Source organism: Pseudomonas sp. R84 (genome assembly GCF_009834515.1).
Classification (GTDB): domain Bacteria; phylum Pseudomonadota; class Gammaproteobacteria; order Pseudomonadales; family Pseudomonadaceae; genus Aquipseudomonas.
The window spans coordinates 5817636-5905000 of sequence record NZ_CP019426.1 but is presented as its reverse complement, the minus strand read 5'-3'; the positions used below and the strand labels follow the sequence as shown (position 1 = coordinate 5905000).

The 87365-nt window shown below is 57.7% G+C and carries 90 protein-coding genes, 6 tRNA genes and 2 rRNA genes (1 of these 98 only partly in view); 75 read left to right on the top strand and 23 right to left on the bottom strand.

Annotated features, from left to right (window positions below; all coding sequences use genetic code 11):
• Nucleotides 1-81: 81 nt before the first annotated feature.
• The 54 genes from PspR84_RS26195 to bfr all read left to right on the top strand — a co-directional run bounded on the left by PspR84_RS26195 (nt 82) and on the right by bfr (nt 40385).
• Nucleotides 82-158 (top strand) — tRNA-Ile (locus PspR84_RS26195).
• A gap of 30 nt (nt 159-188) precedes the next feature.
• A tRNA-Ala gene (locus tag PspR84_RS26190) sits at nt 189-264 on the top strand.
• 247 nt (nt 265-511) lie between these two features.
• Nucleotides 512-3405: ribosomal RNA gene (locus PspR84_RS26185) — 23S ribosomal RNA — on the top strand.
• A 156-nt stretch (nt 3406-3561) separates the two neighbouring features.
• Nucleotides 3562-3677 (top strand): 5S ribosomal RNA (gene rrf, locus PspR84_RS26180).
• A 132-nt stretch (nt 3678-3809) separates the two neighbouring features.
• Complete coding sequence (gene birA, locus PspR84_RS26175; protein WP_160059623.1) at nt 3810-4763, top strand: bifunctional biotin--[acetyl-CoA-carboxylase] ligase/biotin operon repressor BirA; 954 nt, start codon at nt 3810-3812, stop codon at nt 4761-4763.
• Entirely contained in the window at nt 4753-5505 is a 753-nt protein-coding gene (locus tag PspR84_RS26170) for a pantothenate kinase (protein ID WP_160059622.1), read from the top strand. The genes birA and PspR84_RS26170 overlap by 11 nt, the downstream gene beginning before the upstream one ends.
• Before the next feature lie 7 nt (nt 5506-5512).
• Nucleotides 5513-5944: a hypothetical protein gene (locus PspR84_RS26165; RefSeq protein ID WP_160059621.1), complete on the top strand. Its 432-nt coding sequence runs from the start codon at nt 5513-5515 to the stop codon at nt 5942-5944.
• A gap of 143 nt (nt 5945-6087) precedes the next feature.
• Nucleotides 6088-6172: transfer RNA gene (locus tag PspR84_RS26160), tRNA-Tyr, on the top strand.
• Nucleotides 6173-6197: 25 nt separating this feature from the next.
• Nucleotides 6198-6271: transfer RNA gene (locus PspR84_RS26155), tRNA-Gly, on the top strand.
• A gap of 26 nt (nt 6272-6297) precedes the next feature.
• A tRNA-Thr gene (locus PspR84_RS26150) sits at nt 6298-6373 on the top strand.
• A gap of 85 nt (nt 6374-6458) precedes the next feature.
• On the top strand, nt 6459-7652 hold the full coding sequence (tuf, locus tag PspR84_RS26145; RefSeq protein ID WP_053124324.1) for an elongation factor Tu: 1194 nt from the start codon (nt 6459-6461) through the stop codon (nt 7650-7652).
• Between the two features lie 53 nt (nt 7653-7705).
• A tRNA-Trp gene (locus PspR84_RS26140) sits at nt 7706-7781 on the top strand.
• Between the two features lie 45 nt (nt 7782-7826).
• Nucleotides 7827-8195 (top strand): preprotein translocase subunit SecE, encoded by a 369-nt coding sequence (gene secE, locus PspR84_RS26135; RefSeq protein ID WP_007916493.1) that lies wholly within the window; start codon nt 7827-7829, stop codon nt 8193-8195.
• 9 nt (nt 8196-8204) lie between these two features.
• Nucleotides 8205-8738, top strand: coding sequence for a transcription termination/antitermination protein NusG (gene nusG, locus PspR84_RS26130; protein ID WP_007916492.1), 534 nt, complete (start codon nt 8205-8207; stop codon nt 8736-8738).
• A gap of 117 nt (nt 8739-8855) precedes the next feature.
• A complete protein-coding gene (gene rplK / locus PspR84_RS26125; protein ID WP_003228756.1) occupies nt 8856-9287 on the top strand; it encodes a 50S ribosomal protein L11 in 432 nt (143 codons plus the stop codon).
• Nucleotides 9287-9982 (top strand): 50S ribosomal protein L1, encoded by a 696-nt coding sequence (rplA, locus tag PspR84_RS26120; RefSeq protein WP_007916481.1) that lies wholly within the window; start codon nt 9287-9289, stop codon nt 9980-9982. The genes rplK and rplA overlap by 1 nt, the downstream gene beginning before the upstream one ends.
• Before the next feature lie 200 nt (nt 9983-10182).
• Nucleotides 10183-10683, top strand: a complete 501-nt coding sequence (rplJ, locus tag PspR84_RS26115) for a 50S ribosomal protein L10 (protein ID WP_007916479.1) — start codon at nt 10183-10185, stop codon at nt 10681-10683.
• 78 nt (nt 10684-10761) lie between these two features.
• Nucleotides 10762-11127: a 50S ribosomal protein L7/L12 gene (rplL, locus tag PspR84_RS26110; RefSeq protein ID WP_007916477.1), complete on the top strand. Its 366-nt coding sequence runs from the start codon at nt 10762-10764 to the stop codon at nt 11125-11127.
• Between the two features lie 221 nt (nt 11128-11348).
• Complete coding sequence (gene rpoB / locus PspR84_RS26105) at nt 11349-15422, top strand: DNA-directed RNA polymerase subunit beta (RefSeq protein ID WP_160059620.1); 4074 nt, start codon at nt 11349-11351, stop codon at nt 15420-15422.
• Nucleotides 15423-15486: 64 nt separating this feature from the next.
• On the top strand, nt 15487-19686 hold the full coding sequence (gene rpoC, locus PspR84_RS26100; RefSeq protein WP_016984189.1) for a DNA-directed RNA polymerase subunit beta': 4200 nt from the start codon (nt 15487-15489) through the stop codon (nt 19684-19686).
• A 216-nt stretch (nt 19687-19902) separates the two neighbouring features.
• Nucleotides 19903-20274: a 30S ribosomal protein S12 gene (gene rpsL, locus PspR84_RS26095; protein WP_003186084.1), complete on the top strand. Its 372-nt coding sequence runs from the start codon at nt 19903-19905 to the stop codon at nt 20272-20274.
• Between the two features lie 107 nt (nt 20275-20381).
• Complete coding sequence (rpsG, locus tag PspR84_RS26090; RefSeq protein WP_007916467.1) at nt 20382-20855, top strand: 30S ribosomal protein S7; 474 nt, start codon at nt 20382-20384, stop codon at nt 20853-20855.
• Between the two features lie 30 nt (nt 20856-20885).
• Nucleotides 20886-22991: an elongation factor G gene (gene fusA, locus PspR84_RS26085; RefSeq protein WP_007950179.1), complete on the top strand. Its 2106-nt coding sequence runs from the start codon at nt 20886-20888 to the stop codon at nt 22989-22991.
• Nucleotides 22992-23022: 31 nt separating this feature from the next.
• Complete coding sequence (gene tuf, locus PspR84_RS26080) at nt 23023-24216, top strand: elongation factor Tu (protein ID WP_007918472.1); 1194 nt, start codon at nt 23023-23025, stop codon at nt 24214-24216.
• A gap of 156 nt (nt 24217-24372) precedes the next feature.
• On the top strand, nt 24373-24684 hold the full coding sequence (gene rpsJ / locus PspR84_RS26075; RefSeq protein ID WP_003186070.1) for a 30S ribosomal protein S10: 312 nt from the start codon (nt 24373-24375) through the stop codon (nt 24682-24684).
• Between the two features lie 80 nt (nt 24685-24764).
• The gene (rplC, locus tag PspR84_RS26070; protein WP_003228738.1) at nt 24765-25400 is read left to right on the top strand and encodes a 50S ribosomal protein L3; all 636 of its coding nucleotides are present in this window, start codon (nt 24765-24767) and stop codon (nt 25398-25400) included.
• 12 nt (nt 25401-25412) lie between these two features.
• A complete protein-coding gene (rplD, locus tag PspR84_RS26065) occupies nt 25413-26015 on the top strand; it encodes a 50S ribosomal protein L4 (RefSeq protein WP_007918468.1) in 603 nt (200 codons plus the stop codon).
• Nucleotides 26012-26311, top strand: coding sequence for a 50S ribosomal protein L23 (gene rplW / locus PspR84_RS26060; RefSeq protein ID WP_002555488.1), 300 nt, complete (start codon nt 26012-26014; stop codon nt 26309-26311). Before rplD ends, rplW begins: the two co-directional genes overlap by 4 nt.
• A 14-nt stretch (nt 26312-26325) precedes the next feature.
• Nucleotides 26326-27150 carry a 50S ribosomal protein L2 gene (rplB, locus tag PspR84_RS26055; RefSeq protein ID WP_003228734.1) on the top strand — a complete coding sequence of 275 codons (825 nt, stop codon included), beginning with the start codon at nt 26326-26328 and terminating at the stop codon, nt 27148-27150.
• Between the two features lie 16 nt (nt 27151-27166).
• The gene (gene rpsS, locus PspR84_RS26050) at nt 27167-27442 is read left to right on the top strand and encodes a 30S ribosomal protein S19 (protein WP_003228731.1); all 276 of its coding nucleotides are present in this window, start codon (nt 27167-27169) and stop codon (nt 27440-27442) included.
• A gap of 11 nt (nt 27443-27453) precedes the next feature.
• Nucleotides 27454-27786, top strand: coding sequence for a 50S ribosomal protein L22 (gene rplV / locus PspR84_RS26045; RefSeq protein ID WP_003103908.1), 333 nt, complete (start codon nt 27454-27456; stop codon nt 27784-27786).
• 13 nt (nt 27787-27799) lie between these two features.
• Complete coding sequence (rpsC, locus tag PspR84_RS26040) at nt 27800-28486, top strand: 30S ribosomal protein S3 (protein WP_003176422.1); 687 nt, start codon at nt 27800-27802, stop codon at nt 28484-28486.
• 12 nt (nt 28487-28498) lie between these two features.
• Nucleotides 28499-28912 carry a 50S ribosomal protein L16 gene (rplP, locus tag PspR84_RS26035; protein ID WP_007896757.1) on the top strand — a complete coding sequence of 138 codons (414 nt, stop codon included), beginning with the start codon at nt 28499-28501 and terminating at the stop codon, nt 28910-28912.
• On the top strand, nt 28912-29103 hold the full coding sequence (rpmC, locus tag PspR84_RS26030; RefSeq protein ID WP_002555481.1) for a 50S ribosomal protein L29: 192 nt from the start codon (nt 28912-28914) through the stop codon (nt 29101-29103). Before rplP ends, rpmC begins: the two co-directional genes overlap by 1 nt.
• A 2-nt stretch (nt 29104-29105) precedes the next feature.
• Nucleotides 29106-29372 (top strand): 30S ribosomal protein S17, encoded by a 267-nt coding sequence (gene rpsQ / locus PspR84_RS26025; RefSeq protein WP_003176419.1) that lies wholly within the window; start codon nt 29106-29108, stop codon nt 29370-29372.
• Nucleotides 29373-29395: 23 nt separating this feature from the next.
• Entirely contained in the window at nt 29396-29764 is a 369-nt protein-coding gene (rplN, locus tag PspR84_RS26020; protein WP_002555479.1) for a 50S ribosomal protein L14, read from the top strand.
• A gap of 11 nt (nt 29765-29775) precedes the next feature.
• Nucleotides 29776-30090 carry a 50S ribosomal protein L24 gene (gene rplX / locus PspR84_RS26015; protein WP_003176416.1) on the top strand — a complete coding sequence of 105 codons (315 nt, stop codon included), beginning with the start codon at nt 29776-29778 and terminating at the stop codon, nt 30088-30090.
• A 20-nt stretch (nt 30091-30110) separates the two neighbouring features.
• The gene (gene rplE / locus PspR84_RS26010; protein WP_003176415.1) at nt 30111-30650 is read left to right on the top strand and encodes a 50S ribosomal protein L5; all 540 of its coding nucleotides are present in this window, start codon (nt 30111-30113) and stop codon (nt 30648-30650) included.
• Nucleotides 30651-30663: 13 nt separating this feature from the next.
• Entirely contained in the window at nt 30664-30969 is a 306-nt protein-coding gene (gene rpsN / locus PspR84_RS26005; RefSeq protein WP_007918460.1) for a 30S ribosomal protein S14, read from the top strand.
• A gap of 209 nt (nt 30970-31178) precedes the next feature.
• Entirely contained in the window at nt 31179-31571 is a 393-nt protein-coding gene (gene rpsH / locus PspR84_RS26000) for a 30S ribosomal protein S8 (RefSeq protein WP_007918458.1), read from the top strand.
• A gap of 12 nt (nt 31572-31583) precedes the next feature.
• Entirely contained in the window at nt 31584-32117 is a 534-nt protein-coding gene (gene rplF, locus PspR84_RS25995; protein WP_003176412.1) for a 50S ribosomal protein L6, read from the top strand.
• Between the two features lie 10 nt (nt 32118-32127).
• Nucleotides 32128-32478 carry a 50S ribosomal protein L18 gene (gene rplR, locus PspR84_RS25990; protein WP_003186037.1) on the top strand — a complete coding sequence of 117 codons (351 nt, stop codon included), beginning with the start codon at nt 32128-32130 and terminating at the stop codon, nt 32476-32478.
• 3 nt (nt 32479-32481) lie between these two features.
• Entirely contained in the window at nt 32482-32982 is a 501-nt protein-coding gene (rpsE, locus tag PspR84_RS25985) for a 30S ribosomal protein S5 (protein ID WP_003186035.1), read from the top strand.
• A gap of 2 nt (nt 32983-32984) precedes the next feature.
• Nucleotides 32985-33161, top strand: a complete 177-nt coding sequence (gene rpmD, locus PspR84_RS25980; RefSeq protein WP_003176408.1) for a 50S ribosomal protein L30 — start codon at nt 32985-32987, stop codon at nt 33159-33161.
• 3 nt (nt 33162-33164) lie between these two features.
• Nucleotides 33165-33602 carry a 50S ribosomal protein L15 gene (gene rplO / locus PspR84_RS25975; protein WP_003228720.1) on the top strand — a complete coding sequence of 146 codons (438 nt, stop codon included), beginning with the start codon at nt 33165-33167 and terminating at the stop codon, nt 33600-33602.
• Entirely contained in the window at nt 33603-34931 is a 1329-nt protein-coding gene (gene secY, locus PspR84_RS25970; protein ID WP_003228718.1) for a preprotein translocase subunit SecY, read from the top strand.
• Between the two features lie 27 nt (nt 34932-34958).
• Complete coding sequence (rpmJ, locus tag PspR84_RS25965) at nt 34959-35075, top strand: 50S ribosomal protein L36 (RefSeq protein WP_002555468.1); 117 nt, start codon at nt 34959-34961, stop codon at nt 35073-35075.
• A gap of 129 nt (nt 35076-35204) precedes the next feature.
• Complete coding sequence (rpsM, locus tag PspR84_RS25960) at nt 35205-35561, top strand: 30S ribosomal protein S13 (protein WP_009045849.1); 357 nt, start codon at nt 35205-35207, stop codon at nt 35559-35561.
• A gap of 30 nt (nt 35562-35591) precedes the next feature.
• A complete protein-coding gene (gene rpsK, locus PspR84_RS25955; protein WP_002555466.1) occupies nt 35592-35981 on the top strand; it encodes a 30S ribosomal protein S11 in 390 nt (129 codons plus the stop codon).
• Between the two features lie 18 nt (nt 35982-35999).
• A complete protein-coding gene (gene rpsD / locus PspR84_RS25950; RefSeq protein WP_003176404.1) occupies nt 36000-36620 on the top strand; it encodes a 30S ribosomal protein S4 in 621 nt (206 codons plus the stop codon).
• A 22-nt stretch (nt 36621-36642) separates the two neighbouring features.
• Complete coding sequence (gene rpoA / locus PspR84_RS25945) at nt 36643-37644, top strand: DNA-directed RNA polymerase subunit alpha (RefSeq protein ID WP_003186012.1); 1002 nt, start codon at nt 36643-36645, stop codon at nt 37642-37644.
• 42 nt (nt 37645-37686) lie between these two features.
• Nucleotides 37687-38073 (top strand): 50S ribosomal protein L17, encoded by a 387-nt coding sequence (gene rplQ / locus PspR84_RS25940; RefSeq protein WP_007918448.1) that lies wholly within the window; start codon nt 37687-37689, stop codon nt 38071-38073.
• Between the two features lie 240 nt (nt 38074-38313).
• Nucleotides 38314-39768, top strand: coding sequence for a catalase (locus PspR84_RS25935; protein WP_160059619.1), 1455 nt, complete (start codon nt 38314-38316; stop codon nt 39766-39768).
• A gap of 149 nt (nt 39769-39917) precedes the next feature.
• Nucleotides 39918-40385, top strand: a complete 468-nt coding sequence (gene bfr, locus PspR84_RS25930) for a bacterioferritin (RefSeq protein ID WP_007918444.1) — start codon at nt 39918-39920, stop codon at nt 40383-40385.
• 65 nt (nt 40386-40450) lie between these two features.
• Here bfr and uvrA read toward each other — a convergent pair whose 3' ends face one another.
• Nucleotides 40451-43285, bottom strand: a complete 2835-nt coding sequence (gene uvrA, locus PspR84_RS25925; protein ID WP_160059618.1) for an excinuclease ABC subunit UvrA — start codon at nt 43283-43285, stop codon at nt 40451-40453.
• Between the two features lie 191 nt (nt 43286-43476).
• On the opposite strand from uvrA, the gene PspR84_RS25920 reads away from it, so the two are divergent.
• Both PspR84_RS25920 and PspR84_RS25915 read left to right on the top strand, forming a co-directional pair.
• Complete coding sequence (locus PspR84_RS25920) at nt 43477-44874, top strand: MFS transporter (protein WP_160059617.1); 1398 nt, start codon at nt 43477-43479, stop codon at nt 44872-44874.
• Nucleotides 44875-44883: 9 nt separating this feature from the next.
• Entirely contained in the window at nt 44884-45411 is a 528-nt protein-coding gene (locus tag PspR84_RS25915) for a single-stranded DNA-binding protein (protein WP_127929967.1), read from the top strand.
• Nucleotides 45412-45529: 118 nt separating this feature from the next.
• Here PspR84_RS25915 and PspR84_RS25910 read toward each other — a convergent pair whose 3' ends face one another.
• From PspR84_RS25910 to PspR84_RS25880, 7 genes are all read right to left on the bottom strand, one after another.
• Nucleotides 45530-46687 (bottom strand): glutathionylspermidine synthase family protein, encoded by a 1158-nt coding sequence (locus PspR84_RS25910; RefSeq protein WP_160059616.1) that lies wholly within the window; start codon nt 46685-46687, stop codon nt 45530-45532.
• 2 nt (nt 46688-46689) lie between these two features.
• Nucleotides 46690-47391 (bottom strand): DUF1190 domain-containing protein, encoded by a 702-nt coding sequence (locus tag PspR84_RS25905; protein ID WP_160059615.1) that lies wholly within the window; start codon nt 47389-47391, stop codon nt 46690-46692.
• A 17-nt stretch (nt 47392-47408) separates the two neighbouring features.
• A complete protein-coding gene (locus PspR84_RS25900; protein WP_160059614.1) occupies nt 47409-47834 on the bottom strand; it encodes a DUF350 domain-containing protein in 426 nt (141 codons plus the stop codon).
• Between the two features lie 15 nt (nt 47835-47849).
• Nucleotides 47850-48500, bottom strand: a complete 651-nt coding sequence (locus PspR84_RS25895; RefSeq protein WP_160059613.1) for a DUF2491 family protein — start codon at nt 48498-48500, stop codon at nt 47850-47852.
• A 213-nt stretch (nt 48501-48713) separates the two neighbouring features.
• Nucleotides 48714-49412 (bottom strand): PspA/IM30 family protein, encoded by a 699-nt coding sequence (locus PspR84_RS25890; RefSeq protein ID WP_064118871.1) that lies wholly within the window; start codon nt 49410-49412, stop codon nt 48714-48716.
• Between the two features lie 17 nt (nt 49413-49429).
• A complete protein-coding gene (locus PspR84_RS25885; RefSeq protein WP_102901728.1) occupies nt 49430-50098 on the bottom strand; it encodes a YjfI family protein in 669 nt (222 codons plus the stop codon).
• Between the two features lie 145 nt (nt 50099-50243).
• Nucleotides 50244-50798, bottom strand: coding sequence for a cysteine hydrolase family protein (locus tag PspR84_RS25880; RefSeq protein WP_160059612.1), 555 nt, complete (start codon nt 50796-50798; stop codon nt 50244-50246).
• A gap of 101 nt (nt 50799-50899) precedes the next feature.
• Here PspR84_RS25880 and PspR84_RS25875 point away from each other — a divergent pair, with 101 nt between their 5' ends.
• From PspR84_RS25875 to PspR84_RS25865, 3 genes are all read left to right on the top strand, one after another.
• Nucleotides 50900-51901, top strand: a complete 1002-nt coding sequence (locus tag PspR84_RS25875) for a GlxA family transcriptional regulator (protein ID WP_160059611.1) — start codon at nt 50900-50902, stop codon at nt 51899-51901.
• A 282-nt stretch (nt 51902-52183) separates the two neighbouring features.
• On the top strand, nt 52184-53293 hold the full coding sequence (locus tag PspR84_RS25870; protein ID WP_160059610.1) for a DUF3182 family protein: 1110 nt from the start codon (nt 52184-52186) through the stop codon (nt 53291-53293).
• Nucleotides 53283-54041: an alpha/beta fold hydrolase gene (locus tag PspR84_RS25865; RefSeq protein ID WP_016983578.1), complete on the top strand. Its 759-nt coding sequence runs from the start codon at nt 53283-53285 to the stop codon at nt 54039-54041. The genes PspR84_RS25870 and PspR84_RS25865 overlap by 11 nt, the downstream gene beginning before the upstream one ends.
• A 114-nt stretch (nt 54042-54155) precedes the next feature.
• Here the strand turns inward: PspR84_RS25865 and PspR84_RS25860 are convergent, their stop codons facing one another.
• From PspR84_RS25860 to PspR84_RS25845, 4 genes are read right to left on the bottom strand one after another with little or no spacing between them, the layout of a single operon-like run.
• Nucleotides 54156-55142, bottom strand: a complete 987-nt coding sequence (locus PspR84_RS25860) for a lysylphosphatidylglycerol synthase domain-containing protein (RefSeq protein ID WP_160059609.1) — start codon at nt 55140-55142, stop codon at nt 54156-54158.
• Nucleotides 55139-56413, bottom strand: a complete 1275-nt coding sequence (clsB, locus tag PspR84_RS25855) for a cardiolipin synthase ClsB (RefSeq protein ID WP_160059608.1) — start codon at nt 56411-56413, stop codon at nt 55139-55141. Before clsB ends, PspR84_RS25860 begins: the two co-directional genes overlap by 4 nt.
• Nucleotides 56410-57207, bottom strand: coding sequence for an endonuclease/exonuclease/phosphatase family protein (locus PspR84_RS25850; RefSeq protein ID WP_160059607.1), 798 nt, complete (start codon nt 57205-57207; stop codon nt 56410-56412). Before PspR84_RS25850 ends, clsB begins: the two co-directional genes overlap by 4 nt.
• Complete coding sequence (locus PspR84_RS25845) at nt 57204-58130, bottom strand: DUF72 domain-containing protein (RefSeq protein WP_160059606.1); 927 nt, start codon at nt 58128-58130, stop codon at nt 57204-57206. Before PspR84_RS25845 ends, PspR84_RS25850 begins: the two co-directional genes overlap by 4 nt.
• Before the next feature lie 454 nt (nt 58131-58584).
• On the opposite strand from PspR84_RS25845, the gene PspR84_RS25840 reads away from it, so the two are divergent.
• On the top strand, nt 58585-60681 hold the full coding sequence (locus PspR84_RS25840) for a mechanosensitive ion channel family protein (protein ID WP_160059605.1): 2097 nt from the start codon (nt 58585-58587) through the stop codon (nt 60679-60681).
• Nucleotides 60682-60796: 115 nt separating this feature from the next.
• Here the strand turns inward: PspR84_RS25840 and PspR84_RS25835 are convergent, their stop codons facing one another.
• Nucleotides 60797-65083 carry a DEAD/DEAH box helicase gene (locus PspR84_RS25835; RefSeq protein ID WP_160059604.1) on the bottom strand — a complete coding sequence of 1429 codons (4287 nt, stop codon included), beginning with the start codon at nt 65081-65083 and terminating at the stop codon, nt 60797-60799.
• Between the two features lie 308 nt (nt 65084-65391).
• On the opposite strand from PspR84_RS25835, the gene PspR84_RS25830 reads away from it, so the two are divergent.
• Together PspR84_RS25830 and PspR84_RS25825 are read left to right on the top strand one after the other, a co-directional pair.
• Entirely contained in the window at nt 65392-66276 is an 885-nt protein-coding gene (locus tag PspR84_RS25830) for a sugar nucleotide-binding protein (RefSeq protein ID WP_160059603.1), read from the top strand.
• Complete coding sequence (locus tag PspR84_RS25825) at nt 66269-67201, top strand: NAD-dependent epimerase/dehydratase family protein (protein ID WP_160059602.1); 933 nt, start codon at nt 66269-66271, stop codon at nt 67199-67201. Before PspR84_RS25830 ends, PspR84_RS25825 begins: the two co-directional genes overlap by 8 nt.
• Before the next feature lie 362 nt (nt 67202-67563).
• On the opposite strand, the gene PspR84_RS25820 is transcribed toward PspR84_RS25825, so the two are convergent.
• The 5 genes from PspR84_RS25820 to PspR84_RS25800 form a co-directional block, all read right to left on the bottom strand.
• Nucleotides 67564-68262, bottom strand: a complete 699-nt coding sequence (locus PspR84_RS25820; RefSeq protein WP_077574716.1) for an OmpW family outer membrane protein — start codon at nt 68260-68262, stop codon at nt 67564-67566.
• Nucleotides 68263-68484: 222 nt separating this feature from the next.
• On the bottom strand, nt 68485-69003 hold the full coding sequence (locus PspR84_RS25815) for a DUF3299 domain-containing protein (protein ID WP_095122223.1): 519 nt from the start codon (nt 69001-69003) through the stop codon (nt 68485-68487).
• 11 nt (nt 69004-69014) lie between these two features.
• The gene (locus PspR84_RS25810) at nt 69015-70280 is read right to left on the bottom strand and encodes an ABC transporter permease (protein ID WP_160059601.1); all 1266 of its coding nucleotides are present in this window, start codon (nt 70278-70280) and stop codon (nt 69015-69017) included.
• A gap of 1 nt (nt 70281) precedes the next feature.
• On the bottom strand, nt 70282-70992 hold the full coding sequence (locus PspR84_RS25805; protein WP_160059600.1) for an ABC transporter ATP-binding protein: 711 nt from the start codon (nt 70990-70992) through the stop codon (nt 70282-70284).
• Between the two features lie 138 nt (nt 70993-71130).
• The gene (locus PspR84_RS25800) at nt 71131-71730 is read right to left on the bottom strand and encodes a DUF2796 domain-containing protein (protein ID WP_160059599.1); all 600 of its coding nucleotides are present in this window, start codon (nt 71728-71730) and stop codon (nt 71131-71133) included.
• 135 nt (nt 71731-71865) lie between these two features.
• Between PspR84_RS25800 and PspR84_RS25795 the strand changes: the two genes are divergently transcribed.
• Nucleotides 71866-72225: a hypothetical protein gene (locus PspR84_RS25795; protein WP_160059598.1), complete on the top strand. Its 360-nt coding sequence runs from the start codon at nt 71866-71868 to the stop codon at nt 72223-72225.
• Between the two features lie 84 nt (nt 72226-72309).
• Here the strand turns inward: PspR84_RS25795 and trxA are convergent, their stop codons facing one another.
• The 3 genes from trxA to PspR84_RS25780 form a co-directional block, all read right to left on the bottom strand.
• On the bottom strand, nt 72310-73182 hold the full coding sequence (gene trxA / locus PspR84_RS25790; protein WP_160059597.1) for a thioredoxin: 873 nt from the start codon (nt 73180-73182) through the stop codon (nt 72310-72312).
• A gap of 133 nt (nt 73183-73315) precedes the next feature.
• Nucleotides 73316-73972: a 50S ribosomal protein L11 methyltransferase gene (locus tag PspR84_RS25785; RefSeq protein WP_160059596.1), complete on the bottom strand. Its 657-nt coding sequence runs from the start codon at nt 73970-73972 to the stop codon at nt 73316-73318.
• On the bottom strand, nt 73969-74433 hold the full coding sequence (locus PspR84_RS25780; RefSeq protein WP_026000529.1) for a YbaY family lipoprotein: 465 nt from the start codon (nt 74431-74433) through the stop codon (nt 73969-73971). Before PspR84_RS25780 ends, PspR84_RS25785 begins: the two co-directional genes overlap by 4 nt.
• Before the next feature lie 128 nt (nt 74434-74561).
• On the opposite strand from PspR84_RS25780, the gene nrdR reads away from it, so the two are divergent.
• From nrdR to PspR84_RS25720, 12 genes are all read left to right on the top strand, one after another.
• Nucleotides 74562-75026: a transcriptional regulator NrdR gene (gene nrdR / locus PspR84_RS25775; protein ID WP_007910946.1), complete on the top strand. Its 465-nt coding sequence runs from the start codon at nt 74562-74564 to the stop codon at nt 75024-75026.
• Nucleotides 75023-76156: a bifunctional diaminohydroxyphosphoribosylaminopyrimidine deaminase/5-amino-6-(5-phosphoribosylamino)uracil reductase RibD gene (gene ribD, locus PspR84_RS25770; RefSeq protein ID WP_160059595.1), complete on the top strand. Its 1134-nt coding sequence runs from the start codon at nt 75023-75025 to the stop codon at nt 76154-76156. The genes nrdR and ribD overlap by 4 nt, the downstream gene beginning before the upstream one ends.
• Nucleotides 76157-76203: 47 nt before the next feature.
• Entirely contained in the window at nt 76204-76866 is a 663-nt protein-coding gene (locus PspR84_RS25765; protein WP_150694725.1) for a riboflavin synthase, read from the top strand.
• Between the two features lie 16 nt (nt 76867-76882).
• A complete protein-coding gene (ribBA, locus tag PspR84_RS25760) occupies nt 76883-77974 on the top strand; it encodes a bifunctional 3,4-dihydroxy-2-butanone-4-phosphate synthase/GTP cyclohydrolase II (protein WP_034153727.1) in 1092 nt (363 codons plus the stop codon).
• 91 nt (nt 77975-78065) lie between these two features.
• A complete protein-coding gene (gene ribE, locus PspR84_RS25755) occupies nt 78066-78542 on the top strand; it encodes a 6,7-dimethyl-8-ribityllumazine synthase (RefSeq protein ID WP_003228649.1) in 477 nt (158 codons plus the stop codon).
• On the top strand, nt 78539-79039 hold the full coding sequence (nusB, locus tag PspR84_RS25750) for a transcription antitermination factor NusB (protein ID WP_034153728.1): 501 nt from the start codon (nt 78539-78541) through the stop codon (nt 79037-79039). The genes ribE and nusB overlap by 4 nt, the downstream gene beginning before the upstream one ends.
• An 18-nt stretch (nt 79040-79057) precedes the next feature.
• Entirely contained in the window at nt 79058-80023 is a 966-nt protein-coding gene (gene thiL, locus PspR84_RS25745; RefSeq protein WP_160059594.1) for a thiamine-phosphate kinase, read from the top strand.
• The gene (locus tag PspR84_RS25740) at nt 80020-80523 is read left to right on the top strand and encodes a phosphatidylglycerophosphatase A (RefSeq protein WP_011336134.1); all 504 of its coding nucleotides are present in this window, start codon (nt 80020-80022) and stop codon (nt 80521-80523) included. Before thiL ends, PspR84_RS25740 begins: the two co-directional genes overlap by 4 nt.
• A gap of 37 nt (nt 80524-80560) precedes the next feature.
• Nucleotides 80561-81313, top strand: coding sequence for a transporter substrate-binding domain-containing protein (locus tag PspR84_RS25735; protein WP_160059593.1), 753 nt, complete (start codon nt 80561-80563; stop codon nt 81311-81313).
• A gap of 221 nt (nt 81314-81534) precedes the next feature.
• A complete protein-coding gene (ribA, locus tag PspR84_RS25730) occupies nt 81535-82152 on the top strand; it encodes a GTP cyclohydrolase II (protein WP_016984117.1) in 618 nt (205 codons plus the stop codon).
• Nucleotides 82149-82568 (top strand): MFS transporter, encoded by a 420-nt coding sequence (locus PspR84_RS25725; RefSeq protein ID WP_160059592.1) that lies wholly within the window; start codon nt 82149-82151, stop codon nt 82566-82568. The genes ribA and PspR84_RS25725 overlap by 4 nt, the downstream gene beginning before the upstream one ends.
• Nucleotides 82568-83368 carry a cobalamin-binding protein gene (locus PspR84_RS25720; RefSeq protein ID WP_160059591.1) on the top strand — a complete coding sequence of 267 codons (801 nt, stop codon included), beginning with the start codon at nt 82568-82570 and terminating at the stop codon, nt 83366-83368. Before PspR84_RS25725 ends, PspR84_RS25720 begins: the two co-directional genes overlap by 1 nt.
• A gap of 114 nt (nt 83369-83482) precedes the next feature.
• Here PspR84_RS25720 and PspR84_RS25715 read toward each other — a convergent pair whose 3' ends face one another.
• Together PspR84_RS25715 and dxs are read right to left on the bottom strand one after the other, a co-directional pair.
• Entirely contained in the window at nt 83483-85369 is a 1887-nt protein-coding gene (locus PspR84_RS25715) for a TonB-dependent receptor (protein WP_160059590.1), read from the bottom strand.
• Between the two features lie 139 nt (nt 85370-85508).
• On the bottom strand, nt 85509-87365 hold the 3' portion of the coding sequence (gene dxs, locus PspR84_RS25710) for a 1-deoxy-D-xylulose-5-phosphate synthase (RefSeq protein WP_160059589.1). It continues 42 nt past the right edge of the window; 1857 of the gene's 1899 nt are visible here — the last part of the coding sequence; its start codon lies beyond the right edge, outside the window — the gene reads right to left on this strand; its stop codon occupies nt 85509-85511.

The following is an 87365-nucleotide window of genomic DNA, read 5'->3' as shown; positions in this document are numbered from 1 at the left end:
ATCGACGACATCAGCTGCTCCATAAGTTCCCACACGAATTGCTTGATTCATTGAAGAAGACGAAAGAAGCAGCCCGAAATTGGGTCTGTAGCTCAGTTGGTTAGAGCGCACCCCTGATAAGGGTGAGGTCGGCAGTTCGAATCTGCCCAGACCCACCAATTTTGTGTGGGAAACGCCTGTAGAAATACGGGGCCATAGCTCAGCTGGGAGAGCGCCTGCCTTGCACGCAGGAGGTCAACGGTTCGATCCCGTTTGGCTCCACCACTACTGCTTCTAAAGTTTGAAAGCTTAGAAATGAGCATTCCATCGTTGTGATGATGAATGTTGATTTCTAGTCTTTGACTAGTTCGTTCTTTAAAAATTTGGGTATGTGATAGAAAGATAGACTGAACGTTACTTTCACTGGTAACGGATCAGGCTAAGGTAAAATTTGTGAGTTCTCTTAGTTGAGAAATTCGAATTTTCGGCGAATGTCGTCTTCACAGTATAACCAGATTGCTTGGGGTTATATGGTCAAGTGAAGAAGCGCATACGGTGGATGCCTTGGCAGTCAGAGGCGATGAAAGACGTGGTAGCCTGCGAAAAGCTTCGGGGAGTCGGCAAACAGACTTTGATCCGGAGATGTCTGAATGGGGGAACCCAGCCATCATAAGATGGTTATCTTGTACTGAATACATAGGTGCAAGAAGCGAACCAGGGGAACTGAAACATCTAAGTACCCTGAGGAAAAGAAATCAACCGAGATTCCCTTAGTAGTGGCGAGCGAACGGGGACTAGCCCTTAAGTGGCTTTGAGATTAGCGGAACGCTCTGGAAAGTGCGGCCATAGTGGGTGATAGCCCTGTACGCGAAAATCTCTTGGTCATGAAATCGAGTAGGACGGAGCACGAGAAACTTTGTCTGAATATGGGGGGACCATCCTCCAAGGCTAAATACTACTGACTGACCGATAGTGAACTAGTACCGTGAGGGAAAGGCGAAAAGAACCCCGGAGAGGGGAGTGAAATAGATCCTGAAACCGTATGCGTACAAGCAGTGGGAGCCCACTTTGTTGGGTGACTGCGTACCTTTTGTATAATGGGTCAGCGACTTATTTTCAGTGGCGAGCTTAACCGAATAGGGGAGGCGTAGCGAAAGCGAGTCTTAATAGGGCGTCTAGTCGCTGGGAATAGACCCGAAACCGGGCGATCTATCCATGGGCAGGTTGAAGGTTGGGTAACACTAACTGGAGGACCGAACCGACTACCGTTGAAAAGTTAGCGGATGACCTGTGGATCGGAGTGAAAGGCTAATCAAGCTCGGAGATAGCTGGTTCTCCTCGAAAGCTATTTAGGTAGCGCCTCATGTATCACTGTAGGGGGTAGAGCACTGTTTCGGCTAGGGGGTCATCCCGACTTACCAAACCGATGCAAACTCCGAATACCTACAAGTGCCGAGCATGGGAGACACACGGCGGGTGCTAACGTCCGTCGTGAAAAGGGAAACAACCCAGACCGTCAGCTAAGGTCCCAAAGTTATGGTTAAGTGGGAAACGATGTGGGAAGGCTTAGACAGCTAGGAGGTTGGCTTAGAAGCAGCCACCCTTTAAAGAAAGCGTAATAGCTCACTAGTCGAGTCGGCCTGCGCGGAAGATGTAACGGGGCTCAAACCATACACCGAAGCTACGGGTATCATCTTCGGATGATGCGGTAGAGGAGCGTTCTGTAAGCCTGTGAAGGTGAGTTGAGAAGCTTGCTGGAGGTATCAGAAGTGCGAATGCTGACATGAGTAACGACAATGGGTGTGAAAAACACCCACGCCGAAAGACCAAGGTTTCCTGCGCAACGTTAATCGACGCAGGGTTAGTCGGTCCCTAAGGCGAGGCTGAAAAGCGTAGTCGATGGAAAACAGGTTAATATTCCTGTACTTCTGGTTATTGCGATGGAGGGACGGAGAAGGCTAGGCCAGCTTGGCGTTGGTTGTCCAAGTTTAAGGTGGTAGGCTGAGATCTTAGGTAAATCCGGGATCTTAAGGCCGAGAGCTGATGACGAGTGTTCTTTTAGAACACGAAGTGGTTGATGCCATGCTTCCAAGAAAAGCTTCTAAGCTTCAGGTAACCAGGAACCGTACCCCAAACCGACACAGGTGGTTGGGTAGAGAATACCAAGGCGCTTGAGAGAACTCGGGTGAAGGAACTAGGCAAAATGGCACCGTAACTTCGGGAGAAGGTGCGCCGGTGAGGGTGAAGGACTTGCTCCGTAAGCTCATGCCGGTCGAAGATACCAGGCCGCTGCGACTGTTTATTAAAAACACAGCACTCTGCAAACACGAAAGTGGACGTATAGGGTGTGACGCCTGCCCGGTGCCGGAAGGTTAATTGATGGGGTTAGCTAACGCGAAGCTCTTGATCGAAGCCCCGGTAAACGGCGGCCGTAACTATAACGGTCCTAAGGTAGCGAAATTCCTTGTCGGGTAAGTTCCGACCTGCACGAATGGCGTAACGATGGCGGCGCTGTCTCCACCCGAGACTCAGTGAAATTGAAATCGCTGTGAAGATGCAGTGTATCCGCGGCTAGACGGAAAGACCCCGTGAACCTTTACTATAGCTTTGCACTGGACTTTGAATTTGCTTGTGTAGGATAGGTGGGAGGCTTTGAAGCGTGGACGCCAGTTCGCGTGGAGCCATCCTTGAAATACCACCCTGGCAACTTTGAGGTTCTAACTCAGGTCCGTTATCCGGATCGAGGACAGTGTATGGTGGGTAGTTTGACTGGGGCGGTCTCCTCCTAAAGAGTAACGGAGGAGTACGAAGGTGCGCTCAGACCGGTCGGAAATCGGTCGTAGAGTATAAAGGCAAAAGCGCGCTTGACTGCGAGACAGACACGTCGAGCAGGTACGAAAGTAGGTCTTAGTGATCCGGTGGTTCTGTATGGAAGGGCCATCGCTCAACGGATAAAAGGTACTCCGGGGATAACAGGCTGATACCGCCCAAGAGTTCATATCGACGGCGGTGTTTGGCACCTCGATGTCGGCTCATCACATCCTGGGGCTGAAGCCGGTCCCAAGGGTATGGCTGTTCGCCATTTAAAGTGGTACGCGAGCTGGGTTTAGAACGTCGTGAGACAGTTCGGTCCCTATCTGCCGTGGACGTTTGAGATTTGAGAGGGGCTGCTCCTAGTACGAGAGGACCGGAGTGGACGAACCTCTGGTGTTCCGGTTGTCACGCCAGTGGCATTGCCGGGTAGCTATGTTCGGGAAAGATAACCGCTGAAAGCATCTAAGCGGGAAACTTGCCTCAAGATGAGATCTCACTGGAACCTTGAGTTCCCTGAAGGGCCGTCGAAGACTACGACGTTGATAGGTTGGGTGTGTAAGCGCTGTGAGGCGTTGAGCTAACCAATACTAATTGCCCGTGAGGCTTGACCATATAACACCCAAGCAATTTGCGAACTCGAGAGAGACCAGATTGCGGTGTGTGAAGACGAAACGAACCGAAAGTTCGATGTTCACAAAACACCGAAAGCTGTCACATACCCAATTTGCTGAAGCGAGGCCACAAGGCCACGACTCAGTACCCGAATTTCTTGACGACCATAGAGCGTTGGAACCACCTGATCCCATCCCGAACTCAGCAGTGAAACGATGCATCGCCGATGGTAGTGTGGGGTTTCCCCATGTGAGAGTAGGTCATCGTCAAGATTAAATTCCAAAACCCCAATTGCGAAAGCAGTTGGGGTTTTGTTTTGCCCGCAGGAAATGTATCTGCTTGATTTCTATGCAACGGCCCGGGGCATGGCTATTATTCGGGCCTCATTGTGAGGCGAGACCTGCATGCTGACGTTGTTGAACCTTCTGAAGGATGGGCGTTTCCATTCTGGTCAGGATCTGGGCGAGGCCCTGGGAATAAGTCGAAGTGCAGTATGGAAGCAGCTTCAGCATCTTGAGGCTGAGCTCGGCTTGTCTATCCATAAAGTCAGGGGGAGGGGATATCAGCTGGCATCGCCATTGACGCTACTCGACTCTCTAAAGATATCGACAGTGGCACCAAATTGGCCGGTGACCGTTCTGGATTCGGTCGACTCGACTAATGCCGAAGCATTGCGCTCTATTGGCCGGGGCAATTCAGCGCCGTTTTTGGTTCTTGCTGAGCGGCAGGTTTCCGGCCGCGGCCGCAGAGGTCGTAAATGGGTCAGCCCGTTCGCTGAAAATCTGTATTACAGCCTTGTTCTTCGAATCGATGGTGGAATGCGCCAGCTCGAAGGCCTGAGCCTTGTTGTTGGTTTGGCTGTGATGCAGGCTTTGCGAAGCTTTGGCGTGGTTAATGCCGGTTTGAAGTGGCCCAATGATGTGCTGGTGAGTAACAAAAAAATCGCCGGCATACTGCTAGAGCTGATTGGCGATCCGGCGGATGTCTGTCATGTGGTGCTGGGAATTGGTATCAATGTGAATATGCAGGTTGCTGATGAAGTCGATCAGCAATGGACCTCGATTCGACTTGAATCCGGCAATAGCTGCGATCGTAATGCCTTGGTGGTTGAGCTGAGTAATCAGCTGGACGCCTACATCCAGAGTCATCAGATGGGTGGTTTTTCGGTTCTCCGGGCGGAATGGGAGGCAAATCACTTGTGGCAGGAGCGATCGGTTTCATTGATTGCAGGCTCCAACCATATAGATGGCGTGGTGCTCGGAATCGACAATCAAGGTGCTCTGCGCTTGAGGGTGAATGGCGTGGAAAAAGTATTCAGTGGTGGTGAGCTCAGCCTGAGGTTGCGTGATGATTCTTGAGCTCGACTGCGGAAACAGCTTTATAAAATGGCGCGTGCTGAATGCCACGGTCGGCGGCCTGATCTCCGAGGGGGTGGTCGACTCTGATTTGGCGCTGCTTGAGAGTTTGCGAGCGATTGATCGGCTTTCCCTGCGTAAATGCCGACTGGTCAGTGTAAGGACTGGCGAAGAAACCGGCGCGCTGATCGACATTATCGAGCGGGAGTTCGGTATTTCGGTGATGCGCGCGGAGTCTGCTCGCGAGATGTCTGGTGTTAGAAATGGTTACGTAGACTACGAGCGCCTTGGACTGGATCGATGGCTGGCGATGCTGGGCGGGTTTCACCTCGCTTCAGGAGGTGCTTGCCTGGTGCTGGATTTTGGCACAGCGGTAACCGCAGATTTTATCGCGGCTGATGGCGAGCATCTGGGCGGCTTTATTTGTCCTGGAATGCCGCTGATGCGTAACCAGTTGCGTACTCATACCCGGAAGATTCGTTATGGGGATTTGGCTGCCGAGCAGGCGCTGTCCAGTAACGCGCCGGGTCGGACTACCGTTGAGGCGGTAGAGCGTGGGTGTTCATTGATGTTGCGAGGGTTCGTATTGGCGCAGCTGGAAATGGCGCGCTCCTATTGGGGGGCTGACTTCGCTGTTTTTATAACCGGTGGTGATGCCGATTTGGTTGCAGGTGTTGCTCCCGAGGCCAGAATCGTTCCCGACCTGGTGTTTGTGGGGTTGGCTATGGCGTGTCCTTTGTCCTGAGGTTTGTATGCGTTGGTTGTTCCTCCTGCTTCTGGTTCTCAATGTTTTCTATTATGTCTGGCATCAGCAGGAGGCGCCGTTGCGGGCAAAGGACGTGACGCCTCTTAGCTTGTATCGGGGGGCGCAGCAGGATATTCGTTTGCTGAGCGAGACAACTGGTGACATTCGAGAGAAGCAAGGCATGCGGCGCCAAGAGTGTCACTTTCTGGGTGGCTTCTCTCGACAGGAGTCGATTTCAGCGCTGCAGCAGCGTTTGGCTGATATGGGCGTTAATGTGCAGCCTTCGTCGAAGGATGCTCCTGGGACTGGTTATTGGCTGTCTGTTGCGCCTGAGAGCCAGCATTTGTTGGGGGATGCGCAACTGCTGAACCTTTCCAAGGAATTCAATGAGTTAAAACATAAAATAATGCTGTGTGAGGGGGTTGCACCTGCTGAATAGTTTGCATAGAATGGCGCCCGCTCCACAGCGAAGACCCAAACAGGATTTCAATGTGAGGCGGTGTCAACGCAGCTAAGCTCAGGTTTTTAAATGAGAAAATGCTTGACAGGGGTTTGGCATAGTATAGAATGCCGGCCTGATTAGGAGGGGTTCCCGAGCGGCCAAAGGGATCAGACTGTAAATCTGACGTCTACGACTTCGAAGGTTCGAATCCTTCTCCCTCCACCAGATTTGAGCGTGAGCTGCAGGCTCCGCGGGTATAGTTTAGTGGTAGAACCTCAGCCTTCCAAGCTGATGATGCGGGTTCGATTCCCGCTACCCGCTCCAAGTTTGCAGGTTGTGCAAAGTGTTTCGCTCTTGTAGCTCAGTTGGTAGAGCACACCCTTGGTAAGGGTGAGGTCAGCGGTTCAAATCCGCTCAAGAGCTCCATATAACAAGGCAGATATGAAAATATCTGCCTTTGTTTTAATGGTTGATATTGTTTGTCTAATTTCTTCTGTTGAGGGTGATATCGATGGCTAAGGAAAAATTTGATCGTTCCCTGCCCCACGTCAACGTTGGGACCATTGGTCACGTTGACCACGGTAAAACCACTCTGACTGCTGCTCTGACTCGCGTTTGCTCCGAGGTCTTCGGTTCCGCAATCGTTGACTTCGACAAGATCGACAGCGCGCCAGAAGAAAAAGCTCGCGGTATCACCATCAACACCGCACACGTTGAGTACAACTCGAAGATCCGTCACTACGCTCACGTCGACTGCCCAGGTCACGCTGACTATGTGAAGAACATGATCACCGGTGCTGCTCAAATGGACGGCGCTATTCTGGTTTGCTCGGCCGCTGATGGTCCGATGCCGCAAACCCGTGAGCACATCCTGCTGTCCCGTCAGGTTGGCGTTCCGTATATCGTGGTTTTCCTGAACAAGGCTGATCTGGTAGACGACGCTGAGCTGCTGGAACTGGTTGAGATGGAAGTTCGCGACCTGCTGTCCACCTACGACTTCCCGGGCGATGACACTCCAATCATCATCGGTTCGGCTCGTATGGCTCTGGAAGGCAAAGACGACAACGAGATGGGCACCACTGCCGTCAAGAAGCTGGTTGAAACTCTGGACAGCTACATCCCAGAACCAGTTCGCGTGACTGACAAGCCGTTCCTGATGCCAATCGAAGACGTATTCTCGATCTCTGGTCGCGGTACTGTTGTGACTGGTCGTATCGAGCGCGGTATCGTTCGCGTTCAAGATCCGCTGGAAATCGTTGGTCTGCGTGACACCACCGTTACTACTTGCACCGGTGTTGAAATGTTCCGCAAGCTGCTCGACGAAGGTCGTGCTGGCGAGAACTGCGGCGTTCTGTTGCGTGGCACCAAGCGTGACGATGTTGAGCGTGGCCAGGTTCTGGTTAAGCCGGGTTCGGTTAAGCCGCACACCAAGTTCACTGCAGAAGTTTACGTTCTGAGCAAGGAAGAAGGCGGTCGTCACACTCCGTTCTTCAAAGGCTACCGTCCACAGTTCTACTTCCGTACTACTGACGTGACTGGTAACTGCGAGCTGCCAGAAGGCGTTGAAATGGTAATGCCAGGTGACAACATTCAGATGACTGTTACCCTGATCAAAACCATCGCAATGGAAGATGGCCTGCGTTTCGCTATCCGTGAAGGCGGTCGTACCGTCGGCGCTGGTGTCGTAGCTAAAATCATCGAGTAAGTGGTTGTAATGTATTTTTCGGGCCGGCATAATGGTCGGCCTGATTTTGTTTTAGGTCAGTAGCTCAATTGGCAGAGCGACGGTCTCCAAAACCGTAGGTTGGGGGTTCGATTCCCTCCTGACCTGCCAGATTCACTTGGTGTGTCTGGCTTTCTTTTCACAGGATCTTCATAGATGACTCCTAAAGCTGAAGCTCAAGGCTCTCGCTTCGATCTGCTCAAGTGGCTTGTAGTTGTCGCTTTGGTGGTTGTTGGCGTTGTTGGCAATCAGTATTACTCTGCTTCGCCGATCCTGTACCGTGTACTCGCTTTGCTTGTCATTGCTGCTGTAGCTGCCTTTGTAGGCCTGCAGACTGCGAAGGGCAAGTCTTTCTTTGTACTCGTTAAGGAAGCTCGCACCGAGATTCGTAAAGTCGTTTGGCCAACTCGCCAAGAAACCACGCAGACCACCCTGATTGTGGTGGCTGTTGTTCTGGTTATGGCGTTGCTGTTGTGGGGGCTTGATTCCCTGCTCGGCTGGCTTGTTTCCTTGATTGTCGGCTAAGGGTGTCCCGTGGCTAAGCGTTGGTATGTTGTGCATGCTTACTCGGGTTACGAGAAGCATGTGATGCGCTCGCTGGTCGAGCGCGTAAAGCTGGCTGGCATGGAAGATGGCTTCGGCGAGATTCTGGTTCCCACTGAAGAAGTGGTTGAAATGCGTAATGGCCAGAAACGCAAAAGCGAGCGCAAGTTCTTTCCAGGTTATGTGCTGGTTCAGATGGATATGAATGAGGGTACTTGGCACTTGGTCAAGGATACACCTCGGGTGATGGGTTTTATTGGCGGTACTGCCGATAAGCCTGCGCCGATCACCGATAAAGAGGCGGAAGCAATTCTGCGTCGTGTTGCTGATGGTAGCGACAAGCCTAAGCCGAAGACTCTCTTCGAGCCAGGTGAGACGGTGCGAGTCAATGACGGTCCATTCGCTGATTTCAATGGCGTTGTTGAAGAAGTTAATTACGAAAAGAGCCGGATCCAAGTGGCAGTGCTCATTTTCGGTCGCTCTACCCCGGTAGAGTTGGAGTTCAGTCAGGTCGAAAAGGTCTAACTGGACAAGCATCCCAACCCCGCAGCCCTAGGCTGTGGGGTTTTGTCGTCACTGGGATAAACGCGCAAGTAACCGGGGAGCCTTTCGAGGCGTTCGAACCCGTAATTGGAGTGCCTCATGGCCAAGAAAATTACCGCTTACATCAAGCTGCAAGTGAAGGCCGCTCAGGCTAACCCAAGCCCACCTGTTGGTCCTGCTTTGGGTCAGCACGGCGTGAACATCATGGAATTCTGCAAGGCCTTCAACGCCCGTACTCAGGGTCTTGAAGCAGGTCTGCCGACTCCAGTGATCATCACTGTCTACAGCGACCGTAGTTTCACTTTCGAAACCAAATCCACCCCGGCTTCGGTTCTGCTGAAGAAGGCGGCCGGTCTGACCAGCGGTTCCGCTCGTCCGAACACCGTTAAGGTTGGCACCGTTACCCGTGCTCAGCTGGAAGAAATCGCGAAAACCAAAAACGCGGATCTGACTGCAGCTGATATGGATGCAGCCGTGCGTACTATCGCCGGTTCTGCTCGTAGCATGGGCCTTAACGTGGAGGGTGTGTAATGGCTAAGCTGACCAAGCGTCAAAAGGCTATCGCCGGCAAAATCGAAGCAGGCAAGGCCTACAACATTGTAGATGCCGCTGCTCTGCTGGCTGAGCTGTCGACTGTCAAGTTCAGCGAGTCGTTCGACGTTGCTGTAAACCTGGGTGTAGACCCGCGTAAATCCGACCAGGTTGTTCGTAGCGCTACTGTGCTGCCACACGGCACTGGCAAGACTGTTCGCGTTGCTGTGTTCACTCAGGGTCCAGCTGCTGAGGCCGCTTTGGCTGCCGGCGCTGACCGTGTAGGTATGGACGACCTGGCTGCCGAAATGAAAGGCGGCGACCTGAACTATGACGTAGTGATCGCATCCCCGGATGCCATGCGCGTTGTAGGTCAACTGGGTCAGATCCTCGGCCCACGTGGTCTGATGCCTAACCCTAAGGTTGGTACCGTAACTCCAGACGTAGCTACCGCGGTTAAAAACGCTAAAGCTGGTCAGGTTCGTTATCGCACCGACAAAAACGGCATCATTCACACTTCCGTTGGCAAGATGGGCTTCGACGCCGTCAAGCTGAAGGAAAACGTTGAAGCCCTGATCGCAGATCTGAAGCGTATCAAGCCAGCTTCCTCGAAAGGTATTTACGTCAAGCGCGTTACCCTGAGCACCACTATGGGCCCAGGTCTGGTTATCGACCAGAGCTCGCTGGACGCGTAAGACAAAGGTTGGCGCGATTGTTTTCGCGCCAATTGAAAGATTGGGGTCCCTGCCTGGCGGGGGCTATCCAAGACCGTAGGCGACGCAAGTCTTAAACCATAAGCCTACGCAGATGGTGCTCCCGGTTCCTTACCGAATCAGACACCAAAACGACATTCGGTTTCGATCGAATGAAACGGTAACAAGCAGGAGTTAAACCCGTGGCAATTAATCTCGAAGACAAGAAGGCCATCGTCGCTGAAGTCAACGAGGCTGCCAAAGTCGCTCTGTCCGCTGTCGTGGTTGATGCACGTGGCGTAACAGTAGGCGCAATGACCGGACTCCGTAAAGAGGCTCGTGAAGCTGGCGTTTACGTACGTGTTGTACGTAACACCCTGCTCAAGCGCGCTGTTGCTGACACTGAATACAGTGTTCTCAACGACGTGTTCACCGGCCCGACCTTGATCGCATTCTCCAACGAACACCCGGGCGCTGCTGCTCGTCTGTTCAAAGAGTTTGCTAAAGGTCAGGACAAGTTCGAGATCAAGGCAGCTGCGTTCGAGGGCAAGTTCCTCGCAGCTAATCAGATCGACGTTCTGGCAAGCCTGCCGACCCGTGACGAAGCAATTTCCCAGCTGATGAGCGTGATTCAAGGCGCTACCAGCAAATTGGCTCGTACTCTGGCGGCACTTCGCGACCAGAAAGAAGCTGCTGCAGCCTGAGGCTGAGCGTTTCCTCTCTCGCGTATTTTTGTTTATTTCGATGGCCTCCAGGCTATCCCCCAATTCAGGAAATAAGTCATGTCTCTGACTAACGAACAAATCATCGACGCAATCGGCGAAAAATCGGTTCTGGAAATCGTTGAGCTGATCAAGGCAATGGAAGAGAAGTTCGGCGTATCCGCTGCCGCTGCTTCTGCTGGTCCAGCTGCTGCCGCCGCTGTTGTTGAAGAGCAAACCGAGTTCAACGTTGTTCTGCTGGAAGCTGGCGAGAAGAAGGTTAACGTGATCAAGGCAGTTCGTGAACTGACCGGTCTGGGCCTGAAAGAAGCCAAAGAGAAAGTAGACGGCGCTCCTCAGGTTGTAGCTGAAGGCGTTTCGAAAGAAGCGGCTGAAGACGCCAAGAAGAAGCTGGAAGAAGCAGGCGCTAAAGTCGAGCTGAAATAAGTATCGACTTTGCTCCTCCAGCCCGAGCGTCAAGCGACAGGCTGATGGCTGGTGGCTCTTGCCACCGGCCTTTTTCCGTTATTGGCAGCCGACTGGGTCGGTGCTGATAAAGGCGCTGTAACCACCCGATGCGGTGGCGCAAACCATGGGGTTTGCACGATTTTCTGGCTGCTCCCGTCGGGAGGGGCCAAACAAGCAGGTGACCAAGCTGGGGAACGCTGATGGCTTACTCATATACTGAGAAAAAACGTATCCGCAAGGACTTTAGCAAGTTGCCGGACGTCATGGATGTGCCTTACCTCCTGGCCATCCAGCTGGATTCGTATCGTGAATTCTTGCAAGCGGGAGCGACTAAAGATCAGTTCCGCGACGTGGGCCTGCATGCGGCCTTCAAATCCGTTTTCCCGATCATCAGCTACTCCGGCAATGCTGCGCTGGAGTACGTCGGTTATCGCCTGGGCGAACCGGCATTTGATGTCAAAGAATGCGTATTGCGCGGTGTAACTTTCGCCGTACCTTTGCGGGTAAAAGTGCGCCTGATCATTTTCGACAAAGAATCGTCGAACAAAGCGATCAAGGACATCAAAGAGCAAGAAGTCTACATGGGTGAAATTCCCCTGATGACTGAGAACGGTACCTTCGTAATCAACGGTACCGAGCGTGTAATCGTTTCCCAGCTGCACCGTTCCCCGGGCGTGTTCTTTGACCACGACCGCGGCAAGACGCATAGCTCCGGCAAACTGCTGTACTCCGCGCGCATCATTCCTTACCGCGGTTCGTGGCTGGACTTCGAGTTCGACCCGAAAGACTGCGTGTTCGTGCGTATCGACCGTCGTCGCAAGCTGCCGGCATCGGTACTGCTGCGCGCGCTCGGCTATACCACTGAAGAAGTGCTGGACGCTTTCTACACCACCAACGTTTTCCACCTGAGCGGCGAAACCCTCAGCCTGGAACTGATTGCTTCGCGTCTGCGTGGTGAAATTGCGGTTCTGGATATTCAGGACGAGAAGGGCAAGGTCATCGTTGAAGCGGGCCGCCGTATTACCGCGCGCCACATCAACCAGATCGAAAAAGCCGGCATCAAGACCCTGGAAGTGCCTCTGGACTACGTCCTCGGTCGCACTACCGCCAAGGTTATCGTGCACCCGGCTACCGGCGAAATCCTGGCAGAGTGCAACACCGAGCTGAACACTGAAGTCCTGGCAAAAATTGCCAAGTCCGGCGTTGTTCGCATCGAAACTCTGTACACCAACGACATCGACTGCGGTCCGTTCGTCTCCGACACGCTGAAGATCGACTCCACCAGCAACCAATTGGAAGCGCTGGTCGAAATCTATCGCATGATGCGTCCAGGCGAGCCGCCAACCAAAGACGCTGCCGAAACCCTGTTCAACAACCTGTTCTTCAGCCCTGAGCGCTATGACCTGTCTGCGGTCGGCCGGATGAAGTTCAACCGTCGTATCGGTCGTACCGAGATCGAAGGTTCGGGCGTGCTGTGCAAGGAAGACATCGTCGCGGTACTGAAGACTCTGGTCGACATCCGTAACGGTAAAGGCATCGTCGATGACATCGACCACCTGGGTAACCGTCGTGTTCGCTGCGTAGGCGAAATGGCCGAGAACCAGTTCCGCGTTGGCCTGGTACGTGTTGAGCGTGCGGTCAAAGAGCGTCTGTCGATGGCTGAAAGCGAAGGCCTGATGCCGCAAGACCTGATCAACGCCAAGCCAGTGGCTGCGGCGGTGAAAGAGTTCTTCGGTTCCAGCCAGCTCTCGCAGTTCATGGACCAGAACAACCCGCTGTCCGAGATCACCCACAAGCGTCGTGTCTCTGCACTCGGCCCTGGTGGTCTGACTCGTGAGCGCGCAGGCTTTGAAGTCCGTGACGTACACCCGACTCACTACGGTCGTGTATGCCCGATTGAAACGCCGGAAGGTCCGAACATCGGTCTGATCAACTCCTTGGCTGCTTACGCTCGCACCAACCAGTACGGCTTCTTGGAAAGCCCGTACCGCGTGGTGAAAGAGGGTGTGGTCACCGACGAGATCGTGTTCCTGTCCGCTATTGAAGAAGCTGATCACGTGATCGCGCAGGCTTCGGCGACCATGAACGACCAGAAAGTCCTGATCGACGAACTGGTAGCCGTACGTCACCTGAACGAATTCACCGTTAAGGCGCCTGAAGAAGTCACCTTGATGGACGTTTCGCCGAAGCAGGTAGTTTCGGTAGCAGCGTCGCTGATTCCGTTCCTCGAGCACGATGACGCCAACCGTGCGTTGATGGGTTCGAACATGCAGCGTCAAGCTGTACCAACCCTACGCGCTGACAAGCCGCTGGTAGGTACCGGCATGGAGCGTAACGTAGCCCGTGACTCCGGCGTTTGCGTCGTGGCTCGTCGTGGTGGCGTGATCGACTCCGTAGACGCCAGCCGTATCGTGGTTCGTGTTGCTGATGACGAAGTTGAAACCGGCGAAGCTGGTGTCGACATCTACAACCTGACCAAATACACCCGCTCGAACCAGAACACCTGCATCAACCAGCGTCCGCTGGTGAGCAAGGGTGATCGCGTTCAGCGTAGCGACATCATGGCCGACGGCCCGTCCACCGACATGGGTGAACTGGCACTGGGTCAGAACATGCGCATCGCGTTCATGGCATGGAACGGCTTCAACTTCGAAGACTCCATCTGCCTGTCCGAGCGTGTGGTTCAGGAAGACCGTTTCACCACGATCCACATCCAGGAACTGACCTGTGTGGCACGTGACACCAAGCTTGGGCCTGAGGAAATCACTGCAGACATCCCGAACGTGGGTGAAGCTGCACTGAACAAGCTGGACGAAGCCGGTATTGTTTACGTAGGTGCTGAAGTTGGCGCGGGCGACATCCTGGTCGGCAAAGTCACTCCGAAAGGCGAGACCCAGCTGACTCCGGAAGAAAAACTGCTGCGTGCAATCTTCGGTGAAAAAGCCAGCGACGTTAAAGACACCTCCCTGCGTGTACCTACCGGTACCAAAGGTACTGTCATTGACGTACAGGTCTTCACTCGTGACGGCGTTGAGCGTGATGCTCGTGCTCTGTCGATCGAGAAGTCCCAGCTGGACGAGATTCGCAAGGATCTGAACGAAGAGTTCCGTATCGTTGAAGGCGCAACTTTCGAACGTCTGCGTTCCGCTCTGGTAGGCCACAAGGCTGAAGGCGGCGCAGGTCTGAAGAAAGGTCAGGACATCACCGATGAAGTTCTCGACGGTCTTGAGCATGGTCAGTGGTTCAAACTGCGCATGGCTGAAGATGCTCTGAACGAGCAGCTCGAGAAGGCTCAGGCCTACATCGTTGATCGTCGCCGTCTGCTGGACGACAAGTTCGAAGACAAGAAGCGCAAACTGCAGCAGGGTGATGACCTGGCTCCAGGTGTGCTGAAAATCGTCAAGGTTTACCTGGCAATCCGTCGTCGCATCCAGCCGGGCGACAAGATGGCCGGTCGTCACGGTAACAAAGGTGTGGTCTCCGTGATCATGCCGGTTGAAGACATGCCGCACGATGCCAATGGCACCCCGGTCGACGTCGTCCTCAACCCACTGGGCGTACCTTCGCGTATGAACGTTGGTCAGATCCTTGAAACCCACCTCGGCCTCGCGGCCAAAGGTCTGGGCGAGAAGATCAACCGGATGATCGAAGAGCAGCGTAAAGTCGCTGAACTGCGTACTTTCTTGGACGAGATCTACAACCAGATCGGCGGTCGTAACGAAGATCTGGACAGCTTCTCCGATCAGGAAATCCTCGATCTGGCGAAGAACCTGCGTGGCGGCGTTCCAATGGCCACTCCAGTGTTCGACGGCGCCAAGGAAAGCGAAATCAAGGCCATGCTGAAACTGGCAGACCTGCCGGAAAGCGGCCAGATGCAGCTGACAGACGGCCGTACCGGCAACAAATTCGAGCGTCCAGTTACCGTTGGCTACATGTACATGCTGAAGCTGAACCACTTGGTAGACGACAAGATGCACGCTCGTTCTACCGGTTCGTACAGCCTGGTTACCCAGCAGCCGCTGGGTGGTAAGGCGCAGTTCGGTGGTCAGCGTTTCGGGGAGATGGAGGTCTGGGCACTGGAAGCATACGGTGCTGCTTACACTCTGCAAGAAATGCTCACAGTGAAGTCGGACGATGTGAACGGCCGTACCAAGATGTACAAAAACATCGTGGATGGCGATCACCGTATGGAGCCGGGCATGCCCGAGTCCTTCAACGTGTTGATCAAGGAAATTCGTTCCCTCGGCATCGATATCGATCTGGAAACCGAATAACACGTGACGCGAATCGAGAGCGGGGCAGGATTGCCCGCTCTCTGCTCCGCCAGGAGGAAAGGCCTTGAAAGACCTACTGAATTTGCTGAAAAACCAGGGTCAAGTCGAAGAGTTCGACGCCATCCGTATCGGATTGGCCTCGCCTGAGATGATCCGCTCATGGTCGTTCGGTGAAGTTAAAAAGCCGGAAACCATCAACTACCGTACGTTCAAACCTGAGCGTGACGGTCTGTTCTGCGCCAAGATCTTTGGCCCGGTAAAGGATTACGAGTGCCTGTGCGGTAAGTACAAGCGCTTGAAGCACCGTGGTGTGATCTGCGAGAAGTGCGGCGTTGAAGTTGCACTGGCCAAGGTTCGTCGTGAGCGCATGGCACACATCGAACTGGCTTCGCCGGTTGCCCACATCTGGTTCCTGAAATCGCTGCCGTCCCGTATCGGCTTGCTGATGGACATGACCCTGCGTGATATCGAACGCGTTCTCTACTTCGAGAGCTATGTCGTTATCGATCCAGGCATGACCACCCTTGAAAAAGGTCAGCTGCTGAACGACGAGCAGTACTTCGAAGCGCTGGAAGAGTTTGGTGACGACTTCGACGCCCGTATGGGTGCTGAAGCTGTCCGTGAACTGCTGCACGCTATCGACCTGGAACACGAGATTGGCCGTCTGCGTGAAGAAATTCCGCAAACCAACTCCGAAACCAAGATCAAGAAGCTGTCCAAGCGTCTGAAGTTGATGGAGGCCTTCCAGGGTTCCGGCAACCTGCCAGAGTGGATGGTGCTGACCGTTCTGCCGGTTCTGCCGCCAGATCTGCGTCCACTGGTCCCACTGGACGGCGGTCGTTTCGCGACTTCCGACCTCAACGATCTGTATCGTCGAGTGATCAACCGTAACAACCGTTTGAAGCGCCTGCTGGACCTGTCCGCTCCGGACATCATCGTGCGCAACGAAAAACGTATGTTGCAGGAAGCTGTCGATGCACTGCTCGACAACGGCCGTCGTGGCCGCGCTATCACCGGTTCGAACAAGCGTCCTCTGAAATCCCTGGCTGACATGATCAAGGGTAAGCAAGGTCGTTTCCGTCAGAACTTGCTCGGTAAGCGTGTTGACTACTCCGGTCGTTCGGTAATTACCGTAGGCCCGACTCTGCGTCTGCATCAGTGCGGTCTGCCGAAGAAGATGGCTCTCGAGCTGTTCAAACCGTTCATTTTCGGCAAGCTCGAGATGCGTGGTCTCGCGACCACCATCAAAGCGGCCAAGAAAATGGTCGAGCGCGAACTGCCAGAGGTTTGGGACGTTCTCGCTGAAGTGATTCGCGAACACCCGGTTCTCCTCAACCGTGCACCGACCCTTCACCGTCTGGGTATCCAGGCGTTTGAACCGGTACTGATCGAAGGTAAGGCTATCCAGCTGCACCCTCTGGTCTGCGCCGCGTACAACGCCGACTTCGACGGCGACCAAATGGCCGTGCACGTACCGCTGACGCTGGAAGCCCAGCTCGAAGCGCGTGCGTTGATGATGTCGACCAACAACATTCTGTCGCCAGCCAACGGTGAGCCAATCATCGTTCCGTCGCAGGACGTTGTATTGGGTCTGTACTACATGACTCGTGAAGCGATCAACGCCAAAGGCGAAGGTCGTGTGTTCGCGGATCTGCAGGAAGTTGACCGTGTGTTCCGTGCCGGCGAAGCCGCACTGCACGCCAAGGTCAAGGTTCGTATCAACGAAACCGTCAACGACCGTGACGGCAACAGCGTGAGCGGTACCCGTATCGTCGACACCACTGTCGGCCGTGCGCTGCTGTTCCAGGTTGTGCCAAAAGGTCTGTCGTACGACGTCGTCAACCTGCCGATGAAGAAAAAGGCGATCTCCAAGCTGATCAACCAGTGCTACCGCGTGGTTGGTTTGAAAGAGACCGTGATCTTCGCTGACCAGTTGATGTACACCGGTTTCGCTTACTCGACCATCTCCGGCGTTTCCATCGGTGTTAACGACTTCGTTATCCCGGATGAAAAAGCCCGCATCATCGGTGCTGCCACCGACGAAGTGAAAGAGATCGAGAGCCAGTACGCCTCCGGCCTGGTAACCCAGGGCGAGAAGTACAACAAAGTGATCGACCTTTGGTCGAAAGCGAACGACGAAGTCTCCAAGGCGATGATGGCCAATCTCTCGAAAGAGAAAGTCATCGACCGTCATGGCGTCGAAGTCGACCAAGAGTCCTTCAACTCGATGTACATGATGGCTGACTCGGGTGCGCGGGGTTCCGCAGCACAGATTCGTCAGCTGGCCGGTATGCGTGGTCTGATGGCCAAGCCAGACGGTTCCATCATTGAAACGCCGATTACTGCGAACTTCCGTGAAGGTTTGAGCGTACTTCAGTACTTCATCTCGACTCACGGTGCTCGTAAAGGTCTGGCGGATACCGCGTTGAAAACTGCGAACTCCGGTTACCTGACTCGTCGTCTGGTAGACGTTGCGCAGGATCTGGTTGTAACCGAGATCGATTGCGGCACCGAACACGGTCTGCTGATGACTCCGCACATTGAAGGCGGTGACGTTGTAGAGCCGTTGGGTGAGCGCGTATTGGGTCGTGTTATTGCCCGTGACGTATTCAAGCCAGGCACCGAGGACGTTATCGTTCCGGCCGGTACTCTGGTAGACGAGAAGTGGGTTGAATTCATCGAGCTGAACAGCATCGACGAAGTGATCGTGCGTTCGCCGATCAGCTGCGAAACCCGCTATGGCATTTGCGCCAAGTGCTACGGCCGTGATCTGGCTCGTGGTCACCAAGTGAACATCGGTGAAGCGGTCGGCGTTATCGCTGCCCAGTCCATCGGTGAGCCGGGTACTCAGCTGACGATGCGTACGTTCCACATCGGTGGTGCGGCAAGCCGTACTTCCGCTGCGGACAGCGTTCAGGTGAAGAATGGCGGTACCGTTCGTCTGCACAATTTGAAGCACGTGGAGCGAGTGGACGGTCACCTGGTTGCTGTGTCCCGTTCCGGTGAGCTGGCCATCGCTGATGACTTCGGTCGTGAGCGCGAGCGTTACAAGCTGCCGTACGGTGCTGTGATTTCGGTTAAAGAAGGTGACAAGGTCGACGCTGGCGCAATCGTGGCCAAGTGGGATCCGCACACCCACCCGATTGTTACCGAAATGAAAGGTACCGTGACCTACGTGGGCATGGAAGAAGGCATCACGATCAAGCGTCAGACTGACGAATTGACCGGTATGACCAACATTGAAGTACTTGACGCGAAAGATCGTCCAGCTGCGGGCAAAGAAATCCGTCCAGCAGTGAAGATGGTCGACGACAACGGCAAGGATCTGTTGCTGCCAGGCACTGACGTTATCGCTCAGTACTTCCTGCCAGCCAACGCCCTGGTCGGTGTAGCGGATGGTGCGAAGATCGCGATCGGTGACGTTATCGCTCGTATCCCGCAAGAAACGTCGAAGACCCGCGACATCACCGGTGGTCTGCCGCGTGTTGCCGACTTGTTCGAAGCGCGTCGTCCGAAAGAAGCGTCGATTCTGGCTGAAGTCAGCGGCACCATCGCGTTCGGTAAAGAGACCAAAGGCAAGCGCCGTCTGGTTATTACCCCGAACGACGGTAGCGATCCGTATGAAGAGCTGATTCCGAAGTGGCGTCACCTGAACGTGTTCGAAGGCGAACAGGTAAACCGCGGCGAAGTAATCTCCGACGGCCCAAGCGATCCGCACGACATCCTGCGTCTGCTGGGTGTGAGCGCGCTGGCCAAGTACATCGTCAACGAGATCCAGGACGTTTACCGTCTGCAAGGCGTGAAGATCAACGACAAGCACATCGAGACCATCCTGCGTCAGATGCTGCGTAAAGTTGAAATCGCTGAATCCGGCGATTCCAGTTTCATCAAGGGCGACCAGATGGAATTGACTCACGTACTGGTAGAGAACGAGCGTCTGGGTGGCGAAGACAAGTTCGTCTCCAAGTACACTCGCGTTCTGCTGGGTATCACCAAGGCGTCGTTGTCCACCGAATCGTTCATCTCGGCGGCTTCCTTCCAGGAAACCACCCGTGTACTGACCGAAGCGGCAGTCACCGGCAAGCGCGACTACCTGCGCGGCCTGAAAGAAAACGTTGTCGTGGGTCGTCTGATCCCGGCTGGTACCGGCCTGGCATATCACAGCGAGCGCAAGCGTCGTCGTGAAGCAGACAAGCCGTTGCGCGTAAGCGCCAGTGAAGTGGAAGCTGCACTGACCGAAGCGCTGAACTCGAGCGGTAACTGAGTTCTGCGATAAATGAGCGTAAGGCCCTGGTCGCTCCGTTCATCGAATCGAGACAATTTGTCGAGGTTCGAGGGGCGGGGAGGTCGGGGCCTTGCCTTGACTGGGGGCAAGATCCTCTTTAGACTCTTGATCCCCTAAATTTGGCGGGAATTCGTTCCTGCCATTTTGCTTTTCTTGCAAGACAATAGCGTCGCAAGACAACAGTGGAGCTAGTAGATGGCAACTATCAACCAGCTGGTACGTCAGCCGCGTAAGCGTATCGTCGAGAAATCCGACGTACCTGCGCTGCAGAACTGCCCGCAACGTCGTGGCGTGTGCACCCGTGTGTACACCACCACGCCGAAAAAACCTAACTCGGCACTGCGTAAAGTATGCCGTGTGCGCCTGACCAACGGTTTCGAGGTTTCCTCGTACATCGGTGGTGAAGGTCACAACCTGCAAGAGCACAGCGTGGTATTGATCCGCGGCGGTCGTGTAAAAGACTTGCCAGGTGTTCGTTACCACACCGTTCGCGGTTCTTTGGATACTTCCGGCGTTAAAGGTCGTAACCAGGGTCGTTCGAAGTACGGTACCAAGCGTCCGAAGTAATCGGCCGTTTTGCAGATTTTCATTTTATTGAGTCGATAAGAGTAAGGTCGGGCACGCATCCATTGGATCTGTCCCGAGCTAACCTGAAGACCGCTTGAGGGCTTATCATGCCAAGACGTCGCGTAGCAGCAAAGCGTGAGATTCTGGACGATCCGAAATACGGAAGCCAGATCCTCGCCAAATTCATGAACCACGTTATGGAAAGCGGCAAGAAAGCCGTTGCCGAGCGTATCGTTTATGGTGCCCTGGAAACCGTTGCGACCCGTAAGGCTGGCACCGATCCCCTGGAACTCTTCGAAAAAGCACTCGACGCCATCGCTCCGCTGGTCGAAGTGAAGTCGCGCCGCGTTGGTGGTGCTACTTACCAGGTTCCGGTCGAGGTTCGTCCTTCCCGTCGTAACGCTCTGGCAATGCGCTGGTTGGTAGACTTCGCCCGTAAGCGTGGCGAGAAGTCTATGGCTCTGCGTTTGGCTGGCGAACTGCTGGATGCTGCTGAAGGTAAAGGTGCTGCTGTTAAGAAGCGTGAAGACGTGCACCGTATGGCTGAAGCTAACAAAGCTTTCTCGCACTACCGCTTCTAATTTTAGCTTCACTAATTTTGCGAGGGCTTTATGGCTCGTACTACTCCGATTAGCCGCTACCGTAACATCGGTATCGTCGCTCACGTGGATGCTGGTAAAACCACCACCACCGAGCGCGTCCTTTTTTACACCGGCAAAAGTCACAAAATGGGCGAGGTGCATGACGGCGCCGCGACCACAGACTGGATGGTTCAGGAGCAGGAGCGTGGTATTACCATTACTTCTGCTGCTATTACCGCCTTCTGGAAAGGTTCCGAGAAGCAGTACAAAGACGAGCATCGCTTCAACGTAATCGATACTCCGGGCCACGTTGACTTCACTATTGAAGTTGAACGCTCCCTGCGCGTACTCGACGGCGCTGTCGTTGTATTCTGCGGTACTTCGGGTGTTGAGCCTCAGTCGGAAACCGTATGGCGTCAAGCCAACAAGTACGGCGTTCCACGTCTTGTTTACGTGAACAAGATGGACCGTGCCGGCGCCAACTTCCTGCGCGTGATCGGTCAGATCAAGCAGCGTCTGGGTCACACTCCGGTGCCAATCCAGTTGGCCATCGGTTCAGAAGACAACTTCCAGGGTCAGATCGATCTGATCAACATGCAAGCTGTCTACTGGAACGACTCTGACAAAGGTATGGTCCCTGTTCGCAAGGACATCCCTGCTGAGCTGCAAGAGCTGGCTGAAGAGTGGCGCAACAACATGGTTGAAGCTGCTGCTGAAGCCAACGAAGAGCTGATGAACAAGTACCTGGAAGGCGAAGAGCTGTCGATCGTAGAGATCAAAGCTGCTTTGCGTCAGCGTACTATCGCCGGCGAAATCGTACTGGCTGTTTGCGGTTCTTCGTTCAAGAACAAGGGTGTTCCCCTGGTTCTCGACGCCGTTATCGACTTCCTGCCTGCGCCAACCGACATTCCTGCTATCAAGGGTACTGACCCGGATAACGAGGAAATCGAGCTGGAGCGTCATGCAGACGATGCGGAGCCGTTCTCGGCTCTGGCGTTCAAGATCGCTACCGACCCATTCGTGGGTACCTTGACCTTCGTCCGCGTTTACTCGGGCGTGTTGAACTCCGGCGACGGCGTGATCAACTCGGTTAAAGGCAAAAAAGAGCGCGTGGGTCGTATGGTGCAAATGCACGCAAACGCCCGTGAAGAGATCAAGGAAGTGCGCGCTGGTGACATCGCGGCCCTGATCGGCATGAAGGACGTCACCACTGGTGAAACCCTCTGCAACGCTGACAAGCCAATCATCCTGGTTCGCATGGACTTCCCGGAGCCGGTTATTTCGGTTGCCGTAGAGCCTAAGACCAAGGATGACCAGGAAAAAATGGGTATCGCTCTGGGCAAACTTGCTCAGGAAGACCCGTCTTTCCGCGTTAAAACTGATGAAGAGACTGGTCAAACGATCATCTCCGGCATGGGCGAACTGCACCTGGACATCCTGGTTGACCGGATGCGCCGTGAGTTCAACGTCGAAGCCAACATCGGCAAGCCTCAGGTTTCCTATCGTGAGCGCATCACGAAGAACTGTGAAATCGAAGGCAAGTTCGTTCGTCAATCCGGCGGTCGTGGTCAGTTCGGTCACTGCTGGATCCGTTTTGCTCCCGCTGACGAAGGTCAGGAAGGTCTGCAATTCGTGAACGAAGTTGTAGGTGGTGTGGTTCCTAAGGAATACATCCCGGCTATCCAGAAGGGTATCGAAGAGCAGATGAAGAACGGCGTTGTTGCCGGCTATCCGCTGATCGGCCTGAAGGCTACCGTGTTCGATGGTTCTTACCACGACGTCGACTCCAACGAGATGGCGTTTAAAGTGGCTGCCTCCATGGCGACCAAGCAACTGGCCCAGAAGGGCGGTGGTGAGTTGCTTGAGCCGATCATGGCTGTAGAGGTTGTTACGCCTGAAGACTATATGGGTGATGTGATGGGCGACCTTAACCGTCGTCGCGGCATGATCCAGGGTATGGAAGACACAGTGTCCGGCAAGGTTATCCGTGCCGAGGTTCCACTGGGTGAGATGTTCGGTTATGCGACCGACGTTCGTTCCATGTCCCAGGGTCGCGCAAGCTACTCTATGGAATTCAAAAAATACGATACGGCTCCGTCGCACATCGTCGAATCCGTAACCAAAAAACAAGGCTGATTCAGCCCCTTTAGGCTAGGAGTTAATTGTCGTGGCTAAAGAAAAATTTGATCGTTCCCTACCGCACGTCAACGTTGGCACCATTGGTCACGTTGACCACGGTAAAACCACTCTGACTGCTGCTCTGACTCGCGTTTGCTCCGAAGTTTTCGGTTCCGCAATCGTTGACTTCGACAAGATCGACAGCGCACCGGAAGAGAAAGCTCGCGGTATCACCATCAACACCGCACACGTTGAGTACAACTCGAAGATCCGTCACTACGCTCACGTTGACTGCCCAGGTCACGCTGACTATGTGAAGAACATGATCACCGGTGCTGCTCAAATGGACGGCGCTATTCTGGTTTGCTCGGCCGCTGATGGTCCGATGCCACAAACCCGTGAGCACATCCTGCTGTCCCGTCAGGTTGGCGTTCCGTACATCGTGGTTTTCCTGAACAAGGCTGACCTGGTAGACGACGCTGAGCTGCTGGAACTGGTTGAGATGGAAGTTCGCGACCTGCTGTCCACCTACGACTTCCCGGGCGATGACACTCCAATCATCATCGGTTCGGCTCGTATGGCTCTGGAAGGCAAAGACGACAACGAGATGGGCACCACTGCCGTCAAGAAACTGGTTGAAACTCTGGACAGCTACATCCCAGAACCAGTTCGCGTGACTGACAAGCCGTTCCTGATGCCAATCGAAGACGTATTCTCGATCTCTGGTCGCGGTACTGTTGTGACTGGTCGTATCGAGCGCGGTATTGTTCGCGTTCAAGATCCGCTGGAAATCGTTGGTCTGCGTGACACCACCGTTACTACTTGCACCGGTGTTGAAATGTTCCGCAAGCTGCTCGACGAAGGTCGTGCTGGCGAGAACTGCGGCGTTCTGCTGCGTGGTACCAAGCGTGACGACGTTGAGCGTGGTCAGGTTCTGGTTAAGCCGGGTTCGGTTAAGCCGCACACCACTTTCACCGCAGAAGTTTATGTTCTGAGCAAGGAAGAAGGCGGTCGTCACACTCCGTTCTTCAAAGGCTACCGTCCACAGTTCTACTTCCGTACTACTGACGTGACTGGTAACTGCGAGCTGCCAGAAGGCGTTGAAATGGTAATGCCAGGTGACAACATTCAGATGACTGTTACCCTGATCAAAACCATCGCAATGGAAGATGGCCTGCGTTTCGCTATCCGTGAAGGCGGTCGTACCGTCGGCGCTGGCGTCGTAGCCAAAATCATCGCGTAATTCTCTTTTATAGAGATTGCTTGATGATGTGAAAGCCCCCGCTCAGCGGGGGCTTTTTTATTGGGTTGACACCTATCTGGGGCGTCTATAGAATTGCGCCTCCTTTTAACGGGCGTATTGCGCTCGGTGGGAATAGCAGCCGGAGTCTGAAATCCAATGCAAAATCAGCAAATCCGTATCAGGTTGAAGGCTTTTGACCATCGCCTGATCGACCAATCAACCCAGGAAATCGTGGAAACCGCGAAACGTACTGGTGCTCAAGTGCGTGGTCCAATTCCACTGCCTACCCGTAAAGAGCGGTTCACCGTTCTGGTTTCTCCGCACGTCAACAAAGACGCGCGCGACCAGTACGAAATCCGCACTCATAAGCGCGTTCTGGACATCGTCCAGCCAACGGATAAAACCGTTGATGCACTTATGAAGCTTGATCTTGCGGCCGGTGTGGAAGTGCAGATCAGCCTCGGCTAAGACTCGGTCTTAGTCGTGTAACGCTCTGAAATGGGCGGCCATAGCGGGTGAAAGCCCCGTACACTCATGAGGTTTACAACATGACTATTGGTGTAGTCGGTCGTAAATGCGGTATGACCCGTATTTTCACCGAAGAAGGTGTCTCCATTCCGGTCACGGTCATTGAGATCGAACCGAATCGCGTCACCCAGTTCAAAACTGAAGAGACCGATGGCTATCGTGCAGTGCAAGTCACTGTCGGCGAGCGTCGCGCTTCGCGTGTAACAGCAGCTCAGGCTGGCCACTTCGCCAAGGCGAACGTTGCCGCTGGTCGCACTACCATGGAATTCCGTCTTGAAGAAGGCGAGTACCAGGCTGGCGATCTGATCAACGCTGAAATCTTCGCCGCTGGTCAGCTGGTTGATGTAACCGGTCAGTCCAAGGGTAAAGGCTTCCAGGGTACGATCAAGCGTTGGAATTTCCGCGGGCAAGATAACACCCACGGTAACTCCGTATCCCACCGCGTCCCAGGCTCTATCGGCCAGTGCCAGACTCCTGGTCGTGTATTCAAGGGCAAAAAAATGTCCGGTCATATGGGCGCTGAGCGCGTGACCGTGCAGTCCCTGGAAGTAGTGCGCGTGGACGCTGAACGCAATCTGTTGTTGGTCAAGGGTGCTGTTCCTGGCGCTACTGGCGGCAACCTGGTTGTACGTCCAGCAGCCAAGGCTCGCGGTTAAGGGGAAGCTGACATGCAATTAAATGTAAATGACGCTCAAGCGATCGAAGTTTCCGAACTGACGTTTGGCGGCGAGTTCAATGAGACGCTGGTTCACCAAGCAGTCGTGGCCTACATGGCCGGCGGCCGTCAAGGTACCAAGCAGCAAAAGACCCGTTCCGACGTTCGTGGTGGCGGCAAGCGCCCATGGCGTCAGAAAGGTACTGGCCGTGCTCGTGCCGGTACTATCCGTAGCCCAATCTGGCGTGGCGGCGGTACCACTTTCGCAGCTCGTCCACAGGATCACTCCCAGAAGCTGAACAAGAAGATGTATCGCGCAGCAATGCGTTCCATCCTTGCTGAGCTGGTGCGTACTGATCGTCTGGTCGTGGTTCAGGATTTCGCTGTTGAAACGCCGAAAACCAAAGACCTGCTGGGCAAACTGAACAACATGAGCCTGACCGACGTTTTGATCGTGTCGGACGCTGTTGATCAGAACCTGTACCTGGCTGCTCGTAACCTGCCGCACGTAGATGTACGTGACGTTCAAGGTTCCGATCCAGTTAGTCTGATCGCATACGACAAGGTGTTGATCACCGTGTCGGCCGTGAAGAAATTCGAGGAGCTGCTGGGATGAACCAGGAACGCGTATTTAAAGTTCTGCTTGGCCCGCACGTTTCCGAGAAGGCTACGGTTCTGGCAGACAAGAAAGGCCAGTTCGTTTTCAAGGTTGCTACTGATGCAACCAAGCTGGAAATCAAGAAGGCCGTCGAAAGCCTGTTCAGCGTGAAAGTAGAGCGCGTCACTACCCTGAACGTTCTGGGTAAGAGCAAGCGCACTGCTCGCGGTCTGGGCAAGCGTAATGACTGGAAGAAGGCAGTTATCTCCCTTCAGCCAGGCCAAGATCTCGATTTCAGCAGCAGTGCTGAGTAAGGAAGGGGTGCATCATGGCAATCGTTAAATGCAAACCGACTTCCCCTGGCCGCCGTTTTGTGGTCAAGGTGGTCAACCAGGAGCTGCATAAAGGCGCTCCTCACGCACCGCTGCTCGAGAAAAAATCGAAGACTGGTGGTCGTAACAACAATGGCCGTATTACCACGCGTCACATCGGTGGTGGTCATAAGCAGCATTATCGTATGGTCGATTTCCGTCGCAACGACAAAGATGGCATCGTCGCCACTGTCGAGCGTATCGAATACGATCCAAACCGTACTGCTCACATCGCACTGCTCTGCTACGCAGACGGCGAGCGCCGCTACATCATCGCCCCTAAAGGCGTGAGTGCTGGTGACCAGCTGATCGCGGGCGCTCTGGCTCCAATCAAGCCAGGCAACGCTCTGCAACTGCGCAATATTCCAGTCGGTTCTACCGTACACGGCATCGAACTGAAGCCAGGTAAAGGCGCACAGATCGCTCGTTCCGCTGGTGCTTCGGCTCAGCTGATCGCTCGTGAAGGCGTGTACGTTACCCTGCGTCTGCGTTCCGGTGAAATGCGTAAAGTCCTGGCTGAATGCCGTGCGACCCTGGGCGAAGTCTCGAACTCCGAGCACAGCCTGCGTTCGCTGGGTAAAGCTGGTGCCAAACGCTGGCGTGGCGTTCGCCCAACCGTTCGTGGTGTTGCCATGAACCCGGTTGACCACCCGCATGGTGGTGGTGAAGGTCGTACCTCTGGTGGTCGTCATCCGGTATCGCCATGGGGCTTCCCGACTAAGGGCGCGAAGACTCGTGGTAATAAGCGTACCGACAAAATGATCGTCCGTCGTCGCAAGTAAATAGAGGGATACGACAGTGCCACGTTCTCTGAAAAAAGGTCCTTTTATTGATCTTCACCTACTGAAGAAGATCGAAGTGGCGGCGGAAAAGAACGATCGCAAACCAATTAAGACTTGGTCGCGTCGTTCGATGATCCTGCCACAGATGGTCGGTCTGACCATCGCCGTACATAACGGTCGTCAGCACGTCCCAGTTCTCGTGAACGAAGACATGGTCGGCCATAAACTGGGCGAGTTCGCCGGTACCCGCACATATCGTGGGCACGTGGCTGACAAGAAAGCCAAGCGTTAAGGGGTTAGGAAATGGAAGTAGCCGCTAAGTTGTCGGGCGCTCGAATCTCCGCCCAGAAAGCCCGCTTGGTCGCCGACCAGATCCGCGGGAAGAAGGTGGGCGAAGCGCTCAACTTGTTGGCTTTCAGCAGTAAGAAAGCCGCCGAGATCATGAAGAAAGTGCTGGAGTCGGCCGTAGCCAACGCCGAGCATAACGAAGGCGCAGACGTTGATGACCTTAAAGTCAGCACCGTTTTCGTCAACGAAGGGCGTTCGCTGAAGCGCATCATGCCACGTGCCAAAGGCCGTGCTGATCGCATCGTCAAGCGGTCTTGCCATATCACTGTCAAGGTTGCTGACAAGTAACGGAGTCGAAGAGATGGGTCAGAAAGTACATCCCATTGGCATTCGCCTGGGAATCGTCAAGGAGCACACCTCCGTCTGGTACGCAGACGGTCGGACTTATGCGGACTATTTGTTCGCAGATCTGAAAGTGCGTGAGTATCTCCAAGACAAACTAAAAAGCGCGTCCGTAAGCCGTATCGATATCCATCGTCCGGCCCAAACTGCACGTATCACCATCCACACCGCTCGTCCGGGCATCGTTATCGGGAAGAAAGGTGAAGATGTTGAGAAACTGCGTCAGGACCTGACCAAGCAAATGGGTGTGCCTGTGCACATCAATATCGAAGAGATCCGCAAGCCGGAGCTCGACGGTATGCTGGTTGCGCAGAGCGTAGCTCAGCAGCTGGAGCGTCGTGTAATGTTCCGTCGCGCTATGAAGCGCGCCGTTCAGAACGCCATGCGCATTGGTGCCAAAGGCATCAAAATCCAAGTGAGCGGTCGTCTCGGCGGTGCTGAAATCGCACGTACTGAATGGTATCGCGAAGGTCGTGTGCCATTGCACACCCTGCGTGCCGACATCGACTATGCCAACTACGAAGCTCACACCACTTACGGTGTGATCGGTGTAAAGGTTTGGATCTTCAAAGGCGAAGTAATTGGTGGTCGCCAAGAAGAGCTGAAACCACAAGCACCAGCGCCTCGTAAAAAAGCTGCTAAGTAAGGGGTACGCCAAATGTTGCAACCTAAGCGTACGAAGTTCCGCAAGCAGATGACAGGCCACAACCGTGGTCTGGCTCAGCGCGGTAGCAAAGTCAGCTTCGGCGAGTTCGCGCTGAAGTCTGTAGCTCGTGGTCGTCTCACCGCTCGTCAGATCGAGTCAGCGCGTCGTGCTCTGACCCGTCACGTTAAACGTGGCGGCAAGATCTGGATCCGTGTATTCCCGGACAAGCCTATTTCCAAGAAGCCACTCGAAGTTCGGATGGGTAAAGGTAAGGGTAGTGTGGAGTACTGGGTTGCCCAGATTCAGCCAGGCAAAGTCCTGTATGAAATCGAGGGTGTTTCTGAAGAGCTGGCGCGTGAGGCTTTTGCCCTGGCTGCTGCAAAGCTGCCGCTCGCCACCGCCTTTGTTAAACGGACGGTGATGTGATGAAAGCGAATGAACTTCGTGAAAAATCCGCACAGCAGCTGAACGAGCAACTGCTCGGCTTGCTGCGCGACCAGTTCAATCTGCGTATGCAGAAAGCAACTGGCCAGTTGGGGCAGTCTCATCTGCTCTCGCAAGTTAAGCGTGACATCGCTCGCGTGAAGACTGTGCTCAACCAGCAGGCAGGTAAGTAATCATGGCTGAAGCCGAAAAAACTGTCCGTACGCTGACTGGCCGTGTTGTCAGCGACAAGATGGACAAAACCATCACCGTACTGATCGAGCGTCGCGTTAAGCACCCGATCTACGGTAAATACGTTAAGCGTTCGACTAAGCTGCACGCGCACGACGAAACCAATCAGTGCCACATCGGCGACAAAGTCACTATTCGTGAAACTCGTCCTTTGGCCAAGACCAAGTCTTGGGCGCTGGTTGATGTTCTCGAACGCGCTGTGGAAGTCTAAGGACTAGGGGTCGGAGAAATTATATGATTCAGACTCAATCCATGCTCGATGTGGCCGATAACAGCGGCGCTCGCCGCGTTATGTGCATCAAGGTGCTGGGTGGCTCCCATCGTCGTTACGCTGGTATCGGTGACATCATCAAAGTTACCGTGAAGGAAGCAATTCCTCGCGGTAAAGTGAAAAAAGGCCAAGTGATGACTGCTGTTGTAGTCCGCACTCGTCACGGCGTACGTCGTGCTGATGGCTCCATTATCCGCTTTGATGGCAACGCTGCTGTTCTTCTGAACAACAAGCAAGAGCCGATCGGCACCCGTATCTTTGGGCCAGTGACCCGTGAACTTCGTACTGAGAAGTTCATGAAGATCGTCTCGCTCGCCCCAGAAGTGCTGTAAGGAGATCCGACATGCAAAAGATTCGTCGTGACGACGAGATCATCGTGATCGCCGGCAAAGACAAAGGTAAGCGCGGTAAGGTGCTTAAGGTTCTTGCTAATAACCGTCTGGTTATTGGTGGTCTGAACCTGGTCAAGCGTCATACCAAGCCTAACCCGATGTCGGGCGTACAAGGCGGTATCGTCGAAAAAGAAGCTCCACTGGACGCTTCTAACGTCGCCATTTTCAACGGCGAAACCAACAAGGCTGACCGCGTTGGTTTCAAAGTAGAAGACGGCAAGAAAATTCGTGTCTTCAAGTCGACCCAAAAAGCGGTTGATGCTTGAACACTGCTAGGTAGAAGACCATGGCACGACTAAAAGAGATTTACTGGAAGGAAATCGCACCGAAGCTTAAGGAAGAACTTAAGCTTTCGAACGTGATGGAAGTTCCACGCGTTACAAAGATCACCCTGAACATGGGTCTGGGCGAAGCTGTTGGTGACAAGAAAGTCATCGAGCATGCTGTTGCTGACCTGGAAAAGATCACCGGCCAAAAAGTCGTTGTGACCTACGCTCGTAAATCCATCGCTGGCTTTAAAGTCCGTGAAGGATGGCCGATCGGCGTCAAGGTGACTCTGCGCCGTGAGCGTATGTATGAGTTCCTGGATCGTCTGCTGTCGATCTCCCTGCCTCGGGTTCGCGACTTCCGCGGCCTGAATGCCAAGTCCTTCGATGGTCGTGGTAACTACAGCATGGGCGTGAAAGAGCAGATCATTTTCCCGGAAATCGACTACGACAAGATCGATGCTCTCCGCGGTCTGGACATTACCCTGACCACCACTGCCAAGAACGATGATGAAGGCCGCGCTCTGCTGCGTGCTTTCAAATTCCCGTTCCGCAACTGATTGGAGTAGGAAAATGGCCAAGAAGAGCATGAAAAACCGTGAGCTGAAGCGTCAGCTCACTGTTGCCAAGTACGCCACCAAGCGTGCAGCGCTGAAAGCTATCATCGTCGATCTGAACGCAAGTCCAGAAGCGCGTTGGGAAGCTACCGTAGCACTGCAGAAGCAACCACGTGACGCAAGCGCTGCGCGCATGCGTAACCGTTGCCGCCTGACTGGTCGTCCGCACGGCGTTTACCGCAAGTTCGGCCTTGGCCGTAACAAGCTGCGTGAAGCTGCAATGCGTGGTGACGTACCAGGTCTGGTTAAAGCCAGCTGGTAATTGCTGTCAAAGTCTCGATGTTCGGGTTCGCAAGAACCTGACCATCGGTGGCCTTGAATCTGAATCAAGCCCCTTTTGGGGCTTGATTCATTTCTGGGGTGTGTCTAGAATGACCGGCTCGCCTGAGCCCGTGTTTTTCATACCCGGAAGTTCTCGGCGACAAGTAGTAGCCGCAAGGCTAATTTTTCTGTATTAGGAGCGTCTAGCCCATGAGTATGCAGGACCCGTTAGCGGACATGCTAACTCGAATCCGTAATGCCCAGATGGCTGAAAAGTCTGTCGTAAGCATGCCGTCTTCCACGCTGAAGGTGGCTGTAGCAAAAGTCCTGAAGGACGAAGGTTACATCGCGGATTTTCAGATCACCACCGACGCTAAGCCGTCGTTGTCCATCGAGCTGAAGTACTTCGAAGGCCGTCCGGTTATCGAAGAAGTGAAGCGCGTTAGTCGTCCAGGCCTGCGTCAGTACAAGTCCGTTGAAGATCTGCCGAAAGTTCGTGGCGGTCTTGGCGTGTCTATCGTCTCCACCAACAAAGGTGTGATGACGGATCGTGCTGCGCGCGCTGCCGGTGTCGGCGGCGAAGTTCTTTGCACTGTGTTCTAAGGGGGGATAAGCATGTCTCGCGTCGCTAAGAACCCCGTTAAGCTGCCAGCCGGTGTCGAAGTAAAATTCGCAGGCCAACAGCTTTCGGTGAAGGGTGCCAAGGGCACTCTTGAACTGAACATCCATTCGTCCGTTGAGATCGTTGAAGAAGCTGGTGAGCTGCGTTTCGCTGCTCGCAATGGCGATCAACAAACTCGCGCAATGGCCGGTACCACGCGTGCGTTGGTAAACAACATGGTCCAAGGCGTAAGCCAAGGCTTCGAGCGCAAGCTCCAGCTGGTCGGTGTTGGTTACAAGGCGCAAGCAAAAGGCACGGTTCTGAACCTGGCCCTTGGCTTCTCGCACCCAGTGGATTACGAACTGCCGGAAGGCATCACCGCTGAGACTCCTAGCCAGACCGATATCCTGATCAAGGGCATCGATAAGCAGCTGGTAGGTCAAGTGGCCGCTGAGATCCGCGACTTCCGTCCACCAGAGCCGTACAAAGGCAAAGGTGTGCGCTACGCGGACGAAGTCGTCCGTCGTAAAGAAGCCAAGAAGAAGTAGGGCATAGCAAATGACCGACAAAAAAGTTACTCGACTGCGTCGCGCTCGCAAAGCACGCCTGAAAATGCACGAACTCGAAGTCGTGCGTCTCTGCGTGTTCCGCTCGTCGCAGCACATCTACGCCCAGGTCATCTCGGCCGACGGCAACAAAGTCCTGGCAAGCGCCTCGACTTTGGATAAAGAACTGCGTGATGGCGCCACTGGCAACATCGACGCGGCCACAAAGGTTGGCCAGCTGGTCGCTACGCGTGCTAAGGCCGCTGGCGTCTCGCAAGTGGCTTTCGACCGCTCTGGCTTCAAGTACCACGGCCGCGTTAAAGCGCTGGCTGATGCTGCTCGTGAAGCTGGGCTGGAGTTCTAAGTTATGTCAAATAACGACCAAAAGCGCGACGAAGGCTACATTGAGAAGCTGGTTCAAGTTAACCGCGTAGCCAAAACCGTTAAAGGCGGCCGTATCTTCACTTTCACTGCGTTGACCGTGGTTGGTGATGGTAAAGGGCGTGTTGGCTTCGGCCGTGGCAAGTCGCGTGAAGTGCCTGCTGCGATCCAGAAGGCAATGGAAGCTGCTCGCCGCAACATGATCCAAGTTGATCTGAACGGCACCACTCTGCAGTACGCAATGAAGTCCGCTCACGGCGCTTCGAAGGTGTACATGCAGCCTGCTTCTGAAGGTACCGGTATCATCGCTGGCGGCGCTATGCGTGCTGTCCTCGAAGTTGCTGGCGTTCAGAACGTTCTGGCCAAGTGCTACGGCTCGACTAACCCGGTAAACGTGGTTCACGCCACTTTCAAAGGTTTGAAGGCTATGCAGTCTCCTGAATCCATTGCCGCCAAGCGTGGCAAAAGCGTCAAGGAGATCTTCTGATCATGGCTACCGTAAAAGTAACGCTGATCAAAAGCATGACCGGCCGCATCCCTAACCACAAACTGTGCGTTAAGGGTCTGGGTCTGCGTCGCATCGGTCACACTGTAGAAGTCCAGGATACTCCCGAGAATCGCGGGATGATCAACAAGGCTTACTACATGCTGCGTGTCGAGGGTTAATCGATGAAACTCAATGATCTGAGTCCAGCGCCGGGTTCCCGTCGTGAAAAGCATCGTCCGGGCCGTGGTATCGGTAGCGGTTTGGGTAAGACTGGTGGCCGTGGCCACAAAGGTCAGACCTCCCGCTCCGGTGGCACCATCGCTCCAGGCTTTGAAGGCGGTCAACAGCCGCTGCATCGTCGCCTGCCGAAGTTCGGTTTCGTTTCCCTGAAAGCCATGGATCGCGCAGAAGTGCGTTTGTCCGAGCTGGCTAAAGTGGAAGGCGACATCGTCACCGTGCAGTCCCTGAAAGATGCCAACGTGATCAACGTCAACGTACAGCGTGTGAAAATCATGCTGTCCGGTGAAGTGACTCGCGCTGTCACTATCGGCAAGGGAATCGGCGCCACCAAAGGTGCGCGTGCGGCTATCGAAGCAGCTGGCGGCAAGTTCGAGGAATAAATGGCTAAGCAAGGTGCTCTCTCTGCGCTCGGCAAAGGCGGTATGTCTGAACTCTGGGCTCGTCTGCGTTTTCTGTTCCTGGCGATTATCGTCTACCGAATAGGCGCACACATCCCGGTTCCAGGTATCAACCCGGACCGACTCGCAGACCTGTTTCGACAGAATGAGGGGACCATTCTTAGCTTGTTCAACATGTTCTCCGGCGGCGCGCTGGAACGGATGAGCATCTTTGCACTGGGGATCATGCCGTACATTTCGGCTTCGATCATCATGCAACTGATGACCGCCGTCAGCCCGCAGCTGGAGCAGTTGAAGAAGGAAGGTGAAGCTGGCCGTCGCAAGATCAGCCAGTACACCCGCTACGGCACCGTCGTCCTCGCTCTTGTTCAGGCTATTGGCATGTCCATTGGTCTGGCGGGGCAGGGCGTTGCGTTCACTGGTGACTTTGGCTTCCATTTCGTCGCGGTATCCACTTTTGTGGCTGGTGCGATGTTCATGATGTGGCTAGGTGAGCAGATTACTGAGCGTGGTGTAGGTAACGGTATCTCGATGTTGATTTTTTCGGGTATCGTCGCCGGTCTTCCGAGAGCAATCGGGCAGTCTTTCGAGTCTGCGCGTCAGGGTGATATCAACATCTTCGCCCTGGTTGCCATCGGTTTGCTGGCAGTAGCGATTATCGGTTTTGTGGTGTTCATTGAGCGTGGTCAGCGTCGTATCGCTGTTCACTACGCCAAGCGTCAGCAGGGCCGCAAGGTTTTTGCTGCGCAGACAAGCCACTTGCCGCTGAAAGTGAACATGGCTGGTGTTATTCCGGCTATTTTCGCGAGCAGCATTTTGCTGTTCCCGGCTTCGCTGGGTGCCTGGTTTGGTCAGTCTGAAGGTATGGGCTGGTTGCAGGACATCTCGCAGTCGATCGCTCCTGGTCAGCCGTTGAATATTCTGCTGTTTAGTGCAGGGATTATTTTCTTCTGCTTCTTCTATACGGCGTTGATGTTCAATCCGAAAGACGTAGCGGAAAACCTGAAGAAGTCCGGTGCCTTTATTCCGGGCATCCGTCCAGGTGAGCAGTCTGCGCGCTACATTGATGGCGTTCTGACTCGCTTGACCATGTTCGGTGCTCTTTACATGACGGCCGTGTGCCTGTTGCCCCAGTTCCTGGTGGTTGCAGCAAACGTTCCGTTCTACCTTGGCGGGACCTCGTTGCTGATCGTGGTCGTGGTTGTGATGGACTTCATGTCCCAAGTACAATCGCACCTCGTTTCGCACCAGTACGAATCCCTGATGAAGAAAGCCAACCTGAAGGGTTACGGCAGCGGCATGTTGCGCTGAGTACCCATAAGGTTCGAGGAGTTGGTGATGAAAGTTCGTGCATCGGTGAAAAAGCTGTGCCGTAACTGCAAGATTATTCGCCGCGAAGGTGTTGTTCGAGTAATTTGCAGCGCGGAACCGCGTCACAAACAGCGCCAAGGCTGAGTGTGATCCGCTTGAAGCCCGGCAGCTAGTGCGCTGCCGGGTTGATTATTTGTTATTACAGCGATATTATCTCGCGCCCTATTTCTTGGCTTCCGGGGCGTAGGTAGCTGTCAATTGGAGTCCCACTGAATGGCCCGTATTGCAGGCGTTAACATTCCAGATAACAAGCACACTGTTATCTCGCTGACCTACATCTATGGTGTCGGTCGCACTACTGCGCAGAAAATTTGCGCAGAGACTGGGGTAAACCCAGCCGCAAAGATCAAAGATCTGAGCGACGAGCAGATTGAGCAATTGCGTGGCGAAGTGGCGAAGTTCACCACTGAAGGTGACCTGCGTCGCGAAATCAACATGAAAATCAAGCGTTTGATGGACCTCGGTTGCTACCGTGGTCTGCGTCATCGTCGTGGTCTTCCAGTACGCGGTCAGCGTACCAAGACTAACGCGCGTACCCGTAAAGGTCCGCGTAAGCCGATCCGCAAGTAATCGCCCACGCGAATCGACAGGAAATTAATCATGGCAAAACCTGCTGCTCGTCCTCGTAAAAAAGTTAAAAAGACAGTGGTTGATGGCATCGCCCACATCCATGCTTCTTTTAACAACACAATCGTGACCATCACCGACCGTCAAGGTAACGCGCTTTCTTGGGCTACCTCTGGTGGTTCGGGTTTCCGCGGTTCCCGCAAGTCCACCCCGTTTGCTGCTCAAGTAGCTGCTGAACGTGCTGGTCAAGCTGCGCTGGAATATGGCCTGAAAAACCTCGACGTCAACGTCAAAGGTCCAGGTCCAGGTCGTGAATCCGCAGTCCGCGCTTTGAACGGCTGTGGCTACAAGATCGCCAGCATCACCGACGTGACGCCAATCCCGCACAACGGGTGCCGTCCGCCGAAGAAGCGCCGCGTGTAATCCAGGAGATTGTAAAGAATGGCTCGTTACATTGGTCCAAAATGCAAACTCGCTCGTCGCGAAGGCACCGATCTCTTCCTGAAGAGCGGCGTGCGCGCGATCGAATCGAAGTGCAACATTGAAGCAGCACCTGGTATCCACGGCCAACGCCGCGGTCGCCAGTCCGACTACGGCACCCAACTGCGTGAAAAGCAGAAGGTCCGTCGTATCTACGGCGTTCTCGAGCGTCAGTTCAGCGGCTACTACAAAGAAGCTGCTGGCAAGAAAGGTGCAACCGGTGAAAACCTGCTGCAACTGCTCGAATGCCGTCTGGACAACGTTGTATATCGTATGGGCTTTGGTTCGACTCGTGCCGAATCCCGTCAACTGGTATCGCACAAGTCGATCAGCGTTAACGGTCAGACCGTAAACGTTCCGTCGTATCAGGTTCGTGCTGGTGACGTGGTTGCAGTTCGCGAGAAAGCAAAAAACCAACTTCGCATTGTCCAAGCTCTCGATCTGTGTGCCCAACGTGGCCGCGTAGAATGGGTAGAAGTAGACACTGAGAAGAAGTCGGGCGTTTTCAAGAACGTTCCTGCTCGCAGTGATCTGTCCGCCGACATCAACGAAAGCCTGATTGTCGAGCTCTACTCCAAGTAAGGGCTAGAAAATAGGTGCATCCATGCAGATTTCGGTAAATGAGTTCCTGACACCCCGCCATATTGATGTGCAGGTTGTCAGTCCAACCCGCGCCAAGATCACACTCGAGCCTCTCGAGCGTGGTTTTGGCCACACCCTGGGCAACGCGCTGCGACGCATCCTGTTGTCCTCAATGCCCGGCTGCGCAGTAGTCGAGGCCGAGATTGACGGTGTGCTCCACGAGTACAGCGCCATCGAAGGTGTACAGGAAGACGTAATTGAAATCCTGTTGAACCTTAAAGGTCTGGCCATCAAGCTGCACGGTCGTGACGAAGTTACGCTGACCTTGTCGAAGAAGGGTTCGGGGGTGGTTACCGCTGCCGATATTCAGCTGGATCATGATGTCGAGATCGTTAACCCCGATCACGTAATCGCTAACCTGGCGTCTAACGGCGCCCTGAACATGAAGCTCACCGTAGCTCGTGGTCGTGGTTATGAACCAGCAGACTCGCGTCAGAGCGATGAAGACGAAAGCCGCAGCATCGGTCGCTTGCAGCTTGACTCTTCGTTCAGCCCGGTTCGCCGTATCGCATACGTGGTGGAAAACGCCCGTGTCGAGCAGCGTACTAACCTGGACAAGCTGGTTATTGATCTGGAAACCAACGGTACTCTGGATCCTGAAGAGGCTATCCGCCGCGCTGCAACCATTCTGCAACAGCAGTTGGCTGCGTTCGTCGACCTCAAAGGTGACAGTGAGCCAGTGGTTGTCGAGCAGGAAGACGAGATCGATCCGATCCTGCTTCGCCCGGTTGACGATCTGGAACTGACTGTACGTTCGGCTAACTGCCTTAAGGCGGAAAACATCTACTACATCGGTGACCTGATTCAGCGCACCGAAGTGGAGCTGTTGAAGACTCCGAACCTGGGCAAGAAATCCTTGACTGAAATCAAGGACGTTCTGGCCTCCCGCGGTCTGTCCCTCGGCATGCGCCTCGACAACTGGCCGCCTGCAAGTCTTAAGAAGGACGACAAGGCGACTGCCTGATCGTCGTAATCACCGAACGTAGTGTTTGGTAAGGAATGAACCATGCGTCATCGTAAAAGTGGTCGTCACCTGAGCCGCACCAGCTCGCACCGCAAGGCCATGTTTCAAAACATGGCGGTGTCGCTGTTCGAGCACGAGCTGATCAAAACTACTCTGCCAAAAGCCAAAGAACTGCGTCGCGTTGCTGAGCCGCTGATCACTCTGGCCAAGACAGACAGCCTGGCTAACCGCCGTCTGGCTTTCGACCGTACTCGTTCGAAAGCTATCGTTGGTAAGCTCTTCAACGACCTGGGCAAGCGTTACGCTACCCGTGAGGGTGGCTACCTGCGCATCCTCAAGTGCGGTTTCCGCACTGGCGACAACGCACCTATGGCGTACGTCGAGTTGGTTGATCGTGCTACTGCTGGCGAAGCTGTATCCGCCGAGTAAGACGTCAGTCTGAAACAAAGAACCGGGCCTAGTGCCCGGTTTTTTGTGCCTGCAAGAAAATGCGCTGTTCATACAAGCTTCTGACATGTCTCTCTTGTCACTATGGGCTGGGAAACATAATTAGTAATTATCTATCGATGTCTGCAAGTTAATGAATTTGTAGCTGTCACATAGATGATCGATACTTCCCAGCAAGCCGATTAGCCGGCAGTTTCAAGACTGACAGAGGAAGAAGACCGTATGAGCCAGATCAAAACGCTTACGACCGCCAGTGGCGCACCTGTCGCTGATAACCAGAATTCTCGCTCCGCCGGCCCGCGTGGCCCACTGCTGCTCGACGATTTTCACCTGATCGAGAAGCTTGCGCACTTCAATCGTGAAAACATCCCTGAGCGTCGTGTCCACGCCAAAGGCTCGGGTGCTTACGGTACGTTTACTGTGACTCGTGACATTACCGAGTACACCAACGCCAAATTGTTTGAATCTGTTGGCAAGCAAACACCGACGTTCCTGCGCTTTTCTACAGTGGGTGGAGAACGTGGTTCGGCAGATACCGAGCGCGATCCACGCGGTTTCGCGTTGAAGTTCTACACCGAAGAAGGCAACTGGGACATTGTTGGCAACAACACGCCCGTATTCTTCATCCGTGATCCACTTAAATTTCCTGACTTCATCCACACGCAAAAACGCTTGCCGCAAAGCAACCTGAAAAGCGCGCAGATGATGTGGGACTTCTGGTCACATTCACCTGAGGCGCTGCATCAGGTCACCATCCTGTTTTCTGACCGCGGCATTCCTGACGGCTACCGTCACATGCACGGCTTCGGCAGCCACACCTACAGCCTGATCAGCGCTAAAGGTGAGCGTCACTGGGTCAAATGGCACTACAAGACCAAGCAGGGCATCAAGAATCTGGCGCCGGCCGATGCAGCTCGGTTGGCCGGCACCGATCCGGATTACGCCCAGCGAGATCTGTTCGAAGCAATCGAGCGCGGTGAGTTCCCGAAATGGCGCGTGTGCATCCAGATCATGACTGAGGCCCAGGCCGCGGCGCATTACGAGAACCCGTTCGACGTGACCAAGACCTGGTCGCAGAAGGAGTTCCCGCTGATCGAAGTCGGTGAGCTGGAGCTAAACCGCAACCCGCTGAACTACTTCGCTGAAGTCGAGCAGGCCGCGTTCGGCCCGAGCAATATGGTCCCAGGCGTTGGTCTCTCGCCAGACCGCATGCTGCAAGGTCGCGTGTTCGCCTATGCCGATGCTCACCGCTATCGCGTGGGTACCAATCACCAGCAGTTGCCAGTGAACGCGCCACGTAGCCCGGTGAACACTTACCAGCGCGACGGCTCGATGGCGTTCGGCAGCAACGGTGGTGCCGCGCCTAACTACGAACCGAACAGCTATACCGAAGCGCCGAAACAAGCTCCGCGTTACGCTGAACCTGCACTGGCCTTGAGCGGTGCTGCAGATCGCTACGATCACCGCGAGGATACCGATTACTACAGCCACGCCGGTGCGCTGTTCCGACTGATGAGCGACGAGCAGAGAGCATTGCTGGTCAGCAATATCGCTGGTGCCATGTCGGGCGTTTCCAGTGATGTGGTCGATCGTCAGCTGCAGCATTTCTACAAAGCCGACCCGGCGTATGGAGAAGCAATCGCAAAGCTGCTCAACGTACAGCTTAACGAAGTCTAAACGAGAAGCAGAACCGCCCTCATTTGGGCGGTTTTTGCGTTATTTAGGCTGCTTTTCTCAGAATATCTTCGCTTTTATTGCGCGTAACGGGTGACCTTCCAGTCAGGTTGGTTCAAACTACAGACTTTCAAGTAGGGAGATGTAGGGCGATGCAAGGCCACCCAGACGTAATCGATTACCTCAACACGTTGCTGACCGGCGAACTGGCCGCGCGTGATCAATATTTCGTTCATTCGCGGATGTATGAGGACTGGGGGTTCACCAAGCTCTACGAGCGAATCAACCACGAGATGGAAGAAGAGGCAGGTCACGCTGATGCGTTGATGCGCCGGATTCTGATGCTCGAAGGCACGCCGCGCATGCGTCCGGATGATCTGGATGTCGGCACCACTGTGCCGGAGATGCTCGAAGCCGATCTGCGCCTTGAGTACAAAGTACGCGCCGCACTGTGCAAAGGCATCGAGCTGTGCGAGCAGCACAAAGACTATGTCAGCCGCGAGATCCTGCGCGTTCAGCTCAACGATACCGAAGAAGATCACACCTACTGGCTGGAAAAGCAGTTGGGCCTGATCAAACTGATCGGTCTCGAGAACTATCTGCAATCCCACACTTCCTGATTGCAATCGATACCAAAAAGCCCCTGTCACTGATGAAGTGACAGGGGCTTTTTCATGCCCGGCGTTTAAGCCCGATCACGGATCAACAACGGCTTGAGGTAATGGCCGGTGTGAGATTGCTTCATCTCGGCCACATCTTCCGGCGTGCCGGTGGCAATGATCTGCCCACCTTTGGAGCCGCCCTCCGGCCCCAGGTCCACCAGCCAGTCGGCAGTCTTGATCACGTCGAGGTTGTGTTCGATCACCACCACGGTGTTGCCGTGGTCGCGCAGTCGATGCAACACATCGAGCAACTGCTGGATATCCGCGAAGTGCAGACCGGTGGTCGGCTCATCGAGGATGTACAGGGTCTTGCCGGTGTCACGCTTGGACAGTTCGCGAGACAGCTTGACCCGCTGCGCCTCACCGCCTGACAGCGTCGTCGCCGACTGTCCGAGCTTGATGTACGACAGACCGACATCCATCAACGTCTGCAGCTTGCGCGCCAGCGCCGGCACCGCATCGAAGAACTCCCTGGCTTCCTCGATGGTCATTTCGAGGGTTTCGTGGATGCTCTTGCCCTTGTATTTGATCTCAAGGGTTTCGCGGTTGTAGCGCTTGCTCTTGCACACGTCGCACGGCACGTAGATGTCCGGCAGGAAGTGCATCTCAACCTTGATCAGGCCATCGCCCTGACAAGCTTCGCAGCGACCGCCCTTGACGTTGAAGGAGAAACGCCCGGGGCCGTAACCACGGGAGCGTGACTCGGGCACACCGGCGAAAAGTTCACGGATCGGCGTAAACAGCCCGGTATACGTCGCTGGGTTAGAGCGCGGTGTACGGCCAATCGGGCTCTGGTCGATATCGACGACTTTGTCGAGATGCTCCAGGCCTTTGATGCTGTCGTGCGCTGCCGCTTCCAGGGTCGTCGCGCCGTTGAGCGCCGTGGCGCTGAGCGGGAAAAGCGTGTTGTTGATCAGTGTCGATTTGCCCGAACCGGACACGCCGGTGACGCACGTCAGCAGACCGATCGGGATATCCAGATCGACATTACGCAGGTTGTTACCGCGCGCCCCTTTGAGCGACAGATTTAGCTTCTTGTTGCGCGGTGTACGTTTGGCCGGCACTTCAATCTTCACCCGGCCTGAAAGGTATTTACCCGTCAGGGAGTCCGGATGCGCCATGACTTCGGCCGGCGTGCCTTCGGCAACGATCTGCCCGCCGTGCACCCCGGCGCCCGGGCCGATATCGACGACATAGTCAGCCAAGCGAATCGCATCTTCGTCGTGCTCGACCACGATTACCGTGTTACCGATGTCGCGCAGGTGCTTGAGCGTGCCGAGCAGTCGATCATTGTCACGCTGGTGCAAACCAATGGACGGTTCGTCGAGGATGTACAAAACACCCACCAGGCCAGCACCGATCTGGCTGGCCAGACGAATACGTTGTGCTTCACCACCGGAAAGGGTGTCAGCGCTGCGATCCAGCGACAGATAATCGAGACCGACGTTGACGAGGAACTGCAGACGCTCACGGATTTCCTTGAGAATCTTGTCCGCGATCTCGCCACGGCGGCCGGTCATCTTCAACTGGCCGAAGTATTCGCAAGCATCGCCGATAGGCAGATTGGTCACTGCCGGCAATGTCTTCTCGCCAACCCATACGTGCCGCGCTTCACGACGCAGGCGAGTGCCACGGCAATCCGGGCAGGACTGAGTGCTGAGGAACTTGGCCAGCTCTTCACGAACGCTCGCCGACTCGGTCTCGCGGTAGCGACGCTCAAGGTTGGGCACGATGCCTTCGAACGGGTGAGAGCGTTTGACGATATCGCCACGGTCGTTGAGGTATTTGAAGTCGACGTTTTGCGAGCCGCTGCCATGCAGGATGAATTTCTGCTGATCGGCCGGCAGTTCGTTGAACGGTACTTCGAGGCTGAAACCGTAGTGTGAGGCCAGTGAGCCGAGCATCTGGAAGTAATAGACGTTGCGCCGGTCCCAGCCGCGAATCGCACCCTCGGCCAAGGTCAGGTCGCCGTTGACCAGCCGTTTGATGTCGAAGAACTGCTTCACGCCCAGGCCATCACAGGTCGGGCAAGCGCCAGCCGGGTTGTTGAAGGAGAACAGCTTCGGCTCAAGTTCGCTGATGGCGTGGCCGCAGATCGGGCAGGCAAAGCGCGCGGAGAAGATCATCTCTTCACCCGGCTCATCGTCCATCGGCGCGACCAGTGCAATGCCGTCCGCCAGTTTCAGCGCAGTCTCGAAAGACTCGGCCAGGCGTTGCTGCAGATCGGCGCGTACCTTGAAACGGTCGACGATCACGTCAATCGAATGCTTCTTCTGTTTATCCAGTTTCGGCAGTTCGTCGAGCTCACAGATGCGGCCGTTGACCCGGGCGCGAACGAAACCTTGTGCGCGCAGCTCTTCGAAGACCGAAAGGTGTTCACCTTTACGCTCGCGGATCACCGGCGCCAGCAGCATCAGTTTGCTGCCTTCCGGTTGCGCCAGCACCAGGTCAACCATCTGACTGACCGTTTGTGCTTCCAGCGGAATGTCGTGATCCGGGCAGCGCGGCGTGCCCACGCGGGCGTAGAGCAGACGCAGGTAGTCGTAGATTTCGGTGATGGTGCCGACCGTGGAGCGCGGGTTGTGCGAGGTCGACTTCTGTTCGATGGAGATCGCCGGCGACAGGCCTTCGATGGTGTCGACGTCGGGTTTTTCCATCATCGACAGGAACTGGCGGGCGTAGGCCGACAGCGATTCGACATAGCGGCGCTGACCTTCGGCGTACAGTGTGTCGAAGGCCAGGGACGACTTGCCGGATCCGGACAGGCCGGTGATGACGATCAGCTTGTCCCGTGGCAGGGTCAGGTCGATGTTCTTCAGGTTGTGGGTACGGGCCCCACGTATCAGGATCTTGTCCAAAGTGGCCTCGCTCGGCGGGCGTCGAAAACGTAGGAGTATACGGGCAAATACTGGATGGATGCACACTATCAAACGAAGGGTTTTTTACCCTGGATGAAGAGAGTTTCATCTATACGCGTCAAAGCGTCGCGATCTACCCCGTCTTTCGATGGGACTGGTAGAATCGCCGCCGGTTCACACGAGGTTTTTCCATGCACGATCCCCACAGCGAACGCATGAGTGGCAGCGAGACCCGCGCGGCAAGCGGTCTGGCCTTGGTGTTCGCCTTCCGTATGCTGGGCATGTTCATGGTGTTGCCGGTACTGGCGACCTACGGCATGGATCTGGCTGGAGCGACCCCGGCGCTGATCGGATTGGCCATCGGCGCTTACGGCCTGACTCAGGCGATTTTCCAGATTCCGTTCGGGGTCATTTCTGACCGCATTGGTCGTCGCCCGGTGATTTATCTCGGGCTGATCGTCTTCGCGCTCGGCAGCGTGCTGGCCTCTCAGGCCGATTCGATCTGGGGCGTGATTGCCGGCCGGATCCTGCAAGGTGCCGGAGCAATCTCTGCTGCGGTCATGGCACTGCTCTCCGACCTGACTCGCGAGCAACATCGCACCAAAGCGATGGCGATGATCGGTATGACCATCGGCCTGTCGTTTGCCGTGGCCATGGTGGTCGGGCCGCTGCTGACCCGTGCTTTCGGCCTTTCCGGATTGTTCCTCGCTACAGGTGGCATGGCGCTGGTCGGGATCCTGATCATCATGTTCATGGTGCCGCGCTCCACGGGCCCGCTGCAGCATCGTGAATCCGGTGTGGCGCGTCAGGCCTTGATGCCGACGCTCAAGCATCCGGACCTGCTGCGCCTCGACCTGGGCATCTTTGTGTTACATGCCATGTTGATGTCGAGCTTCGTCGCGCTGCCACTGGCACTGGTGGAAAAAGCCGGTTTGCCCAAGGAGCAGCACTGGTGGGTCTACCTCACCGCGCTGCTGATTTCGTTCTTCGCCATGATCCCGTTCATCATCTATGGCGAGAAGAAACGCAAAATGAAACGAGTTTTGCTCGGCGCCGTCATGACGCTGATGCTGACTGAGCTATTCTTCTGGCAGTTCGGCGACAGCCTGCGGGCTCTGGTGATCGGCACGGTGGTGTTTTTCACTGCGTTCAATCTGCTGGAGGCTTCATTGCCGTCGCTGATCAGCAAGGTTTCACCGGCAGGCGGGAAGGGCACGGCCATGGGCGTGTATTCCACCAGCCAGTTCCTCGGATCGGCACTCGGCGGGATACTCGGCGGCTGGCTGTTTCAGCATGGCGGTCTGTCGGTTGTGTTCCTTGGATGTGCCGGGCTGGCTGCACTTTGGTTGGCCTTTGCTGTTACCATGCGCGAACCTCCCTACGTGACGAGCCTGCGCTTGCCGTTGTCGCCCGAGGCGATCCGCGAAGCGGGTCTGGTCGAGCGCCTCAAGGCCCTCGTAGGGGTAACCGATGCAGTGATAGTTGCTGACGAAGCGGCTGTTTACATCAAACTGGACAAAGAATTAGTGGATCGCGACACCCTCGAACGCCTGGTGAACAACCCGGCCGGGGCTGCTTGCGAAGCCTAGGAGAACGTTATGGCCCGTGGGGTTAACAAAGTCATATTGGTCGGCACTTGCGGCCAGGATCCCGAAGTTCGCTACCTGCCTAACGGTAACGCCGTGACCAACCTGAGTCTGGCCACCAGCGAACAATGGACCGACAAGCAAACCGGTCAGAAGGTCGAGAAGACCGAGTGGCACCGTGTTTCGATGTTCGGCAAGGTTGCGGAAATCGCCGGCGAATATCTGCGCAAGGGTTCGCAGGTTTACATCGAAGGCAAGCTGCAGACCCGTGAGTGGGAAAAAGACGGTATCAAGCGTTACACCACCGAAATCGTGGTCGACATGCAAGGCACCATGCAACTGCTCGGCGGCCGTCCACAACAGGGCGATCAACAAGGCGGTGGCAACAACTACCAGCAGTCGGCTCCATCTGCGCCACGTCAGCAGGCTCCCCGTCCGCAGCAGTCGGCTCCACAGCAGCGTTCGGCCCCGGCTCCACAACAGGCCGCACCGCAACCGGCTCCGGATTTCGACAGCTTTGATGACGATATTCCGTTCTGATTTGCTGTTGTAAACCGCTGCAAATAAAAAGGCCCGTCGCTTAAACGACGGGCCTTTTTGTTGGGTGAAAACTTATGGTCATCCCCGATCAACTGTAGGGGCGAGCAGGATCTGTGGTTCAGTCGAGGATCAGATGCGGCAGAAACCTGCTCGAATCTTTGGTGATCAGGCTGTTGTCTTCCCGTACACCAATCCCCGCTGCCTGATCGCCAATCACCCACGAACCGATCAGCGTGTAACTCTCACCAAACTTCGGAAGTGGCGCAAATTCTTGCAGGATAAACGGCGCATCAGTGTAGGGCCCGTCCTCTTTGACGATCAGACCATCAGCCGTTTGCAGCTCAATGTTGGCGCCTTCCCGGGAAAAGTACGGCTTGCGTACCCAGCCCTTGGGCACGATGCTGGCCGGATTCGGGTCGAGATGCGCCGCCAGCAGATTTGGATGGCCCTTGTGCATCTCCCACAGCAACGGCAGTGCCCCCTTGTTCGACAGGATCGCCTTCCACGCCGGTTCGAAAAACTGCGTATCGCACTCGGCAATCGCCGCGCCGAAGGGCTCGTGGAAGATGAATTCCCAGGCATGCAGTTTGAACAGGTGCGGAATCCAGCGATCTTCCAGGTCGACGAAACGCCCTTCAGCCGTCAAACCGATATCTTCAATATCGATGTGCCGTGATTCGATGCCGACTTTCTCGGCGATCAAGCGCAGGTAATCCGTGGTGCCCTTGTCTTCGACCGAGTCTTTCATCGAGGCAAAGTAGAACGGCCGCTTCAGCTGTAATTCGGCGAAGGCCCGATGCAACTGAGTGTCGATGCTGTTGAACTGGTCGGCATGACGCGGCAGCGTGCCGCGCTCGATGCATTGTTCCAGCCAGCCCCACTGGAACGCCGCTGCTTCATAAAGACTGGTCGGTGTGTCGTAGTTGAGCTCCAGCAGTTTTGCCGGGCCGTTGCCGCTGTAGGAAAAGTCCATGCGGCCGTACAGATGCGGATGACCTTCCAGCCAGGAGGTTCGGATCATGTCGTAGTACGGCGCCGGGATGCTCAGGCGACCCAGCAGTTCTTCGCTGTGCACCACACGGTCGACCAGGTCCATGCACATCTCGTGCAGTTCGGTGGTCGGATCCTCGAGATCGTTTTCGATTTGCGCGAGCGTGAACTGGTAGTACGCGCTTTCGTCCCAGTACGGCTCGTCGTCGATGGTGTGGAACATGAAGCCGAGGCTTTCGGCGGTCTGTTTCCAGTCGGGGCGCTCGGCGCAGAAGATCTTCTTCATCGTCAACTGCTCGAACGACCAGAACCAGAACTGCTGCCCCAGCCACCCCAACCGCTACGGGCGCTGGACTGGCTGCCGAAGCCGCCGCGTGACGTCGAAGAAGCCACGTTGACCGGTTTGCTTTTGCTGCTCTCGTAATCGGGTTGGCTGCGCGTCGTGGTTTCGGCTCTGCGGTACTGCGTCGAGGTGTTGTACGGCTGGCGCGTTTCGCGATCGCGGTAAACCGTGCGTTCGGCGTTGTTGCTCATTGCGTTGCCGATCAGCCAGCCGGTCAGCCAGCCATTTCCACCACCGCCACTGCCACTGGAAACGTGCGAAGTGCTTTGCACATGCTGCGCTGTCGCGTCACCGGCGGGCATTTGGGCATCGGCGATGGCGCCGAGGTTCTGCGCCGGCTCACCGTTCCCAGGCACTTTGAAGCCGCCGAGTTTCGGCACGAAGCGGCCGTCGGAGTTCTTCTGACACCAGTCGGCGGCGAAGTCCGCGTCGCACTTGGCCTTGTCGTCGTAAGCCGGGGCGATGCGCCGGTGTTCGGTCAGGGCGGCGACGTAGGCGTTGGAGCAGACATCGGCAGCCACTTCGGCGTCGACACACTGTTCCAGACTCTGGAAATTGCGCGGTTGATCCGCGGCTGTCACCTGGCCGGAAATGGCCATCGCCACCGAGGCCGCGAGGGACAGCTGAACGTATTTGCTGCGTTTCATCGAAGGCTTCCTGCCGATCAGTTAGACGGTGTCATGCACGCCGCGTTGAGCATGCCGACGCTGATCGCGACCGCCGCGACGTAGATGCCGGAGGCGATTTCACCGTTGGCGATACGCTGGGAGGTGCCTTTGAGCACCAGACCCGTGGCAAGAAACGCCAGCAGTTGCACGACGGCGGCAATCACCGCCCACAGTACGAAGTCGAGGACGTTGACCGAAAACGCGATCACGTTACTGGCCGGAATCGCGAAGCCGATGAGCGCGCCGGCCAGGGCGATGGCAGCGGCAACGTTGCCGGAGCGAATCAGCTCGAATTCCTTGTGCGGCGTGATGCGCGTGTAGACGAATTGAAACAGCATGAACAGCAGTACGGCGCCGATGAGGTAGACGACGAAACCGACCAGCGCGGTTTTGTTCAGGGAAACGGCCAGCACTTCCAGCATGTAAAACTTCCTTTTTTAAATGGTGCTCAGATCTGTCGTGTACAGCGAAATGCCCAGCGAGGTGCTCAGGCTGACGGTGCCTTCTTCATCTTGTTCGACGGAGAACAGCAGCAATTCGCGGCGATCGGTCAGGCCGGTCTCGCGCGCATAAAGCATGGAGTGGTGTTCGATGGTGTAGCTCTCGTCCGGATTGACCACTTGTTCGGTCATCGGCACGAGTTCTGTCTGGCCTTGTTCAGTGCCCCACTCGCGGGTGTATTCGACACCTTCGTGGGTGTAGGTCGGCAGACCGATCGAGCTGTTGGGGCCGGCCAGGCGGTGCAGTTCGGCGTCACTGTTGACCGTCACGTAACTGAGGTAGTTGAACAGGGTGACCGATTCGATCTGGTCGTCACCGGTGACGTGGATCTGCAGCCAGAAGTCCTCGTCATTCATGTAATAGCGGTGCAGTTTATTGGACTGGCCGAGGTCTACCCAGCCGTGGCTCCAGATCGCCTGATCAAAGGGCACGCGCACCGTGGTCGAACCGTCGAGCAACAGCGCCAGCGTCGTATCGAACCTGACAGCCTTGCCTTGCGCCATGCCGAGTGGGCCACTGGCAACGGTCGGTGTTGGCGCAGCGGTCTGCCAGTTGCTGGTGCCCAGCAAGTCTTTAAACCATCCCATGGGTACGTTCCTTGAAGCGGGTGGAGGTGTTCGTCGGCGAAAAAAGCGTGGCTAGTGTACCGGGCTACGCGGCGAACGAGGATAGCGATTTCCACGCCATAAACCCTGTGGGAGCGAGCTTGCTCGCGAAGAGGGCCTGTCAGCCAACATTGATGTCGACTGGTACGACGCTTTCGCGAGCAAGCTCGCTCCCACAGTTTTTTTCCGCAGTGATTACTGAGCGGACTTTTGCTTCAGGCGCTCAAGAATCGCATTGGCACTGCCTTCGTTCGGCGTGATGCCGGCGTCGCGCAGTTTCCGTTCCAGATCGTTGCCGGTCGAAGCGTCGGCCAGTTCGTCGGCAGCGCTCAGTTCAGCCGCGCGTTGCTGCTGCTTGGCTTGCAGACGGTTCAACGTACCGACGGCGGTTTCCAGTTTGCCATTGGCGCCACCGCTGGCGATGGACGCGCTGACCTGGGCTTTCTGCACGCTTTCGCGGGCCTTGGCCATGTCCACTTGCTGGCGCAGGCTCTTGATCCGCGACTCGGCCTTGCTGATGTCTTTGCGCATGTTTTCGGCGTAGGTGCCGAATTCGTCGCTCTGCTTTTTCTCAACATCCAGCTCGTTGGTCAGGGTCGAAATCGCTTCGGCCACTTCCAGCGCGAGGTCTTCACGGCCGGCATTCAGTGCCGAGACGGCCTTGGCTTCCAGATCCTTGATCTTGGCGTCGTACTCGCTCACGCGGTCGGCGGCCAGTTTGTGTTTGGCCATGATGGTGACCAGTTCGCGACGGGCGTTCGACAGGGCGGTGTCGGCGTCGCGGATTTCCTGATCGAGGATGCGCAGGGCCTGCTGGTCGGCGATCGCTTCGCCGACTTCATTGGCGCCGCCGCGCAGTGCGGTGAACAACTTGCTCCAGATGGACTGAGTCATTGGATATTCCCTGTTGATTACTTGAAGAAGTGTTCGAAGGCTTCGCTCGCGCGCTGCACGTTGTCGACCAGGGTTTTCACCTCGGTAACGACGTTGGTCAGGCTCGAGTCGGCGCTGAGGGCGCCAAACATGTTGTAAACGGTCTGCCCGTTCGGCATCGACTCGATACCGATCGACGACAGCGGGAACATTTCCCGGCTGCGCAACACGGCGTCGTTGAAGGCCGCTACGTCCGAGATCGAATCGATGTCCACCAGCACGGTGTCGACGATGATCTGCTGGCCGGCCAGGGCGATGTGAATCGGCAGACCGCCGAATTCGTTCATTTCCAGCTTGATGCTGGGTTCGGAGCTCTGGATCAGCGACAGTGTGATTTCTTGCGAAGCCACCTCGTCCAGGGCCTTGAGGGCGTTGAAGAGGCTATCGATGGTCCAGTTGTTGCCTGCGCTCATGTAATTCTCCGACATGAAAGAGCCAGCCAGAATCGGTTGGCGTAGCTGTTGCTCCATTTGCTTGAGCAAGCTTCGGTTTTCGGGAAGCACCCAAGTTTCGTGTTTCACATAACCGGCAGCGGCCAGGCCCGCGCGCATCTGCTTCATATAGAAGCTCGACGGTTTTTTCGTGGACGCTTTCGCACGCTCTCCCTTGGGGCTCTCTGATTTCGCGGTGGGGGAACGGCTTTTCATGGCAGTGGCTCGGTTATGAACATCTCACGCGTGAGCCACACTACAACCAATTCAAAGTGCCATCAATGGCTCACGCGTGAGATTTTTATGACAGACGAAAAAAGACCCGCTGCAAGGCGGGCCCGGTGTTTTTGCAGAATATTGCTTAGCGCTGGGAGGAGAGGAATTGGTCAGTGGACACCACGCTGGCGTAGGCGAAACCGAGTGCCGACATGAAAGCAGCGTGAACATGGGCGGCCGGCACCGTCAGGCCATTGAACTCCAGGTCGCGGCTGGCGCAGGCATCGTGAATCACTGTGACGGCATAACCCAGATCCGCTGCGGCACGGGTAATGCCGTCAACGCACATGTGGCTCATGCTGCCGACCACTACCAGTTCCTTGATGCCTTGTTCGTCGAGGATTGCTTGCAGTTCGGTTTCGCGGAACGAGTTGACGAAGTGTTTGAGCACCACCGGTTCATCAGCGCGATTGAGCACTTTCGGATGCAGCTTGGCGCCTTCGGAACCTGGGGTGAAAAACGGCGCGTCGGCTGAGGTGAATTCGTGGCGAATGTGTATTACAGAATCGCCGGCCTCGCGGAATGCGGCGATCAGCCGGGCGGCGTTGTCGGCGGCGGCATCAGCACCGGCCAGCGGCCACTTGCCTTGGGGGAAGTAGTCGTTCTGGATATCGACTACGATGAGCGCTTGCTTGGCCATGGGTGTGTCCTCGATGTGTTGGCTGGAAGTGGCTTTAGTATTGGCCCTGACCAGCGCTTCGAGGATTGGCCGCACCGACAATAGACAGGGGAAAACTGACAATGGGCGCAGAAAGGGCCGCCATCGCTGAATTGGGCGTGCTGATCTATCCCGGCGCGCAAATGGCGGCGGTGCATGGTCTGACGGATCTGTTTGCGGTGGCCAACCGGATTGCCGCCGAACATCAGGCCGCGCAGTTGCCTGTGCTGCGGGTCAGTCACTGGCAGGTCGAAGGTGATCAGCCGCCAACGCGGATTTACGCCAGCCATCCAGGGGACGACAGCGCTTTGCTGGCGGTGCTGATTCCGCCATCGATCGGCGGGTTCTCGGCGGCGCAAGCGCCGGCCAGCCTGATGCAATGGTTACGCGATCAACACGCCCGCGGTGCGACGCTGGGTGGGGTTTGCGTAGGCTCGCTGATGTTGGCTGAAAGCGGTCTGCTCGACGGCCGCAGCGCCACCACTCACTGGACCTCGGCCAAGACTTTCGCCGAGCGATATCCGAACATCAGGCTCAAGGCCGATACACCGATTGTCGATGACGGCGACCTGATCACCACCGCCGGACTGATGGCGTGGTCGGAGCTGGGATTACGTCTGGTCGACAGGTTGCTCGGGCCGAGCATTGCCACCGGCACCGCGCGATTTCTGGTGATAGAGCACAGTGACAGCGCCAGTGAGTGCGGCAGTAACTTTGCGCCGATTCTCGGGCATGGCGATGCGGCGATTCTCAAGGTTCAGCACTGGCTGCAAAGCACCGGCGCGACGGATGTTTCGCTGACGGCGATGGCCGAGCGGGCAGGCCTGGAGGAACGCACATTTCTGCGGCGGTTCCGCGCGGCGAGCGGGTTGAAACCGACCGAGTACTGCCAGCATCTGCGGGTGGGCAAGGCGCGCGAGATGCTTGAGTTCAGCAATGGCACGATCGATCACATTGCGTGGACGGTGGGCTATCAGGATCCGGGCGCGTTTCGCGCAATCTTCAAGAAGATTACCGGGCTGGCGCCGAGTGATTATCGGGCGCGGTTTGGTGTGACCCCAAACCCGAAAGCATCCATTACCTAATGTGGGAGCGAGCTTGCTCGCGAAAGCGGTGGAGGCTGTAAGTTTGATGTCGCCTGACTCGGCGCCTTCGCGAGCAAGCTCGCTCCCACATTGAACTGTATAGGACTATGGGATCGTGCAATTTGCCGGAGTTTTGCGCGCGGTCGTGCAGATTGAAACAGGCGTGGTGCCAGCACGTTTCTGGTAAGTTTCTGATTGGACTAGGATTTTCGTAGAGCGGCCGTTGGCCTGATCTCTGCACCTCTCACCGCTACAGTCATCGAACCGATGGAAGGGGGACGCATGACCCCGACACCCCGCAGGAAAATCGTCGTCGCTCACTCGGTGCGCCCTGATGCGCCGCAGCATGAGGTACAGACCAACAAGGCGCTGGCACGATGGCTGGCGCAGATTCTCGGATGCAAATTCGGCGGCAGTTACGATCCGGACAAACATCGCGGCCGTGATCTGTATCTGCTACCGACGCAAACCATTGTTGGCACTGCCAGTGCTCAGCAACTTGGTATCAGAGGCCCCGACGATTTGTGGGGTGGCTTTGTCGAGCACGATTTCATCTGCACCAAAGCCATCAGCCACGGTTTGCGCAGTCATCTGGCTCAGGCGCCGCAAGGCTGGTCGCCATTATTTTCCGAGCGAACGCGCAATGTGGTGCTCGACGGGCTCAGCGTGTTCTCGCTGGAGGATGCGCGGCCGGCTGCCGAGCATTTGCTGTACAACGGCCCGATTCGTTTGAAACCGGTTCACGCCTGCGCCGGTCGCGGGCAGGAAGTGATCAAAAGCCTGGATGCCTTCGACGAAATCCTTGCCCGCCCTGACATTGAAAAGCAGTTCAGCGAAGGCGTGGTGCTGGAGCAGGACCTGAGCGATGTCGTCACCCACAGCGTCGGCCAGTCATTCATCGGCGGCAGAGTGTTGAGCTACTGCGGTGATCAATACTTGACCAAGGATGCCCACGGTGAAGAGGTCTACGGCGGCTCGAATCTGCTGGTGGTGCAAGGTAATTATGACGAACTGCTGAAGCTCGACCTGCCCGACGATGTGCGTCTGGCCATTGAGCAGGCGCAGGTTTTCGACGCGGCCGCCAATCAAGCCTATCCGCGCTTCTATGCTTCGCGGCGCAACTACGATATCGCTCAGGGCCTGGACAGCAACGGCAAATCCCGCAGCGGCGTACTCGAACAATCTTGGCGCATGGGCGGTGCCAGCAGTGCTGAAGTTGCCGCGTTGCAAAGCTTCGTCAACGATCCGGGGATGCGCGCGATCCGTGTGTCTTCGGTAGAAACCTACATCGATCAGCCGTTGCCGGCGGATGCCATCGAGGTCTATCGCGGCCCGGCTGAGAACAGCGAATTTCTCCTCAAATACGTTACGGTCAAATCCTATGACGGCTAGAAGCGAAAGCATTCAAATCGACATTGATGATGAACAGATGAGCGGGACATTTCTCAGTCCCAAATCGAAAGTCCCGGGGGTGTTGTTTGTCCATGGTTGGGGCGGTAGTCAGGAGCGCGACCTTGAGCGCGCCAAAGGCATCGCCGGTCTCGGCTGTGTGTGCCTGACCTTCGACTTGCGCGGGCACACTGGCGGTACCGGAATTCCGCTGACCCGTGTCACTCGCGAAGACAATCTGCGCGATCTGCTCGCGGCGTATGACCGCTTGCTCGCGCATCCGGCGCTCGACACCTCGGCGATCGCCGTGGTCGGCACCAGTTATGGCGGTTATCTGGCTTCGATCCTGACTTCGCTGCGCCCGGTGCGCTGGCTGGCGTTGCGCGTGCCGGCACTGTATCGCGATGAGCAATGGCACACGCCCAAGCGTGAGCTGGACAAGGCTGATCTGCGTGATTATCGCAGCACGCTGGTGCGCGCGGACACTAACCGCGCGCTGCATGCGTGTTCGCAATTCACTGGTGATGTGTTGCTGGTCGAATCGGAAACCGACGATTACGTGCCCCACGCGGCAATCATGAGTTACCGCGCGGCGTGCCAGCAGACGCATTCACTGACGCACCGGATTATCGATGGCGCCGATCATGCGCTGAGCGAGCCGGTGTCGCAGCAGGCGTACACCTCGATTCTGGTGGACTGGATTACCGAGATGGTCGTGGGTGAGCGGTTGAGCATTATTCAATCAGCATGAGCTTTGTTGTTCGTTCGAACGCTATCGCGAGCAGGCTCACTCCTACATTTTGGAATGCGTTCACTTGTAGGAGTGAGCCTGCTCGCGATAGCTTTTTCAAACTCACCAACTCCCTCAGGAAGGTTTCTTCTCTATTCGCAGCGCCTTCGCCTTCGCTTCAACCACCAGATACATCACCACCGTAATCAACAGCGGCAACAGAAAATAAATCGCCCGATATGCCAGCAACCCCGCTACCAGACTGCCGCGCGAAGCCTCGTGTTGCAGCAACGCGACAAACACCGCTTCCAACACCCCAAGCCCCGCCGGAATATGTGTAATGACCCCTGCAATCGCACTGATCAACAGCACCCCCAGCACCAGCGGATAATCCAGTTTGCTCGGCAACAAGGTGAAAATCACCGCCGCCATCAGCGACCAGTTCAATGCCCCCAACAGCAGTTGCAGGACCGCCATGCGCAACGACGGCAGATTGATTTCCACCCCGCGAATCGACCACTCGCGGCGCTTGGAAAACTGGCACGCGACGAGATAGCCGGCGCTGATCAGCAGCAACAACACGCCGATGCCTTGCAGCGCACTGCTGCTGATTTTCCAGCCCGGCGGCATCGTCACCAATCCGCTGCTGAACACCACGCCGGCAATGGTCATGTAGCCGAACCAGTTGGTCGCCAGGCTCAAGCCGAGAATCTTGGCGATGTTGCTTTTGCTCACGCCAAGGCGCGAATACAGCCGATAACGCATGGCGATGCCGCCGACCCAGGCACTCAGATTGAGGTTGAACGCATAACTGATGATTCCTACCGGCAGAATCTGTTTCCAGGTCAGGTCCTGACGAATGTAGGTGCGGCCGATCAGGTCGAAACTGGCGTACACGAGAAAGCTCAGCAGGGTCAGGCCGGCGGCGATGATCAGCGTGCGCACCTTGAAGTCGGCGAGGGTTTGCAGCACTTCGGCCCATTCGATGCGCGTGGCGAACAGCGTCAGCAACACGATCAGTGCGAGGAAAAACAGCAGGGTCAACGGGCGCTTCCAGCGACTCCATTTCGAGTGAGTCGCTGTTGCCGAGTGGCCGCTCGATTGCGCTTCGGAATGGCTCATGGCGTGTTACCTCGAAATGGCTTGAGCCGGGGTTTATGCGCTGGCAACCAACCGGCCATCGCCGGGAAATGCCGCAAAAAGTGGAACACCAGAAACCCCACGGTCATGTGCCAGATGCGTCCACGCGGGGACTTGCTGGCATCCATGGCTTTGCAATGGTTTTGACTGAGGTCTTCGAGGCGCTCGAACAAGTGCTGATTAAAGGCGCGGTCGCGGATCAGCACATTGGCTTCCAGGTTCAGCGACAGGCTCAGCGGGTCGAGATTGCTCGAACCGACGGTGCTCCATTCTTCGTCGACCAGCGCCACTTTGCCGTGCAGCGGTCGCTGGCAATATTCGTGAATCTGCACCCCGGCCTTGAGCAGGTAGTCGTAGGTCATGCGTGCCGCCAGTTTGGCCACCAGCATGTCCGGTTGGCCTTGCAGAATCAGGCGTACCTCAACCCCGCGCCGCGCCGCGTTACGGATTTCCCGCAGCAAGCGATAACCGGGGAAGAAGTAGGCGTTGGCGATCACGACCCGGCGTTTGGCACGGCGAAGTACCTGCAAATACACATCTTCAATATCGGAGTGGTGCTGGTCGTTATCGCGGAATACCAGACGCACCTGGCCGTCGTGGTCTTCGAAAGCCATCTCCGCGCGGCGCTGGCGCCGACGTTGCCACCAGAAGCGTGCGCGTCCGGGACGACCACTTTGCAGCAGGGCAAAGTGGTGGATGTCAGCGACAACCGGGCCCTGAACTTCCACCGAGTAATCCTGTTTGGCTTCAGGGCCGAAATCAGCGAGGTGATCGCCAGAAAAGTTGATCCCGCCAATAAACGCGATCAGGCCGTCGACCACCACGATCTTGCGATGCAAACGGCGAAACCAATTGGTGCGGATGCCCAGGTGTTTCGGTGCCGGATCGAAGATTTGCAGATGCACACCGGCTTCACTCAGCGCGGTGAGATAAGCGGTGGTCAACTCGCCGCAACCAAAGCCGTCGAGGCTGACGGTGGTACGCACGCCTCGTCGCGCGGCGTCGATCAGAATCTCCTGCAACTCGGCGCCGACCTTGTCTTCGAAAACGATAAAGGTCTCGAGGAGGATTTCACTCTTCGCCGCGCGCATCGCCTCGAACACTCGCGGGAAATACTCCTCGCCGTTCTCCAGCAACTCAACGCGATTATTGCCCTGCCAGCTGTACTCGACATCAACCTGGCCGGGCTCGCGTATCGGCGGGTTGATGGTTACCGGTTCCACGGCGGACTTCTCCAGCGGCGCGCTGCTCATAGTTCTATCTCTACCGATAAAGGAACGTGGTCGGAAAGGTGCGACCAAGGCCGGTTCGCCAGGACTTTCGGCCGACTGGCCTTGAGGTTGCGCACGTAAATACGGTCGAGTCGCAGTGTCGGCAGGCGCGCCGGGAAACTGCGCGCCGGTTTGCCCTGATGCTCGGCAAATACTTCGCGCAGGCCACAGGGCTTGAGTTGGGCATCGGCGCGCTGGCGCCAGTCATTGAAATCACCGGCGACGATCACCGGTGTGTCGTCAGGCAGTTCCGCCAAGCGTTGCATGAGCAAGTCCAACTGGGCGTTGCGATGACTTTCACGCAGGCCCAGGTGCACGCAGATCGCATGCACCTCGGTGCCGTCACCGGGCAGACGCAGCACGCAATGCAACAGGCCACGGTTCTCGTGGCCACTGATCGACACGTCGAGATTGTCGTGACGGATGATCTGGAATTTCGACAGCAGCGCGTTGCCGTGATCGCCCTCCGGGTACACCGCGTTGCGCCCATAGGCGAATTGTGGCCAGAGGCTGTCGGCGAGGAATTCGTACTGCGGCATCGTCGGCCAATTGTTGTAGCGCTTGGGATGCTGTTCGTGGGTACCGTGGACTTCCTGCAGAAACACCACATCGGCGGCGACGCTGCGCACCGCCTCGCGCAGTTCCGGCAGGATGAAACGCCGGTTGAGCGCGGTGAAACCCTTGTGGGTATTCACCGTAAGCACGGTAAACGTGCGCACTGACGGCGCGACCACGGAGCCCTCATCGGTGAAACCGACCGGTTCTGGAATGCTCATGGCAGTACCCCTTCGGCAACAGGTTCACCGGGGGTGGTGGCGAGGTCTTTATCCAGGTCGAAACGATGTAGCAGTTCGCGCGCGTCATACGGCGCGCGGACTTTGATGTCGTTGTCGAAATAGCAGAACACCTCTCGGGATTTGCGCGCGCGCGGCTTCAGTCGGGGGGCGATCAGGTTCGCATCTTTCGGTTGCTCGCCGTGGTGCCAAGCGTCAATGCGCTCGGCCCAGCGTTTGAGTGCCGGTGCTGTGTAGCCACTGGCGTACAGCTCTTCGGCACCGTGCAGGCGCAAGTAGACAAAGTCGCTGGTGAGGTCTTCGCGGTACGGCCATTTGTCTGCGGTGTCGGCGATCACCAGCGCGGTGTTGTGGCGTTTCAACAAGCGTACGAACTCCGGATCGATGAAAGTCTCGTTGCGGATTTCCACGGCATGGCGCAGCGGCTTTTTGCGCCAGGCTTTCATGCTGGCGTGGCCGTGCAGGTGCGAATCGTGTTGATGGGCGAGGGTGGCGGCGGCTTCGGTGTCGTGGGGCAATAATGCGAGGAAGTGTTCGAAGCGCTCAGGCTCGAATTTGAAGTTCGGCGGGAACTGCCACAGGATCGGCCCGAGCTTTTCCTTGAGTTCCAGAATTCCCGAAGCGAAGAAATTCGCCAGTGGTTTTTCGATCTCGCGCAAGCGACGGATGTGGGTGATGAAGCGCGGCGCCTTGACGCTGAAGACGAAGTCATCGGGTGTTTCGGCGTACCACTGCGCGTAACGTTCGGGCCGCTGGAGGGCGTAGAACGATCCATTGATTTCGATACTGTTGACCGCTCGCGACGCGAACTGCAATTCGCGTTTCTGCGCCAGTCCCTTGGGGTAGAAGTCCCCGCGCCACGGTGCGTAGCGCCAGCCGGAAATACCGATGTGAATCGTTGCCATGCCGCCCTCCCGTCGAAAGTCCTCGTGTTGCCGGTATCTTTTGATGACTGCGGGCGGGGCGGGAAAGTTTCGACGGTATTACGGACGGTCACGTCCAAGGCGAAGATCAAAAGCGCTCCCCCTCACCCCAACCCTCTCCCCCAAAGGGGGCGAGGGGGAAGGGAGCTGATCTTCAGGGTTCTTAGGATTTGAGTTCGACTCAGGACTTGCAAGTCGGTGTACTTCTCGCAGGCAACTCGGTCAGCTCCCTCTCACGCAGGGAGAGGGCGAGGGGGAGGGGAGCTGATCTTCAGGGTTTGAGTTCGACTCCGAACTTGCAGGTCGATGTACTTTTCGAAGGCAACTCGGTCGGCTCCCTCTCCCTCTGGGAGAGGGCTGGGGTGAGGGTGCTCTTGAACTTGCTGTGCAATTACCGATCAGTTCCTTACAGGTTCAGCCAAGGGAGATCGGAGTTTTGGTCAAGTTCAGGATCGCCATTCTGCTGGGAGCACTGCTGTTTCTCGGCGCCAGTGAAATCGACGCCGCCGCGCTACCGGGCGTCCCGGCCGCCACCGAAGAAGCGGCCAAACCCGAACCGATTGTGCAGGGCGGGCTGCTCGGTGCGATCAGTTCGAGCATCGATGATGTACAAGACAAACTCGATCTCAACGAACACTTGGTCGACGCCTGGCGCCTGCGCGCCGATCGCGCCGCCGATGAAGTCGACAAACTGGTCAATCAACCGTCGAATCGCTCGGGCTGGAGCGTCGCTGGGGATTTCCTCTCTTTGTCCGGCACTTGGCTCGGCAGTTTCGCGCTGCTCACCGTGCTCGGCAGCCTGTTGACCAAACGCCTGCGCGAGGGCCGCTGGTTGCGTACCCGCCAGCGCAGTCAGGACCTGATTGGTTACTTGCTGCCGTACACCGTGCCGGCGCTGATCTGCCTACCGCTGACGTTATATGTCAGCCATTTTCTGCAAGCCTCCGTGGGACGCGCGCTGGCGCTGTGTCTGGCCTACGCCACCAGCAGCGGCATCTTTTCCACCTCGATGTTGTTGTGCGTGGTGGTGATGTTCAACGTCGGCCATAAACGTCCGGCGGCGCGGATCATCCGCAATTACTGTCCTCGACCACTGTTTCTGATCGGTTTCCTCGCCGCCCTCAGCGATGCGCTGACCAGTCCGCAGATTGCCCGGCAACTGGGCGGCAACATCACCAGCAGTATCGCGGTGTTCACCGGGCTGATCGCCTCGATCATTTTTGGTTTGCTGGTGATTCGCCTGCGTCGTCCGGTGGCGCATCTGATCCGCAATCGTTCACTGAGTCAGCGGCTGAAACAACCCTCGTTGCAGGAGTCGCTGCGGATTTTCTCGGGGCTGTGGTATTGGCCAATCGTGTTGATGGTGCTGGTCTCGGCGGTCAATCTGATCGGCATCGGCGAGGACAATCAGAAGGCCCTGCGTTGCGCGTTGTTCACCACGGTTTTGTTAATTGGCACGGTATTCCTCAGCACGATCCTGCAGCACTTGTTCAAGTCACGAAAAGCCGAAGCGATCCAGCGCAGCAGCGCCTACAAGGAACGTTTTCTCAGCCTCTTGCATGCCTTGCTGCGGATCGTCATCGCTATCGCCTTCATCGATATTCTCGGGCGGATCTGGGGCGTGTCGCTGCTCGATTTTGCCCAGAGCAGTACGGTCGGCCGGGCCATCAGCAACGCGCTGAGCAGCATCGGTCTGATCTTCCTGGTGACGTGGTTACTGTGGGTGGTACTCGACACGGCGATTCAGGAAGCACTGAAACCGCCGCTCAGCAAACGCGCGGCGCGCCAGCCGAGTACGCGGGTGAAAACCATCCTGCCGCTGCTGCGCAACGCGATCAAAATCATCCTTGTGGTGATCTGCGCAATCACCACCATGGCCAATCTGGGGATCAATGTGGCGCCGCTGCTGGCCGGTGCCGGAGTGGTCGGTCTGGCCATCGGTTTCGGATCGCAGCAACTGGTGCAGGACGTGATCACCGGGCTGTTCATCATCATTGAAGACACCCTGTCGATTGGCGATTGGGTGGTGCTCGACTCGGGCCATGCCGGCACCGTCGAAGGGCTGACCATTCGCACCCTGCGTCTGCGTGACGGCAAGGGCTTTGTGCACTCGGTGCCGTTTGGTCAGATCAAAGCAGTGACCAACCAATCGCGGCAGTTTGCCTTTGCGTTTTTCTCGGTGCAGTTCACCTACGACACGGACGTGGATAAGGCCATCGAGTTGATCCGCGAGACCGGCGATTCGATCCGCGAAGACCCGTTCCTCAAGTACAACCTGCAAGGGCCGCTGGATGTGTTTGGCGTGGACAAGATGGATTTGAATGGCGTGGTGCTGACGGCGCAATTCCGTACGGTGTCGGGCGGGCAGTATGCGGTGAGCCGGGCGTTCAACCAGCGTTTGAAGAAGCTTGTGGATAACACCGCGACCGTGCATTTCGCGCAGACTTATCCACAGCAGGTTTTGCTGCCGAAGCGGTCGCAGCAAGAGGGGGCTGTGGTGGCGAGCGAGTTGCCGCAGGAATCGCGGACTTAACTGCCGGATTGTGGCGGGAGGTCTGGCCCTTTCGCGAGCAGGCTCGCTCCCACAGGGGGAACGCGGTCAAACTGTGGGAGCGAGCCTGCTCGCGAAGACGTCAGCCCAAACACCCTCAATGCCGGATCAATTTGCCGCGCACCTGCTCCATAGCGATCGGATCCAGCTCCAGCCAGAACTGCGTCTTGCCGGCAATCTCCGCCGCCGCCGGCAAACCATCGCGATACACCAACCGATTACTCACCAACGCCGGCACTTTTACCCCCGGCAACAACGTCCCGGCCAGGTTCAGCGGATCTACCCCGCACACCGCGACCAGACTGCCGTCATGCGGTCGCCGTCGAACTTCGCGCAACAACGGAATCGCCTCGGGCAAGGCAAACTGTTCCCCCGCCAAACCACTGACAAACCGCCCGCCGCGAATCTCGCCGCGCGCTTCCAGCCGATGAAACGTGCGCAGCAACTCGCGCCAACTCGGCAACCAGTCCGCCTCACGCTCCAGCAAACGCCAGAACACCACGCCGTAACGCCGCAACAGTGTCATCGCGACATGTTCAAGGGTTTCGTTGTTATCCACAGCCGCCCCGCGCCGCAGCAAGGCCCAGCGCCCGGCATCATCCATCCCACCGATAAACGCCCCACGCCCACGCCGACTGCTGTGCTGCTGGCGCTTGCTCGCCGGGGTAATCAGCGCGCGCAGGCCGGCGAAGCTGTCAGCGTTCACCAGGCCGGCGCCGACCAGTTCCTGTAAGGCGATTTCCAGTTCGGTGCGCAGCAGGTGCGCTTCATGGATCAGCTCATCGAAAAACAACGCGCCGTGCTGGCTCAAGGCCTCAAAGACCTTATGGGTTTTCGGCGACAGTTCATTCACCGGCGTCTGTTCCGCCAGCGCACTCCATAAGCCGACCTGACTGCGCGGCAGCAATACAATCGGCGTGCTGCGCAACGCCGTGCCGCTGACTTTCTGCCGGGCACTGAGGCGCGTCCACACCAGTTTGCCGTTGCGGCACAACTCATCCAGCCAGCTCGGCGAATAGTCCTTCAAACGCGCCGGGAGAATGTCGCTGTCCCACGCCGAAGCGGCCGCTGCGTAGCCTTCGAACTGGCCGACAATTGCCGGCAACACGGCACTGCCCTGACCGCGCGTCGCGGGCGACAGATGCTGCCAGTCGAACAGGAAACGCATGAAATCCTGCAGCGCTACCGGTTCGATTTCCCGGCGCAGGCGCTTGACCGTGTAGCGATGAATACGCGCGAGCAGGTGCCGTTCGCACCATTCTTCTACCCCCAATCCGGGCGTGAACTGACCACGCAGCACGTAACCTTCGCGTTCCAGTTGAGCGAGGGCTTGAGCTACTTGAGTGGTTGGCAGCGCAAGAGGTTCGGCAATTGCGGTTATGGGTAACGGGCCGAAGGCACCGAGACGGGCGCGGAGCACTTCGATCACCGCCTCATCGAATGTCCAGGTTTCATCAAATCCCGGTAACGCCTCCAGTTCGGGTTGCAATCTAGCCTGTGGATAAAGTGCTTGCAGGCAAGTCAGGCGTTCGCGAGGCAGCCACAAGCAATGCTCGGCGTCGATCTGCAAACGGCAGGCGCGCCCGCTGCTCGCCAAGGTTTCCAGCCATGCACGCCAGCCTTCGTTCGCTTGCACTTCAGCCTCGCTGATGCACGCCAGGCTCATCAGCGCCTCATGCATTTCATCCACAGCATTCGGCGTCGGCCAGGCTTCTTCGCGCACGGCGGCAATCGCGTCGGCATCCAGTGCACCGAGATCATCGGTCGATTGCGGATCGCTCCAGCGCCGGTTGATCACCGCTTGGGTGCGACGCTCTTCCAGCGGAGCATCGTCGAGGAAGGTGTACGGCCGCGCACTGAGAATTTCTGCCGCGAGCGGTGAGGGCGCCGGTAAATCACGGCTGATCAAACGCACCTCGCCACGCTCCATTCGCCGCAGCAGATTGAGCCAGCCTTCGCTGTCCATCGCCTCATGCAGGCAATCGTCCAGTGTCTGCTCGATTAACGGGTGCTCGGGAATTTCGCGTTCACCGGCGAGGTTTTCCAGGCAGGCAATCTGATCGGGAAACACGCTGGCGATCAGGTCTTCGCTTTTCATCCGCTGCAATTGCGGCGCGACTTTGCGCCCACCGGTAAAACGCGGCAACGCCAGCGCCACCCCGGCATTCCAGCGCCAGCGCACGCCGAACAGCGGCGCATCGAGCACCGCTTGGATCAAAATGTGTTCGGCACTGTTGCTGTGCAGGTAACGCCAGATGTCATCGAGTTCAAAACTGTGGCTGGTGGACAGGGACAGCACGATGGCGTCCTCGCTGGCGGCAGCCTGCAATTCGAAGTTGAAGGTGCGGCAGAACCGCTTGCGCAAGGCCAGACCCCAGGCGCGGTTGATGCGGCTGCCGAACGGCGAATGGATGATCAATTGCGTGCCGCCGGACTCGTCGAAAAAGCGCTCCATCAGCAGCGTGTCCTGCGAGGGCAGGGCGCCGAGAGTTTGCCGGGCACGGGCGAGGTATTCGACCAGTTGTTCGGCGCTGGCGCGGTTGAGGCCGAGGGTGTCGATCAGCCAGTCGAGCGCCGGTTGCAGGTCGCCGGGGCTGGCGCCGAGCAGTTCGTCGAGCTGCGCTTGCAGACGCGCCACGGCAGCCGACAGTTCATCGCTGCGCCCCGGTGCTTCGCCGAGCCAGAATGGAATGGTCGGCGGCTGCCCGTGCGCATCCTCGACGCGCACCTTGCCGGTTTCCACGCGCAGGATGCGGTAGGAGGTATTGCCGAGCTGAAACACATCGCCGGCAATGCTTTCCACCGCGAAGTCTTCGTTGACGCTGCCGATGTTCAAGCCTTGCGGCTCAAGCATCACGCTGTAATCGGCGTTGTCGGGGATGGTGCCGCCGCTGGTCACGGCAGCGAGTTTCGCACCACGGCGGCCACGCAAGGTGCGGCTGACGGCGTCGCGGTGCAGGTAGGCGCTGCGGATGCCTTGGCGACCGTTGTAGCCTTCGGCGAGCATGCTCAGCAGCGCTTGATAGTGTTTTTCGTCGAGATCGCGGTAGGGCGAGGCTTGGCGGAACATCGCCAGCAAGGCGTCCTCCGACCATTCCTGACAGCTGACTTCGGCGATGATCTGCTGCGCCAGCACGTCCAGCGGCGCGACCGGGATGTGCAGGGTATCGAGTTCGCCGCGGCGCACGCAGTCGAGCAGGGCGGTGCATTCGATCAGGTCGTCGCGGGTGGTGGCGAACAGCCGACCTTTGGGCGTGCCGCCGACTTGGTGGCCAGAGCGACCGACCCGTTGCAGAAAACCGGCAATGGAGCGCGGTGAGGCGATCTGACAGACCAGATCGACTTCGCCGATGTCGATGCCCAATTCCAGCGAGGCGGTGGCGATCAACACCTGTAGCTCGCCGCGCTTGAGGCGTTGTTCGGCGTCGAGGCGAAACTCCTTGGCCAGACTGCCGTGGTGCGCCGCCACCGCGTGCTTGCCGAGGCGTTCGCTGAGGTGCCGGCTGAGGCGCTCGGCCAGTCGCCGGGTGTTGACGAAAATCAGCGTGGTGCGGTGCTCACGGGCCAGTTCGGCGAGGCGGTCGTAGACCAATTCCCAGACATCATTGGCCATGACGGCCGACAACGGCACGGGCGGCACTTCGATGCCAAGATCCCGTGGCCGGGCGTGGCCGATGTCGATGATTTCGCAGGGGCGATCATGGCCGACGAGGAATTGCGCTACGGCTTCAACCGGTTTCTGGGTGGCGGAGAGGCCGATGCGGGTCAGCGGTTCGGCGCACAGCGCTTGCAGGCGCTCAAGGCTCAGCGCCAGATGACTGCCGCGCTTGCCGGCGGCCATCGCGTGGATTTCATCGATGATCACCGTGCGCGTGGTGCCGAGCATTTTTCGCCCGGATTCGGATCCGAGCAGCACATAGAGTGATTCCGGCGTGGTCACCAGAATGTGCGGCGCCGACTTGCGCATGGCCGCGCGTTCTTTCTGCGGGGTGTCACCGGTGCGCACGGCGGTGGTGATTTCCAGTTCGGGCAGATTCATCTGCCGTAGTTGCCCGGTAATTCCGGCCAGCGGGTTTTGCAGGTTGATGCGGATGTCGTTGGACAGCGCCTTCAGTGGCGAGACATAGACCACCAGCGTTTCATCGGGCAGGCCGTCGGGATTTTCCAGGCCACGGTGCACGAGGTCGTCGAGCACAGCGAGAAACGCGGTGAGGGTTTTGCCCGAGCCGGTGGGGGCGGCGATCAGCGTCGAGCGGCGCTGGCGGATCAATGGCCATGCGCGGGCCTGGGCGGCGGTGACCGTCGGGAAGGTTTTGCTGAACCAGGCGCTGACGGCGGGGTGAAAGCCTGCCAGGGCCGCGTCCGTGGGGATGGGCAGATTCATGGCTTAAGTTATGCGGGCGCTGGGGAGAAGATGCAAGTACCGCTGAGATCTTCAGCGTCTGGCCGGACCTCTTCGCGAGCAGGCTCGCTCCCACAGTGGATTTTTGTGCACCGCAAAATCCCATGTGGGAGCGAGCCTGCTCGCGAAGGGGCCGGTCGGGACGACACAAATCCCGGCGATCTGCACTTTACGGATGACGGTTGCGCACTAAACCCGCAAAATGCAACGATTCCGGTAATTATCGACGACGGTTCCACGAGATCCGTCGCTAAAGCCATCGTTCCAATCAGACTGGGCCTGCTGACTCTATGCGAATGCGCCTTATGTTACTGGGCGGCGGAAATGCCCTTGGGCAGGCGCTGATTCGCCTCGGTGCGGAGGAAGACATCGGTTTCCTCGCCCCCCGCCCGCCCGAACACGGCTGGGATGCCGCGAGCCTGACGCAACTGCTCGACGACACCCGTCCCGATGCGTTGATCAACCTCGCCTACTATTTCGACTGGTTCCAGGCCGAAACCGTCAGCGAAAGCCGCATGGCCGGGCAGGAGCGGGCGATCGAGCGTCTGGCCGAACTGTGCCAGCACCACAATATCGTCCTCGTCCAGCCCTCCAGTTATCGGGTGTTCGATGGTTCGCGTGCCACGGCGTACAGCGAAAAAGACGAACCGGTGCCCCTCGGCCTGCGCGGTCAGGCGTTGTGGCGCATCGAACAAAGCGTTCGCGCCACTTGCCCGCAGCATGTCCTGCTGCGGTTCGGCTGGCTGCTCGATGACAGTCCCGATGGCACGCTCGGGCGCTTCCTCGCACGGGCCGAACAACCTGAGGAATTGCTCCTGGCCGATGACCGTCGTGGCAACCCCACGCCAGTCGATGATGCCGCGCGAGTGATCATTTCGGTACTCAAGCAACTCGATTGCGCCGCGCCGCTGTGGGGCACTTACCACTACGCCGGCCACGAAGCGACCACACCGCTGGCACTGGGCCAGGCGATTCTCACTGAAGCACGAAGCCTGCATGCGCTGGCGATCGAAGCGCCGACCGCTCAGGCTCACGCCGCGCGGCCGGACGCTGCCGAAGAGCCGCAACACGCGGTGCTGGCCTGCAAGAAAATTCTGCACACTTTCGGGATCAAGCCGCGCGCCTGGCGTGCCGCACTCCCGGGCTTACTGGATAGGTTCTACCGTCATGGCTGAAGGGACTGTTTTAATCACCGGCGGAGCCGGCTTCATTGGCTCGCACCTGACCGATGCCTTGCTCGCCAAGGGGCATTCGGTGCGCATCCTCGACGACTTGTCGACGGGTAAACGCAGCAACCTGCCGCTGGACAATCCACAGGTTGAACTGATTGTTGGTGACGTCGCTGATGCGGCGCTGGTGGCCAAGGCGATGCAAGGCTGCAGTGCGGTCGCTCACCTGGCAGCCGTGGCTTCGGTGCAGGCCTCGGTGGATGATCCGGTGAAAACTCACCAGAGCAATTTCATCGGCACGCTGAACGTCTGCGAAGCCATGCGTCTGGCCGGGGTCAAGCGTGTGGTGTATGCCTCAAGCGCAGCGGTGTACGGGAACAATGGTGAGGGCGAGTCGATAGATGAGGACACGCCCAAAGCCCCGCTGACGCCTTACGCCTCGGACAAACTGGCGGGCGAACACTATTTCGATTTCTATCGCCGCCAGCATGGCCTGGAGCCGGTGATTTTCCGCTTCTTCAACATCTTCGGCCCGCGCCAGGATCCGTCCTCGCCGTACTCCGGGGTGATCAGCATCTTCAGCGAACGCGCGCAGAAAGGTCTGCCAATTACGGTGTTCGGTGATGGTGAGCAGACGCGTGATTTCCTGTACGTCGAGGATCTGGTAGATCTGCTGGTGCAGGCGATCGAAAAGCCTGAGGTGGAAGTCGGCCCGGTGAACGTCGGCTGGAATCAGGCGATGAGCCTCAAGCAAATGCTTGAAGCATTGCAAGCGGTGGTCGGCGAACTGCCGCCCGTCAGCTACGGCCCGGCGCGCTCCGGTGACATCCGGCATTCGCGGGCGAACAACGCTCGTTTGCTGGAGCGCTTCAAGCTGCCGCAGCAGACACCGATGAGTGTGGGGTTGGCGCGGTTGTTGGGGCGCTCCTGAAAAGAGCCCCTCACCCTAGCCCTCTCCCAGAGGGAGAGGGGACTGACTGTAGCGTTTGTGAGAAATGCACCGACCTGAAATATCGAGTCGAACTCGTATTTGAAAAGCACACAAATCGGCTCCCTTTCCCCCTCTCCCTGAGGGAGAGGGCTGGGGTGAGGGGGGAGATTCCACGCCACAGGTTTCCAGCGGACATGAAAAAGGCGCCCTTTGACAGGCGCCTTTTTCACGGCCGGAATATGTCGCTACTCCTGTGGCGAGGGAATGTTATCCCCCGATCAACTGCGTACGGTCGCCGTCAGTTCTATGCCTGCTCGCCACCAAGCCTCATTCACCACCACGTGAACGTTGGATAACTCGACTTAGAACTTATAGCCCAAGCCAACCATGTAGATGAACGGATCCACATCGACGTTGACCCGTGCGCGAGTGCCTGGTGCAACGGCGTTGTTCTCGACGGTGGCGCGGGTGTCGATGTCGATGTAACGCACTTGGGCGTTGAGCATGATGTTGTCGGTCAGCATGTAGTCAGCACCGACCTGCCAAGCCAGACCCCAGGAGTTTTTCGCCTTGAAGTTGCTGAAACCGTTGGCGCTGGCTTCGCTGCCGACGTGTTCGTCATAGATCCAGGTGTAGTTGATGCCACCGCCGACGTAGGGCTGGAAGGCCGATTTCGAGTCCAGCGGGTAGTAGACAACGCTGAGGGTTGGCGGCAGGTGTTTCAGGGTGCCGAGCTTGCCATTGGCCGCTGGCAGGGCAGTGCCCTTGAGCTTGACGTCATGCTCGAACGGCGTCGCCGCAAGCAATTCGAGGCCGACGTGATCGGTGAGCATGTAGGCGAAGTTGAGACCCAGTTGGGTGTCGCTGCTCATGGTCGCCTTGCCGCCCAGATTGGTGCCGCTCAACGGACCCTGATCGACCTTGACGCTGGAGCTGTCGGCCTTCGGGTTGACGGTGATCGCACCGGCACGAATGAGGATGTCACCGGCTTCGTGGGCATGGGCGAGCGGGGCTGCGAGCGCGAGGGCAAACAGCGAAGCGCTGAGCAAGGACTTGTTCATGGGGGCTCCGAAAGGACGTTAAAAATGTTCGATGTCCTATGGTACGAAGCCAACTGATACGGTCTTTTGACTCAGCTCAATGAAACAGTGAAGGGGCAGACTTTTGCGGAACCTTTGCGGGCCCCTTCGCGAGCAAGCTCGCTCCCACCCTGGAATGTGATCACCTGTGGGAGCGAGCCTGCTCGCGAAGACGATGGATCAAGCAGCACAAAACCGCCGGATTCACTCCGGCAGCTCATACACATAAATCTTGTCGGCATCCATCTGATACCCGGCATCCGCCAGTTCGCTGCTCGACGCTTTGACCTGCAACGGCCCCTCGACCCAGTACGGCTGATACAGCTCATCAAGCTTCACGCCCAACTCGCTTTTCACATGCACGATCTGGTTCGACGGCGGAGGCGGCACATGGATGCACGCGCCGAAATACGGCACCAGCAAGAAGTCGGTGGTACGCCCCTCTTCATTGACTTCCAGCGGCACGATGTAGCCCGGCAAACGAATATTCTGACCGTCGAGTGCCTTCACCACCGGCGCATTCGGCAGGTCCTGCTTCGCCGCAGGCGCGGATTCAGCGGAGAGCGCGTCGCTCATCTTCGACATGTCATGCAGCGGGGTCATGTTCGGCACTTCCGGCGCGGCGTCCGGCGGGATCATTTCCGACCACGTCAGGTCTTTCGGCGCCGCTGCCCACACGGGCAGGGCGATCAACAACAGCAGCGCGAGTGCAGCGCGGGGCATGGTGAACATCCTCATAAACGGATCGACAGGCCATCGGCCAGGGATTGGCGATAAGCGCGCCAGGCCGGCACGCTGCCCATCAGCAGCGCGGCGGCCAGAATGCCACCGAGCAGCGTCCATTCATACTCGCTCGGCCATGCCAGCGGCAGATACAAACCGTAATTGGCCTGCACGTCACCTTGCGCTGCAGCGATGCCGATGTACAAAAGAGCTACCCCGGCAATCACCCCGGTCAGCGCCAGGGCGAACGCCTCGAGCACCAACAGGCTCGCGATATGCCACGGTCGCGCCCCGACTGAGCGCAGAATCGCCATCTCGCGGCGCCGTTCGTTGAGGCTGGTGAGAATCGCCGTGAGCATGCCGATCAACCCGGTCAGCACCACGAACAACGAGACCACGAACAGCGCTTTTTCGGCGGTGCTCATCAGACTCCACAACTCCTGCAACGCCACGCCCGGCAGAATCGCCAGCATCGGTTCGCCACGGAATTCGTTGATCTCGCGTTGCAGCGCAAAGGTGGAAATCTTGCTGTTGAGGCCGAGCATGAACGCGGTGATCGCTTGCGGCGTCAGGTCCATGTTGCGTGCCTGATCGGCGCTGATCCGGCCATTGCCGCGTGCCGGCACACCGTTGTGCCAGTCGATGTGAATTGCCTCCATACCACCGAGGCTGATGTGCAGCGTGCGATCGACCGGGGTGCCGGTGCGCTTGAGAATACCGACCACGGTGAACGGTTTGTCGTCGTGCTTGACCAGACTGATCGCCGCCACGCCGTGGGCCAGCACCAGTTGGTCGCCGAGTTTGTAATGCAGCGCATCCGCGACCTCGGCACCCAGCACCACTTCAAACGGATCGGTTGCAAACGCGCGACCATCGGCCAGTGCCAGGTGTTGCTGGCGACCGTACTGGTAATGCTCGAAATAGGCTTCAGTGGTACCCATCACCCGGTAGCCGCGATGGGAGTCGCCGAGGGACATCGGGATCGCCCACTTCACTTTCGGGTTGCTGGCGAAGTGTTCGAAGCTGTCCCAGCGAATGTTGTTGGTGGCGTTGCCGATGCGAAATACCGAGTACAACAACAGGTTCACCGAGCCGGAGCGGGCGCCGACGATCAGGTCGGTGCCGCTGATGGTGCTGGCGAAACTGGCTTTGGCTTCGGTGCGTACTCGCTCAACGGCGAGTAACAGGCATACCGAGAGGGCGATGGCAAAAGCCGTGAGCAAAGCGGTGAAGCGGCGGTTGGCCAGGCTGGCCATGGCCAGACGAAACAGATACATCTCAGACCTCGGCAGACGTGGCGGCGCGATTGAGTTCGGCCAAAGACAGGTGACGGTCGAACAGTGGCGCCAGGCTCTGGTCATGGCTGACGAACAGCAGACTCGATCCGGCCTCGCGGCATTCGGCGAACAGCAGGCGAATGAAGTTTTCCCGGGCGTCGTAATCCAGTGCCGAAGTCGGTTCGTCGGCGATCACCAGCTCGGGTTGGCCGATCAATGCGCGTGCGGCGGCAACCCGTTGCTGTTGGCCGATCGACAGTGAATCAGCACGACGACTGAGGATGCTTTCATCCTTCAGGCCCAAGTGGGAGAGGAGGGTGGCGGCGGCTTGGTCGACGCTGCCGTGACGCTGTTTCGCCCGTTGCGCGCGCAGCTTGGAAAAGTGACACGGCAGTTCAACGTTCTCGCGCACCGAGAGGAATGGCAGCAAGTTGAACTGCTGGAAAATGTAGCCAGTGTGATCGACACGGAAGGTATCGCGGGCGCCGGCGGAGAGTTCGGTCAGTTCCTGGCCGAGCAGACGAATGCTGCCGCGACCGGGCTTCTGCACGCCGCCGAGCAGACCGAGCAGGGTGGTCTTGCCGCTGCCGCTGGGGCCTTTGAGGAACAGGGTTTCGCCGGCTTCCAGACGAAACGCCGGGATGTCCAGCAACGGCGGGTGACCGGGCCAGTTGAAGCCCAGGTCGGACAGTTCGATGAGTGCTTGGGTCATGGCACCAGTTTCATGGTTGGACACTGAACCCCCTGTAGGAGCTGCCGAAGGCTGCGATCTTTTGATCTTGGTTTTTTACAATCAAAAGATCGCAGCCTCGTTTCACTCGACAGCTCCTACAGGGGATTTAGGGAGTGATCAGAATTTCAGCGCGGCAGCCTTGGCCGTCACTTCGGTGCCTTGCTGGCCGCTGGCGCTGATCAGTTGTACCTGAATTTTCTGCGTCGCCGGGAAGGTATTGAAGACGTTCGCCAGATCCAGAGTCTTCAACGCACCCGGTGTGGCGCAGTTGAACTGATAGTGCGCGTGGATTTCGCTATGGTCGTGGTGATGCTCGTGACCGTCCTTGTCCGCTTCATCGTCGTCATGGTCATCGGCATCCGGCTTGTCGCCGAACAACGGACTTTCCAGTTCCTGACTGACCATTTTGCAACCGGCAGCAGGCGGTAGGCTGAACAGGGTCAACGGTTTTTCCAGTTGCGCGCGGGCGGCAGCGACTTTGGCTTTATCGGCATCCGTGGTCGCAATGTGTTCGAAACCCACGAGGTTCATCGCCGGGCTTTCCAGCTCCAGCTCCAGGGTCTGGCCGTCGAGCGCAGCGTTCAGGCGACCCACGCCATGTTCATGCGCGCCGAGGCTGCCGTGTTCATGGTCGTGATCGTGGTCATGCTCATCAGCCGCATGGGCGATGGCCAGCGGCAACAGGGCAAACGGCAAAGCGAGCAGCAGACGACGCATGGCGGTCTCCGGGAAGTAAAGTGAAGAGTTTGTTATGTAATCTTATAACGAAAGTGCGCAGAGTTTGCCCGTGCGCTTGGCGTTGCACAAGTCCCGTGGGAGCATGCAGGTCAGAAAAGTGCGGGAGCGAACTCAATGTTGCGGATACGCGGAACCGTCGGCGACGTGCCGGTGGACTTGACGGTGGAACTGGATGAAGGCGACTGGGCGAAGCTCGGTTCGGCGCTGAATGGGCAGGCGCCGCTTGCGCAATCTGAAGCGCTCGCGTCAGCTCCGGCAGCGAAACCGCTGAATCAGGACGATGCCTTGTGGCAGTTGGCCAAGGACCTTTTGCGCAAGGCTGGGCAGCTCAGCGGTCCGGATCTGCTTGATCAACTGGAAGGGCTGACCGGCAGCGCGGTGGCAGGCAAGCGCTTGCTGGTGCGCCTGCGCCATAGTGCGGACGTGAAAGTGGTGAGCGGCGGGGATACGCCGCTCTACAGCTGGATCGAGTGAGTTGCAAAAGATCGCAGCCTGCGGCAGCTCCAAGGGGTACACGATCCCAATGTAGGAGCTGCCGCAGGCTGCGTTCTTTTGATCTTAATAAAGCGCAGCAAACATCTTGCGGCGGTACACCGTCACCAGCGGGTGATCATTGCCCAGCAGCTCGAACACCTGCAGCAAGGTTTTGTGCGGCAGGCCTTCGCTGTAGCTGCGGTTGCGGATGAACAGCTTCAGTAGTGCATCCAGCGCCGCTTCATACTGCTGGCGAGCGAGTTGCTGAATCGCCAGTTGATACACCGCCTCATCGTCTTGCGGATCTTTCGCCAGGCGTGCTTTCAGATCGGCGGCGTCCGGCAGATCACGAGCAAGTCCGAGGAACTTGATCTGTGCCTTGGCCCCGGCCAGTGCAGCCTTGTGCTCATCGCTTTTGACTGCGTCGAGCACGGTTTGCGCTTCGTCCAGTTCGCCACGTTCGGTCAGGCAACGCGCGTAGAGAATCAGCGCCTTGGCGTTAGTGTTGTCTTCAGTGAGCATCACCACCAGCGCCGCTTCGGCGTCGGCGTAACGGCCGTCATCAAACAACGCCTGAGCCTGTTCGAACGGATCGGCGGCGGCCGGTGGCGGCATCTGCACATGTGGCTCAAGCAGCGCGCGTACGGCGGATTCCGGTTGTGCACCGGCAAAGCCGTCGACCGGTTGACCGTCCTTGAACAGCACCACGGTCGGCAGGCTGCGAATACCGAAGCGGGCGACGATGTCCTGCTCGATGTCGCAGTTGACCTTGGCCAGCAGCAACTCGCCCTGATAGCTCTCGGCAATCCCTTGCAGCATCGGCATCAGCGCCTTGCACGGCGCACACCATTCGGCCCAGAAGTCCACCAGCACCGGTTTGTTGAAAGAAGCCTCGATCACCGACTGGTCGAAATCGGCCGTCGTGGCGTCGAAGATGTACGGCGTTTGCTCACTCATGGGGGATCTCGTCAATACGTTAATGAACGCACTATAAGCGGTGGCGCAAAAGATCGCAGCCTTCGGCAGCTCCTACACGCGGACACGCATTGCACCTGTAGGAGTTGCCGAAGGCTGCGATCTTTTAACGATTTCAATCACGCCGCGCATGGTAAAGGCTGACATGCCGAAACTCTTCCGGCTCAGCCAGATCCGGCAACGTCATCGCCTCAAGCATCTCGATGCGCTCATACAACGGATGGTGAAAATCCCGAACCCGCGAATCCGCCACCAGCGCCTCTCTTCCACGGCTCAAAAACGCATCGAGCAACGGCAGATTCGCCCGGTCATACAACACATCCGCCACCAGAATCAGATCAAAGCGATCCGCCTCGGCAAAGAAATCCGTCGAATAACTCATCTGCACATCATTCAGCTCGGCATTCGCCCGACACGCGGAAATCGCCAGCGGATCGAGATCGCACGCCACCACTTCCAGCGCCCCGGCCTTGACCGCCGCGATCCCGGCAATCCCGGAACCGGCGCCAAAATCCAGCACGCGTTTGCCGCGCACCCACTCGGGAAACTCCACCAGATAGCGCGCCACCGCCAGACCGCTGGCCCAGCAGAAACCCCAGTACGGTGGCTCGTGCAGAATTCGCTGAATTTCTTCCTGACTGAATTGGCGATCCATGTTGTCGCCATCGATCAGCCATAGCTGTAAATCAACGTCTGGCAACGCACAGACCTTGAGTCTGGCGTCGCCGAGCAATTCACCTAACGCCTGTTGCAGGTCGAGCGGTGCAGTCATGGTGCTTTGACAAATTGCAGCTGGCCCAGCGCCTGAGTGGTCGGCTGGGTGATGGTTTGCGACGGCAGGTGCAGGATCAACTGGCCGGACTGGCTGGCGCGGCCACGCAATTCAACCCGCGCACCGGCGGGAAATGCGTCCGGGTTGAAACGCAGGCGGAACGGCAGGATCTGGTTATTGCCGATCAGGCTGGAACTGGCGAGCAACTGTTGCGGGCGATCCTTTTCATCTATCACCAGCAGCGCCAGTTCGACTTCGGCGCCGGCAGGCACGCCTTGCAGGGTGCCGCTCAGTTCGCGTTGATAGGCCGGCAGCGGGCCAAGCTCGGCGGCTTCCTTGGCTTTTTTCTGCGCTTGCTGCGGCGCCGGGCCAGGCGTTGGCGGCTGGGGCTTGGGTGCATCGCTGCCACAGGCCACCAGCAGGCTGAAAAGACTGAGCAAAACGAGCGGACGTAACGGCATTGGATGCTCCGGCAAAATGAAATCCATGGATCAAACGATCATGCCGTTCTGTATACCGCAAAGCCTATGGCTTGTCTTGCCACCGGGATGCGCTACCATGGCCCTCCCTTTTTTTGTTGCCAGCCACCATGCACTGTCCCTTCTGCGGTGCCAACGACACCAAGGTCATCGACTCGCGTCTGGTCGCCGAGGGCGAACAGGTGCGCCGCCGGCGTGAATGCCTGGCCTGCGGCGAGCGTTTCACGACGTTCGAGACGGCCGAACTGGTGTTGCCGCGCCTGATCAAAACCGACGGCAGCCGCCAACCGTTCGACGAAGAAAAACTCCGCGCCGGCATGCAACGCGCGCTGGAGAAACGTCCGGTGAGTGTCGAGCGCCTCGAATCCTCTCTGGTTCACATCAAGCACAAGCTGCGCGCCACCGGCGAACGCGAGGTCAAATCCCTTGTGGTCGGCGAACTGGTCATGGCCGAGCTGCAAAAGCTTGATGAAGTCGCCTACATCCGTTTCGCTTCGGTATACAAGCGCTTCCAGGATCTCAACGAATTCCGCGAAGAAATCGACCGCCTCGCTCGCGAACCGGTGAAAGAATGACCACCGTCGCCGAGCAGGCCATCCTCGACGCTCACTTCATGGCGCGTGCGCTGGAACTGGCGCGCAAAGGCCACTACACCACCCACCCCAATCCACGGGTTGGCTGTGTGGTGGTACGTGACGGGCAGATTGTCGGCGAAGGCTGGCATGAACGCGCCGGCGAACCGCACGCTGAAGTCCATGCCCTGCGCGCCGCCGGTGAGCTGGCCCGTGGGGCCACCTCTTACGTGACTTTAGAACCGTGCAGCCACCACGGGCGTACGCCGCCGTGCGCCGATGCGCTGGTGAATGCCGGTGTCGCCCGAGTCGTAGCGGCGATGCGCGATCCGAATCCGCAAGTCGCCGGTCGTGGTTTGCAGCGTCTGGCCGATGCCGGTATCGCCACTGAAAGTGGTGTGCTCGAAGCTGAAGCGCGCAAGCTCAACCAAGGTTTTCTAAAACGCATGGAACACGGCTTGCCGTTCGTGCGGGTCAAATTGGCCATGAGCCTCGATGGTCGCACGGCGATGGAAAATGGCGAGAGCCAATGGATCACCGGCCCGTCCGCACGTTCGGCCGTCCAGCGTTTGCGCGCCCAGGCCGCCGTGGTCCTGACCGGCGCCGACACCGTGCTGGCCGATGGAGCGCGTTTGACTGTGCGGGCCGATGAGTTGGGTCTGGATGCCGAACAAACCGCATTGGCCATGAGCCGTCCGCCACTGCGCGTGTTGATCGACGGCCGCCTGCGGGTGCCGCTGGATGCGCCGTTCTTCAAGGCAGGCCCAGCGTTGGTGGCCACCTGCGTCGCGATCGAAGAGCAATACGCTCACGGCCCCGAGTGCCTGATCGTGCCGGGTGACGATGGTCAGGTCGATCTGCATCAATTACTCATCGAACTGGCCAACCGTGGCACCAACGAAGTGCTGGTCGAGGCCGGCCCACGCTTGGCCGGCGCCTTTGCTCAGCTCGGTCTGGTCGACGAATTCGTGATCTTCATCGCCGGCAAGTTTCTCGGTTCCACGGCGCGTCCATTGCTGGACTGGCCGCTGGCCCATATGAAGGATGCGCCGGAGCTGAAAATCACTGAAATTCGTGCGGTCGGCGATGACTGGCGAGTCACTGCCATCCCTGTCCGTTCGGCGAGCGTATAATTCCCGGCCATCGCGTTAGCGCTGGCCCAGTTCTCAAGGAGAACCCCATGTTTACCGGCATCATCGAATCCATCGGCAGTATCCGCGCATTGACCCCAAAGGGCGGTGATGTGCGGGTCCACGTCGCCACCGGCAAGCTCGACCTGAGCGACGTCAAACTCGGCGACAGCATCGCGGTCAACGGCGTCTGCCTCACCGCTGTTGAGCTGCCGGGCGACGGCTTTGCCGCCGACGTCAGCCGTGAAACCCTCGACTGCACCGCCATGAACGACCTGAAAAGCGGCAGCCCGGTCAATCTGGAAAAAGCCCTGACCCCGACCACCCGTCTCGGCGGGCACCTGGTCAGCGGCCACGTCGACGGTGTCGGCGAAATCGTCTCGCGCAGCGACAATGCCCGCGCCGTGGAATTTCGCATTCGCGCGCCGAAGGAACTGGCCAAGTACATCGCCCATAAAGGCTCGATCACCGTCGACGGCACCAGCCTGACCGTGAACGAAGTCGATGGCGCCGAATTCATGCTGACGATCATTCCGCACACCCTGAGCGAAACCATCATGGCGTCCTACAAGCCAGGTCGCCGGGTGAATCTGGAAGTCGATTTGCTGGCGCGTTATCTGGAGCGTCTCCTGCTCGGTGACAAGGCGGCAGAGCCGAGCGCTGGCGGCATTACTGAAAGCTTTCTGGCCGCCAATGGCTATCTCAAATCCTGACTGAAGGGGGTGCCTTGTGGCGCTCAATAGCATCGAAGAACTGGTTGAAGACATCCGCCAAGGCAAGATGGTCATCCTCATGGATGACGAAGACCGCGAGAACGAAGGCGACCTGATCATGGCCGCCGAATGCTGCCAGGCCGAGCACATCAACTTCATGGCCAAGCACGCCCGTGGCCTGATCTGCATGCCGATGAGCCGCGAGCGCTGCGAACTGTTGAAGCTGCCGCTGATGGCGCCGCGCAACGGTTCCGGCTTCGGCACCAAGTTCACCGTCTCGATCGAAGCGGCCGAAGGCGTAACAACCGGTATCTCCGCCGCCGACCGTGCGCGCACTGTGCAAGCGGCTGCCGCCAAAGACGCCAAGGCTGAAGACATCGTCAGCCCGGGCCACATCTTTCCGTTGATGGCTCAGGCCGGCGGCACCCTCGCTCGCGCCGGTCACACCGAAGCCGCTTGCGACCTCGCGCGCATGGCCGGTTTCGAGCCGAGCGGGGTGATCTGCGAAGTGATGAACGACGACGGCACCATGTCCCGTCGCGCTGAGCTGGAAGCGTTCGCCGCTGAGCACAACATCAAGATCGGCACCATTGCCGACCTGATTCACTACCGGATGATCCACGAACGTACCGTTCAGCGGATTGCCGAGCAGCCGCTGGACAGCGAACTGGGCCAATTCAACCTGGTGACCTATCGTGATTCCGTGGAAGGCGACGTGCACATGGCGCTGACCCTGGGCACTGTTTGCGCCGAAGAGCCAACGCTGGTTCGCGTGCACAATATGGATCCGCTGCGTGACTTGCTGATGGTCAAACAACCCGGCCGCTGGAGCCTGCGCGCCGCCATGGCGGCAGTTGCCGAGGCGGGCAGCGGTGTGGTGCTGTTGCTCGGTCACCCGCTCGATGGCGACGTGTTGCTGGCGCACATCCGTGAAACCGGTGATCAGGCCGCGCCGAAAAAACCGACGACTTACAGCATCGTCGGTGCCGGTTCGCAGATCCTGCGTGACCTCGGTGTACGCAAAATGCGCTTGATGTCTGCACCAATGAAATTTAATGCGATATCCGGTTTCGATCTGGAAGTTGTAGAATACGTGCCCTCCGAATAATGACCGGTTGTTTCCGGACCCGAATTCGCGGCAAATAAATCACAGAGGGACGCGTAGCAGACGCGTCCCGGCTCTTTAAGAGAACTGACGAATGACCCTGAAGACCATCGAAGGTACCTTCATCGCCCCTAAAGGCCGCTACGCTTTGGTAGTGGGCCGCTTCAACAGCTTCGTGGTTGAAAGCCTGGTCAGCGGTGCAGTTGATGCCCTGGTTCGCCACGGCGTGAGCGAAAGCGACATCACCATCATCCGCGCACCTGGCGCCTTCGAAATCCCGCTGGTTGCGCAGAAAGTCGCCCAGAAAGGCGAGTTCGCTGCAATCATTGCACTGGGCGCGGTCATTCGTGGCGGTACTCCGCACTTCGAATACGTGGCAGGCGAGTGCACCAAGGGCCTGGCCCAGGTCTCCATGGAGTTCGGCGTGCCGGTCGCTTTCGGCGTCCTGACCGTTGATTCCATCGAGCAAGCCATCGAACGTTCCGGCACCAAGGCCGGTAACAAAGGTGCCGAAGCTGCCCTGTCCGCACTGGAAATGGTCAGCCTGCTGGCACAGTTGGAGGCCAAGTGATTAGCGACGAAAGCGATCGTTTCAACCCGCGCGAACCGCGTCCAACTGACGCCGGCAAGCCTTCGAAAAGTGAAAAGCGCCGCGCTGCCCGTCAGTTGGCGACGCAAGCGTTGTACCAGCGCCACATGGCCAGTACTTCGCTGAACGAAATCGAAGCGCAGTTCCGCGTCGATAACGATTTCACCTTCGCCGATGCCAGCTACTTCCACGACATCCTGCACGGTGTTCCGGCCAGTCTGACCGAGATCGACACTGCGTTGGCGCCGTGCCTGGACCTGACCATCGAAGAGCTGGACCCGGTTGAACTGTGCGTACTGCGCCTGTCGACCTGGGAACTGCTCAAACGTGTCGACGTGCCGTACCGCGTTGTGATCAACGAAGGGATCGAACTGGCGAAAGTCTACGGTTCCACCGACGGTCACAAGTTCGTCAACGGCGTGCTCGACAAGCTGGCCCCGCGCCTGCGTGAAGCTGAAGTGAAGGCGTTCAAGCGCTAAATCGCGCTTGAAACCTCAATGGGCGAATTCGAGCTGATCCGCAATTTCTTCGCCGCCGCGCCCTGTGCGCAGGGCGGCGAAGGCGTTGCTCTGGGGATCGGCGACGATTGCGCCTTGCTTGCTGTTCCCCCCGGGGAACAGTTGGCGATCTCTACCGATACGCTGGTGGCCGGTGTGCATTTCGCCGACCCCTGCGATCCGTTTCTGCTCGGTCAGCGCTCGCTGGCCGTCGCGGTCAGCGATCTGGCCGCCATGGGCGCCACGCCCGTTGCCTTTACCCTTGCCCTGACTGTACCGACGGTGACTGCCGATTGGCTGCAAGCCTATGCCCACGGTTTGAACCGTATGGCGCAGAGTTGCGGCGTCGCGCTGGTCGGCGGCGATACCACGCGCGGGCCGTTGAGTTTGACGGTGACTGTGTTTGGTCGAGTGCCGGCGGGTCAGGCGCTGACCCGCAGCGGTGCGCAACCGGGCGATTTGCTCTGTGTCGGCGGTGAGCTGGGCAATGCCGCCGGCGCTCTGCCGCTGGTGTTGCGTCAGCGTGACGCCGAACCTCATATCGCCCAACCGCTGCTCGATCATTACTGGTCGCCACAACCGCAACTCGCCCTCGGCCAGGCCCTGCGTGGCAAAGCCACGTCGGCGCTGGACATCTCCGACGGCCTGCTCGCCGACTGTGGCCACATCGCACTGGCATCGAAGGTGCGACTTGAGATTGAACGCGAGCGCGTACCGCTGTCGGATGCTTTAGTGGCGTTTCTCGGTCAGCGTGGCGCCGAGCGTGCAGCGCTGAGCGGTGGCGATGATTACGTGCTGGCGTTCACCCTGCCGTCCGTCGAGTTGCCGGTGCTGCTGGCCAATGGCTGGCCGATTCACGTGATCGGTCGTGTTTCAGAAGGTCAGGGCGTGGTCCTGCTGGACCGCGAAGGGCACGACATCACCCCGCAAATCCGCGGTTATCAACATTTTCAGGAGACACCGTGACAGATCACCCGAAACAGGTTCCGGCCGAATTCGTTCCGCCGTCGGTCTGGCGCAATCCCTGGCATTTCCTCGCGTTCGGTTTTGGTTCCGGCACCCTGCCGAAAGCCCCGGGCACGTGGGGTTCGTTAGTTGCGCTACCCTTTATTCCGTTGTGGCAGATGCTGCCCGACTGGGGGTACTGGCTGATGCTCGGGATCACCATGCTGTTCGGCTTCTGGCTGTGCGGCAAGGTCGCCGACGATCTACGGGTACACGACCACGAAGGCATCGTCTGGGACGAAATGGTCGGGATGTGGATCACCCTGTGGCTGGTACCGGAAGGCTGGTACTGGTTGCTCGCGGGTTTTCTGGTGTTCCGCTTCTTCGACATTCTCAAGCCATGGCCGATTCGCTGGATCGACCGGCATGTGCATGGCGGCGTCGGGATCATGCTCGATGACGTGCTGGCCGGTGTGTTTGCCTGGCTGGCGATGCAGGGTCTGGTGTGGGTTTTCGCCTGATTCCAAGGGATATCGGGGTCAAGTGAGGGGACGAGGGATGGCTCGACGCTGGTTGGCGTTAGTGGTTTTGGCTTTGCTGAGTACCGTGGCCGGTGCGCAGGAAGTTGCGCCGACGCCGGCGGTCATCCATCTGGCCAGCGAAGACTGGGAAGACTACACCGCCGCCGATGGCCATGGCCTCGGTTGGGACGTGTTGCGCAAAGTGTTCGAACCGGCCGGGGTCAAGCTGGATATCCGCAGCGTGCCTTACACCCGTTCGGTCGGGCTGGTGCAGTTGAAGGAGGTTGACGCGCTGGTTGGCTCCTACCGCGACGAAGCCGATCAGGTGCTGTATCCGCACTGGAATTTCGATTCCGACCATATTTATGCGCTGGGTCTGGCAAGCAATCCGGTGCCGACCCTGGCGACGCTGGGCAAATATCGTCTGGCCTGGGTGCGCGGTTATCGTTACGAAAACTACCTGCCGAATATCAAGCGTTACAACCCGATCCAACGGCGTACCGGTATTTTGTCGATGCTCAAGCAGGGGCGGGCGGATTACTACATCGATGCGCTGACCGAGATTGAAGCGGTGGTGAAAACCGCAGCCGATCCAGCGCAGTATCGGCATTCACACTTGGCCGAGCTGCCGCTGTTTCTCGGCTTTGCCGACACTCCACAGGCGCGAGCGCTGATGGCGCTGTATGACCAGCGTATGGAGCAACTGATGAAGAGCGGCGAGTTGAAGCCAATCTTCGAGAAGTGGAAGCAGCCCTATCCCTTCACTACGGGCGCGACGAATCCCCTGTAGGAGCTGCGGCACGCTGCGATCTTTTGATCTTGATTCAAAAACCAGATCAAAAGATCGCAGCCTCGTTTCACTCGACAGCTCCTACAGGGATCCATGTCGACCGGGTTGTTATCAAACTTTTTGATCGTTATGCCCGATAATTCAGCCTAAGCGTGTGCAGGAACCTGCTGTTACAATGCCGGCCTGCGAATTTTCAGACTCTTTAGATCAGGAGCACACCGGTGCCTGTCGTCTTTGTCGCCGCTTCCAAGCTGCCAACACCTTTTGCGCAATTCACCATGCACGGTTTTCTCGATGAAGCCACCGGCCGCGAGCACGTCGTACTGAGCCTGGGTGAAATTGCCGACGGTGCCCCGGTACTCGGCCGGTTGCACTCCGAATGCCTGACGGGCGATGCCTTGTTCAGCCAGCGCTGCGACTGCGGTTCGCAACTGGAAGGCGCGCTTAAAGCCATCGCCCGCGAAGGCCGAGGCGTGCTGCTGTACCTGCGTCAGGAAGGTCGCGGTATTGGTCTGCTGAACAAGATCCGTGCTTACGAACTGCAGGACGGCGGCGCCGACACCGTTGAAGCCAACGAGCGTCTGGGCTTTGCTGCTGACCAGCGCGACTACGCCATGTGCCTGCCGATGCTGGAGCACCTGGGCGTGAAATCCCTGCGCCTGATGACCAACAACCCGCGCAAGGTCAAAGCCTTGACCGACATGGGCATTACCGTTGCCGAGCGCGTGCCGCTGCACACCGGCCACAACCCGCACAACAAACTCTACCTGGCAACCAAGGCCAGCAAGCTCGACCACATGATGGGCAATGAGCATCAGGGCGAGGTTGATCGCGCGTGACTCGCGGTCAGGTGCGGCGCCGATTGTCGGTCGATTGGTGGAAATATCTCGCGCTGGCGCTGGTGCCGTTGTTCGTGCTCAACGCGCTGTTTGGTCAGGGCGAAGGGATTCTGCCAGTACTGGCGATGCCGTTTTTCATTGCCGGCGTCGCGTCGATGTTTGTCAGTCTGAAGTTTTTCGGGCGCTATAAACATGCGCTGATCGCCACGCAAAAAGCCCTCGATACCCCGGATGAACCGGCCGCGTGGATTGCCCTCGCAACCCGTCGTCGTGCGGCTTTTCTCGCGGCAGCCTTGCCGGCGTGGATCGGCGCACTGGCAGTGTTCGTCGGTCTTGAAGCCGTTCCGTTGATGCTGCTGGCGTTGTCCACGGCGGTACTGTTTTATCTCTACCGTATCCCGCGTCAACTCGGCTGATGCGCCGTCTGTGGCTGGCGGTTCTGCTGCTGGCCGTCTCGACTCCGGTGCTGGCGAGCCTGCGGGTGGTCAGCCTCGCGCCGTCTCTTTCTGAAATCGTCGTTGAACTGGATTCGGCTGATCTGTTGGTCGGTGTGCTCGATGCCGGTGAGCGGCCGGCTGAAATTGCCAGCGTCCCCTCTGTCGGCCGCTATGGCCAACTCGACATGGAACAGCTACTGAGCCTCAAGCCTGATTTGTTGTTGCTGTGGCCCGGCAGCGTCGGCCCGGCGCAGCGTGATCAGTTGAAGCGTCTGGGCATCCCGACCTTCGTCGCCGAACCGCATTCCTTCGAGCAGCTCACTACCCAGATTGAAGCCATTGCTGCGCAGTTGGGACGACCTGAACGTGGGGTGAAACGGGCGGCGGCGTTGCGTAAACAACTCGCAGAACTGCGCCAGCGCTATCGCCGGGACGTGCCGTTGCGGGTGTTTTATCAGGTCTGGGACAAGCCGCTGTACACCGTCGGTGGCGGGCAAGTCATCAGCGATGCGCTGGAAGTGTGCGGGGCGCGGAATGTGTTCAGTGATCTGGCCTTACCTGCGCCACAAGTCAGCATCGAAGCGGTATTGCAGAGAGATCCGGAAGTGATTCTGACGAGTGATCAGGCGCAGTTGAATGCGTGGAAAACCTGGCCACAGGTGGCGGCGGTGAAGCGAGGTAATCTGTTGCTGATCACCGACAAAGGCCTTGAACGCCCAAGCGGCCAAATGATCAGCGCTACCGCCAAACTCTGCCAATTGATCGCGCCTGACAGGTAACCCTGTAGGAGCTGCCGAAGGCTGCGATCTTTTGATTTTGCTGTTTGACTGAGTCGGAATCGCCGAAGATCAAGATCAAAAGATCGCAGCCTTCGGCAGCTCCTACAGTGGATTTCAGTGGATTTCGGGAGTCCAGGTCACCCCAAACATCCACACCCGACCTTCCTCGCGATAACCATACTGCCTGCCGTCATAGCTGTAATTCGCCCGGCTGTAGCCCTTGTCGAAAACGTTATCGATTTTCAGATCCAGCTTGATCTCGCGGTTCAACGCCCAACTGCTGCGCAAGCCGAACAGCGCATAACCACCCAGCGCCTGCGTATTGTCCTTGTCGTCATAACTGCTGCTGACCGCCTGCCAACTGGCACCGAGGCTGACTTGATCAAACTGGCGATCCAGATCCCAACTCAACGTCCGCCGTGCGCGACGCGCCAAAGTGTGCCCGCTATCACGATCACGCGGATCGATGATCGAAACGCCGAGGTTGCTCTGCCAACCGAACAGTTCCTGCTTCAGCGCTGCTTCAAAGCCGTTGATTCGCGCCGAAGCGACGTTCTCCGGGCGTGAATTGCTGCCGAAGATGATCGCGTCTTCCAGGTCGGTACGGTAAATCGACGCTTCCAGGCGACTGCTGTCGGTCAACTGACTGCGCCATTGCAGCTCGTAGCTTTTCGAGGTTTCCGGTTTCAGATCCGGGTTGCTGAAGTCCGGGTAGTACAGGTCGTTGAAGGTCGGCGCGCGGAAACCTTCGCTGTAACTCAACAGCAAGTCGTTGTCCGGATTCAGCGGCAGAGTGAACGTGCCGCTCCAGGTGTTCTGGCTGCCGAATTGCTGGTTGTCGTCGTGGCGCAAGCCCAGTTCGGTGGAGAAGCTGTCGGCCTGATAACGGTGCTGGATGAATGCTGCGCGGTTCCAGCGGCTGTCCTCGTCAAACGCGGTGCTGCTGTTGACCCGGTCTTCGTACCAGTCGCCGCCGAGGATCAGGCTGTTGCGCGCGTCCAGTGTCAGGTCGTTCTGCCAATTCACCGAATCGCGGTACGTGTTGAACACCGTGCGTTCGTCGCTGAGCTTGTCGAGGGTCTTTTCGCGGTTTTCGGTGTGGCCGAACTCGACGCGGGTTTTCCAGATCTCGTTGACCCGCGCATCGATGTAACTGCTGACGCTGCTGACGTTGAAATCGCTGTAGGGCTGCTGCTGGTAGGACTGATCCGTCGCGAAGTCGTATCTACCGAACGGGTTGTCAAACTCGCCCTTGCCACGGTTATCCAGCAGATTGGCGCCGATTTCGATGTCATCGGTCAGCGCATGGCTGAGGCTCAGGCTGACGGATTTGTTGCGATAGGCATCGTGATCGCCATCGCTCGGGTACGACTCATGAGTACGGTCAATCCCCGCGGTTTCATCCAGACTGGCGCCGAGGTTGAAGCGGGTTTTCTCATCGCCACCGGACAAGCCGAGGCTGCGTTCCCAAGTCTGGTTGCTGCCGAAACCGACGTGCATCCGTGGCTGCAAGCCTTGCTCAGTGCCGCGTCGAGTGAAAATCTGAATCACCCCGCCAATCGCATCGCTGCCGTAAATCACCGAACGCGAACCGCGCAGCACTTCCACCCGTTCGATCTGCTCTATGTTCAGGTGCTGCAGGTTGCTGTCACCAGAGGTCGAACTGCCGATACGCTGGCCATCGACCAGCACCAGACTCTGCGCCGACTGCGTGCCGCGAATGTAGATTCCCGGCAGACTGCCGCGCCCGCCGGCCTGCGCCACTTGCACGCCCGGCACGCGACGCAGCAAGTCCGGCACGTCGCTCGGTTGCAGGCGGTCGATGTCTTCGCGGGTGAACACCGTGTTGGCGGCGCTGCTGTCGTTGCGGGCTTCGACCTGACGGTTGGCTGAGATCAGCATGTCCGGCAGTTTCAGTGCCTGGTTACGCTCGAAGCTGTCGGCGAGGGCGTTGGCGGTTGGCAGCAGAAAGAAGGGCAGGGCGAGGCGCGAGAGTTTCATGGACGTTCCACTGGTGTTTCAGGTGTACTCAAATCAAATGTGGGAGCGAGCCTGCTCGCGAATGCGGTGTATCAGTCAGCCCTGATTTGACTGACAGTCCGCATTCGCGAGCAGGCTCGCTCCCACAAGAGTATTGCGTTTACTTGTCGAGTAAGGCCAGACGCTGACGAATCGACGCTTCGATCCCGGCCTCATCCAGCCCGCACTCGGCCAGCATTTGCGCAGGCTTGGCGTGCTCAACGTAGATATCCGGCAAGCCCAGATGCAGCATCGACTTGAGAATGTTCTCGCGCGCGAGGAACTCGCTGACCGCGCCACCAGCGCCGCCCATGATCGCGTTCTCTTCGATGGTCACCAGCAATTCGTGGCTGTCGGCAGTCTCGCGCACCAGCTCTTCGTCGAGCGGTTTGACGAAACGCATGTCGACCACGGTGGCATCCAGCTTCTCGGCAACTTTCAGCGCTTCGGTTAGTTGCACACCAAATACCAGCAGGGCGACTTTGCTGCCCTGGCGACGGACGATGCCCTTGCCGATTTCGATCGGCTCGAGGTCTTTCTCAATGGTCGCATTCGGACCGCTGCCGCGCGGATAACGCACTGCCGCCGGGCCGTTGTACAGGTGGCCGGTAGTGAGCATCTTGCGCAGTTCGTTTTCATCGCTCGGGGTCATGATGACCATGCCCGGGATGCAGCGCAGGTACGACAGATCGAAGCTGCCAGCGTGGGTCGGGCCGTCTTCGCCGACTAAACCTGCACGGTCGATGGCGAACAGCACATCGAGATTTTGCACCGCCACGTCATGCACCAGTTGGTCATAACCGCGCTGCAAGAATGTCGAGTAGATCGCCACGACCGGTTTCGCGCCTTCGCAGGCCATGCCGGCCGCAAACGTCACCGCATGTTGCTCGGCAATCGCCACGTCGAAATAGCGCAGCGGGAAGCGTTCGCTGAACGCCACCAGGTCCGAGCCTTCCTTCATCGCCGGGGTAATCCCGACCAGACGTGGATCAGCCGCCGCCATGTCGCACAGCCACTCGCCGAACACCGCCGAGTATTTCGGCCCGCTGGCCTGCTTTGGCGCGGCGGCCGGAGCGTCCAGCGGTTCGAGTTTGGTGATGGCGTGGTAACCGATGGGGTCGACTTCCGCCGGGGCGAAGCCTTTGCCTTTCTTGGTGACGATGTGCAGGAACTGCGGGCCTTTCAGATCACGCATGTTACGTAGCGTGGCGATCAGCGTTGGCAAGTCGTGGCCGTCGATCGGGCCGATGTAGTTCCAGCCCAGCTCTTCGAACAGCGTGCCGGGAACCAGCATGCCTTTGGCGTATTCTTCGGTGCGACGAGCGATTTCCCAGGCGCCGGGCAGGCGCGACAGGACTTTCTTGCTGCCCTCTCGCATGCTTGCGTAGGTGCGGCTGGAAAGGATTTTCGCCAGATAATTCGACAGACCGCCGACGTTGCGCGAGATCGACATGTCGTTGTCGTTGAGGATCACCAGCATGTTGGCGTTGACTTCCGGCGCATGGTTCAGCGCCTCGAAAGCCATGCCGGCGGTCAACGCACCGTCGCCGATCACTGCGATTGCCTTGCGGTCGCTGTTCTGCAGGCGGGCGGCAATGGCCATGCCCAGCGCAGCGCTGATCGAGGTGCTGGAGTGGCCGACGCCAAAGGTGTCGTACTCGCTCTCGGCGCGACGCGGGAAGGCAGCAATGCCGTCCTTCTGGCGTAGCGATTCCATGCGCTCACGGCGACCGGTAAGGATCTTGTGCGGATACGCCTGATGACCCACGTCCCACACCAACCGGTCATCCGGCGTGTCGAAGACGTAATGCAACGCGATGGTCAGCTCGATCACGCCCAGGCCGGCACCGAAATGCCCACCGGTCTGACCGACCGTGTAGAGCAATTCCAGGCGCAACTCATCGGCCAGGGTTTCCAGCTCGGCTTCGCCTAACCGGCGCAGGCCGTCCGGCGTGTTCGCGCGGTCGAGCAGGGGCGT

What these genes read in the sequence shown, in the direction of transcription:
- birA (WP_160059623.1), top strand. Translation starts at nt 3,810, where the DNA reads ATGCTGACGTTGTTGAACCTTCTGAAGGATGGGCGTTTCCATTCTGGT.
- PspR84_RS26170 (WP_160059622.1), top strand. Translation starts at nt 4,753, where the DNA reads ATGATTCTTGAGCTCGACTGCGGAAACAGCTTTATAAAATGGCGCGTG.
- PspR84_RS26165 (WP_160059621.1), top strand. Translation starts at nt 5,513, where the DNA reads ATGCGTTGGTTGTTCCTCCTGCTTCTGGTTCTCAATGTTTTCTATTAT.
- tuf (WP_053124324.1), top strand. Translation starts at nt 6,459, where the DNA reads ATGGCTAAGGAAAAATTTGATCGTTCCCTGCCCCACGTCAACGTTGGG.
- secE (WP_007916493.1), top strand. Translation starts at nt 7,827, where the DNA reads ATGACTCCTAAAGCTGAAGCTCAAGGCTCTCGCTTCGATCTGCTCAAG.
- rplK (WP_003228756.1), top strand. Translation starts at nt 8,856, where the DNA reads ATGGCCAAGAAAATTACCGCTTACATCAAGCTGCAAGTGAAGGCCGCT.
- rplA (WP_007916481.1), top strand. Translation starts at nt 9,287, where the DNA reads ATGGCTAAGCTGACCAAGCGTCAAAAGGCTATCGCCGGCAAAATCGAA.
- rplL (WP_007916477.1), top strand. Translation starts at nt 10,762, where the DNA reads ATGTCTCTGACTAACGAACAAATCATCGACGCAATCGGCGAAAAATCG.
- rpoB (WP_160059620.1), top strand. Translation starts at nt 11,349, where the DNA reads ATGGCTTACTCATATACTGAGAAAAAACGTATCCGCAAGGACTTTAGC.
- rpsL (WP_003186084.1), top strand. Translation starts at nt 19,903, where the DNA reads ATGGCAACTATCAACCAGCTGGTACGTCAGCCGCGTAAGCGTATCGTC.
- rpsG (WP_007916467.1), top strand. Translation starts at nt 20,382, where the DNA reads ATGCCAAGACGTCGCGTAGCAGCAAAGCGTGAGATTCTGGACGATCCG.
- fusA (WP_007950179.1), top strand. Translation starts at nt 20,886, where the DNA reads ATGGCTCGTACTACTCCGATTAGCCGCTACCGTAACATCGGTATCGTC.
- rpsJ (WP_003186070.1), top strand. Translation starts at nt 24,373, where the DNA reads ATGCAAAATCAGCAAATCCGTATCAGGTTGAAGGCTTTTGACCATCGC.
- rplC (WP_003228738.1), top strand. Translation starts at nt 24,765, where the DNA reads ATGACTATTGGTGTAGTCGGTCGTAAATGCGGTATGACCCGTATTTTC.
- rplD (WP_007918468.1), top strand. Translation starts at nt 25,413, where the DNA reads ATGCAATTAAATGTAAATGACGCTCAAGCGATCGAAGTTTCCGAACTG.
- rplW (WP_002555488.1), top strand. Translation starts at nt 26,012, where the DNA reads ATGAACCAGGAACGCGTATTTAAAGTTCTGCTTGGCCCGCACGTTTCC.
- rplB (WP_003228734.1), top strand. Translation starts at nt 26,326, where the DNA reads ATGGCAATCGTTAAATGCAAACCGACTTCCCCTGGCCGCCGTTTTGTG.
- rplV (WP_003103908.1), top strand. Translation starts at nt 27,454, where the DNA reads ATGGAAGTAGCCGCTAAGTTGTCGGGCGCTCGAATCTCCGCCCAGAAA.
- rpsC (WP_003176422.1), top strand. Translation starts at nt 27,800, where the DNA reads ATGGGTCAGAAAGTACATCCCATTGGCATTCGCCTGGGAATCGTCAAG.
- rplP (WP_007896757.1), top strand. Translation starts at nt 28,499, where the DNA reads ATGTTGCAACCTAAGCGTACGAAGTTCCGCAAGCAGATGACAGGCCAC.
- rpmC (WP_002555481.1), top strand. Translation starts at nt 28,912, where the DNA reads ATGAAAGCGAATGAACTTCGTGAAAAATCCGCACAGCAGCTGAACGAG.
- rpsQ (WP_003176419.1), top strand. Translation starts at nt 29,106, where the DNA reads ATGGCTGAAGCCGAAAAAACTGTCCGTACGCTGACTGGCCGTGTTGTC.
- rplN (WP_002555479.1), top strand. Translation starts at nt 29,396, where the DNA reads ATGATTCAGACTCAATCCATGCTCGATGTGGCCGATAACAGCGGCGCT.
- rplX (WP_003176416.1), top strand. Translation starts at nt 29,776, where the DNA reads ATGCAAAAGATTCGTCGTGACGACGAGATCATCGTGATCGCCGGCAAA.
- rplE (WP_003176415.1), top strand. Translation starts at nt 30,111, where the DNA reads ATGGCACGACTAAAAGAGATTTACTGGAAGGAAATCGCACCGAAGCTT.
- rpsN (WP_007918460.1), top strand. Translation starts at nt 30,664, where the DNA reads ATGGCCAAGAAGAGCATGAAAAACCGTGAGCTGAAGCGTCAGCTCACT.
- rpsH (WP_007918458.1), top strand. Translation starts at nt 31,179, where the DNA reads ATGAGTATGCAGGACCCGTTAGCGGACATGCTAACTCGAATCCGTAAT.
- rplF (WP_003176412.1), top strand. Translation starts at nt 31,584, where the DNA reads ATGTCTCGCGTCGCTAAGAACCCCGTTAAGCTGCCAGCCGGTGTCGAA.
- rplR (WP_003186037.1), top strand. Translation starts at nt 32,128, where the DNA reads ATGACCGACAAAAAAGTTACTCGACTGCGTCGCGCTCGCAAAGCACGC.
- rpsE (WP_003186035.1), top strand. Translation starts at nt 32,482, where the DNA reads ATGTCAAATAACGACCAAAAGCGCGACGAAGGCTACATTGAGAAGCTG.
- rpmD (WP_003176408.1), top strand. Translation starts at nt 32,985, where the DNA reads ATGGCTACCGTAAAAGTAACGCTGATCAAAAGCATGACCGGCCGCATC.
- rplO (WP_003228720.1), top strand. Translation starts at nt 33,165, where the DNA reads ATGAAACTCAATGATCTGAGTCCAGCGCCGGGTTCCCGTCGTGAAAAG.
- secY (WP_003228718.1), top strand. Translation starts at nt 33,603, where the DNA reads ATGGCTAAGCAAGGTGCTCTCTCTGCGCTCGGCAAAGGCGGTATGTCT.
- rpmJ (WP_002555468.1), top strand. Translation starts at nt 34,959, where the DNA reads ATGAAAGTTCGTGCATCGGTGAAAAAGCTGTGCCGTAACTGCAAGATT.
- rpsM (WP_009045849.1), top strand. Translation starts at nt 35,205, where the DNA reads ATGGCCCGTATTGCAGGCGTTAACATTCCAGATAACAAGCACACTGTT.
- rpsK (WP_002555466.1), top strand. Translation starts at nt 35,592, where the DNA reads ATGGCAAAACCTGCTGCTCGTCCTCGTAAAAAAGTTAAAAAGACAGTG.
- rpsD (WP_003176404.1), top strand. Translation starts at nt 36,000, where the DNA reads ATGGCTCGTTACATTGGTCCAAAATGCAAACTCGCTCGTCGCGAAGGC.
- rpoA (WP_003186012.1), top strand. Translation starts at nt 36,643, where the DNA reads ATGCAGATTTCGGTAAATGAGTTCCTGACACCCCGCCATATTGATGTG.
- rplQ (WP_007918448.1), top strand. Translation starts at nt 37,687, where the DNA reads ATGCGTCATCGTAAAAGTGGTCGTCACCTGAGCCGCACCAGCTCGCAC.
- PspR84_RS25935 (WP_160059619.1), top strand. Translation starts at nt 38,314, where the DNA reads ATGAGCCAGATCAAAACGCTTACGACCGCCAGTGGCGCACCTGTCGCT.
- bfr (WP_007918444.1), top strand. Translation starts at nt 39,918, where the DNA reads ATGCAAGGCCACCCAGACGTAATCGATTACCTCAACACGTTGCTGACC.
- PspR84_RS25920 (WP_160059617.1), top strand. Translation starts at nt 43,477, where the DNA reads ATGCACGATCCCCACAGCGAACGCATGAGTGGCAGCGAGACCCGCGCG.
- PspR84_RS25915 (WP_127929967.1), top strand. Translation starts at nt 44,884, where the DNA reads ATGGCCCGTGGGGTTAACAAAGTCATATTGGTCGGCACTTGCGGCCAG.
- PspR84_RS25910 (WP_160059616.1), bottom strand. Translation starts at nt 46,687, where the DNA reads ATGAAGAAGATCTTCTGCGCCGAGCGCCCCGACTGGAAACAGACCGCC.
- PspR84_RS25905 (WP_160059615.1), bottom strand. Translation starts at nt 47,391, where the DNA reads ATGAAACGCAGCAAATACGTTCAGCTGTCCCTCGCGGCCTCGGTGGCG.
- PspR84_RS25900 (WP_160059614.1), bottom strand. Translation starts at nt 47,834, where the DNA reads ATGCTGGAAGTGCTGGCCGTTTCCCTGAACAAAACCGCGCTGGTCGGT.
- PspR84_RS25895 (WP_160059613.1), bottom strand. Translation starts at nt 48,500, where the DNA reads ATGGGATGGTTTAAAGACTTGCTGGGCACCAGCAACTGGCAGACCGCT.
- PspR84_RS25890 (WP_064118871.1), bottom strand. Translation starts at nt 49,412, where the DNA reads ATGACTCAGTCCATCTGGAGCAAGTTGTTCACCGCACTGCGCGGCGGC.
- PspR84_RS25885 (WP_102901728.1), bottom strand. Translation starts at nt 50,098, where the DNA reads ATGAAAAGCCGTTCCCCCACCGCGAAATCAGAGAGCCCCAAGGGAGAG.
- PspR84_RS25880 (WP_160059612.1), bottom strand. Translation starts at nt 50,798, where the DNA reads ATGGCCAAGCAAGCGCTCATCGTAGTCGATATCCAGAACGACTACTTC.
- PspR84_RS25875 (WP_160059611.1), top strand. Translation starts at nt 50,900, where the DNA reads ATGGGCGCAGAAAGGGCCGCCATCGCTGAATTGGGCGTGCTGATCTAT.
- PspR84_RS25870 (WP_160059610.1), top strand. Translation starts at nt 52,184, where the DNA reads ATGACCCCGACACCCCGCAGGAAAATCGTCGTCGCTCACTCGGTGCGC.
- PspR84_RS25865 (WP_016983578.1), top strand. Translation starts at nt 53,283, where the DNA reads ATGACGGCTAGAAGCGAAAGCATTCAAATCGACATTGATGATGAACAG.
- PspR84_RS25860 (WP_160059609.1), bottom strand. Translation starts at nt 55,142, where the DNA reads ATGAGCCATTCCGAAGCGCAATCGAGCGGCCACTCGGCAACAGCGACT.
- clsB (WP_160059608.1), bottom strand. Translation starts at nt 56,413, where the DNA reads ATGAGCAGCGCGCCGCTGGAGAAGTCCGCCGTGGAACCGGTAACCATC.
- PspR84_RS25850 (WP_160059607.1), bottom strand. Translation starts at nt 57,207, where the DNA reads ATGAGCATTCCAGAACCGGTCGGTTTCACCGATGAGGGCTCCGTGGTC.
- PspR84_RS25845 (WP_160059606.1), bottom strand. Translation starts at nt 58,130, where the DNA reads ATGGCAACGATTCACATCGGTATTTCCGGCTGGCGCTACGCACCGTGG.
- PspR84_RS25835 (WP_160059604.1), bottom strand. Translation starts at nt 65,083, where the DNA reads ATGAATCTGCCCATCCCCACGGACGCGGCCCTGGCAGGCTTTCACCCC.
- PspR84_RS25830 (WP_160059603.1), top strand. Translation starts at nt 65,392, where the DNA reads ATGCGAATGCGCCTTATGTTACTGGGCGGCGGAAATGCCCTTGGGCAG.
- PspR84_RS25825 (WP_160059602.1), top strand. Translation starts at nt 66,269, where the DNA reads ATGGCTGAAGGGACTGTTTTAATCACCGGCGGAGCCGGCTTCATTGGC.
- PspR84_RS25820 (WP_077574716.1), bottom strand. Translation starts at nt 68,262, where the DNA reads ATGAACAAGTCCTTGCTCAGCGCTTCGCTGTTTGCCCTCGCGCTCGCA.
- PspR84_RS25815 (WP_095122223.1), bottom strand. Translation starts at nt 69,003, where the DNA reads ATGCCCCGCGCTGCACTCGCGCTGCTGTTGTTGATCGCCCTGCCCGTG.
- PspR84_RS25810 (WP_160059601.1), bottom strand. Translation starts at nt 70,280, where the DNA reads ATGTATCTGTTTCGTCTGGCCATGGCCAGCCTGGCCAACCGCCGCTTC.
- PspR84_RS25805 (WP_160059600.1), bottom strand. Translation starts at nt 70,992, where the DNA reads ATGACCCAAGCACTCATCGAACTGTCCGACCTGGGCTTCAACTGGCCC.
- PspR84_RS25800 (WP_160059599.1), bottom strand. Translation starts at nt 71,730, where the DNA reads ATGCGTCGTCTGCTGCTCGCTTTGCCGTTTGCCCTGTTGCCGCTGGCC.
- PspR84_RS25795 (WP_160059598.1), top strand. Translation starts at nt 71,866, where the DNA reads ATGTTGCGGATACGCGGAACCGTCGGCGACGTGCCGGTGGACTTGACG.
- trxA (WP_160059597.1), bottom strand. Translation starts at nt 73,182, where the DNA reads ATGAGTGAGCAAACGCCGTACATCTTCGACGCCACGACGGCCGATTTC.
- PspR84_RS25785 (WP_160059596.1), bottom strand. Translation starts at nt 73,972, where the DNA reads ATGACTGCACCGCTCGACCTGCAACAGGCGTTAGGTGAATTGCTCGGC.
- PspR84_RS25780 (WP_026000529.1), bottom strand. Translation starts at nt 74,433, where the DNA reads ATGCCGTTACGTCCGCTCGTTTTGCTCAGTCTTTTCAGCCTGCTGGTG.
- nrdR (WP_007910946.1), top strand. Translation starts at nt 74,562, where the DNA reads ATGCACTGTCCCTTCTGCGGTGCCAACGACACCAAGGTCATCGACTCG.
- ribD (WP_160059595.1), top strand. Translation starts at nt 75,023, where the DNA reads ATGACCACCGTCGCCGAGCAGGCCATCCTCGACGCTCACTTCATGGCG.
- PspR84_RS25765 (WP_150694725.1), top strand. Translation starts at nt 76,204, where the DNA reads ATGTTTACCGGCATCATCGAATCCATCGGCAGTATCCGCGCATTGACC.
- ribE (WP_003228649.1), top strand. Translation starts at nt 78,066, where the DNA reads ATGACCCTGAAGACCATCGAAGGTACCTTCATCGCCCCTAAAGGCCGC.
- thiL (WP_160059594.1), top strand. Translation starts at nt 79,058, where the DNA reads ATGGGCGAATTCGAGCTGATCCGCAATTTCTTCGCCGCCGCGCCCTGT.
- PspR84_RS25735 (WP_160059593.1), top strand. Translation starts at nt 80,561, where the DNA reads ATGGCTCGACGCTGGTTGGCGTTAGTGGTTTTGGCTTTGCTGAGTACC.
- PspR84_RS25720 (WP_160059591.1), top strand. Translation starts at nt 82,568, where the DNA reads ATGCGCCGTCTGTGGCTGGCGGTTCTGCTGCTGGCCGTCTCGACTCCG.
- PspR84_RS25715 (WP_160059590.1), bottom strand. Translation starts at nt 85,369, where the DNA reads ATGAAACTCTCGCGCCTCGCCCTGCCCTTCTTTCTGCTGCCAACCGCC.